This window comes from Microbispora sp. H10949 (genome assembly GCF_014161435.1).
Taxonomy (GTDB): Bacteria; Actinomycetota; Actinomycetes; order Streptosporangiales; family Streptosporangiaceae; genus Microbispora; species Microbispora triticiradicis.
In genome coordinates this window covers 57,672-173,014 of sequence record NZ_JABBWZ010000003.1, presented here as the reverse complement: position 1 = coordinate 173,014, position 115,343 = coordinate 57,672, and the positions used below count along the sequence as shown (strand labels likewise).

Annotated in this window: 96 protein-coding genes (2 of these 96 cut by a window edge); 32 read left to right on the top strand and 64 right to left on the bottom strand. The window is 71.9% G+C overall.

Translation table 11 applies throughout. The annotated features are described in order from the left end of the window. Window positions 1–816, top strand: the 3' portion of a protein-coding gene (locus HHX40_RS08305) for an AzlC family ABC transporter permease (RefSeq protein ID WP_182880065.1). The gene continues 45 nt to the left of window position 1, outside the view; 816 of the gene's 861 nt are visible here — the last part of the coding sequence; the start codon falls outside the window, past its left edge; the stop codon is at window positions 814–816. Continuing rightward, window positions 816–1,124, top strand: a complete 309-nt coding sequence (locus HHX40_RS08300) for an AzlD domain-containing protein (protein WP_111699539.1) — start codon at window positions 816–818, stop codon at window positions 1,122–1,124. The genes HHX40_RS08305 and HHX40_RS08300 overlap by 1 nt, the downstream gene beginning before the upstream one ends. Window positions 1,125–1,165: 41 nt before the next feature. On the opposite strand, the gene HHX40_RS08295 is transcribed toward HHX40_RS08300, so the two are convergent. The 5 genes from HHX40_RS08295 to ligD form a co-directional block, all read right to left on the bottom strand. Beyond that, window positions 1,166–2,266, bottom strand: a complete 1,101-nt coding sequence (locus tag HHX40_RS08295; RefSeq protein ID WP_182880376.1) for an ATP-dependent DNA ligase — start codon at window positions 2,264–2,266, stop codon at window positions 1,166–1,168. Between the two features lie 16 nt (window positions 2,267–2,282). After that, complete coding sequence (locus HHX40_RS08290; RefSeq protein ID WP_310737993.1) at window positions 2,283–3,029, bottom strand: pyrimidine reductase family protein; 747 nt, start codon at window positions 3,027–3,029, stop codon at window positions 2,283–2,285. 104 nt (window positions 3,030–3,133) lie between these two features. Continuing rightward, window positions 3,134–4,114: a hypothetical protein gene (locus HHX40_RS08285; protein WP_182880064.1), complete on the bottom strand. Its 981-nt coding sequence runs from the start codon at window positions 4,112–4,114 to the stop codon at window positions 3,134–3,136. 162 nt (window positions 4,115–4,276) lie between these two features. Beyond that, a complete protein-coding gene (locus tag HHX40_RS08280; RefSeq protein ID WP_182880063.1) occupies window positions 4,277–4,870 on the bottom strand; it encodes a superoxide dismutase family protein in 594 nt (197 codons plus the stop codon). Window positions 4,871–5,032: 162 nt separating this feature from the next. Continuing rightward, window positions 5,033–6,034, bottom strand: a complete 1,002-nt coding sequence (gene ligD, locus HHX40_RS08275) for a non-homologous end-joining DNA ligase (RefSeq protein WP_182880062.1) — start codon at window positions 6,032–6,034, stop codon at window positions 5,033–5,035. 95 nt (window positions 6,035–6,129) lie between these two features. On the opposite strand from ligD, the gene msrB reads away from it, so the two are divergent. Beyond that, window positions 6,130–6,531, top strand: a complete 402-nt coding sequence (gene msrB, locus HHX40_RS08270; RefSeq protein WP_111699536.1) for a peptide-methionine (R)-S-oxide reductase MsrB — start codon at window positions 6,130–6,132, stop codon at window positions 6,529–6,531. 6 nt (window positions 6,532–6,537) lie between these two features. Here the strand turns inward: msrB and HHX40_RS08265 are convergent, their stop codons facing one another. Further along, window positions 6,538–7,131, bottom strand: coding sequence for a hypothetical protein (locus tag HHX40_RS08265; protein WP_182874237.1), 594 nt, complete (start codon window positions 7,129–7,131; stop codon window positions 6,538–6,540). 143 nt (window positions 7,132–7,274) lie between these two features. Here HHX40_RS08265 and HHX40_RS37570 point away from each other — a divergent pair, with 143 nt between their 5' ends. The 3 genes from HHX40_RS37570 to HHX40_RS08250 all read left to right on the top strand — a co-directional run bounded on the left by HHX40_RS37570 (window position 7,275) and on the right by HHX40_RS08250 (window position 10,512). Beyond that, window positions 7,275–9,170 (top strand): sensor histidine kinase, encoded by a 1,896-nt coding sequence (locus tag HHX40_RS37570; protein ID WP_182880061.1) that lies wholly within the window; start codon window positions 7,275–7,277, stop codon window positions 9,168–9,170. Continuing rightward, on the top strand, window positions 9,155–9,808 hold the full coding sequence (locus HHX40_RS08255) for a response regulator transcription factor (protein WP_310737992.1): 654 nt from the start codon (window positions 9,155–9,157) through the stop codon (window positions 9,806–9,808). The genes HHX40_RS37570 and HHX40_RS08255 overlap by 16 nt, the downstream gene beginning before the upstream one ends. Window positions 9,809–9,930: 122 nt before the next feature. Beyond that, window positions 9,931–10,512: a hypothetical protein gene (locus HHX40_RS08250; RefSeq protein ID WP_182880060.1), complete on the top strand. Its 582-nt coding sequence runs from the start codon at window positions 9,931–9,933 to the stop codon at window positions 10,510–10,512. On the opposite strand, the gene hemQ is transcribed toward HHX40_RS08250, so the two are convergent. Further along, complete coding sequence (gene hemQ / locus HHX40_RS08245) at window positions 10,484–11,185, bottom strand: hydrogen peroxide-dependent heme synthase (protein WP_138460003.1); 702 nt, start codon at window positions 11,183–11,185, stop codon at window positions 10,484–10,486. The two genes, HHX40_RS08250 and hemQ, sit on opposite strands and share 29 nt — an antisense overlap. Before the next feature lie 29 nt (window positions 11,186–11,214). Then, window positions 11,215–12,651 (bottom strand): protoporphyrinogen oxidase, encoded by a 1,437-nt coding sequence (gene hemG, locus HHX40_RS08240; RefSeq protein WP_259403387.1) that lies wholly within the window; start codon window positions 12,649–12,651, stop codon window positions 11,215–11,217. A 214-nt stretch (window positions 12,652–12,865) separates the two neighbouring features. On the opposite strand from hemG, the gene HHX40_RS08235 reads away from it, so the two are divergent. After that, complete coding sequence (locus HHX40_RS08235) at window positions 12,866–14,056, top strand: ROK family transcriptional regulator (protein ID WP_182880059.1); 1,191 nt, start codon at window positions 12,866–12,868, stop codon at window positions 14,054–14,056. A 64-nt stretch (window positions 14,057–14,120) separates the two neighbouring features. Here the strand turns inward: HHX40_RS08235 and HHX40_RS08230 are convergent, their stop codons facing one another. Genes HHX40_RS08230 through HHX40_RS08200 form a run of 7 tightly spaced genes read right to left on the bottom strand, consistent with a single transcriptional unit; the run spans window position 14,121 to window position 20,812 of the window. Then, on the bottom strand, window positions 14,121–15,446 hold the full coding sequence (locus HHX40_RS08230; protein WP_182880058.1) for an alkaline phosphatase family protein: 1,326 nt from the start codon (window positions 15,444–15,446) through the stop codon (window positions 14,121–14,123). After that, a complete protein-coding gene (gene eboE / locus HHX40_RS08225) occupies window positions 15,446–16,576 on the bottom strand; it encodes a metabolite traffic protein EboE (protein WP_111699527.1) in 1,131 nt (376 codons plus the stop codon). Before eboE ends, HHX40_RS08230 begins: the two co-directional genes overlap by 1 nt. Window positions 16,577–16,578: 2 nt before the next feature. Next, window positions 16,579–17,421 (bottom strand): TatD family hydrolase, encoded by an 843-nt coding sequence (locus HHX40_RS08220; protein ID WP_111699526.1) that lies wholly within the window; start codon window positions 17,419–17,421, stop codon window positions 16,579–16,581. 5 nt (window positions 17,422–17,426) lie between these two features. Then, a complete protein-coding gene (locus HHX40_RS08215; RefSeq protein ID WP_111699525.1) occupies window positions 17,427–17,930 on the bottom strand; it encodes an EboA domain-containing protein in 504 nt (167 codons plus the stop codon). Then, a complete protein-coding gene (locus tag HHX40_RS08210) occupies window positions 17,896–18,747 on the bottom strand; it encodes a sugar phosphate isomerase/epimerase family protein (protein WP_182880057.1) in 852 nt (283 codons plus the stop codon). The genes HHX40_RS08215 and HHX40_RS08210 overlap by 35 nt, the downstream gene beginning before the upstream one ends. Beyond that, window positions 18,744–19,613 carry an SCO3242 family prenyltransferase gene (locus HHX40_RS08205; protein WP_182880056.1) on the bottom strand — a complete coding sequence of 290 codons (870 nt, stop codon included), beginning with the start codon at window positions 19,611–19,613 and terminating at the stop codon, window positions 18,744–18,746. Before HHX40_RS08205 ends, HHX40_RS08210 begins: the two co-directional genes overlap by 4 nt. Beyond that, complete coding sequence (locus HHX40_RS08200; RefSeq protein WP_182880055.1) at window positions 19,610–20,812, bottom strand: inositol-3-phosphate synthase; 1,203 nt, start codon at window positions 20,810–20,812, stop codon at window positions 19,610–19,612. Before HHX40_RS08200 ends, HHX40_RS08205 begins: the two co-directional genes overlap by 4 nt. Before the next feature lie 374 nt (window positions 20,813–21,186). Here HHX40_RS08200 and HHX40_RS08195 point away from each other — a divergent pair, with 374 nt between their 5' ends. The 3 genes from HHX40_RS08195 (at window position 21,187) to HHX40_RS08185 (ending at window position 26,975) form a co-directional block, all read left to right on the top strand. Continuing rightward, window positions 21,187–22,317 carry a sugar phosphate isomerase/epimerase family protein gene (locus HHX40_RS08195; RefSeq protein WP_182880054.1) on the top strand — a complete coding sequence of 377 codons (1,131 nt, stop codon included), beginning with the start codon at window positions 21,187–21,189 and terminating at the stop codon, window positions 22,315–22,317. Window positions 22,318–22,432: 115 nt separating this feature from the next. Further along, window positions 22,433–25,741 (top strand): PQQ-dependent sugar dehydrogenase, encoded by a 3,309-nt coding sequence (locus HHX40_RS08190; protein ID WP_220498862.1) that lies wholly within the window; start codon window positions 22,433–22,435, stop codon window positions 25,739–25,741. Between the two features lie 172 nt (window positions 25,742–25,913). Continuing rightward, a complete protein-coding gene (locus tag HHX40_RS08185) occupies window positions 25,914–26,975 on the top strand; it encodes a DUF4349 domain-containing protein (protein WP_182880053.1) in 1,062 nt (353 codons plus the stop codon). Between the two features lie 15 nt (window positions 26,976–26,990). Here the strand turns inward: HHX40_RS08185 and hemE are convergent, their stop codons facing one another. Then, window positions 26,991–28,028 (bottom strand): uroporphyrinogen decarboxylase, encoded by a 1,038-nt coding sequence (gene hemE, locus HHX40_RS08180; protein ID WP_182880052.1) that lies wholly within the window; start codon window positions 28,026–28,028, stop codon window positions 26,991–26,993. A 468-nt stretch (window positions 28,029–28,496) separates the two neighbouring features. Here hemE and HHX40_RS08175 point away from each other — a divergent pair, with 468 nt between their 5' ends. The 4 genes from HHX40_RS08175 to HHX40_RS08160 all read left to right on the top strand — a co-directional run bounded on the left by HHX40_RS08175 (window position 28,497) and on the right by HHX40_RS08160 (window position 31,600). Then, on the top strand, window positions 28,497–29,093 hold the full coding sequence (locus HHX40_RS08175) for a DUF3000 domain-containing protein (protein WP_111697961.1): 597 nt from the start codon (window positions 28,497–28,499) through the stop codon (window positions 29,091–29,093). Window positions 29,094–29,096: 3 nt separating this feature from the next. Next, window positions 29,097–30,320, top strand: a complete 1,224-nt coding sequence (locus tag HHX40_RS08170) for an HRDC domain-containing protein (protein WP_182880051.1) — start codon at window positions 29,097–29,099, stop codon at window positions 30,318–30,320. 99 nt (window positions 30,321–30,419) lie between these two features. After that, window positions 30,420–30,989, top strand: coding sequence for an RNA polymerase sigma factor (locus tag HHX40_RS08165; RefSeq protein ID WP_182880050.1), 570 nt, complete (start codon window positions 30,420–30,422; stop codon window positions 30,987–30,989). Beyond that, window positions 30,986–31,600, top strand: coding sequence for a hypothetical protein (locus tag HHX40_RS08160; protein ID WP_182880049.1), 615 nt, complete (start codon window positions 30,986–30,988; stop codon window positions 31,598–31,600). Before HHX40_RS08165 ends, HHX40_RS08160 begins: the two co-directional genes overlap by 4 nt. Before the next feature lie 38 nt (window positions 31,601–31,638). Here HHX40_RS08160 and HHX40_RS08155 read toward each other — a convergent pair whose 3' ends face one another. Then, entirely contained in the window at window positions 31,639–34,053 is a 2,415-nt protein-coding gene (locus HHX40_RS08155) for a hypothetical protein (RefSeq protein ID WP_182880048.1), read from the bottom strand. A gap of 240 nt (window positions 34,054–34,293) precedes the next feature. Here HHX40_RS08155 and HHX40_RS08150 point away from each other — a divergent pair, with 240 nt between their 5' ends. Further along, window positions 34,294–35,478, top strand: coding sequence for a thiolase family protein (locus tag HHX40_RS08150; protein WP_182880047.1), 1,185 nt, complete (start codon window positions 34,294–34,296; stop codon window positions 35,476–35,478). Beyond that, complete coding sequence (locus HHX40_RS08145) at window positions 35,475–37,595, top strand: 3-hydroxyacyl-CoA dehydrogenase NAD-binding domain-containing protein (RefSeq protein WP_182880046.1); 2,121 nt, start codon at window positions 35,475–35,477, stop codon at window positions 37,593–37,595. Before HHX40_RS08150 ends, HHX40_RS08145 begins: the two co-directional genes overlap by 4 nt. A 135-nt stretch (window positions 37,596–37,730) precedes the next feature. Here HHX40_RS08145 and HHX40_RS08140 read toward each other — a convergent pair whose 3' ends face one another. Further along, the gene (locus HHX40_RS08140) at window positions 37,731–39,707 is read right to left on the bottom strand and encodes an HNH endonuclease signature motif containing protein (RefSeq protein ID WP_182880045.1); all 1,977 of its coding nucleotides are present in this window, start codon (window positions 39,705–39,707) and stop codon (window positions 37,731–37,733) included. An 800-nt stretch (window positions 39,708–40,507) separates the two neighbouring features. Here HHX40_RS08140 and HHX40_RS08135 point away from each other — a divergent pair. Then, window positions 40,508–40,672, top strand: a complete 165-nt coding sequence (locus HHX40_RS08135) for a hypothetical protein (RefSeq protein ID WP_182880044.1) — start codon at window positions 40,508–40,510, stop codon at window positions 40,670–40,672. Window positions 40,673–40,863: 191 nt separating this feature from the next. Here the strand turns inward: HHX40_RS08135 and HHX40_RS08130 are convergent, their stop codons facing one another. From HHX40_RS08130 to HHX40_RS08075, 12 genes are all read right to left on the bottom strand, one after another. Continuing rightward, complete coding sequence (locus HHX40_RS08130; RefSeq protein ID WP_182880043.1) at window positions 40,864–43,413, bottom strand: CehA/McbA family metallohydrolase; 2,550 nt, start codon at window positions 43,411–43,413, stop codon at window positions 40,864–40,866. Continuing rightward, complete coding sequence (locus HHX40_RS08125; RefSeq protein ID WP_182880042.1) at window positions 43,406–44,908, bottom strand: APC family permease; 1,503 nt, start codon at window positions 44,906–44,908, stop codon at window positions 43,406–43,408. The genes HHX40_RS08130 and HHX40_RS08125 overlap by 8 nt, the downstream gene beginning before the upstream one ends. An 85-nt stretch (window positions 44,909–44,993) precedes the next feature. Next, entirely contained in the window at window positions 44,994–45,374 is a 381-nt protein-coding gene (locus HHX40_RS08120) for a cupin domain-containing protein (RefSeq protein ID WP_220498860.1), read from the bottom strand. Next, window positions 45,371–47,023 (bottom strand): N,N-dimethylformamidase beta subunit family domain-containing protein, encoded by a 1,653-nt coding sequence (locus tag HHX40_RS08115; protein ID WP_182880041.1) that lies wholly within the window; start codon window positions 47,021–47,023, stop codon window positions 45,371–45,373. Before HHX40_RS08115 ends, HHX40_RS08120 begins: the two co-directional genes overlap by 4 nt. Further along, window positions 47,020–47,967 (bottom strand): agmatinase, encoded by a 948-nt coding sequence (gene speB, locus HHX40_RS08110; RefSeq protein ID WP_182874256.1) that lies wholly within the window; start codon window positions 47,965–47,967, stop codon window positions 47,020–47,022. Before speB ends, HHX40_RS08115 begins: the two co-directional genes overlap by 4 nt. Window positions 47,968–48,149: 182 nt before the next feature. Beyond that, the gene (locus HHX40_RS08105) at window positions 48,150–50,351 is read right to left on the bottom strand and encodes an alpha/beta hydrolase (protein WP_182880040.1); all 2,202 of its coding nucleotides are present in this window, start codon (window positions 50,349–50,351) and stop codon (window positions 48,150–48,152) included. A gap of 109 nt (window positions 50,352–50,460) precedes the next feature. After that, a complete protein-coding gene (locus HHX40_RS08100; RefSeq protein WP_182880039.1) occupies window positions 50,461–52,203 on the bottom strand; it encodes a hypothetical protein in 1,743 nt (580 codons plus the stop codon). Continuing rightward, window positions 52,196–56,584, bottom strand: a complete 4,389-nt coding sequence (locus tag HHX40_RS08095; protein ID WP_182880038.1) for a DUF6603 domain-containing protein — start codon at window positions 56,582–56,584, stop codon at window positions 52,196–52,198. Before HHX40_RS08095 ends, HHX40_RS08100 begins: the two co-directional genes overlap by 8 nt. Window positions 56,585–56,586: 2 nt before the next feature. Further along, on the bottom strand, window positions 56,587–58,098 hold the full coding sequence (locus tag HHX40_RS08090; RefSeq protein ID WP_182880037.1) for a hypothetical protein: 1,512 nt from the start codon (window positions 58,096–58,098) through the stop codon (window positions 56,587–56,589). A gap of 13 nt (window positions 58,099–58,111) precedes the next feature. Then, on the bottom strand, window positions 58,112–60,445 hold the full coding sequence (locus HHX40_RS08085) for a LamG domain-containing protein (RefSeq protein WP_182880036.1): 2,334 nt from the start codon (window positions 60,443–60,445) through the stop codon (window positions 58,112–58,114). Then, the gene (locus HHX40_RS08080; protein WP_182880417.1) at window positions 60,442–60,609 is read right to left on the bottom strand and encodes a hypothetical protein; all 168 of its coding nucleotides are present in this window, start codon (window positions 60,607–60,609) and stop codon (window positions 60,442–60,444) included. The genes HHX40_RS08085 and HHX40_RS08080 overlap by 4 nt, the downstream gene beginning before the upstream one ends. Window positions 60,610–60,620: 11 nt before the next feature. Beyond that, window positions 60,621–64,016, bottom strand: coding sequence for a hypothetical protein (locus HHX40_RS08075; RefSeq protein WP_182880035.1), 3,396 nt, complete (start codon window positions 64,014–64,016; stop codon window positions 60,621–60,623). Window positions 64,017–64,178: 162 nt separating this feature from the next. Between HHX40_RS08075 and HHX40_RS08070 the strand changes: the two genes are divergently transcribed. Next, window positions 64,179–64,802, top strand: a complete 624-nt coding sequence (locus tag HHX40_RS08070; protein ID WP_138459986.1) for a LysE family translocator — start codon at window positions 64,179–64,181, stop codon at window positions 64,800–64,802. Here the strand turns inward: HHX40_RS08070 and HHX40_RS08065 are convergent. Together HHX40_RS08065 and dxs are read right to left on the bottom strand one after the other, a co-directional pair. Continuing rightward, window positions 64,765–66,252, bottom strand: coding sequence for an amino acid permease (locus HHX40_RS08065; RefSeq protein WP_310737991.1), 1,488 nt, complete (start codon window positions 66,250–66,252; stop codon window positions 64,765–64,767). The genes HHX40_RS08070 and HHX40_RS08065 overlap by 38 nt on opposite strands. A 63-nt stretch (window positions 66,253–66,315) precedes the next feature. After that, entirely contained in the window at window positions 66,316–68,229 is a 1,914-nt protein-coding gene (gene dxs / locus HHX40_RS08060; protein ID WP_182880034.1) for a 1-deoxy-D-xylulose-5-phosphate synthase, read from the bottom strand. A 238-nt stretch (window positions 68,230–68,467) separates the two neighbouring features. On the opposite strand from dxs, the gene HHX40_RS08055 reads away from it, so the two are divergent. Further along, window positions 68,468–69,262 (top strand): neutral zinc metallopeptidase, encoded by a 795-nt coding sequence (locus HHX40_RS08055; protein ID WP_138459985.1) that lies wholly within the window; start codon window positions 68,468–68,470, stop codon window positions 69,260–69,262. Between the two features lie 22 nt (window positions 69,263–69,284). Here HHX40_RS08055 and HHX40_RS08050 read toward each other — a convergent pair whose 3' ends face one another. From HHX40_RS08050 to HHX40_RS07995, 12 genes are all read right to left on the bottom strand, one after another. Beyond that, window positions 69,285–70,490, bottom strand: a complete 1,206-nt coding sequence (locus HHX40_RS08050; protein WP_182880369.1) for an ROK family transcriptional regulator — start codon at window positions 70,488–70,490, stop codon at window positions 69,285–69,287. An 89-nt stretch (window positions 70,491–70,579) separates the two neighbouring features. Beyond that, window positions 70,580–71,821, bottom strand: a complete 1,242-nt coding sequence (locus HHX40_RS08045; protein WP_111698042.1) for a sugar ABC transporter permease — start codon at window positions 71,819–71,821, stop codon at window positions 70,580–70,582. Then, on the bottom strand, window positions 71,818–72,594 hold the full coding sequence (locus tag HHX40_RS08040; protein ID WP_182880033.1) for an ATP-binding cassette domain-containing protein: 777 nt from the start codon (window positions 72,592–72,594) through the stop codon (window positions 71,818–71,820). Before HHX40_RS08040 ends, HHX40_RS08045 begins: the two co-directional genes overlap by 4 nt. A 176-nt stretch (window positions 72,595–72,770) precedes the next feature. Next, window positions 72,771–73,895, bottom strand: a complete 1,125-nt coding sequence (locus tag HHX40_RS08035) for a sugar ABC transporter substrate-binding protein (RefSeq protein WP_182874261.1) — start codon at window positions 73,893–73,895, stop codon at window positions 72,771–72,773. 593 nt (window positions 73,896–74,488) lie between these two features. After that, on the bottom strand, window positions 74,489–75,364 hold the full coding sequence (locus HHX40_RS08030; RefSeq protein ID WP_310737990.1) for an amidohydrolase family protein: 876 nt from the start codon (window positions 75,362–75,364) through the stop codon (window positions 74,489–74,491). Between the two features lie 8 nt (window positions 75,365–75,372). Continuing rightward, window positions 75,373–76,506 carry a nickel pincer cofactor biosynthesis protein LarC gene (larC, locus tag HHX40_RS08025; protein WP_182880032.1) on the bottom strand — a complete coding sequence of 378 codons (1,134 nt, stop codon included), beginning with the start codon at window positions 76,504–76,506 and terminating at the stop codon, window positions 75,373–75,375. Further along, a complete protein-coding gene (larB, locus tag HHX40_RS08020) occupies window positions 76,503–77,204 on the bottom strand; it encodes a nickel pincer cofactor biosynthesis protein LarB (RefSeq protein WP_182880031.1) in 702 nt (233 codons plus the stop codon). Before larB ends, larC begins: the two co-directional genes overlap by 4 nt. Then, window positions 77,201–77,623: an RbsD/FucU family protein gene (locus tag HHX40_RS08015; RefSeq protein ID WP_182880030.1), complete on the bottom strand. Its 423-nt coding sequence runs from the start codon at window positions 77,621–77,623 to the stop codon at window positions 77,201–77,203. The genes larB and HHX40_RS08015 overlap by 4 nt, the downstream gene beginning before the upstream one ends. A 2-nt stretch (window positions 77,624–77,625) precedes the next feature. After that, window positions 77,626–78,882 carry a nickel-dependent lactate racemase gene (larA, locus tag HHX40_RS08010; protein WP_182880029.1) on the bottom strand — a complete coding sequence of 419 codons (1,257 nt, stop codon included), beginning with the start codon at window positions 78,880–78,882 and terminating at the stop codon, window positions 77,626–77,628. Further along, on the bottom strand, window positions 78,872–79,795 hold the full coding sequence (locus HHX40_RS08005) for an aldo/keto reductase (protein WP_182880028.1): 924 nt from the start codon (window positions 79,793–79,795) through the stop codon (window positions 78,872–78,874). Before HHX40_RS08005 ends, larA begins: the two co-directional genes overlap by 11 nt. After that, entirely contained in the window at window positions 79,792–80,526 is a 735-nt protein-coding gene (locus tag HHX40_RS08000; protein WP_182880027.1) for an SDR family NAD(P)-dependent oxidoreductase, read from the bottom strand. The genes HHX40_RS08005 and HHX40_RS08000 overlap by 4 nt, the downstream gene beginning before the upstream one ends. Beyond that, window positions 80,523–81,371 (bottom strand): fumarylacetoacetate hydrolase family protein, encoded by an 849-nt coding sequence (locus HHX40_RS07995; protein WP_111698051.1) that lies wholly within the window; start codon window positions 81,369–81,371, stop codon window positions 80,523–80,525. The genes HHX40_RS08000 and HHX40_RS07995 overlap by 4 nt, the downstream gene beginning before the upstream one ends. Window positions 81,372–81,539: 168 nt before the next feature. On the opposite strand from HHX40_RS07995, the gene HHX40_RS07990 reads away from it, so the two are divergent. Then, a complete protein-coding gene (locus HHX40_RS07990) occupies window positions 81,540–82,829 on the top strand; it encodes an L-fuconate dehydratase (RefSeq protein WP_182880026.1) in 1,290 nt (429 codons plus the stop codon). Window positions 82,830–82,842: 13 nt separating this feature from the next. Further along, window positions 82,843–83,721 (top strand): ATP-dependent sacrificial sulfur transferase LarE, encoded by an 879-nt coding sequence (gene larE / locus HHX40_RS07985; RefSeq protein ID WP_182880025.1) that lies wholly within the window; start codon window positions 82,843–82,845, stop codon window positions 83,719–83,721. Here the strand turns inward: larE and HHX40_RS07980 are convergent. From HHX40_RS07980 to HHX40_RS07965, 4 genes are read right to left on the bottom strand one after another with little or no spacing between them, the layout of a single operon-like run. Next, window positions 83,668–84,966 carry a glycoside hydrolase family 68 protein gene (locus HHX40_RS07980; protein WP_220498859.1) on the bottom strand — a complete coding sequence of 433 codons (1,299 nt, stop codon included), beginning with the start codon at window positions 84,964–84,966 and terminating at the stop codon, window positions 83,668–83,670. The two genes, larE and HHX40_RS07980, sit on opposite strands and share 54 nt — an antisense overlap. Before the next feature lie 5 nt (window positions 84,967–84,971). Then, window positions 84,972–85,796 carry a carbohydrate ABC transporter permease gene (locus HHX40_RS07975; protein WP_182880023.1) on the bottom strand — a complete coding sequence of 275 codons (825 nt, stop codon included), beginning with the start codon at window positions 85,794–85,796 and terminating at the stop codon, window positions 84,972–84,974. After that, the gene (locus HHX40_RS07970) at window positions 85,793–86,716 is read right to left on the bottom strand and encodes a carbohydrate ABC transporter permease (RefSeq protein ID WP_182880022.1); all 924 of its coding nucleotides are present in this window, start codon (window positions 86,714–86,716) and stop codon (window positions 85,793–85,795) included. The genes HHX40_RS07975 and HHX40_RS07970 overlap by 4 nt, the downstream gene beginning before the upstream one ends. A 6-nt stretch (window positions 86,717–86,722) precedes the next feature. Then, complete coding sequence (locus HHX40_RS07965; protein WP_182880021.1) at window positions 86,723–88,081, bottom strand: ABC transporter substrate-binding protein; 1,359 nt, start codon at window positions 88,079–88,081, stop codon at window positions 86,723–86,725. Window positions 88,082–88,283: 202 nt separating this feature from the next. Between HHX40_RS07965 and HHX40_RS07960 the strand changes: the two genes are divergently transcribed. Further along, window positions 88,284–89,420 carry a LacI family DNA-binding transcriptional regulator gene (locus HHX40_RS07960; protein ID WP_182880020.1) on the top strand — a complete coding sequence of 379 codons (1,137 nt, stop codon included), beginning with the start codon at window positions 88,284–88,286 and terminating at the stop codon, window positions 89,418–89,420. A gap of 55 nt (window positions 89,421–89,475) precedes the next feature. Here the strand turns inward: HHX40_RS07960 and HHX40_RS07955 are convergent, their stop codons facing one another. From HHX40_RS07955 to HHX40_RS36385, 4 genes are read right to left on the bottom strand one after another with little or no spacing between them, the layout of a single operon-like run. After that, window positions 89,476–90,528: an ABC transporter permease gene (locus HHX40_RS07955; protein WP_111698058.1), complete on the bottom strand. Its 1,053-nt coding sequence runs from the start codon at window positions 90,526–90,528 to the stop codon at window positions 89,476–89,478. Beyond that, window positions 90,521–92,092, bottom strand: a complete 1,572-nt coding sequence (locus HHX40_RS07950; protein ID WP_182880019.1) for a sugar ABC transporter ATP-binding protein — start codon at window positions 92,090–92,092, stop codon at window positions 90,521–90,523. Before HHX40_RS07950 ends, HHX40_RS07955 begins: the two co-directional genes overlap by 8 nt. A 5-nt stretch (window positions 92,093–92,097) precedes the next feature. Further along, window positions 92,098–93,186 (bottom strand): sugar ABC transporter substrate-binding protein, encoded by a 1,089-nt coding sequence (locus HHX40_RS07945; RefSeq protein WP_182880018.1) that lies wholly within the window; start codon window positions 93,184–93,186, stop codon window positions 92,098–92,100. Beyond that, window positions 93,183–93,305, bottom strand: coding sequence for a hypothetical protein (locus tag HHX40_RS36385; protein ID WP_259402304.1), 123 nt, complete (start codon window positions 93,303–93,305; stop codon window positions 93,183–93,185). Before HHX40_RS36385 ends, HHX40_RS07945 begins: the two co-directional genes overlap by 4 nt. 327 nt (window positions 93,306–93,632) lie before the next feature. On the opposite strand from HHX40_RS36385, the gene HHX40_RS07940 reads away from it, so the two are divergent. Next, window positions 93,633–94,346 (top strand): FadR/GntR family transcriptional regulator, encoded by a 714-nt coding sequence (locus HHX40_RS07940; protein ID WP_182874276.1) that lies wholly within the window; start codon window positions 93,633–93,635, stop codon window positions 94,344–94,346. Window positions 94,347–94,680: 334 nt separating this feature from the next. Beyond that, a complete protein-coding gene (locus HHX40_RS07935; RefSeq protein ID WP_182880017.1) occupies window positions 94,681–96,660 on the top strand; it encodes an alpha-L-fucosidase in 1,980 nt (659 codons plus the stop codon). Window positions 96,661–96,718: 58 nt separating this feature from the next. Here HHX40_RS07935 and HHX40_RS07930 read toward each other — a convergent pair whose 3' ends face one another. Next, window positions 96,719–97,444, bottom strand: coding sequence for a sulfite exporter TauE/SafE family protein (locus HHX40_RS07930; protein WP_111698062.1), 726 nt, complete (start codon window positions 97,442–97,444; stop codon window positions 96,719–96,721). A 187-nt stretch (window positions 97,445–97,631) separates the two neighbouring features. On the opposite strand from HHX40_RS07930, the gene HHX40_RS07925 reads away from it, so the two are divergent. Together HHX40_RS07925 and HHX40_RS07920 are read left to right on the top strand one after the other, a co-directional pair. Next, window positions 97,632–97,946, top strand: a complete 315-nt coding sequence (locus tag HHX40_RS07925; RefSeq protein ID WP_182880016.1) for a hypothetical protein — start codon at window positions 97,632–97,634, stop codon at window positions 97,944–97,946. Beyond that, window positions 97,927–98,262, top strand: coding sequence for a type II toxin-antitoxin system PemK/MazF family toxin (locus HHX40_RS07920; protein ID WP_220498858.1), 336 nt, complete (start codon window positions 97,927–97,929; stop codon window positions 98,260–98,262). Before HHX40_RS07925 ends, HHX40_RS07920 begins: the two co-directional genes overlap by 20 nt. Before the next feature lie 64 nt (window positions 98,263–98,326). Here HHX40_RS07920 and HHX40_RS07915 read toward each other — a convergent pair whose 3' ends face one another. Both HHX40_RS07915 and HHX40_RS07910 read right to left on the bottom strand, forming a co-directional pair. Continuing rightward, complete coding sequence (locus HHX40_RS07915) at window positions 98,327–101,101, bottom strand: aconitate hydratase (protein ID WP_111698064.1); 2,775 nt, start codon at window positions 101,099–101,101, stop codon at window positions 98,327–98,329. Window positions 101,102–101,309: 208 nt separating this feature from the next. Further along, window positions 101,310–102,032, bottom strand: a complete 723-nt coding sequence (locus HHX40_RS07910; protein WP_111698065.1) for a metal-dependent hydrolase — start codon at window positions 102,030–102,032, stop codon at window positions 101,310–101,312. Between the two features lie 362 nt (window positions 102,033–102,394). Between HHX40_RS07910 and HHX40_RS07905 the strand changes: the two genes are divergently transcribed. From HHX40_RS07905 to HHX40_RS07895, 4 genes are all read left to right on the top strand, one after another. Next, a complete protein-coding gene (locus tag HHX40_RS07905; protein WP_182874282.1) occupies window positions 102,395–103,162 on the top strand; it encodes a PadR family transcriptional regulator in 768 nt (255 codons plus the stop codon). A gap of 2 nt (window positions 103,163–103,164) precedes the next feature. Continuing rightward, window positions 103,165–103,815, top strand: a complete 651-nt coding sequence (locus HHX40_RS35610) for a DUF1707 SHOCT-like domain-containing protein (protein ID WP_259403385.1) — start codon at window positions 103,165–103,167, stop codon at window positions 103,813–103,815. A gap of 80 nt (window positions 103,816–103,895) precedes the next feature. Continuing rightward, complete coding sequence (locus HHX40_RS36380; protein ID WP_259402306.1) at window positions 103,896–104,024, top strand: hypothetical protein; 129 nt, start codon at window positions 103,896–103,898, stop codon at window positions 104,022–104,024. Window positions 104,025–104,128: 104 nt separating this feature from the next. Continuing rightward, complete coding sequence (locus tag HHX40_RS07895; RefSeq protein ID WP_182880015.1) at window positions 104,129–104,758, top strand: DUF6879 family protein; 630 nt, start codon at window positions 104,129–104,131, stop codon at window positions 104,756–104,758. A 31-nt stretch (window positions 104,759–104,789) separates the two neighbouring features. On the opposite strand, the gene HHX40_RS07890 is transcribed toward HHX40_RS07895, so the two are convergent. Next, on the bottom strand, window positions 104,790–105,233 hold the full coding sequence (locus HHX40_RS07890) for a MarR family winged helix-turn-helix transcriptional regulator (protein WP_182880014.1): 444 nt from the start codon (window positions 105,231–105,233) through the stop codon (window positions 104,790–104,792). 75 nt (window positions 105,234–105,308) lie between these two features. Here HHX40_RS07890 and HHX40_RS07885 point away from each other — a divergent pair, with 75 nt between their 5' ends. Then, window positions 105,309–106,313 (top strand): alpha/beta hydrolase, encoded by a 1,005-nt coding sequence (locus HHX40_RS07885; protein ID WP_259403384.1) that lies wholly within the window; start codon window positions 105,309–105,311, stop codon window positions 106,311–106,313. Window positions 106,314–106,331: 18 nt separating this feature from the next. On the opposite strand, the gene mug is transcribed toward HHX40_RS07885, so the two are convergent. Together mug and HHX40_RS07875 are read right to left on the bottom strand one after the other, a co-directional pair. After that, entirely contained in the window at window positions 106,332–106,871 is a 540-nt protein-coding gene (mug, locus tag HHX40_RS07880; protein ID WP_182880013.1) for a G/U mismatch-specific DNA glycosylase, read from the bottom strand. A 39-nt stretch (window positions 106,872–106,910) separates the two neighbouring features. Further along, window positions 106,911–107,282, bottom strand: coding sequence for a DUF4267 domain-containing protein (locus HHX40_RS07875; RefSeq protein ID WP_182874288.1), 372 nt, complete (start codon window positions 107,280–107,282; stop codon window positions 106,911–106,913). An 87-nt stretch (window positions 107,283–107,369) separates the two neighbouring features. Between HHX40_RS07875 and HHX40_RS07870 the strand changes: the two genes are divergently transcribed. Continuing rightward, entirely contained in the window at window positions 107,370–107,942 is a 573-nt protein-coding gene (locus HHX40_RS07870) for a TetR/AcrR family transcriptional regulator (RefSeq protein WP_182880012.1), read from the top strand. A 196-nt stretch (window positions 107,943–108,138) separates the two neighbouring features. Here the strand turns inward: HHX40_RS07870 and HHX40_RS07865 are convergent, their stop codons facing one another. The 6 genes from HHX40_RS07865 to HHX40_RS07840 all read right to left on the bottom strand — a co-directional run. After that, entirely contained in the window at window positions 108,139–110,706 is a 2,568-nt protein-coding gene (locus HHX40_RS07865) for a polynucleotide kinase-phosphatase (RefSeq protein WP_182880011.1), read from the bottom strand. After that, window positions 110,703–112,205 (bottom strand): 3' terminal RNA ribose 2'-O-methyltransferase Hen1, encoded by a 1,503-nt coding sequence (locus HHX40_RS07860; RefSeq protein WP_182880010.1) that lies wholly within the window; start codon window positions 112,203–112,205, stop codon window positions 110,703–110,705. The genes HHX40_RS07865 and HHX40_RS07860 overlap by 4 nt, the downstream gene beginning before the upstream one ends. A gap of 45 nt (window positions 112,206–112,250) precedes the next feature. Beyond that, complete coding sequence (locus HHX40_RS07855) at window positions 112,251–113,168, bottom strand: LLM class F420-dependent oxidoreductase (protein WP_182880009.1); 918 nt, start codon at window positions 113,166–113,168, stop codon at window positions 112,251–112,253. Further along, window positions 113,165–113,644, bottom strand: coding sequence for a recombinase family protein (locus tag HHX40_RS07850; protein ID WP_182880008.1), 480 nt, complete (start codon window positions 113,642–113,644; stop codon window positions 113,165–113,167). The genes HHX40_RS07855 and HHX40_RS07850 overlap by 4 nt, the downstream gene beginning before the upstream one ends. A 170-nt stretch (window positions 113,645–113,814) precedes the next feature. Continuing rightward, complete coding sequence (locus HHX40_RS07845) at window positions 113,815–114,312, bottom strand: hypothetical protein (RefSeq protein WP_182880007.1); 498 nt, start codon at window positions 114,310–114,312, stop codon at window positions 113,815–113,817. A gap of 251 nt (window positions 114,313–114,563) precedes the next feature. Continuing rightward, a protein-coding gene (locus HHX40_RS07840; RefSeq protein WP_182880365.1) for a class I SAM-dependent RNA methyltransferase crosses the window boundary here: on the bottom strand, window positions 114,564–115,343 show its 3' portion. It continues 513 nt past the right edge of the window; only the last 780 of its 1,293 coding nucleotides appear in the window; its start codon lies off the right edge, out of view; it ends in the stop codon at window positions 114,564–114,566.

The following is a 115,343-nucleotide window of genomic DNA, read 5'->3' as shown; positions in this document are numbered from 1 at the left end:
AAGCCCCGGTCGGCGGTCGTACGGGACGCCCTCGGGGTCGGCGCGGCGGTCGGGCTCTCCGGGTTCGCGTTCGGCGTGACGTCGGCCGGGGCCGGGATGACGCTCGCCCAGACCTGCGTGCTGTCGCTGCTGGTCTTCACCGGGGCGTCCCAGTTCGCGCTGGTGGGCGCGCTCGGCGCCGGCGGGGCACCGCTCCCCGCGGCGGCGGGGGCGCTGCTGCTGGGCGTCCGCAACGCGTTCTACGGCCTGCGTCTGTCGCAGGTGCTCGGCCTCCCCGCCGCGGTCCGTCCGCTGGCCGCCCACTGGGTGATCGACGAGACCTCCGCCGTGGCCCTGGCCCAGCCCGACCGGCGCCTCGCCCGGCTCGGGTTCACCGTCACGGGCGTGACCCTGTACGCCGGGTGGAACGTCACGACCCTCCTCGGCGCGCTGGGCGCCGCGGCCCTGGGCGACCCGGCGGCCTGGGGGCTCGACGTGGCCGGTCCGGCCGTCTTCCTCGCCCTGCTCCTGCCCATGCTCCGGGACCGCTCCTCCGCCGCTCCTTCGGCGCGGGCAGGCGCCACCCCGGCTCCGGGCCAGGATGGGGAGGGCACGGCGACGGCCCGGCCGGCCCGGGCCGCGGTCCTCCGGCATGAGGTGGCGGTGGCCGTGCTGGCCGTCGTGCTGGCGCTGGCCTGCGTGCCGTTCCTGCCCGCGGGCGTCCCGGTGCTGGTGGCCGTGCTCGCCGCGCCCGCCGTCCTGGCCGTCGCCGCGCTCCGGTCCCGCGCCGCCGCACGGCGGGAGCGGAGCGCGGCGGCGCGGGCGGAGGAGGCGTGATGGGGGTGTGGATCGCGATCGCGGTCACTGTCGCCGGGTGCTATGCGGTCAAGCTCCTCGGGCTGTCGGTCCCGGCGGCGGTGCTGGAACGGCCGCTCATGCGCAGGCTCGCCGCGCTGGTGCCGATCGCGGCGCTGGCCGCGCTGATCGCCCTGCAGACCTTCGCCGACGGCCGCACGCTCGTCGTCGACGCCCGGGCCGCCGGCCTCGCCGCGGCGGCCGTCGCGCTGCTGCTGCGCGCGCCCTTCCTGGTGGTGGTCGCGGTGGCCGTCGTCGTCACCGCCGCCGTCCGCGCCCTGACCGGCTGAGCTCTGCCGACCTCTGCCGACCGGCCGGATGCCGGGACGGCTCAGCGGGCGAGGATCTCGTCGAGGTCGTAGCTCACCGGGCGTTCGAGCTGGTCGTAGGTGCAGGACTCGGGCGTGCGGTCGGTGCGCCAGCGGCGGAACTGGGCGGTGTGCCGGAACCGGTCGCCCTCCATGTGGTCGTAGGCGACCTCGATGACCCGTTCCGGCCGCAACGGGATGAACGACAGGTCCTTCTTGGCGTTCCACCGCGAGACGGCGCCCGGCAGGCGCTGGCCCTGCGCGCCACCCTGCCGGCCACTCTGCGCGCCGCCCTCCGCCACCTCGGCCCAGTGTCCCCAGGGGTGCTCGCTCAGATCCTCCATCCGGTACGGCGCGAGCTCCCCGACCAGTTCCTCGCGCTTCTTCATCGGGAAGGAGGCGGCCACCCCCACGTGGTGCAGGCGGCCGTCGGCGGAGTACAGCCCGAGCAGCAGCGACCCGACGACCGGCCCCGACTTGTGCTCGCGGTAGCCCGCCACGACGCAGTCGGCCGTCCGCTCGTGCTTGACCTTGAACATCACCCGCTTGTCCGGCGTGTACGGCTGGTCTCCCGGCTTGACCACGATGCCGTCGAGCCCGGCGCCCTCGAACGCGTCGAACCACTCGGCGGCCCGGCCCTCGTCCCGGGTGACCGGGGTGAGCCGCACCGACCGGCCCGCCCCCGCCAGCGCCTCCTCCAGCCGGGCCCGCCGCTCCGAGAACGGCGCCTCCATCAGGTCCTCCGCGCCGACGGCGAGCAGATCGAACGCGACGAAGGAGGCGGGCGTGCTCCCGGCCAGCAGCCGCACCCGGGACTGGGCGGGGTGGATGCGCTGCTGGAGCGCGTCGAAGTCGAGCGACTGGCCCCTGATCAGCACGATCTCGCCGTCCACCACGCACCGGGGCGGCAGCTCCTTCCTGACGGCCTCGACCAGCTCAGGGAAGTAGCGCGTGAAGGGCCGCTCGTTCCTGCTGCCCAGGAAGACCTCGTCGCCGTCGCGGAAGACGATGCAGCGGAAGCCATCCCATTTCGGCTCGTAGTAGAGCGTGCCGTCCTGCTCGGGCAGCTTCTTGACCGCCTTCGCGAGCATCGGCGCGACCGGCGGCACCACCGGCAGGTCCAGGTCCGGGATCAGCGGCTCAACCGGCGGCTTCATCATGCGCCTCCCTGAGATATCGGCAGAAGAGGAAGCCGTCCTCCTCCAGCACCTGGGCGAGGGTCAGCGGCGTGCGCGAGGCGACGCCGTCCAGTATGCGCGCGGCGTCACCCCCGGCCAGCAGCGGGCTCACCGTCAGCGCCAGCTCGTCGACCAGCCCGGCCGCGGCGAGCTGCGCGTTGATCCGCGGCCCGCCCTCGCACAGGATCCGGCCGAGTCCCAGGCCGCGCAGCTCCTCCACCGCGGTCGCGAGATCGACCCGGTCGTCTCCGGCGACGATCACGACGGCCTTGTCCGCGGCCTCGTCCCTGCGGTCCTTCGGCGCCGCCTCCGTCGTGATCACGATGGTCCGGGCGTACGGCTCGGCCTCGGTGAACAGCGGGCCCCCGAGATCGAGGTCGAGCAGGCGGGTGACGACGGCGATCGGCGGCACGGGTGGGCGGCCCTCGCGCGGCGCCCGCCACGACTCGCGCGGGCGGGCGGGCCGGTAGCCCTCCGTGCGGACGGTGGCGGCGCCGGTGAGCACCACGTCGGCCAGGCCGCGCAGCAGCCCGAAGATCCGTTTGTCGGCCCGGCCGGACAGGCCCGCCGAGTGGCCCTCGACCCAGGCCGCGCCGTCGGCGCTCGCCACCATGTTGAGACGCAGCCAGTGGTCACGCGGGTAGGCGTAGGCGGCGGCGATGTCGGGATCGTCCTCGGCGTGGGGATGGATGCGGCGCACGGTTCCCACACTCGCACACCGCACCGACAACACCGCACCGGCACCGCCGGACCGGCGGCTCAGCCCTCCTGACCGCCCTCGGGCCGGGCCTTGGGCGGCTGCACCCGCGCCCCCTAGTCCACAGTTCTCGAGGTTCGCTCCCCCCAATACGAAGGCCCGCGAACATTCTCGAGAACACGTCGCGCTTGTTCATCAGCTACTCGAGTTACTACTTGCTGCGCGATACCGAAGACGGCCGCCCAGGCGAGAATCTGACCACCGGTGTCCAGGTCGGTCAGGCCCGGAATGAAACCACCTTGGATCAGCAACAGCCCCAGGACTGCGGAAACCGCGCCCGCCGGAAGCTTTAGGAGTGCCAATGCTATAGGAAGAGTGTAAGGCGTGGCCGCCCCATGAATATGACGCAAGGTGGCAGCCCCCACCAATGCCGCACCAGACAACCCGATCAATTCCACGAGCGGAATATCCCACACACTGGGTCGCCCACCAAGCGGACAGACCAGGCCCTCTTTAGGATGATAGCAAAGCTTCAACTTGTCGGACTCGAGAATACCCAGAAACATGAACGAGACAGCTATCAAAGCCAAAATGATGGCGGTGACCAGGACGATGTTCCGAAAGCTCCGCAGGTTCACTCTCTCCAGCTGGGCAGCTATGTTGGCCGCCTGCATCGTTTGGATCGCCAATCCACGGTCACATGCCGCCAACTTCCCGTCAGATCGCCTGAGCTGCGATTCAAACTTGGTCCGCCGAGGATCGTTACGACCCAAGTGCTGTTTCGCGCGCGCAAGGATGTTCGTACCCCACCATTCCAGTTCGCCGGGCGGCACCAACCGCAACAACTCAACCTCGGCCTGGTGGATGTTCGCCCACGTACGATCGACTGCCGACCCCGTCCAAACAGACATCGGGTTTCGAAGCCGCGTCGCCGCACCTCGCGCAGCCCCTAAATGCCGCCGCACTCCCCTTGCATAAGCGGAGTCGTTGTTCAGGCGGTCAAGTTCGGTTTCCAGACCATCGATGGTAGCGAGTGCTCGCTCTCGCCAGGAAGTTGTCTTCCGGTTGACGGTTGCGACCGAGGAGCCCTCTCGCATTTCTTCCCCAGATTAGCTACAGAGAAATGCTTACAACTCCAGGGTAAGACTCCCATGTAAGACATGACGACCCAACAGAAGGTATTATTCCCCCAGGTCGTATCCATCATTGCGAGCAATGCGTAATACATCCTCAAGCCGGCACGCACAACCCGCGCCGACTCACCGTACGCGTATGACGCCGCAGGCGATGCGGTCGCCCGAGTCACCGGCCTTGAGCGTCTCGGCGTCGGGGCCCTTCCTGCCGTGGCGGTAGCGGTCCGGAATCTGCGCCGCGTTGTCGGCACGGGCGTGGACGACGACCGAGGCGCCCTCCGGCGCACGTAGCCGGTCCAGGCCGAAGCGATCGGTCAGGAATGTGGCCCGCCCTCTCCCGTCCTTCCCGACCATCAGGTTGGGCAGGTCACCTGCGTGGTCGGGGTGGGAGCCCATGCCGAGGTGCCGGCCTGCGCTGGCGAACGGACTGCCGGTCGCGGGGTCGGTCGACGAGGGGTCGCACACCCCCTTGGCATGGAGGTGCAGCCCGTGGAACCCGGCCGGCAGGTTCTCGACGGCGACGCGCACCCTGGTGGCGCCGTCCTTCTGCTCATTGACGCGGACCACACCGACGGTCCGGCCGTTGGCGTCCTTCAGCGTCGCCCGGGCGTCGGGGCCGTCGCGCACCACCGTCGAAGGCGGGGCCGGGGCGGCCATGTGCGGCAGCCCCACTGCGGGAGTCAGGGCGACGATGAACGACAGGTACGTCCGCCACAGCATGACGATCTCCCTCCTGCCGGAGGAAACGGCTCGTACTGCCCAGGGTAGGCACGCACGTCGGGGAGACCGGGCCAAGACCCTGTCAAGTCTCGGCCCGCGCTTCCGACGAGGCTCAACGAGCGCCGCGAGCACCCGGGAAAGCCGGGCCGGCTTCGCGCAGCGTCATCCTTCGCCGGATGGCCTTGCCTTGCTGGGCTGCACCCGCTTGGGCTCGCCGGGCATCTTCGGGTAGTTCGGCGGATACGGCAGGTCGCCCCGCTCGTCGGCGTCGTACCACTCCAGGAGCGTGCCGATGCCGAAGGCGCGGTCGTCGATCTCCCGCTGCACGTCGCCCAGCGCGGCGAACCGGTCCGGCATCGTCCTCAGGTCGAAGGCGCCGGGGTCGCAGTCCTCCAGCTCGGCCCAGGTCACGGGGGCCGACACCCGGCCGTCGGGCCGGGCGCGCACCGAGTAGGCGGACGCCACCGTCCGGTCGCGGGCGTTCTGGTTGTAGTCGATGAAGACCTTCTCCCCCCGCTCCTCCTTCCACCAGGCGGTCGTCGCGAGATCGGTGCGCCGCTCCACCTCCCGGGCGAAGGCGATGGCGGCGTGCCGCACCTCGGTGAAGGTCCAGCGCGGCTCTATGCGCACGTTCACGTGGACGCCCCGGCTGCCGGAGGTCTTCGGGAAACCCCGCATGCCGAGCTCGTCGAGGACCTCCTTCGCGGTGAAGGCGACCGTACGGGCCTGCTCGAACGAGGTGCCGGGCTGCGGGTCGATGTCGATGCGCAGCTCGTCGGGGTGGTCGAGGTCGGCGCGGCGGGCGTGCCAGGGGTGGAAGTCGATCGTGCCAAGGTTGGCGCACCAGGCGATGGCCGCCACCTCGGTCGGGCAGAAGGCGTCGGCCGTGCGCCCGCTGGGGAAGCGCACGGTGACGGTCTCGATCCAGTCGGGATGCCGGGGCATCCGCTTCTGGTAGATCGCCTCGGAGCCGACGCCGTCCGGATGCCGCTTGAGGTAGGTCGGCCGCTCCCGCATCGCGCGCAGCGCGCCCTCCCCCACGCTCACGTAGTACGTCACCAGGTCGCGCTTGGTCGCGCCGATCGCCGGGAAATAGACCTTGTCCGGGTTGGTGACCTTGACGACCCGGTCACCCACCTCGATCTCGATGTACGGCGAAGCCATGTAGGCGACCCTACCCCCGGGGAAGATCCGGGACGGCCTGATGGTTCCTCACTTCGTAATCCCCGCGAGGGGCCACCGGGCACAGGGTGGTGAGCATGGAAAAGGTAGTCAAGAGCGACGCCGAGTGGCGCGCGCAGCTTTCCCCGGAGGAGTTCCGCGTCCTCCGGCAGGCGGGGACCGAGCGGCCCTACACCGGCGAGTACGTCGGCACCAAGACCGTCGGCGTCTACTCCTGCCGCGCCTGCGGCGCGGAGCTGTTCCGGTCGGAGGCCAAGTTCGAGTCGCACTGCGGCTGGCCGTCGTTCTTCGAGCCGTCGGAGTCGGAGGCCGTGACGCTGCACGAGGACGACTCCCTGGGCATGCGCCGGGTCGAGGTGCGCTGCGCGCGGTGCGACTCGCACCTCGGGCACGTGTTCCACGGCGAGGGTTATCCCACCCCGACAGACGACCGGTACTGCATCAACTCCGTCAGCCTGACCCTGCGGCCGGCCGAGTAGGCCGGCTCAGTTCGGCTTCGGGTAGGTGACCCGGCAGTCGTCGTCGTCCGGGCCGAGGACGTTGGCGAGGACGGGATTGCCGTTCTCGCCGAACCTGGACTGGACGAACACCACGGGGTTGACCTCCCCCCGCTCGGCCAGGTACTCCAGGCCTCGCTTGCACAGGGTGATCGCGGCCTTGGAGTTGTCGGCGTTCTCCGGGAGGCTCGTGTAGATGCGCAGATAGCGGCCGGTGGTGCGGATGTCCTTGACCTTCTTGGCCGTCTTGTCGTTCCACCGGCTGCGGAAGTAGGCGTCCGCCTTCTTGTCCGTGTACTTGGACGGTCCCGACGCCTTCTTCGCCGACGCCTTCTTCTTCCGCGCGCCGTCCGCCTTCTTCCCCGTGTCGACGCTCGCGACGGTGAGCTCACCGGCCGGGGAGGCGTGCGGCGCGGGCGCGGCGGCCACGCCGGCCGGAGCCGCGTCCGGGTGCGACAGCGGCCCGGCGATCGCGAAGGCCCCGACGGCGAAAGCGGCGGCTCCCAGCGACAGTTCGACGACGTGTGAACGGGTCCGCCTCTTACGGCGGCGCCCCCTGGAACGTGCCAGCCCGCTTGACACTCTGCCTCACCTAGACGTAGATCTTCCGTCACAGTATGGCAAAGTCCAGCCGCCGCCAAGTCCCTTTCAGGCGTTTCGCACGTGGTCCGGCAGAATGTCCCTTCCAACGGAGTCCCGTCCTCCGCCGATCACAGGGAGGGTCCGTGCCGGCCGCCGTGTCCCTCACCGTGTCCCCCACCGTGTCCTGGCTCGTCTTCGGGCTGTCCTGCGTCCTGGTCGCGGCCGGAGGAGCGCTGGGCGGCGCCGACCCGGTGGACGCCGCGGTCGCGCTCGGCTTCACCCCGCTCGGCGCCTATCTGGTGGCCCGCCGCAGGGGCGGCGCCGTCGGACCCTGCTGCCTGGTGACCGTGCTCGGCGCCGTCGCCTACTTCGCCGACTCCTACTCGCTCCGGCCCGGCCTACCCGGCGGCCGCTGGGCCGCCTGGGTGGGCGCGTGGGCCTGGGCCCCCGCCCTGCTGACCGTGGGCGGCGTGCTGCTGCTGCTCGTGCCGGACGGCCGCCTGCCCGGGCGGGCCTGGCGGCCGGTGGCCGCGACGGGAGTGGCCGCCACGGCGGCGTTCACGGTGCTGGCCGCGCTGGTGCCCGAGGGCCCGGACCGGCCGTTCCCGGTCGAGGCCCTGGCGCCGGCGCGGGACGCGCTGCCCGCCGTCATCGTGCTCCTGGCCGCGGTCTCGCTCGCCTGCGCGGCCGGGCTCGTCGTCCGCACCGTCAGGGCGCAGGGCGAGCGGCGCACCCAGCTGCTGTGGATCTGCCTCGGCGCCGGCGCGTTCGTGGCGGGCGTCTTCCTGCCAGCCGTCACCCGGCTGCCCGCCGCCGGAGTGCCGTTCATCCTGGCCCTGCCGGCCTGCGTCGGCGTGGCGATGCTCCGCCACGACCTGTACGGGACCGGGCCGTGGTTGCGCCGGGTGCTGACCCTGGGGCTGCTGACCGGGGTCCTGGCCCTGCTGTACTTCACGGTGTCCGGGCTCACCGGGGCGCACGTCGCCGCCGCGGCGGCCGTCGCGGTCGCGGTCGAGCCGCTGCACCGCTGGCTGCGCCGGGCGTCCGGCCGCATCCTGTACGGCGGCCGGGCCGACCCCGAGACCGTCCACGCCCGGCTGGGCGCCCGCCTGGCCGCGACCTCGGAGCCCGCGGAGATCCTCGCCGCCGTCGCCGACGCGGCGGCCGAGGCGACCCGGGCCGCCTACGTACGGGCCGAGCTGGGCGCGCCGGGCAAGCCGCTGAAGGTCGCCGAGCGGGGCACGCCCGCCCCGCTCGGCGTGTCGGTGCCGCTGCGCTTCCAGGACGAGGTCCTCGGCGTCCTCGGCCTGTCGGGAGGCGACGTGCGGGTGCTCGCCCCGCTCGCGTCGCACGCCGGGGCGGCGCTCGCCGCCGCCCACCGCGCCGTGGCGCTGCAGCGCTCGCGGACGCTGCTGGTCACCGCGCGGGAGGAGGAGCGGCGGCGGTTCAGCAGGGACCTGCACGACGGGCTGGGCGCCTTCCTCGCGGGCATCGGCTTCACGGTGGACGCCGCGGGCAACGCGCTGAAGGCCGACCCGGAGCGGGCGCGCGGCCTGCTCACCCAGATCAGGGCGCAGGTGGCCGAGGCGGGTGCGGGCGTACGCCGCCTGGTGCGGGGGCTGAGGCCACCCGAGCTGGCCCAGCTCGGGCTGGCCGGCGCCGTCGAGCACACCGCCGCGACGCTGGGCGCCGGCGGGGTGGAGATCGAGGTCACGGCCGGGGACGTGAGCGGCCTGCCGGCCGCCGTGGAGGTCACGGCCTACCTGGTCGCCCGCGAGGCGCTGACGAACGCGGTGCGGCACGGCGGGCCCCGCCGCTGCGCCGTACGCCTCGGCCGGACCGCGGCCGGTGCGAAGGCCGGCACGACGGACGGGTTCGAGCTGAGCGTGCGCGACGACGGGAGCGGGCTCGCGCCCGAGGCCGTCCCGGGAGTCGGGCTGACCTCCATGCGGGAGCGGGTGGAGGAGCTGGACGGAAAGCTGACGATCGACGCCGCCCCCGGCGGCGGAACGGTGGTGGCCGCGTGGATTCCCCTGTGATCAGGCTGCTCGTCGTCGACGACCACCCGGTGGTCCGCGACGGCCTCGGGGCGCTGATGTCGACCGTGGAGGGCATCGAGGTCGTCGCGGTGGCCGAGGACGGCCTGCGGGCGCTCGCCGCCGCCCGCGAGCACAGCCCCGACGTCGTGCTCATGGACATCTCGATGCCGAACATGGACGGCATCGAGGCGACCCGGCGGCTGTCCGCCGGGGCCCGCCCGCCGAGCGTGGTGATGCTCACGATGTCGGACGACGACCTGTCGCTGCTGGCGGCCGTCCGCGCGGGGGCCAGGGGCTACCTGCTCAAGAACGCCGGCCAGGACGACGTGGTCGCCGCGGTGCGCGCGGCGGCCCGGGGACAGGCCGTCTTCGGGACCGGCGCGGCCGAGTCCCTGATCAACCTGCTGCACGCGCCGCCCCGCGTGTCCCCGCGGCCGTTCCCCGCGCTCACCGACCGGGAGTACGAGATCCTGGAACTCGTCGCGTCGGGCCTGGGCAACCAGGCGATCGCGGCGCGCCTGGGCGTCAGCCCGAAGACCGTGGCCAACGCCGTCTCCGGCGTCCTCGTCAAGCTCGGCGTGCGCGACCGCGCCGGGGCGGTCGCCGCCGCCCGCGCGGCGGGACTCGCCACGGGCTGAGCCCGCCTCCCGGAGATCCGGGAGGCGTTCCCCCGCGGACGGGAACATCGGCTCCTCCGGCCGGGATCGTCACGGCCCGAACCTGGACGGGCAACGACAGCACCCTCCGGAGGAGAACCGTCATGGACGCCACCGCGTCGCCCCGCACTTCCACCACCCCCACCGCGCCGGCCGCCGCGCCGGCCGCCGCTCCGGCCGTCGCCGCGGCGGCGGCACTGACGCTCGGCGTGACGCAGATCCTGCACGCGCAGACGGTGCCGTTCGCCTCTCCGGCGGACTACGTCATCGAGGGCGCGTACGCGCTCTATCTGGTGGCGGCGGTCGTGGCCGTCCTCGCGCTGCGCCGTGTCCACCGCCCGGCGGGGGGCTGGGGTCGGATCGGCGACGCCGGGGCGCTGCTGTACGGCCTCGGCCACGCGCTCGTCGCGGTCCCGGTGACGACCACCTTCCTCCTCGGCCACGACGCGCCGGACCCGCTCGGCGTGCTGTTCATGCCGGGGATCGCGCTGTGGATGGCCGGGCTGGTCCCGCTGGCGATCGCGTGCTTCCGCCACGGACCGGTGCCCCGTCCCGTGGCGGCCGTGCTGCCCGCGACGCTGCCGCTGACGATGGCGCTCGGCGCGGCGGGCCCTCTGGTCGAAGCCCTGACCTGGGCCGTCCTGGGGGTGTCGATCGCTAGGGCAGCGCGGCGACGAGTTCGCTGACCGGCTTGCGGGTGCCGGTGTAGAAGGGGATCTCGATCCTGGTGTGCCGCCTCGCCTCGGCCCCCCGCAGGTGGCGCATCAGGTCGACGATGCGGTGCAGCTCGTCGGCTTCGAAGGCCAGCATCCACTCGTAGTCGTTGAGCGCGAAGCAGGCGACCGTGTTCGACCGCACGTCGGGGTACTCGCGGGCCATCATCCCGTGCTCGGCGAGCATCCTGCGGCGCTCGGAGTCCTCCAGCAGGTACCACTCCAGGGACCGGACGAAGGGGTAGACGCAGACGAAGCCGCGGGGCTCCTCGTCGGCGAGGAAGGCCGGGACGTGGGACTTGTTGAACTCCGCGGGCCGGTGCAGGGCCATCGCCGACCAGACCGGCTCGCTCGCGCGGCCGAGCGCCGTACGGCGGAACCGGGCGTAGGTCTCCTGGAGGTCCTCCGGGGAGGGGGCGTGCCACCAGAACATGAAGTCCGCGTCGGCGCGGAACCCCGCCACGTCGTAGCAGCCGCGCGTCGTCACGTCCTTGCCCGCCGCCTGGGCGAGCAGCTCCTCGACCTCCCCGGCGACGGCCTCACGGGCGTCGGGGAGCCGGTCGCGCAGCCGGAAGACCGACCACATCGTGTACCGGATGACCAGGTTGAGATCGCGTGCCTTGGGGCGCGGGGCGGGCTCCGTCATGGCTCCATTCTGCCCGTACGGCGAGGCGGTCAGGCCCCCGGGGCGGCCTGCGCCGCCCGCAGGTGGTCGAGCACGAGCCGGGCGGCCGTCCGGGCGCCGGCGACGCAGGCCGGGATGCCGACGCCCTCGTACGCGGCGCCGCACACGGCCAGGCCGGGCTGCCCGGCGACCGCGGCCCGCACCCGGGCCACCCGGTCGAGGTGGCCGACCTCGTACTGCGGGAGCGCGCCGCCCCAGCGGGTCACCCGGGTGTCGAGCGGCAGCCCGCGGACGCCCATCACCTCGGTCATCTCGTCCGTCGCCAGGGCCGTCAGCTCGGCGTCGTCGCGCTGGAGCACCGCCTCCTCCCCCAGCCGGCCGAGCGAACACCGGACGATCAGCACGTCCCGGCCGGCCTCCGCCAGGTGGGGCCACTTGACGCTGCTGAACGTCGCGGCCTTGACCGGCCGGCCCTCCACCGGCGGGACCAGGTAGCCGCTGCCGGTCGGCGGCTCGGGGAAGGCCGCCAGGGGGTAGGCGAGGGTGACGATCGCCATTCCGGCGTACTCGATCGCGGCGAGTTCCGCCGCCGCCCCGGGCACCTCGCGCCGCAGCAGCCGGGAGGCGGGCCGCGCCGGGACCGCCAGGACGACCGCGTCGGCGTCGATGATCTCCTCGTCGCGGGTGGGGCCGGTGACCAGCCGCCAGCCGTCCGGCGTGCGGAGGAGGTCGCGCACGGTGACGCCGGTCCGGACCTGCGCGCCGGACTCCTTGGCCACGGCGGCCGGCAACGCGCCCATTCCGCTCCTGAGGGTCGTGAAGACCGGCCCGGCGTCCGCCGGGGCCTCGGCGGCCATGCTCCTCGCGGCCTGCAGCAGGGACCGCTCGGTGCGGGCGGCGGCGGCGACGCGCGGCATGGTCGCGTCGAGCGACAGCGACTCGGCCCGCCCGGCGTAGACTCCGCCCAGCAGCGGCTCCACCAGCCGCTCGACGACCTCGCTCCCCATCCGGGCGCGCACGTAGGCCGCGACGGAGACGTCGCCGGTCACGAGCGTGGGCGGCAGGAACTGGTCGAGCGGCACCCGGGCGAGCCCGGCGGGCGACAGGATGCCCGAGCGGGCGAGCGCGACCACGTCCGCGGGCACGCCCATGACCTGCTGCCTGGGCAGCGGGCGCAGGGACCCCCGCGACAGGACCGCCGCCCGGGTCGTGCCCGGGTCGGCCAGGTCGTCGCCGAGACCGGCGAGCCGGGCCAGTTCCGTGCCCTCGGGCCGCCGCGCCAGCATCGACTCGGCGCCCGCGTCGACCTCCACCCCCGCGACGGGCGAGGAGTACAGCTTGCCGCCGATCCTCGGCGCGGCCTCCAGCACGGTGATCCGCAGCCCCGCCTCGGCCCGGCTCAGGTGCAGCGCCGCGGCCAGTCCCGCGATGCCGGCGCCCACGACGACCACATGACTACCCGCTGTCCTGCCCATCGTCCTGCCCATGGAGGCAAAGCTACCGGCCCGTACACGCGGTGGCCGTATCGGCATGGCCGCCACCTGGGCAAGATTCATAGAAACTTTTCACATACCAGGCTAAAAGTAAGACAGTCCTGTAATAAAGTTGAGGAGGCCAGAGCAGAAGTAGAGTCAGTTACTTCATGCAACCGATTTCCCCGATCCCGAAGTTCTCCCGACCCCGAAGAGCGGCGTGAAGCGAATGACGGTTCGCCCCGAGAATCCGCACCAGGCCCGGCTCCTGCGCCTCCTGCGTCAGGACGGCGCGCGTTCACGCGCCGAGCTCGGGGAGGTGGTCCGTCTGTCCGCGTCCAAGCTCGCCCTCGAACTCGACCGGCTCGCGCAGCTGGGCCTGGTGGAGTCCGGAGGCCTCGCGGCGTCCCGGGGCGGACGGCGCTCGGGCATCGTGCGCCTCTCCTCCGATCTGCGCTTCGTCGGCGTCGACATCGGCGCCACCTCCATCGACGTGGGCGTGACCAACGGCGAGCTGGAGGTGCTCGGCCACCTGTCGAAGCCGGCCGACGTGCGGGAGGGCCCCGAGGCGGTCCTCGACCAGACGATGGAGCTCGTCGGCAAGCTGCTCACCGGTGAGACGGCCGAGACGCACGGTGTGATCCACGGCATCGGCCTCGGCGTCCCCGGCCCGGTGAGCTTCCGTGACAGGACGCCGGTCTCGCCCCCGATCATGCCCGGCTGGGACCGCTTCCCCGTACGGGAGTCGCTGACCCGGGAGTTCGGCTGCCCGGTGCTGGTGGACAACGACGTGAACATCATGGCGCTCGGCGAGCTGCACGCCGGGCTCGCGAGGTCCGTCGACGACTTCCTGCTCGTCAAGATCGGTACGGGCATCGGCTGCGGCATCGTGGTCGACGGCGGGATCTACCGCGGGGTGACCGGCAGCGCGGGCGACATCGGCCACATCCGGGTGGACGAGGACGGCCCCCTCTGCACGTGCGGCAACACGGGCTGCCTTGAGGCGTACTTCGGCGGCGCGGCGCTGGCCCGCGACGCCCTGGCCGCCGCCCGCTCCGGCGGCTCCGCCTTCCTCGCCGAGCGGCTCGCGCACGAGGGCGTGCTCACCGCCGAGGACGTGGGCGCGGCGGCGGCCTCGGGCGACGCCGCCGCCGTGCGGATGGTCCGCGAGGGCGGCCGGCACGTGGGGCTCGTGCTCGCCTCGCTGGTGAGCTTCTTCAACCCCGGCCTGGTGATCATCGGGGGCGGGGTGGCGGGTCTCGGCCACGCGTTGCTCGCGGAGGTCCGCAGCGTCGTCTACCAGCGCTCCCTGCCGCTGGCGACCGGCAACCTGCCCATCGTCTTGTCGGAGCTCGGCGGGACCGCCGGAATCGTCGGGGCGGCCCGCCTGATCAGCGACCACCTGTTCTCGGCGGAGTGAGCCTTCCCCGAAGGCGAAGGCCGCCGCCCCGGTCGCGGGACGGCGGCCTTGTCTCAGGTGTCTCTCAGCCCTTGAGCAGCTGCGTCAGCAGGCCCTTGAACTCCGTCGCGGCGTAGGACTCGCCCTCGAAGGGGCCCAGCAGCACCGGACCGTCCGCCGCCGTGTCGGGCAGGCGGCCATGGCTGCCCCGCACCGGCGCCGGGTCGAGGGGCACCACCGACATCATGTAGCGGAAGCCCAGCTTCTTGCGGGCCAGCGCCGCGCCGGCGCGGAGCTTCACGAACGGGTCGTCCGGGTCCATGAACAGCTCGGCCGGGTCGTATCCGGGCTTGCGGTGGATCTCCACGAGCTTCGCGAAGTCGGGCGCACGATCGTCGGACAGCCAGTAGTAGTACGTGAACCAGGCATCCGGGTCGGCCACGGCGACGAGATCGCCGGCCCGGTCGTGGTCGAGGCCGTACCTCGCCTTGCCCTCCTGGTCGAGGACCTCGTCCACGCCGGGCAGCTCGGCCACGATGTCGCGGACGCGGGGCAGGTCGGCGGGGTCGCGCACGTAGAGGTGGGCGATCTGGTGGTCGGACACGGCGAAGGCCCGGGACGCCCAGGGGTCCAGGTACTCCATCCCGGCCTGGGTGTAGACCTCCAGCAGCCCGGCCCGGCGCAGCGCGCGGTTCACGTCCACCGGCCGGGACGCGTTGGTGATCCCGTACTCCGACACCACGACGAAGGTGGCGTCCTCCTGCAGCAGGGGCGCGAGGGCGGCGTCGACCTCACGGGCCGCCGCGACGGCCTGCGGCGCGTCCGGGCCGAACCGCTGCAGGTCGTAGTCGAGGTGCGGCACGTAGACCATCAGCAGGTCCGGCCGTTCCCGGGTGAGGATGCGGCGGGCGGCCGCGATGATCCACTTGGAGGAGGCGATGTTGGCGTTCGCCCCCCAGTAGGAGAAGAGCGGGAACTCCCCGAGCTCGGCCACGAGGTCGTCGTGCAGCGACGGAGGACGGGTGTAGCAGTCCTGGTCCTTCTTGCCGTCCGCGTAGTAGACGGGCCGGGGGGTGACGATGAAGTCGCTGGAGCCGCCCATGGCGTACCACCAGCAGACGTTGGCCGTGCGCATCCCCGGCACCGCGTCCCACAGCTGCTCGCTCTGGATCAGCCGGTTGTGCTGCCGCCACAGGAAGACCTCGCCGAGGTCGCGGAAGTACCAGCCGTTGGCGACGATGCCGTGGTCGCGCGGCATGGCCCCGGTCAGCAGGGTGGCCTGCATCGTGCAGGTCACCGCGGGCAGCACGGGCTTCAGGGTGGCCGCGGCCCCCACCTTGGCGACGTTCGGCATGTGCGCGAGCAGGCGCGGGGTCAGGCCGACGACGTTGACGACGACGACGGGCGCCATCAGATCTCCTTAAGTCCGAGGGCGGCGAGCCGCCGCCGGGTCCAGTCCAGTTCCGCGGCGATGCCCTCGGCGATGTCCACCGGGCCGGGCAGCACGCTCCAGGTGTAGGTCTCCACCTCGAGGTGCCGGGTGAGGGGGGCGGCGAGGTCCCCGTGGGGGGAGGCGGGGGTCACCAGCAGCCGCAGCAGGTCCTCCAGATAGGAGGAGGTGGTGGTGAGCGGCGGCGGGGGCGCGGCGTGCAGGGGCATGTGGAAGTGCGTGCGCCACGGCAGGTCCGTGGGCAGCGCCCCGGCCAGCGCCTCGGGCAGGTCGTCGGTGTAGCCCGCCGCGCACCGCGTCTGGTGGAGGTACCGCTCCTCCACGTACGCCGCCAGCGCGTGCTGGCCGCCCGGCGGCGCCTCCACCGCCGACGACACCTGGAGCTTGACGATCGGCAGCCCCAGGGCCGCCGCGTCGGCGGCCTCCTCCAGGCCGACGGCGAGATGGCAGGCGTCCAGGCAGACGCCGAGGTGGTCGCGGTCGGCCCCGCCGAGCAGCGCCACCGCCTGCGGGGTGGTCTCCACGACGCAGCCCGGCTCGGGCTCGAAACCGACCCGGATCGTCTTGCCGGTGCGCTCCGCCAGCGCCCGCAGGCCCCGGGCGAGCACGGCCAGGCTGGCGTTGACGGCCGCGGCCTTGGCCGGCGTCCAGCCGGTGCGCCAGGCGAGGGGCAGCGTCGAGATCGAGCCCTCGGTCACGTCGTCCGGCAGCAGCGCGGTGAGGATCTCGGCCAGGTCGAGGGTGTAGGCGAGCCGTTCCGGCTCGGCCCAGTCGGGCCGGTAGACCCGCAGCTTCACGACCTCGTCGTGGAAGCCTCCGTACGGGAAGCCGTTGAGGGTGACGACCTCGAGCCCCTGCTCGTCCAGCCGGGCGCGCAGCCGGGCCAGCTCGGCGGGGTCGTCGCGCAGCGCCCGGGCGGCGCGGCGTGACAGCCACAGACCGAGCCCGAGCCGCCCGGCGCCGGTCAGCGAGCGCACCCGCGCGGCGACTCCGGTGAGCTGCTCGTGGATTCCCGCGAGGTCCTCCGCGGGGTGGACGTTCGTGCAGTAGGCCAGGTGGACGACGGGACCGGCGGGATGACGCAGGCGCATGGTCAGCGCGTCCCGCGCAGGATCGTGTTGCCCTCGTAGTCGCCGCCGGACTCGACGTCGTCGAGGACCAGGCGCCCGCTCTGGCCGTAGAAGGCCACCGGGTTGCGCCACAGCACCTGGTCCACGTCGTCGTCGGTGAACCCGGCGGCCAGCATGGCCTCGCCGACCTCGCGGGTCTTCAGCACGTCGCTGCGTCCCCAGTCGGCGGCGGAGTTCACGATCATCCGCTCGGTGCCGTACTCCTTGAGGATCGCGACCATGCGGTCCGGGTCCATCTTGGTGTCGGGGTAGATCGAGAAGCCCATCCAGCAGCCGGCCTCGTGGACCATGCCGACGGTCAGCTCGTTGAGGTGGTCGACGAGCACCTTCCCCGGGTCGATCCCCTTGACCACGTCGAGCGTGCGGCGGGTCCCCGCGGCCTTGTCGCGGTGCGGCGTGTGCACGAGCACCGGCAGGCCGTGCTCCTCGGCCAGCGCGAGCTGGGCCTCGAAGACGCGCTCCTCCTCCTGCGTCATGGAGTCGTACCCCGTCTCGCCCACCGCGACCACCGAGTCCTTCAGCAGGTAGCGGGGCAGCTCCTCGAGCACGCCCAGGCACCGCGGGTCGTTGGCCTCCTTGGGGTTGAGCGCGAGCGTGCAGTGATGGCGGATGCCGTACTGCGCGGCCCGGTAGGGCTCCCAGCCCAGCAGCGCGTCGAAGTAGTCGAGGAAGCTCCCGACGTTGGTGCGCGGCTGGCCGAGCCAGAAGGCCGGCTCCACGATGGCCCGGACCCCGGCGGCGTACATGCGCTCGTAGTCGTCGGTGGTGCGGGATGTCATGTGGACGTGGGGATCGAAGATCCGCATGGGAATCAGAGCCTCTCGAGAACGTCGGGGGGAACGGGACGTCCGGCCGCGCGGCGCTCGGCGGCGAAGTCCGCGAGCATGCGCCGCAGCTCCTCGTCGAAGCGCCGGTCGAGGCCCTCGACCGAGGCTAGCGGAACGGACATGAAGACGCATTTGAGCACGCCCTGCCGGAAGGCGTGGTCGTCGAGCCAGGCCGAGCCGTACGGGCCGAGCGCGGCGGCGACCAGCCGGGTGTCGTTGGTGCGCAGGGCGTCGTGCACGAGCGGCAGGGCGGCCGGGCCGAGGTCGAGGTCCGGGAGCGCCCGCAGGATATCGAGCCGCTCGGAGGCGTCACCCTGCCAGTAGAGCCTCGTGACGGCCTCGGCCGGCTCCGGCCCGGCCTTCGCGAGCGCTCTCAGCAGCTCCACGCGGGCGCCGGGGCCGCCGTCGCGCGCGGCCCTCGGGAACAGCGCGTGGACGGTCTCCGGGTCGCGCTCAACGTCGGCTACGGCCCGCGCCAGCCAGGTCATGTGCCCTCCTCAGGAATTCGATCGACCTTCTCGCCACGTCGGGAGCCGCGTGGCTGTGCCGGGCGAGCTCGACGGCCACGAGGCCGCCGAAGCCGTCGAGGGCGGCGAGCGCGGGCGGGAAGTCGATCTCGCCCTCGCCGAACTCGAGGTGTTCGTGCACGCCCCGCCGCATGTCCTCGATCTGCACGTGGACCAGATAGGGCTTCGCCCGCTCGACGCACTCGGGCACGTCGTACGGCTCCAGGCAGCGGCAGTGCCCGATGTCGAGGGTGAGGCCGAAGCGGGGGTGCCCGCCGAGCAGGCCGCGCAGCCGCTCGTATCCGGCGAGGTCCTGCACGAGCATCCCCGGCTCCGGCTCGAACCCGAGCGTGACGCCCACCCGCTCCGCCTCGGAGAGCAGGCGCTCGCAGTGCCGGGCGAGCCGGTCCCACGCCTCCGCCTCGGGCACCTCCGGCGGCCGGATGCCGCTCCAGAAGTGCACCACCGGAGCGCCGAGGTCGGCCGCGATCCGCATGGCGCGGCGGATCAGGTCCGCCCGCGCCTCCCCCTCGGCGTGCAGCAGCGTCGGGAAGTGCTTGCGCCGGGAGTCGAGCGTGTACCTGCCGCCGGTCTCGACGGCCAGGGCGAGGCCGAGCCGCCGCGCCAGCCCCGCGATCCGGTCCACCTCGGCGGGCGGCGCGTCGGGGGTGAGGTGACCGTGGTCGAGGGTGATCGCCGCACCGGTGTAGCCGAGGCCGGCGAGGACGCGCAGCGCCTCGTCGAGCGGGTGGTCGCGGAAGCCGTTGGTGCAGTACGCCCAATTCAAGAGCGCGCTCACGAGGTGGCCACCTTCGCCGACAGCCACCGGCCGGCGGGCAGCGCGGCGAGCAGCGCCGCCGCCTGGGCGAGCCTGCCCCGCCCGGCGACGGCCGCCGCCTGCAGCGGGATCAGGCCGAGGATGCTCATCCGCACGGCCTGCCGTACGTGCTGGGGGTCGGGGTCGGTGCACAGCGCCACCTGGGCGCGCCCGGCCGTGGCGAGATACCCGGCGATCAGCCCGGCGGCGCCGAGGCGTCCCGCGGTTCCGCCGCCACTCTCGCCGCCGCTGTTTCCGCCGAGGCAGGCGACGGCGGCCAGCGCGGCGGTCGCGCCGGTGGCGGCCATCGCGCCGACGATCGTCGAAGGCTCGGCGCCGTCGACCTCGGCGGTGCCCAGCAGGGTGATCCCGTACGTGTGCGCGCCGACGGCCAGGGCCATGGGGGCCGCGGCCCGGGTGGCGGGGCCCGCGCCGAGCAGGACGTCGAACACGCGGCAGGCCGCCATGGCGGCCGGGCCCGCCGGCGTGTGCTTGAGCTTGATGTCGTAGGCCCACACGGAACCCGCGAGCAGGCCCGCGAGCGCCAGCCCGCGCCGTCCGCCGAAGATCCCGGCGGCGGCCACCCCGGCGCCGGTCAGCGCGACGGCGACCCCGAGCGCCCCCGCCGGGCTGATCCGCCCGGAGGGGATGGGCCGCTCGGGCCGCTCGACCGCGTCGAGCTCGCGGTCGGACCAGTCGTTGAGCGCCATGCCGGCCCAGTAGAGCAGCACCGACGCCGCGGCGAGGCCGGGCCGGGCGGCCCGCCCGGCCGCGGCCGCCCCCGCGAGCGTGTCACCGGGGACGGACAGCGCGGCGGGCGCGCGGACCAGCTCCAGCCAGGCCCTCACAGCCGGTCGCCCGTCGGTGCCTCGTCCGTCAGTGCCTCGACCCTCAGTGCCTCGACCGCCGGGGTCTCACCCGCGAGCGACCGGGCGAACTCCACCAGCCGGGCGTACTGGGCGGGCAGGTCGTGGCCGGCGCCGCCCAGCGGGTCCTTGAAGAAGTAGCCGAGCTCGGGCAGCACGCCGCTGTGCCCGGCCTCCTGCGCCCGCGCGACGAGGCGGACGAGGTCGAGGACGAGCGGGGCGGCCAGCGTCGAGTCGCACCCCTGCCAGGTGAACTGCATGGTCATCCGGACGCCGAGGAACCCCTCGAACGTGATGTGGTCCCAGGCGGTCTTCCACTCCCCCAGGTCGGCGACGTAGTCGATGTGCGTCAGGCCCTCGACCTCCTCGCCCACGATCGCGGGGACGGCGCGCGCCTTGCTCGCCGACTTGCTCGCCCGGGCGGCGGGGTCGGCCAGCGTGGCGCCGTCGCCGCCGCCGAGCAGGTTGAGCCCCGACCACGACCGGACCCGCAGCGCGCGGCCGGCGAACATCGGCGCGAGCGCGCTCTTGATCAGCGTCTCCCCGGTCTTGCCGTCGCGTCCCGCGTACGGAGCGCCGTTGCGCCGCGCCAGCTCGTCCAGGGCGGGCGGCGTCGGTCCGGCGGAGGGCGTGAACGCCACGTAGCCGCTGCCGGTCAGGAAGGCCGCGTAGGCGTAGAGGGAGCTGGGCGGCAGCGCGTCCGCCCCGGACGCCAGCGCCTCCTCCAGGTCGGCGAGCCGGGCGTACGGCACCTCGGCCGGCGGCTCGGTCGAGGACACGTCCACCACGACCACGCGGGAGAGGCCGTGCCGCTCACGGAAGTCCGCGATGTCGCCGGCGAGCCGGCGCGCGGCCTCCGCCTGGGTCTCCACGCCGGGGACGTAGCCGTGCCGGATCTCGGCCTCGGCGGCGTCGATGTCCGCCGACAGGAGAGTCGTCAGGGCGGGAGGAAGCACGCCCGCCTGGGCGAGCAGTTCGGCCCTCTTGCGCAGCGGCGTACCGACCACGTCGTGGCCGCCGAACACCAGGTCGGCCAGGGGCGGGAAGTCGCCGGGGAAGCCGGCGGCCTCGATGACGCAACCCGTGGGCAGGGCGGCTCCCGCCCGTACCGCCGCCGCTCCGACCACTGCCGTGGTCGCGACGGACCCCCGGGCGCCGACCAGCCAGACACCGATGGGCACTGTAACTCTCCCGTCAACTCGGGTATGAAGGATGACCCCGGAACATTCGGATACTAAGTGGGACCTTTTGCCACGCACAAGCAAAAGTTTCCGGCTTGCTACACAAAGTTCATCTACCTGCGATGAAGCGGTGAGCTCAAGATCGTCCACCACCCCTTCCGCCCCTCACTTCCCACGCGAAATCCCTGGTCGCCCAACCTCCTTGCGAGGAACTTTGTCCTCTGACGGTAGAAAGTTCAAAAGATCATGACGAAACTTCTTCCACGCTCGGTGAAAGAGGCGTAACTTGCTCGTCAAGTGCTCCGCACACACCTGACCCCCGAGGACCACCCGAGGACCCAGGTGCTTCCACGCAGATGGAGTTAGTAAGACAGATGAGTGCGTACGAAGAAGAGATGGAGACGGCCGGAAACCTCGGACGCAAGCTGGGGCTCAACCGACGCCAGTTCCTCGCGGCCACGACCGGCATGGCGGCCGTCGCCGCGGTCACCGCGGCCGGCCCGATGAAGTCGGTCGCCCGCGCCGCCAACGGCATCCTGGTCCCGCCGCCGCGGCGCGGCATCATCCTCTACACGGTCCGGGACGCGATCAGCCGCGACCCGCTGTCGAGCAACCTCCCGTCCGGCTTCCGGGCCGTTCTGCAGGAGCTCGGCCGGATCGGCTACGCGCAGGTGGAGTTCGCCGGCTACGCCCAGCACCGCAACGCCGAGGGCGGTGCCAGCCTGGAGAGCGTCGAGGGCGCCCGCCTGCTGCGCGGCTGGCTGGACGACAGCGGCCTGGTCGCCCAGGGCAACCACGGCTTCATCCCCGGCTCCTGGCCGCTGAACCAGGCCGACCTCGACCGCTTCAAGCTCCACCTGGAGATCGCCAACATCCTCGGCATGAAGCACGTCGGCACCGGCAACGACCCGACGAGCAGCGCCTACAAGGCCGACTGGGACGTGGCCGCCGAGAAGTGGAACGCTCTCGGCCAGATCGCCACCGAGGCGGGCCTCAAGCTGTACACCCACAACCACGACGTGGCCTACAGCTTCCTGCTCGACAGCGGACCGCTCGACGCGCAGGGCCGGCCCACCCGCTCCTCCGGCATCCGCCGCCTGGAGTACTTCCTCCAGAACACCGACCCGAAGCACGTGTGGCTGGAGATGGACATCTTCTGGGCCTACGTGGCGCAGTACAAGCACAAGGCCTACACCGCTCCCGACGGCTCGGCGCAGACGCAGATCTTCAACCCGCTCGGCGTCGTGCAGGGCCAGACCATGCGGTTCCCGCTGTTCCACGCCAAGGACGGCAAGATCAACACCGGTACCGCCAACGGCTACGACATGGTTCCGTTCGGCACCGGCGACATCGACTACAAGTCCTTCTTCTCCGAGATGGGCGCCAAGGGCTACCACAACCCGATGTACGAGCAGGACAACGCGCCCGGCGGCACCGCCAACCCGGGTCAGTCGCTGCAGTACGCCGCGCTCAGCTACAACAACATCTCCAAGCTTCGCGGCTGACGATCTTCATCAGCCGCCGAGAATCGGCGGACCGCCACGTGTTCCATTGCAGCGGCACTCGTGGCGGCCCGCCGTTGCCTTGCCACCCCCCAGGAAGAGAAGAGGCGCAGCAGACTTGAAGCGTACTCGCATCGTGCTCGGCGGTCTCGCCGCGGCACTGACACTCCCGTTCGCGGCGTTCACCGCCGCACCCGCACAGGCGGCCGACGAACCGGCCCTGAACTGGCAGAACTACGAGAAGGTCACTCTCACCAAGGACGTCGGCGAGCCGATCGACATGGCGGTCATGCCGGACGGCCGCGTCCTGCACACCGCGCGCAACGGCGACCTCAGGCTGACCGACCCCGCCAGCGGCGTGACGAAGATCATCAACAAGTTCGACGTCTACAACAACTCCGAGGACGGCCTGCAGACCATCGGCCTGGACCCGGACTTCGCGAACAACAAGTGGGTCTACGTCTACTACGCGCCGAGGAAGATGACCGGGCCGTACCCGGCGGAGACCCCGGCCGGATCGGCGCCCAACTCCCTGCCCGCCGGCGCCGACGTGTCCTACTGGGACCAGTGGAAGGGCTACAACCAGGTCTCCCGGTTCAAGTGGGACGGCGACAAGCTCGACCTGTCCACCGAGCAGGTCATCATCAAGGTCGAGACCAACCGCGGGCAGTGCTGCCACGTCGCCGGCGACTTCGACTGGGACGACGACGGCAACCTCTACCTGGCCACCGGTGACAACACCCCGGCCAGCACCCCCGGCGCCAACGGCATGGCGCCCAACAACGACGCCCCCGGCATGAACCCGGGCTTCGACGACCGCCGCGGCGCGGGCAGCACCAACGACCTGCGCGGCAAGATCCTGCGGATCAAGGTGGGGGCGGACGGCTCCTACACGGTCCCCGACGGCAACCTCTTCCCGAAGGGCACGGCCAAGACCCGGCCCGAGATCTTCGTGATGGGCGTGCGGAACCCGTTCCGCATCGACGTCGACTCGAAGACCGGGACGCTCTCCTGGGGCGACTACGGGCCGGACGCCGGCGCCGCCGACCCCCAGCGCGGCCCGATGGGTCTCGTCGAGTGGAACGTCACCCCGCTGAACAAGCCGATGAACGGCGGCTGGCCGTACTGCACCGGCAACAACTTCAACTACAACCACTGGGACTACGCGAATTCCAAGCCGCGTGAGTTCTTCGACTGCGCGGGCGGCGCGACCAACGACTCCGTCTGGAACACCGGCCTGGAGAAGCTGCCCCCGGCGACCCCGGCCGACCTGTACTACGGCGACCGCGCGAGCGACCAGCCGGCGGAGTGGTCCGGGCTCACCGAGTTCGACCCGGTGCAGAACGGCCAGGCCCCCATGGGCGGCCCGGTCTACCACTTCGACGCGGACAACAAGTCGGCGACGAAGTTCCCCGCGTACTGGGACAACAAGTTCTTCTTCGGCGAGTTCTCGCAGGACTACCTGGCGGCGTTCACGGTCTCGGGCTCCGACGGGCCGGTCACCAAGATCGAGCAGGTCCTGCCCAACGCCGAGCTGACCAAAATGGCGATGCCCATCACGGACAACCCGATGGACCTCGAGTTCGGTCCCGACGGGGCGCTGTACGTGCTGGAGTACGGCGACGGCTTCTTCCGCGCCAACCCCGACTCGGGTCTCTACCGCATCGACTACTCGCCCGGCAACAAGGCCCCGCAGGCGAAGATCACCACGGATAAGACGTCGGGCAGCAACGCGCCGCTCACCGTCGAGTTCAGCGGCGCCAAGTCCTCCGACTCCGAGGCCGGCGACCTGACCTACGAGTGGGACTTCGACGGCGACGGCACGTTCGACGCGAAGGGCGTGACGGCGACCCACACCTACGACAAGCTCGGGCAGTACACCGCCCGGCTGCGGGTCACCGACGCGGGCGGCCGGTTCGGTCTCGCCACCCTCGAGATCACCGTCGGCAACACCGCACCCAAGGTCTCCATCGAGACCCCCGGTGACGGCGGCTTCATCGACTGGGGCAACGCGGTTCCGTTCAAGGTCAAGGTGACCGACCAGGAGGACGGCGACAACCCGACCTGCAGCCGGGTCGCGTGGACCTTCGGCCTCGGCCACGACACGCACGCCCACCCGATCACGACCGGCACGGGCTGCACCATCACCTGGGCGACCCCCGCGGACGCTCCCGAGCACGGCGTGACCGAGAACATCTTCGGCGTGGTCGTGGTCAGCTACCGCGACAACGGCGCCAACGGCATCCCCGGCGCCTCCAGCGACACGACCCTGATCCTCAACCCCAAGCTCATGCAGGCCGAGCACGGGGACGACAGCAAGGGCGTCACCAAGACCCCGGACTCGACGGCGTCCGGCCTCAACAAGGTCACCTCGCTCGACGCGGGCGACTACATCGGCTACGACCCGGTGAACTTCGCCGGCATCACCTCGGTGAAGACCCAGGCGACCGGCGCGGGCACCCTGTCCCTGCGCTGGAACTCGCCGACCGCGGAGCCCTTCGCGACCGTCGCGATCCCGGCCGGGGCCGGCTGGCAGACGGTGACCACCGACCTGAAGAACGCCCCCACGGGCAGCGGCAGGCTCTACGTCACCTCCACCGGCGGCGTGGACGTGGACGCGTTCACCTTCGTGGGCGACGGCGTCGCCGACAAGACCCCGCCGACCGTGACCGCCACCCTCAACCCGGCCCAGCCGACCGGTGAGAACGGCTGGTACAAGGGCAACGTGACGCTGACGGTCACCGCGACCGACAACGGCACGGTCGCGAGCCGGCAGTACTCGGTCAACGGCGGCACCACCTGGCTGAACGCCAACAACGCGGTGACGCTGAGCACCGAGGGCACCACCGAGGTCCGCTACCGCGCGACCGACAGCGGCGGCAACGTCTCGCAGATCGGCACCGTCACGGTGAAGATCGACAAGACCGCCCCCGCCGTGGACGTGAGCGGCGTCGAGAGCAAGGCGTACGGCGACTCGGCCTCGATCACGCCGGTCTTCTCGGCCACCGACGCGGCCTCCGGCGTGGCGAGCGTCACCGCCAAGATCGGCGACCGTACGGTCGAGTCCGGGGCGGCGATCCCGCTGTGGACGCTGCCGCTCGGCGACAACACGCTGACCGTCACCGCCCGCGACAAGGCCGGCTTCACCACCGAGAAGACCGTCACCTTCCAGGTCACCACCTCGTTCGCCGACGTGCGCGCGCTGCTGGAGACCTTCAAGGCGGCGGGCAAGGTCAAGAGTGAGTCCCTGCTCAAGGAACTCGACAAGGCCGAGGAGCAGGTGGTCGGCAAGGGCCGCAACCACAAAGCCGTCGGCAGGCTGGAGAAGTTCATCGAGTTCGCCGGAGAGAGCAAGAAGGTGACCGACCCGGCCGTCAGCGACGTCCTCGTCCGGGACGCCGCGGACCTGATCAGGCAGCTCGGCTAGTACTCGGCGAGTACTCGGCCGGCACGACCCCCGTGGGCTCCGGCCCGGCCCGGCCGGGGCCCACGGGTCTTCACCCCCCAGCGGCGAGACGCCGGCGATGACCAGAGGCATTGTGATGCCATCGTGATCGCCGGCGTCGAACTGTCCGTGCGGGTGAACCGATGTACCTGACATGAGTCGAATCCGGTACGGTGCGGCGGCCCTGGCGGCCGTCGCCTTTCTGTTGACGGGGTGTGGGGGCGGCGACGACTCGTCGAGCGGCCAGGCGGCGAGCGACGCCGCCGCGCCCGTGCCCGCCATGCAGGAGCAGGCCCCCGGAGAGGGGTCGGCGGGGGGCTCGGCGGGGGGCTCGGCACAGGACTCGAAGGCCGCGTCCGGCGGCGGGAGCGGGAAGCAGGACGACGTCAAGCTCGGCCAGGCCGACCGCGCCATCGTCTACACGTCGGAGCTCATCGTCGAGGCCAAGGACGTCACGGCGGCGGCCGACCGCGCCAAGGAGGTCGTGAGCGGCGCGGGCGGGTACGTCGCCCAGGAACGCAGCGACTTCTACGCGGGCGACGAGCACTCCCCGGGCGGCGGTCAGTGGGTGATCGTGTTCAAGGTGCCCCCGGACCGCTACTCCGGCGTGCTGGCCCAGCTCGGACGCGACCTCGGCGTCCGCAAGTCGATGCGGCAGAACACCGAGGACGTCACCGAGGAGGTCGCCGACGTCGCCAGCCGGGTGAAGTCGGCCGAGGCCGCGCTCGGCCAGTTCCGCACGCTGCTGTCGAAGGCCGAAAAGATCGGCGAGATCATGGAGATCGAACGGGAGATCTCCAGCCGCGAGGCCGAACTGGAGTCGCTGCAGGCCAGGCAGAAGGCCCTGGAGGGGCAGACCGGCATGGGCACGCTGACGCTCACCCTGTTCCCGCAGCCGGGCGCCTCCCCCTCCCCGCAGCCGAAGAAGACCGAGGACGCGCCTGGCTTCCTCGCCGGGCTGCGGGCCGGGTGGGACGCCCTGTCCTCGGCGACCGGGGTGACGCTGACCGTGGTGGGCGTGCTGCTGCCCTGGCTCGCCGTGGGCGCGGTGCTGTGGCTGGCCGGACGGGAGATCGTGCGCCGGGTCCGCCGGCGCAGGCCCGCCGCGCCTCCCGCACCCCCCGCGTCTCCCGGCCCCGCCGCGCCGCGTCCACCGGCCCGGACACCCGCGTACACCCCCGGACCCGGGCAGGCACCCGGCGACGAGCCCGAGTAGGACCCGGAGCGGTGGTCAGCGGGCCGACGCCTCGTGGACGAGGTCGGTGAGCCGGGCGAGCTGGTCGGGATCGGTCGAGGGAAGCACGCCGTGGCCGAGGTTGAACACGTGCCCCTCGGCCACCCGGCCGCGTTCGAGCACGTCCCTGGCCCGCCTCTCGACGACCTCCCAGGGCGCCAGCAGGATCGCCGGGTCGAGGTTGCCCTGCAGCGCCTTGCCCGCGCCCACCCGGAGCGCGGCCTCGTCGAGCGGCACCCGCCAGTCGACGCCCACCACGTCGGCGCCGGCCTCGCCCATCACGCCGAGCAGCTCGCCGGTGCCGACGCCGAAGTGGATGCGCGGCACCCCGAGGTCCGCGAGCCCGGCGAAGATCTGGCTGGTGTGCGGCAGCACGTACGTCCGGTAGTCCTGCGGCGCGACCGCGCCCACCCACGAGTCGAAGAGCTGGACGGCCGACGCCCCGGCCAGCGCCTGCACGCGCAGGAAGGCGAGCGTGATCGCGCCGAGCCGCTCCATCAGGGAGTGCCACAGCTCGGGCTCGCCGTACATCATGGCCTTGGTGCGGTCGTGGTTCTTGGACGGGCCGCCCTCGATGAGGTACGACGCCAGCGTGAACGGCCCTCCGGCGAAGCCGATCAGCGGGGTCCCGCCCAGCTCGCCGGTCAGCGCGCCGACGGCCTCCGTCACGTACGGCACGTCGTCCGGCTCCAGCGGCCGCAGGGTGTCGACGCCCGCCTTGTCGCGGATGGGGGTACCGACGACCGGGCCGACGCCCGGCTTGATGTCCAGGTCGACGCCGATCGCCTTGAGCGGGACCACGATGTCGCTGAAGAAGATCGCCGCATCCGTGCCGTACCTGCGGACCGGCTGCATGGTGATCTCCACCACCAGGTCGGGCGTGGCGCAGGCGGTGAGCATCTCGACACCCGCGCGCACCCTCCGGTACTCGGGCAGTGAGCGCCCGGCCTGTCGCATGTACCAGACGGGGGTGTGCGGGACGGCCTCGCGCCGGCAGGCGCGGACGAAGACGGATTCGGCGAGCTGGGGTTTCACGGCACCAGCCTGCCATGCCCGGAGGTCGCCCCGTGCCCGGACCCACCACCTGGGGTTCCCGGAGGACGCGAAAAACTCCGCCGATCCCGTAAGGTGAACCCCATCCCCTCCTGTGAGTCGCCTCACCGCTCGGCAATGTGTTCGTCAATCGGGCATCCGGCATCGATTCCAATACCACTTTCGAGACACGCCGAGTGCGATGCGGGGAAATGTCGGCGGGACGTGCCAACGTCGGATCAGTCCCGAGCGACCGCCACGACCGTGGATCCGACGAGAGGCCCCGGAGCGATGACTTCGATGTGGAGTTCCCCCGAACACCGCACTGATCACGGTGCCGAGCGCCCTGCCTGCCGCCGGGGAGGCGGGCGTCCGAGTACTCGAGCGGCGGCGACGGCTTGACGACTTCTCATGTCCCCCACAGCCACCCCCCTGCTTCGCGCTCTCCCGAATCCGACCTACGCTTCCGTCATGACCCTCGGTGAGCCGCCGGCGCCTCCCGCCGCCTTCCGGCGCGCGCTGGAGACGCTGCGCCCCACCGGGGTCCGGCCGGAGATCGAGCTGGAGGACATCCCGGCGCCCCAGCGGCTCGCGCCGTACTCCGGGGCCGTCGGGGCCTCCGTCTACCGCGACGACGACGAACTCGCCGTCGGCCGCCTGATCCTGCTCTTCGACCCCGACGGCCAGCGCGGCTGGGAGGGGCAGTTCCGCCTGGTCGCCTACGTACGCGCCGACGTGGAGCCGGAGATGACCACGGATCCGCTGCTCGGGCCGGTGGCCTGGAGCTGGCTCACCGAGGCGCTCGACGCGCACGGCGCGCGCTACGCGGCGGTCGGCGGCACGGTCACCCGGGCGGTCTCGGAGGGGTTCGGCAGCAAGGCCGACGACCCCGTCACCACCGAGATCGAGCTGCGGGCCTCGTGGTCGCCGCTCGACGAGGACATGTCGCCCCACGCCGCCGCCTGGTGCGATCTGATGTGCCTGGCGGCGGGCATCCCCCCGTTGCCCCCCGACGTCGCGACGCTGCACCCGCGTCCCGCCCGCAGAGATGACCCGAAGGTCCCGTAGCCAGTGTCAGAACCCGTGATCCAGCCGCTGTTGGAGCCGCGCGAGGGAATCCCGCCCGTCATCGAGGACCCCGCCGCGCTGAGGGCCGCCGTGGAGGCCTTCGCGCGTGGCACGGGGCCCGTGGCCGTCGACGCCGAGCGCGCCTCCGGCTACCGCTACAGCGGCCGCGCCTACCTGGTGCAGCTGCGCCGGGCCGGCGCGGGCTCCGCGCTGATCGACCCCGTCGCCTGCCCCGACCTGTCCGCGCTGGACGAGGCGCTGCGGGAGGCCGAGATCGTCCTGCACGCCGCGAACCAGGACCTGCCCTGCCTGGCGGAGCTGGGCTTCCGGCCGCGGCGGCTGTTCGACACCGAGCTGGCCGGGCGGCTGCTCGGCTACGAGCGGGTGGGCCTCGGCACCATGGTCGAACTGGTCCTCGGGCTGCGGCTGGAGAAGGGGCACTCGGCCGCGGACTGGTCGACCCGCCCGCTGCCGGAGGACTGGCTGCGGTACGCCGCGCTCGACGTGGAGGTGCTGGTCGAGCTGCGCGACTTCCTGCACGACGAGCTGACCGCCACGGGCAAGCTGGAGTGGGCGCTGGAGGAGTTCGGCGCGATCCTGGCCGCCCCCGCCCATCCGCCGCGCACCGACCCGTGGCGGCGCACCTCCGGCATCCACCGGGTCCGCTCGCTGCGCGGGCTCGCCGTGGTGCGGGAGCTGTGGACGCTGCGCGACGAGATCGCGCGGGAGGCCGACCTCGCGCCGGGCCGCGTGCTGCCCGACTCCGCGATCGTGCAGGCCGCGCTCGACCAGCCGCGGACGACCAAGGCGCTCACCGAGATCACGCCCTTCGTCGGCCGCAGCGCCCGGCGCCACCTGAACGACTGGCTCGCGGCGGTGAACCGGGCCCGCACGATGCCCGAACCTGCGCTGCCGCAGCCCGTGGGGCCCGGGGACGGCCCTCCCCCGGCCAACCGCTGGGCCGACCGCGACCCGGCCGCGGCCAAGCGGCTCGCGGCGGCGCGGGCCGTCGTCGCCGCGCTGGCCGACGAGCACCGCATGCCGACCGAGAACCTGCTCCAGCCCGACGCCGTACGCCGCCTCACGTGGGAGCCGCCCGCCCCGGTCACGGAGGAGTCGGTGTCCGCGCGGCTGCGCGCGCTGGGCGCCCGGGAGTGGCAGATCGGCCTGACCGTCCACCCGCTGACCAAGGCGCTCGAACGGCTGGAGATCAAGGGAGAGGTCTGACCCGGGACGCCGGCGACCGGCGCGTGCCCTGGGAATGAAGCATTTCGGCCCGGCGCGGCAAGTACTGGTGACCGCATACGCCAGGAAAGGCCGAGATGCATGACAACCACCCGCGAAGTCATCGCGGCGGATGACGCGACCCTCATCGGGAGATCGCTGCACGAGCCGGAGATCTTCGCCGTCCTGTTCGACCGGCACGCGCCGCTTCTGCACCGCTACGTGACCAGGCGACTGGGTCCCGGCGAGGCGGAGGACGTCGTGGCCGACACCTTTCTGGCCGCCTTCCAGAGCCGGGCCGACTACGACCGGGGCCGCCCCGACGCCCGGCCGTGGCTGTACGGCATCGCCTCGAACATGATCGGCAGACGCCGCCGTGCCGAGGCCGCCCTCTACCGCGCGTACCTGCGCAGCGGGGTTCACCCGGGGGAGACAGCGGGCGCGCAGGTGGAGGACGGCGTCAACACCCTGGCCGTCAACCGCCCGCTGGCGCGGGCCCTGCTGCGGCTCAAACGGGCCGACCGCGACGTGCTGCTGCTCGTCGCCTGGGCCGGCCTCACCTACCAGGAGGTCGCCGACGCGCTCGGCATCCCTCCCGGCACCGTCGCCTCGCGGCTCAACCGCGCCCGCGTCCAGATCCGGCAGTCGCTACCAGAAGGAGAACAATCATGAAGGTGCTCGACGGCATGTGGCGGGACGTCCCGGTGGCCTCCTCCGAGGACCTCACCGGGGCGAGACGGCGGCTGATGGACGGGATGCACGCCCGGCGGCGGGTCGTCACCGCCCCTCGGCTGCTGGTCGCGGCCGGCGTCGTGGCGGCGGCCGTCGCCACACCGCTGGTCGCCGGCGGCGGGACCCCGGCGTACGCGGTGACCGAGAACCCCGACGGCACGATCACGGTGGCTCTCGACGAGATGCGCGACCCCGAGGGACTGCAGGCCGATCTGCTGGCGGCCGGCGTCACGGCCGACGTGTCGTTCCTGGCGCCGCACACGCGGTGCGCGGATCCCCGGTTCGAGGGCGTGGATCCCTCCTACGGGTCGCCGGGCCACACGGAGGCGCAGATGCGGGCGGGTGTGGAACGGTGGCGCTCGTTCGAGGCGACCCAGGTGGTCGACGTCCGTGAGATCAGGATCCGTCCGGAGTTCATCCGGCCGGGCGAGACGCTCGTCCTGGAGTTCCGCGACAACCAGAACGCGCGGCGGCCCTGGAGACTCGGCGCCTGGCTGGCCAGAGCGGGCTCACCCGTGAAACCGTGCACGCCCGTCCCTGACGCCGGCTGAGTCCTTCCGCAGGCGGAAGGACTCAGCCGGCAGGGGAGTCAGCTCATGTCGTCGTCGGTGACGAGGAGCCGGGTGAAGCCGCCGCCGATCGTCGCGTTGACCGGCACCGAGGCGACCACCTGGTAGGACTGCGGCGCGGACGCCACCGCGGTGTCGCCGTTGACCGGCACCTGGAAGGACGCCTCCAGGGACCTGGCCGGGATGACGACCTCCTGCGCCGCGGAGGCGACCACCGGGGTGGCCCCGGTCGCGATCGTCTGGATCTGGACCGTCACCGGCGTCCTGCTCTGCTCCGAGAGCCGCACCGTCATCAGGGCCGTGCCCGGGCCGTCGCCCTCGTCCACCGTGGTGCCCTCCACCGACACCTGCGGCAGCCTGTCGGTACGGGCCTCGCCCGCGGCCATGGTGGTGAACGCGAGGTCGGCGAGGTAGACGGCGCCCTTCTGGCTCGCGCCCGAGATCCGGATCTCGCTGATCTGCTGCGGCTTGACGCCGGTGAACGCGCTCAGCGGGACGCGGACCGTGCGCAGCCAGGTCTTGGGCAGCGGCGAGGCCGTGCCGGGGAACGGCGTGAGCGCGTCGCTCACCTCCGACACCTTGAACGTCCGCGACGCGCCCCTCTTGTCGACGACCTCGACCGCGAGGTCCACCTCGCCGGTCGCCGTCTCGTCCCGGGCCGCGCGGAAGGTCAGCGCGTCGTAGCGGGAGACGTTCTGGTCGGGCTTGTCCAGCGGCACGGTCACCGCGCCCGTCGGGTCACTCCAGGAGAACCGCAGCACCGGAGTCGAGGCGACGTTTCCGGCGTACGTCGCGGGCGTCCAGGACGGCGCCTGCGAGGTGGTCAGCGCGGAGGCGCAGGACGGCAGGCCGCTCTGCGGCGAGCGGTCGAGCATCCCCGCGCAGACGACCGCGGTGGCCGCGCCGGAGACCTGGGTGGACGGCGACGGCGACGTGAAGGCGGCCACGTCGAGGCGCCCGGCCGCGGGGGCCTGGGCGACGGTGTGGACGACCGCCCGCCCGGCGGAGGGGGTGGTGCCGCCGCTGCCGTCGAAGAGCGGCAGCAGGCCCTGCTCGCCGCCCTGCACGAGCCGGAAGAACCCGGCGATGTACGCGGTGCCGACGGCGTACTGCTCGGCGGCGGTCAGCCGCGACGGCGCGGAGCCGCCGCAGACGGGGTCGTTGCGGTTCGACCAGTCGTCGGACGCGGGCGCGTGCGCCACGCCCGGGGTCCACTCGGTGTTGAAGAAGTTGTGGTCGGCGCCCATGACCATCAGCGAGGCGCGGAAGGCCGGGTCGCCGTCCACGGCGTACCGGGAGTCGTCGTAGAAGTGCTGGCCCTGCTGGTTGGAGACGTCCCCGTCGCAGTACGGCAGGATGACGGCCATCGGCGTGCCGGGCAGGGTCGCCCGCGCGAAGTCCGTCGGCGCGAGCGGGAGCACCGCTCTGATCCCGTACGGCTTCGCCCGGCCCGCGTTCATCAGCGCGGCCTTGACGACGCCCTCACCGCCCCGCGAGTGGCCCATCAGGCCGACGTCGGACATGTCGAGGCGGTCCTCGAAGAGGCTCACCAGCTTCGCGTCGCCCACGCCCTTGGCCGCGTCGGCGAGCAGGTCGAGGTGCCGCATGACGACCTCGCCCCGGGCCAGCGCGCCCCGGTCCTCGCTGTAGGGGTTGTCGGCGGCGTTGACGCCGTTGGCGCTGACCGACACCACGGCGTACCCCTGGCTGGCGAGCACGTCCGCGGGACCGTCGTATCCCTGGTAGCTGGCGATGGGCTGCTGCCCCGCCGGGCAGGGCCACTGGGTGTTGGACGTCACCCGGGTCGTGGCGTTGTAGCAGGCCGAGTGGCGGCCGTGCAGGAAGACGACCAGCGGGCGCCTGCCGGGGGCGCCTTCGGGCAGGTAGACCTTCGCCCGGATCTCGGCCTGGCGGCCGCCGAGCCCCTCCAGCGTGATGGCGGTGTCGCCGAGGTCGTACTCGTCGTGGCTCACGGCGTACGGACCGGGCGCGGCCGGGTCGACGGGCACGGGGACCGGCTTGCCGTGTGTCCTGGTGGGAGAACCGGCGGGTGACGGGGCGGCCCTGCCGACGGCCGACCCGGTGACCCTGGGCACCTCGCCGTTCCAGGCCACGTCCACGGAGGACGCCGTGGCGACGGCGGGGTCGGGGGTGACGACGGTCAGCGTCATGCCGTCGGGCGACTCCTCGGCCGGGCCGAGCGACCGGCCGTCCGCCGCGAGTTCGGGAACAGCGTCGCGGACCGGCAGCGGCCTGTTCAGGCGGAGCGTGACCCGGTGGCCGCCGCCGACGGGTTCGACGGTCCAGGTGCCGTCGTCGCCGGCCGAAGCGGGTGGCCCGGCGTGCGCGGGACCCGGGAGGAGCGAGGTGGACAGGGTCACGGCCGTGACGGCCGCGGCGAGCGCCTTGGTCCAGGCGCGCACAGGGGAGTGCATTGGATCCCTTTTCAAGTGCAATGCCCCAAGAATGACGATCATGTGAGTTACATGAGGGAATCTTGAGGTTTGTGGGGCTTACATCACGAATGAGATCGCTATAGGTCACATGTGCTGATTCCTACCGGTTTCTCCCGGGTTAACGATCTCTCACAGGCGCGGCACGCCCACCGCTCCCAGAACGGGTTACCGACCAGTAGCATGGGACTCCGGCAGCTACCGACTAGTAGGAGCGAACCCGTGCCTGCGTCCCGTGAAGTCGTCTTCGTCGACGGCGTTCGGACGCCTTTCGGCAAGGCGGGCCCGAAGGGCCTGTACGCCGAGACGCGTGCCGACGACCTGGTAGTCCGCGTCATCCGCGAGCTGATGCGGCGCAACCCCGGCCTCCCCCCGGAGCGGGTGGACGAGGTGGCCATCGCGGCCACCACCCAGATCGGCGACCAGGGCCTGACCATCGGCAGGTCCGCGGCGGTGCTCGCCGGGCTGCCGAAGTCGGTCCCCGGCTACGCCGTCGACCGCATGTGCGCCGGCGCCATGACCGCCGTGACCACGGTCGCGGGCGGCATCTCCTTCGGCGCGTACGACGTGGCCATCGCGGGTGGCGTCGAGCACATGGGCCGCCACCCCATGGGCGAGGGCGTCGACCCCAACCCCCGGTTCCTGTCCGAGCGGCTCGTCGACGGCTCGGCGCTGGTCATGGGCATGACCGCGGAGAACCTGCACGACCGCTATCCGTCCATCGGCAAGGAGCGCGCCGACGCCTTCGCCGTCGCCTCGCAGGAGAAGGTCGCCAAGGCGTACGCCGACGGCAGGATCCAGCGCGACCTCGTGCCGGTGGCCACCCGCAAGGCCGCCGAGGGCTGGGGCCTCGCCACCGCGGACGAGGGGCCGCGCCCCGGCACGACGCTGGAGGGCATCCGCGGCCTCAAGACGCCCTTCCGCTCGCACGGAAGGGTCACCGCGGGCAACTCCTCCGGTCTCAACGACGGCGCGACCGGCTGCATCGTGGCCGCCCAGGAGGTGGCCGAGGAGCTGGGCCTGACCCCGCGCATGCGCCTCGTGTCGTACGCCTTCGCCGGCGTCGACCCCGAGGTGATGGGCGTCGGGCCGATCCCCTCCACCGAGCGCGCGCTGCGCCTGGCCGGGCTGTCGATCGGCGACATCGGCCTGTTCGAGATCAACGAGGCGTTCGCCGTACAGGTGCTGGCCTTCCTGGAGCACTTCGGCATCGCCGACGACGACCCGCGGGTCAACCCGTACGGCGGCGCGATCGCGTTCGGCCACCCGCTCGCGTCGTCGGGCGTGCGGCTGATGATCCAGCTCTCGCGCGAGTTCGCCGAGCGGCCCGACGTCCGCTACGGGATCACCACGATGTGCGTCGGCATGGGCATGGGCGGCACCGTCATCTGGGAGAACCTCGCATGAGCACGATCGAGACCTGGAAGGCCCTCCTGGAGGGCAGGAACGCCGACGAGGTCGTGACCAAGGCGCTCGTGCGCGACGTCGAGCTTCCGTACGGCGCGGGCACGATGGCGCTGATCACTCTCGACAACGGGCACGACCACACCAAGCCGAACACCTTCGGCCCGCACGGCCTGCTCTCGCTGGACGACGCGCTCGACGGGATCGCCGCGCGCAGCGACGTCGCGGCGGTCGGCGTCGTGGGCAAGCCGTTCATCTTCGCCGTCGGCGCCGACCTCAAGGGCGCGGCGGAGGTGTCCGCCCGGGAGGAGGCCGTCGCGATCGGGGCGCTCGGCCACCACGTGTTCCGCCGCCTGGGCGAGCTGGCCGTGCCGTCGTTCGCGTTCGTCAACGGCGCGGCGATGGGCGGCGGGCTGGAGATCGCCCTGCACTGCACCTACCGCACCGTGTCGTCCGGGGTCCCGGCGATCGCGCTGCCGGAGTGCTTCCTCGGCCTGGTGCCCGGGTGGGGCGGCACCCAGCTCCTCCCCCGGCTGATCGGCCCGGAGAAGGCGCTGAAGCTGATCATCGAGAACCCGCTGTCGCAGAACCGCATGATCAAGGGCCGCGACGCGTACGCCCTCGGGATCGCCGACGCGATGTTCGAGCCCGCCGACTTCCTGGAGGAGTCGCTGCGATGGGCCGCCCAGGTGCTGCGCGGCGAGGTGACCCTGGAGCGCCCCGACCACACCGCCGACGACTGGACGCCGGTGATCGACCAGGCCAGGACCCTCGTCGATCTCAAGCTGCGGGGCGCCTCCCCCGCGCCGTACCGGGCGCTCGACCTGGTCGCCCTGGCGCGTACGGCGTCGCGTGACGAGGGCTTCGCGGCCGAGGACGAGGCGCTGGCCGATCTGCTCATGGGCGACGAACTGCGCGCCGGGCTGTACGCCTTCGACCTCGTGCAGCGGCGGGCCAAGCGCCCGGCCGGTGCGCCCGACAGGTCGCTCGCCCGCCCGGTCACCAAGGTCGGCGTGGTCGGCGCCGGGCTGATGGCCTCGCAGCTCGCGCTGCTGTTCGCCCGCCGCCTGGAGGTCCCGGTCGTGCTGACCGACCTCGACCAGGCCCGTCTCGACAAGGGCGTCGGATACGTCCACGGCGAGGTGGACAAGCTGCTGGCCAAGGGCCGGGTCTCCGCCGACCAGGCCAACCGGCTCAAGGGCCTGGTGACCGGGTCGCTGACCAAGGACGCCTTCGCCGACGCCGACTTCGTGATCGAGGCGGTGTTCGAGGACCTCGCGGTGAAGCAGAAGGTGTTCGCCGAGGTGGAGGAGGTCGTCTCGGAGACCTGCGTGCTGGCGACCAACACCTCCTCGCTGTCGGTCACCGGCATGGCGGCGGGCCTGCGCCACCCCGAGCGGGTGGTGGGCTTCCACTTCTTCAACCCGGTCGCCGTGCTGCCGCTGCTGGAGATCGTCCGGGGCGCGGCCACCGACGACGCGACGCTCGCGACGGCCTTCGCGGTCGGCAAGACGCTGAAGAAGTCGTGCGTGCTGGTCAAGGACGCGCCCGCGTTCGTCGTCAACCGGCTGCTGACCCGCTTCATGGGCGAGGTCACGGCCGCGGCCGACGAGGGCACCCCGCTGGAGACCGCCGACCACGCGCTCGACTCGCTCGGCCTGCCGATGACGCCGTTCGCGCTGCTCCAGCTCGTCGGCCCGGCCGTCGCGCTGCACGTGGCCGAGACCATGCACGCGGCGTTCCCGGACCGCTTCGGCGTGTCGGAGAACCTCGCCAAGCTGGTCGCGGCGGGCAAGCCGGGCCTCTACGGCCCCGACTTCCAGATCGACCCGGAGGTTCGGGCGCTGTTCGAGGGCGGCTCGTCCCCCTCGACCGCATCCCCCTCGACCACGGACGAGGTGCGGCTGCGCGCGCTCCGTGCCCTCGCCCAGGAGATCAGGCTGATGCTCGACGAGGGCGTGGTCGCCGCGCCCCAGGACATCGACCTGTGCATGCTCCTCGGCGCCGGCTGGCCGTTCCACACCGGCGGTATCACGCCGTACCTGGACCGTGCGGGCATCTCCGAGGAGGTCACCGGCTCCCGCTTCCTGGAGCCCGGCGTGGCCTCAGTACCGGCCTGAACCGCGCTGGTCTTACTGCGCTGGTCTCACTGCGCTGGTTTTACTGCGCTGGTCTTACTGCGCTGGTCTTACTGCGCCGGCACGGGGCCGGGGCGACGACGACTTCGCCGCCCCGGCCCTGCCGGTGTCCCGCCTCTACACCCGCAGTCGGGTGGTGCGGGGGTTTCGGTAGGTGAAGGCCCAGCGGTCGTCGCCGATCTTGCGGCGGGTGTAGCGGGTGGGGTGGCGGTAGCGGTCGCGGTTGTGGAACTGGCAGGCCGGTCCCAGCAGTTTGAGGTCGGTCAGCCCGCCGTTGCACCAGTCCTCGGCGTGGTCGATCTGGCACATCGTGGCGGGCAGCGGGCAGCCGTCCACCCAGCAGGTCGCATACCGGGCGAAGACCGCCCGCCGCTGAGCCGGGGTGGCGAGGCGGACCTTGCGGCCCATGTCCAGCACCTGCCCACCGGCGTCCATCACGATCCGCACCAACGTGCTGGTACGGGCCAACCGGTGCACGCTGGAGACGGGCAGCAGGTGCCCGGTCGCCAGGATCAGCCCCGGCAACCCCCGCAACCACACCCCCGGCGGCGGACTGTTCACCCCCACCCCCGCCCAGGCATCACCTTCCCGCCGGACGCTACCTCCAGGCCACACCCGGCCTCCCGGCCAGGCCTCGCGTCCCACCCGGGCACCTCCCCCCGGCCGGGCGCGGCCTCCCGGCCAGGTGCTCCCCTCTGCACCCGACGGCGCGTCGGAGCGAGCCCTGGGCATCCAGTGCGGCGTTTCACCCGGCGCGAAGGCATGCCGGTAGTCCCCCGCCGGGCAGTCGCCGACAGGGCAGTCCCCGCCTGGGCTTTCCCCAGTGTGGCTACCAGGAGGATCGCCGTACTCGGGCGGCGGATCAGAGGCGGAGTCGGCGGCGGAGTCGGCGGCGGAGGGCTCGCCGGTGGCGTCGGCCGCGTCGGCGGAGGTCGCGCTGGCGCAGGTCGCGGCAGCGCGGGTCGCGTAGGCGTCAGGGCCAGGAACGGGGTCGTCGCCTGAGCCGGGCTCAGGGCCAGCATCGTCACCCGGGTCTGCGTCCGAGAAGCCCGTGGCCAAGGAGCCAGCGTCTGACTGGCCGGTGTCAGAGGGATGGGCGCCCGAAGGGTCGGTGCCCGAAGGGTCGGGGTCAGGGCCTGGGCCGGTGCCGGAGCAGTCGGGACCAGAGCCGTCACTCGGGTCGGTGTCTGCCGGGTCGCTGGTGGGGTCGTCGGCTGTGGGGTCGCCTGAGGGGTCGGTGCGCGAGGGGTCGCTGGTGGGATGGTCGGCAGAGGGGTCAGCTGTGGAATCGCCTGAGGGGGTGGTGCCTGCGGGGTCGGCGGCTCCGGGGTCGGCGGCTCCGGGGTTGTCGGTTGGGGGGTCGGCGGGGAGGGATTCGGCGGTGACCAGCACCAGAAGCTCGGCCGCGATCTTGTTCTCCAGGAACGCGATGAACGCATCCGCGTTCCGCACACTCGGGGTCCAGTCGTCGCCCTCGGCCTTCGGCTTGGCGTAGACATCCAGCAGGTGCTGCAACCGCCCGGCGGCCTCGACCGGGAGGTAGAACTCTCCCTCCAGCCCGCCGTTCCTGCGCCGCCGCACCCGGAAGAAGCGGCGGTCGAAATCGGCCTGCTCGTCCTGCTCGTGGCCGTCGGGGTCAAGCACCGCCCGCAGATACCGCCCCGCCTTGGCCACCTCCGCCGCCCCCGCCGAACCCGCCAACTCCAGCAGGATTCTCTCAGCCGTCGTGGCCTGATCGTCGGTCAACCCCGCGGTGGCGGTGCAGATCGCCTCCACGATCCCCTCCGCCAGGCTGCCCTCGGCGAACCGCTCACGCACCCGCGACAGGCGACCCAGCTCCATGCCCATCGTCACCAACCGGCCCGCACCCGGGATCGTCATCCCCCCGACAGAGCGCAACCACAACCTGGTGGAGGCATGCCCATGGTTCCTCGCCTCCCCGGACCGATGCACCCGCCCCACCCGGGCAGCCAACGCCGAAGTGATGCGATCGCGGGCCGCCAGCAACTCCTCCGCCTCGGCCAGGCACACCTCCGCCGACTCGGGCGCCGGCGCGAGCGCCACTGCCCGGGCCGCCTCACCAACCGCCGCCACCGCCACCCACGACGACGACCCCGCACCGCAAGCACCACCAGAAGCAGCACCGGCAGCGCCACCAGGGATGCCACCGGACGCGCCACCGGCATCCCCCTCACTGCCCGCATCCTGACCTCGGCCCGCAAAACCCCGGCCCGCATAGCCCCAGCCAGCGCCAGAGGCGCCGTCCGACGCACCACCAGGAACAGCACCAGGAGCGCCCGCCAAAGCGCCGCAGGAAACGCCAGCGGAATTGCCGCTGTCGGCACCCCGGACGCTGTCAGGACAAACACCGTCGGAAGAGGCATCGCTTGCGGCCTCATCATCGGTGGATTTAACGCTGGACGCGTTGCCGCCATGAGTCTCGAATACGCGGGCGAAGTTGGGCGATTCCGCCGAGTCGTCGAACCGGCTCGCGTGCTTCCGCGCCCTGGGCTCGACGATCGGAACGTATTCACGGGCTAGCGCACCCTCGGAAGACCAAAGGGGCGAGTTGGCGGTGAGCCGCTCCCACCAATCGCCATAACCAGTATCGTTCGAACGAGAGAGGTGCTCAGGATCGGTGTCGAACAGATCCATCGCACCTCCCCTAGGGATTCGAAAACCTGTATTAATTCTTCCACGCCCCACCAGGCGCGAACACCCCCGCGGCGGGATTTGTTGGAGCCACAGACAGATTCCCAATTGCCCAGAATGCGACGCTTTCCGCATTCCCTCAGAACACTTGTGTTCCCGCGAAATATCGCGAATGGCGGAGAAACGGTCAGAAGCTCTATCGGGGCAGGTTGTACTACGCACGCGAAGGAGGCAGGCTGTGCGTGTTCGACGACGGCGGCGACATCTGGGGCGACACGGCCCTCATCGAAAGGCACCTCGACGGCCTGTTCAACCTGCACGAGAAGTATGCCGACGTCGAGCGAGGCCTCGTGCCGGGCGAGCAGACGCTGGACGACTGGCCTGGCGCATCCATGCCTTCGCCCTGATGGAGCGGATCACCGGAATCCGCCTGTCGTTCGAATTGCTACGGGAGAACGCGCTCTACCGCTTCTGGGTGTGGGGTGACCCACCTATCGGCTCGGACGACGGGCCCGCAGTCGTCGCCGGGGGGACCCCGAGGTGACCGCTCGCCCGAGATCCGCTCCTTGGCGGTTCCCGGGCGAGACGGCGCGGGCCCTCAGCCGGCCGCCTTGCGCTTCAGCAGCAGCTCGCGCGCCTGCAGGAACGGCGCCCGGAGGAAGGCCAGGTGATCCTCCTGCCCGTGCCGATGGCAGACCTGGCCGGGCCACAGGCGACGGCTGCGCTCGTCGATGTACGCGAGGGAGCCGTCGACGAGGTTCAGCATGTGGTCGACCGTGTCCGCGTCGGATCGCGCGTACTCCTCGCCCGTACGCACGTAGACCGGCGACGTGTGCGCCATGATCGGCCTGGCCCACACGTCGTGGTGGCGGGCGACTCCGGCGCCCGGCCCGTAGCAGCGCGCGGCGATCCAGCTGTCCTCGGTCACCGGCACGTCCGCGGTCAGTTCCAGCGTACGGCCGGGAGTCTCGACCCTCCGCTCGGCGACGACGTGGCCGTTGACCACGATCTCCAGCCGGTCGACGTCGAAGATCGACTCGACGCGGGCGCCGACGTGAACGGTGCCGCTCGCGGGCACGCGGGTCTCCTCGCCCGGCTGACGGCCGTCGACGCCGAGCCACAGGAGCGGACCGCTGGTGGCGAAGGTCGCTCCCCGCCGGACGGCCCGGCACCAGCTCCAGTAGTCGAACTCCTCCTCGGCCGGCACCTGCGCGTACGTGCGGATGAGGCCGATCGGGACCTCGCTGCTCATCTTGTCGGTACCGCCCACCAGGGTGATCCGGTAACCCGCGTTGAGGTAGCGGTAGTACTCCTGGATGTTGTACGGGTCGTACGCGATCATCTCGACGGCGTCGAGCCGGCCGGTGGCGAGCAGCGCGGCCGCCTCGCCGTTGGGCACGGGAAAGTGCGCCAGCACGACGGTTCCGCCCTGCTCGCGGCATTCGTCGGCCCAGTGGGACAGCGTGGTCTCCAGGCCGCCGCCGAGTTCCGACTCCTCCGCGCCGCCGGTGCACCACGGCATGATCGGGCGGCGCAGGCCGAGCAGGTTGATGTGGCCGAGCATGCCGCTGCGGTTCTCCTGGCCGGCGAACACGTGGGTGTGCCCGTCGTGCGAGGTGTGCGGGCGGCCGGTGAACTCCTCGGTGTTCGTGAACAGGTGCCCCCACTGGCTGAGCAGCAGGTTGGTCACCCGGACGTCCTCGCCGCGGGCCTCCAGCTCCGCGCCGAGGGTCGAGACGAAGTGCACGTGGGTGTCGCCGCTGTACCAGCCCTCCGCGGCCATGTCGGTCACCCTGGTCAGCGTCAGATCGAGTTCGGCCTGGTCCGGCCGGATGGTGACCGTCGTGCGCAGCGGCTCGTACTCGAACCCGCGAGCCGCCTCGACCGTGACCTCCCCCAGAGGCAGCCAGCCCTCGCAGGTGCCGTCGATGTAGGAGTACGTCGTGGTGCCGAGGCGGACGTCCCCGCCGATGTCGAGGTTCCAGGTGTTGCCGTCGGAGTTGATGTGCCCGTGATGGCCGTGGGGAGGGTAGGGCACGCCGTCGGCGGACCGGAAGTGGATCCGGCAGGGGATCGGCTCACCCGTCGCCGCGTCCCTGACCGTGGTGCGCACCCAGGCCCGCCCGGCGTCGGGGACCCGCCAGGTGACCCCTCCGTCGCCGTGCCGCCCGGCGGCGAGCAGCTCGCCCCATCCGCAGGTGCTGATCACGGTCTCTCCGCGGGTGAGCGTCAGCCGCGCCGAGGGATTGGCCGCGACGCGTACGTAGCCCTGGTGGTGCTCCCCCTCCGGCGTCCCCCAGGCCGGCGTACCCTCGGCGGCCGCGTCGCCGGAGCCGGAGCCGGTCGTGCGGTAGAGGTAGGTCGCCGAGCCCCGGTCGACGGTCACCGCCAGGTCCTCCGCGATCGGTCCCACCGAGGGGTCCAGGTCGAGCAGGACGTCGCGCCACACCGTACGCCCGAAGGGGTCCTCGTCGAGGTCGCTGGTGGTCACCGCGCCGACGAGGATGGCCGGGCCCGCCGACCGGATCTCCAGGGCGCGGACCGTGCGGCCGGGCCGGGGGTTGCGGCAGGGCCACAGGTAGAACCGGTAGGGCAGGACGTACGGCGACCGCGCCTGCGGGTCGTCGATGTCGACGAACCGCGCCCCGGCGACGTCGAAACGCCCGTGGGTGCGCGGCATCAGCCGGTGCTGGGCGTCGGGTACGGCCAGGAACGGGGTCTGGCCCCAGTCGAGCGGGATGGCGCGGTCGCTCCACAGCCGCGGCGTGGGCCCGATCTCCATGCGCTGCCGCACCGGCAGCCGCTCGGTGCTCCCGTCGTCGTAGACGAGGGTGTAGTGGCCGCAGGTCCCGCCGACCGCCTGCCCGTCGAACAGGTCCGGGGACTCCAGGGCGTGGGCGACCACCAGCCAGGTGACCGCGCGGCCGACCGGGATGGTGACGGCCGCCGGGTGCGGGCCGCCGACGCGGAGCAGGGCCGCGCCGGCGTCCCGTTCGTCGCCGAAGAGGAACGGCAGGCCGTAGAGGGTACGCGCGCCGAGCGGATAGGAGTCGCCGTCGTCGAGGACCGAACGGGGCACGTTGAACACACCGGCGAGGTCGAGCGGACGGTAGCCCCGGCCCGCGGGCGACGTGTCGTGATCAGGCATTTCCGGTGACAGGCTCTCTCCGCCCGGCGGGCGGCTCGTCGACGGACGTCTGGGCCAGCCCGGCGTACAGCCGGGGTGCGCGGGCCCGCAGGTACAGGGCCCTGGCCACGCCGGCCACGACGGCCGCCACGCCCAGACCGACGATCAGGAGGTTGGTGGCGGTGCCGGCGCCGGTCAGCAGCGGCAGGTTGCTCAGCACGAGGAAGAGCACCACGGCCAGGGCGGCGAAGCTGAGCCCGGGGGCGATCGTGGTACGGAAGATCCCGGCCTCGGGCGCCTCCCGGCGCAGGAAGCGGATGATCGCCAGGGAGCACAGCGCCCACAGGCAGATGATCCCGAGGAACCCCAGGGCGCTGCCCCACAGCAGCAGCCCCAGGTAGGGGTCGATCCCGAAGACCGCGAACACGACGATCGCCGCGGCCGCCAGCACGGTCTGCACGAGCCCCGCCGTCCACGGCGCCTTGGTCCGCGGGTGGGTACGGCCCAGCGGGCGGGGCAGCAGGCCCTCCCGTCCCATCGCGTAGAAGTAACGGTTGGCCGCGTTGTGCAGCGCGAGCAGCGCGGCGAACGCGCTGGTCAGCAACAGGATGTGCATCACCTCGGTGATCGGGGCGGGCACGTACCTGTCGAAGACGGCGACGACGAGGTTGACCGGGTCGGCCTCGGCCGCGGCCGCGATCTTGTCGACGCCGTACGCCATGACGACGACCCAGGTGATGAAGGCGTAGAAGACGGCGATGAACCCGACCGCGATGTAGGTCGCCCGGCGGACCGTGCGGATGCCGCCCCGCGCCTCCTCGCTGAAGATCGCGGTGGCCTCGAAGCCCATGAACGCCCCGGCGACCAGGGCGAACATCGCTCCGTTGCCCGGGTCGAACACCCTCGTGGGGGCGAACGACTCGGCGGACCAGTCCCCGGCGCCGCCCTTCACCAGGACGTAGACCGCCAGCACGACGAGCACGGCCGTCTCCAGCACCAGCAGCGCCCCGAGGATCCGGGCGCTGGTGTGGATGCCCCGGTAGCCGAGCCATCCCACGAAGACCAGGCCGACGATCGCGAACACCCACCACGGCACGTCGCGGTGGAAGTAGTTTTTGAACGTCTCGGTGGCGTAGACGCCGAGCGCGCCGTACGTGCTGATCTGCAGGGCGTTGTAGGCGACGATGGCGAGCATGGCCGCGCCCGACCCCGCCGGCTTGCCCAGCCCGCGCGAGACGGTGGCGTAGAAGGCCCCGGCGTTGCGGACGTACCGGCTCATGGTCATGAAACCGACGGCGAACAGCGCCATGACCACCCCGGCGACCAGGTAGCCGCCGGGGACGGCGGCGCCGCCCTTGAGGAAGTGCAGGGGGGCGACCGCGACGATGAGCGTCAGCGGCGCCAGCGCGGCGAGGACCGTGAAGACGAGGTCCTTGGTCCCCATGGCGTTGCCGGCCAGGGAACCGACCTGGGAACCGGGGGCGTTCGCGGAGCTGTCGGGAGGACGACCGGGCATGGGAGGGGCTCCTTACTGCGGGCTGGAAGGAGAAGGCAGGTGGGGAGAGAAAGGCGGATGGGCCCCGAAGGCGGGAAGGAGGGGCTCAGCGGCTGACCGCGACGAAGACCTTCTCGCTCGGCTCCAGGGTGATCCAGTCACCGCGGAAGCCCTGGGGGATGTGGAACGACTCCCCCGGTCCGAACTCCTTGCGCCGGCCGGAGTCGTCCTGCACGGCCACGCGGCCCTTGAGGATGAAGCAGATCTCGTCGTAGGGCCAGGAGTCGAACCGTACGGCGCCGGGCTCGCCCGTCCAGTAACCGCCGGTGAACGCGCTCGCGGCGCCGCCGAAGACGCGGAACTCCGCCTCCGTCCACTCGGCGGACAGCACATGGTAGTCGCTCAACGGGGGCACGAAGCGTTCGCCGTTCGCCGCGGTGACGACGCGGACGGCGTCGATGCCCACGGGGGTCTGTTCGTCGCTCACGATGCGGCTCCCTTCTGGTTCTCGAAGCGGCTGCGCAGGCCGAAGCGGCGCAGGACGTTGTGCGTGATGCGCTCGACGAAGGGGTCGCCGAGGCTGAGCACGTGTGACCACTCGGTGGTGCCGCCGTTGAAGACCTCGCCGTCCCCGCGGGTGAACGCCGCGATCATCCCGGCGCCGCGCATCTCCCCCTCGTGCACGTAGCCGGGCAGGTCGTCGCCGAGGTCCGCGTTGTAGTTGTAGACCTCCTCCTCCGGCCCGCCGATCGGCACCCGGCCGCCGAAGCGGTCCTCCTCCCCGCGTACGGCCGGCGCGAGAGCCAGGATCTCCAGCGTCTCGGGGGCGCCGTCCTCGAACGTCGGGTACGGCAGCCCGCGCCGGAACGTGTACTCGACCGAGTCGAGCTCGAAGGCCGCGAGGAAGTACGGGGGCCCGCCGAGCAGGTCGCCGTAGTAGAGGTCGGTCCCCTCCAGCGCCCAGTGGTGCGGCCGGTAGACCGTGAAGCCTCCAGACGAGCGGGGGGTGGCGACCCCGTAGCGGTTGTAGATCCCGCCGAGGCCGTTGAGCCCGATGGTGGTGGCGCCCGGCCGGCCGACCGACTTCGCCTCCCACACCGTGGTGGCGAGGTGCGGCGTCGTGGCGGCCTCGGGGTCCAGCGACGGCAGCCGGTAGCAGTACTGCGTGGTCCCGTCGTCGCCGAGCCGGACCTGCCACTGGTAGTTGCCGCCGAACCTGGCCAGGTTGCCGCCCGCGTCGACGAACGCGTCGACCGTGTCGCGCATCCGCCACGACCAGTACTCGTCGTGTCCCACGACGATCGCGCAGGAGTACCCGTCCAGCGCCTGGGGGTCGAAGTGCAGGTCGTGCTGGGTCAGGTAGTCGATCTCGTACCCGTGGCGCTCGGCCCACACCGCGAAGTGCCGCTCGTACGTCGCCCAGAACGCGTCGGCGTGGTGGCGGCTGTACCCGAACAGGCGCGCCCACTCGTACGACGGGTAACGGGGAGCGCCGTGCATCGGCAGCGTGCCGGGGTTGGCCTCCCGCGGCGCGCCCGCGGGCTTGCGGATCATTCCCCGGGCGATCGGACGCTGCGTCGAGGCCAGCGGCGACCCGTTGTCGGAACGCGGATCGTCGCCCAGTCCGCGGTAGTGGTTGGCGCCGCCCCAGTCGTTGTAGGCCAGCATCGTGCTGGTGGTCAGCACGAGCGCGGCCGGGGCACGCCGCCCGGCCGGGGCCTTGACGACGAAGAAGTGCTCGCGCTCCCACAGCTCGCCGGACGGCGTGACCGCGCGCACCGTGACGATGTGGAAGCCGCTCCGCCAGTCGTCCGGGATCTCCAGCTCCAGCCCCACCGGCCAGCCGCAGCCGGCGGCGTGGGCGTCGGCCGGCGCCTCGAACCAGCCCGCCGACAGCCCGCGCCGCGACCACACCACGCGGGGCTCCAGCCCGTCGCGGACCACCTCCAGGTCGAAGGACGGGACGTTCGCGCTGAGGTGGAAGCGGACGGTCTCCCCGGGGAAGTACGAGAACCGGTCGGTGTAACACCACACCTCGGCCGCGTCCGGAGTGGCGAACGCACGCTCCGAGGGCCAGCCCTTCGGGGACCAGGCGAAGGCGGCGGGAAGACCCGTCGCCGCGTTCGTGTCGCTCACCGCTCCTCCTTGAGTGCGAGCAGGCTGATCAGGTCGTACGCCACGTGGGAGGCCGCGACCGAGGTGATCTCGGCGTGGTCGTAGGCCGGGGCGACCTCGACCACGTCCGCGCCGACGATGTCGCACCCGGTCAGGCCGCGCAGGATCTCCAGCAGTTCCCGGCTGGTCAGGCCACCGGCCTCCGGGGTACCCGTGCCGGGCGCGTGGGCCGGGTCGAGCACGTCGATGTCGACCGAGACGTAGAGCGGGCGGCCGCCGATGCGCTCCCGCAGCGCGCCGGCCACCTCGTCCACGCCCCGGCGCATGACGTCGGCGCTGGTCACGATGCCGAAGCCGAGGCGCCGGTCGTCCTCCAGGTCCTTCTTGCCGTACAGCGGGCCGCGGGTGCCGACGTGGCAGACGGCCTCGGTGTCGAGGATGCCCTCCTCGACCGCCCGCCGGAACGGCGTGCCGTGCGTGTACTCGGCCCCGAAGTAGGTGTCCCAGGTGTCGAGGTGGGCGTCGAAGTGCAGCAGCGCGACCGGGCCGTGCCGCCGGGCGGCGGCGCGCAGCAGCGGCAGCGCGATCGTGTGGTCGCCGCCGACCGTGACGAGCCGGGTGCCGCCCTCCATGAGCCCGGACGCCGCCTCGTCGATCGTCTCGACGGCCTCGTGGATGTCGAACGGGTTGCACGCGATGTCCCCCGCGTCGGCCACCTGCATCGCCGCGAACGGCGAGACGTCCAGGCCCGGGTGGTACGGCCGGAGCAGCCGGCTGGCCTCCCGGACGGCCGAAGGGCCGAACCGGGCGCCGGGGCGGTAGGAGACCCCGCTGTCGAACGGCACGCCCACCACCGCGACGTCCGCGTGGCCGACCTCGTCCAGGCGCGGCAGCCGCGCGAAGGTGGCCGGTCCGGCGAATCGCGGAACCCGGGACGAGTCGGTGGGCCCCCGGGGCACGGTCATACCCGATCCTTTCCCTCCACTGCGAAGCCCCAGGTCAGGGGCTATGGATCGGCAAGTCTGCAGGAGGAGCGAAGGGACCGGCAATTGGTGTGGCGACGGAAGATTGAGGATGGTTTGTGGACGGGCACAAACGCGGACGCGGCGCGGTCACCCCTGGTGACCGCGCCGCGTGGAGCCGAGGGTCAGCGCCTGAACAGACGTGGCGCCAGGTCGATGAGGTTCTTCTGCCACACGTCCCAGCCGTGCGGCCCGGGGGTGACCCCGTCGAACTCGTAGTGGATGCCGAGACCGTCCAAGGTGGGCAGGGACGCCATGAAGAACGGCTGCACGAAGTCGGTCTGGTCGCCGACGTACAGGCGTAGCATCCTGGTCCCCTTGTTGATCGCCTCCGCGTCGACGCCGTCGCCGCTGCCGAACCAGGCCGAGAACGCCGCGATGTAGGCGAACCGGCCCGGGTACGCCTTGAGCACCCCGAGCGTCTGCACCCCGCCCATCGAGAGACCGGCCAGGGCCTGCTGCGACGGATCGCTGGAGATGTTGTAGCGGGCGCGGGCCGCCGGAACGATGTTGTCGAGAAGCTCCTTGCCGAAGTCGGGCACGTTGCCGTTGCCCATCACGACCACCATCGGCACCAGCTTCCCGTCCAGGAACTCGTGGTCGAGGATCTGCTTGGCGCGTCCCATCTCCACCCAGTCCGTGTAGCTCTGGCCGCTGCCGTGCTGCAGGTAGAGAACGGGATACGGCTCCGCCCGGCGGGCGTCGTATCCGGGTGGGGTCCACACCAACGCGGTCCGGTCCTGGTTCGCGACGGTGCTCGGATACGTCAGGCTCTCGATCTTTCCGCCCCGGCCGGCGGGGACGTCCGACAGCAGGCGCGACCGCTCACCGGGGATGAGGAAGGTGCTCCAGTTCGGCTCGGTGGTCACCTTCGCCGGGTTCGACACGTCCTTGACCGAGACCCCGTCCACGATCCACTGGTAGTAGTAGAACCACGGGTCCAGCGGACCGATGGTCACCCGCCACCGGTCGCCCTCACGGGACATCGGGACGCGCAGCCAGCTCCCGCCGGGAGCGTCGTTGGCCCATACCGTGACGTGCTGGGCGTTCTTGAAGTCCGTCGTGGTCTCGAAGGTGACGAAGCCGTCCTTCGTCACGAACGGCGTCGGAGTGGTGCCGGGCCTCGGTGGGTTGAACTCGCCCTTGAGCCGCTCGTGACCGGCGCTCGGACCGTGATCCGGAGCCTTGCGGAACAGCCGCGGGAGGAAATCGATCAGGTTCTCCTGCCAGGCGGTCCAGTTCGCCCCGGCGTCGGGGTTGACCCCGTCGAACTCGTACCTGACACGGGCGCGGTCCAGCGCCTTCGTCAGGCGGACGGTGGCGTTGTAGGCGGGGTCGGTCACGTTCCCGGTGTACAGGCGCAGCAGCTTGGCACCGGGGTTCGGCCCGGGACCGGGCCTGCCTCCGGCGATCTCCGTGAGGAGACCCGAGAACGAACCGGCGTAGGCGAACTGGCCGGGACCGGTCAGGGCGGCGCGCAGCGCCTGCGTCCCGCCCTCGGACACACCGGCGATTGCCTGGTGCTCCCGGTCGTGATGGACGCGGTAGGCGTCTCCGACGGCCTTGCGGAGGTCCTTGAGGTCCTTGTCGTCGTCCGGTCCGCGACCGTCGGTGATCACCACCACCATCGGCTCGATGGAACCGCCGGCCGACAGGTTGTCGAGGATCTGCTTGGCACGGCCGAGGTCGAGCCAGTCGGTGGCGCTCCTGTCCGGGCCGGACAGCAGGTAGAGCACCGGAAGCGGCTTGCCGCCCTTGGCCGGGTAGCCCGGCGGGGTCCAGACCAGAGCCGTCCGCTCCTGCGTCCCGGCCCGGTAGGTCAGGGTCCCGACCTTGCCGCCCTGCCCTTCGGGCGCGTCCGCCAGCAGGCGCGCCGAGTCGCCCGCGACGAGGAAGGTGCTCCACAGAGGCTTGGACGCCACGGTGGTGGCGTTCGTCGGGTCCTTGAGACCCTTGGTGATGTCGCCCGTGACCTGGTAGTGGTACAGCCCCGGCTTGAGCGGGCCGAGGGCCCCCCACCAGGCGTCGCCCCGGCGGGTCAGGCCGTACTCCGCCCAGGCGGAGGAGGGACCGAAGTTCCCCTCGACGGCCACCTCCGACACCGGGCCCACCTTGGCCTCGATGGAGGCCGCCGGGATGCTGATCGACAGGTAGCCGTCGTCCGAAACGTTCAGCCACGGCGTGTCCGCCGCCGCCGGCCCGGGCGCGAAGAGGGGCACGAGGGGCGCGACCAGGACCGCCGCGATCGCCACGACCCCGGCGGCGATCACCGCCGGAAGCCGGCGCGTCCCCCCGGGCCGCACGCCGCCGTGACGGAATAACGTCATCCCGAAACTCCTTTATTGCCGGCAGTGTTATCGATCACCTTTGCACCAAGTCAAGGTAATTGATAAACCGCCATATCGGTAGATCGTTCGGGATGCCGTTCCCCGTTGCTCACGGGGTCAGGAACGTGACGCGTTCTCCCGTCTCCAGCATCTGGCGGGCGAAGGCGGCCGCGCCGAACCCGCTCGGAACGTTCAGCACGCGGGCCATTCCGGCCGCGAGCCGGGCGACCGGCACCGTTCCCATGGCGCCCAGAGGCACCGGGTCGCCGGTGCCGAGCGCTTCGCCGTTCTGTCCGCGCAGCGAACGGGTCAGCGTGCCCTGCCCGGCGGGCTGGACCGCGAAATGCTGGTCCTCGGGCCGCTGGTGCAGGTCGAGCCGGGCCAGGACGCCCTCGAACAGAACCAGCAGGACGTTCGGCGACAACGTCTCGCGACGAGCGACGGTGAGCGCGGCGCCGTGGGCGTCGTACCCGTCGATCAGCAGGCCGGGATAGCCGGACACCACCGACGAGCGGATCAGCGCTCCCGTCCGCCGGGGCGTCTCGGCGGGGAGTTCGCTCGCGGCGTCCCGCTCCGCGTCGGCGCGGGTGATCCTGCCGATGCTGTACGCGCCGTCCACCAGGCACCGGACCCACTCGGCGTCGACGTCCACGAAGCGGATCGACTCCGGCGGCAGCAGCCGCTCGTCGGGGATCAGGTACGTGAAGGGCACCCGCGTCAGCTTGGCGAGATCGGCCAGCCAGCCGACGACGGCGGGCGGCGGCGAGCCGGCCGCAGGCACGTCCAGCGGGTAGTTCACGCCCGCGCCGGCCGGCCGGTCGCGGCGGCGTTTCCAGGTGTGCATGGCGGTGGCCACGCCGTCGTCCCGCAGCGCCAGCAGCCGCCCGAGCTGCCACGCGGCGGCGTAGCTGATGTCGAACATGCCCTCGGCCTTGAAGTAGCGCAGCAGCCCGTCGGCGGAGCGCACCACGGGCCGGGGATCCGCGGCGAGCGGACCGCCGTCGACCGGGCCGCACGCGAACGGTCCCCGGTACCAGGAGACGGTCGCGCCGCCGCCGCGCAGCCGGTGCCGTACGGGGACCAGCCCCCGGGACAGGAACGCGTCGGCGGCCGGCCGGCCGGTCGCGGGCAGCCGGAACGGGCCGCCGCCGGCCGCGAGGTCGCGCACCCGCGCGGCGAACGAGTGATCGGCGTCGAGCACGGTGAAACGCCAGCTCGCCAGCGACACCAGCCGCACGGGCTGGTCGGCCGGACCGGGGACGAGCGTGCCGTTCCTGAGCCTGCCCTCCACGGACACCAGATGCGCCACACAGGGCTGACCGGCGGGAGGCAGCCGGGTGCCGATCACCACGGCGGCGTCGGAGCCGTCCCCCGACCGTACGTGCGCCAGGTAGGGCAGGTCCGCGGCGGCGGGCAGCAGCGAGGTCAGCAGGCTCCTCGGCACGTCGATCACGGTGACCGGGTCGGTGTCCTTCTCGGCGCCCTCCAGGGTGAGGCCGAGTGTCCCGGCCTGCACCACGTGCGGCTCGGGCCGTTCGTCGCCCGCGAACAGCAGCACCAGCAGCCACGGCCCGGTCGTCCCGGCGCCCGGCTCGCGCTGCCACGGCAGGGTCGGCTCGGCGAGCACGACGTGCGGCAGCGTCTGCGCGTAGTCGCCGGTCGCGCCGTCGGGCGGGTAGACCGCCCGGACGCCCGAGGGCGGCAGGGCGAGCCGTTCCCCGGCGACGGTGAAGGTCCGGGTGATCGAGGTCGGGGAGCCGTCCAGACTGATCGTCTGGTCGACGGTGACGCGGTAGCCGCCGGAGGCCAGAGCGGGCGTACGGCTGTCGATGAGGACGATGTCGTCAGGCATGGCCGTCCAGGAAGGGGGTCTCCGCGTAGTCGGCGAAGTCGAATCCGGCGAAGGAGATCTCGGGGTCCTTGAGCACCGCCCCGGCGACGGCCGCGCGGGCCGCCGTCACGGACGGGTCGACGATGGCCTGCCCCACCTTGTCGGCCCTGCCTGTGGGGACGTGGTCGTCGGCGGGTTCCCAGGCGATGGCGTGCTCGGTGTACATCGCGGTCCCGGCCGTCAGCGCCGCGCGGGCCAGGGTGACCGAGGCGGCGGCCGGGTGCGGGCCGGGAGCGACCACGTAGCCGGTCAGCAACGGGGGGGTCAGCTCCGGACGGTGGACGGTGACGGCCGGGTCCGTGCCCCACAGCGCCGACGGCAGCGCCTTGGTGATCGGGCGGAACACGAAGTCGCCTTCGGCGCTGGACAGGCCCCGCCAGATCCGGACGCGGTGGGTCGAGGTGATGCCGCGGGTGATTCCTGACGGTGCGACGCCGAAGGCGCCGCCCACGGGGGGCAGCGTCGTGGCGCCCGCCTGTCCGGTGGTGGACGGGATCACCGAGTCGGTGACCAGTTCCAGCGTGGCCGGGTCGACGACGCCGAGGTCCGAGCCCGTTCCCGTCGCGGTGGCGCCGCTCCGTACCGCGACCGACACCCGGTCGGCGGGGAGCAGGGTGGCCTTGACCCGGTCCCAGGGGATCGTGGTGGCCGTCTCCGGGGTGCTCGCGCCGAAGGGGATGGTGAAGGAGATGACCGAGATGTCGACCCGCGCGGTCCCGGCGAACTCCGGCCCCCACAGGTGGACGTCGGCGTCGACGTGGGCGTTGATCGTGTGCCTGCCGAAGAAGCTGAACGTGTAGGACGCCCCGACGCTGACGCGGAAACGCGCGTCGTAGTGGTAGGGCTGCCAGGCGATCAGGAAGTCCATCGAGGCGTCGAACCAGGCGCGCAGGTCGCCGTCCTGGTAGGTGACCGAGACCGACCCTCCGGCCATCAGCGCCGACGGGGTGAGCGCGTAGTAGGCGGCGCCCCGCATCGACAGCTGGTCGCTGACCTGCCAGGAGAACCCGATCCGCGGCACGGCCGGGTAGTGGGCGGGCTTGCCGTACTGCGGATGGTAGCCGCCGACGGTGAGCACGAAGTCGCCGCTGTGCGGCCCGCTGAACCAGCTCGTGAACGCCAGCCCACCGGTCAGGTGGCAGGCCCGCGACAGCAGGAACGAGTTGGGGGTGAGCTGGGCGACCAGCGAGAAGAACCCGTCGGCGGGCGCGAAGGTGGCCTTCAGCGCGAGCTGCAGTTCCGCGATCGGCGTGGCGCCCGCCCGGGTGTCGTCGGGCACGGGCAGCACCAGCGTCGACAGCCCGAGCACGTCGACCTCGAACCGCCCGCCGAACGACACGGTGGCCAGCAGGAACGAGTCGATCATCTCGAACGTGCTGAACCGGATCCCCACCGCGACGAACCCGTCGCCCTCCGACGGCGTGATGTACGGATCCAGCGCCTGCAGCTCGGCCGCGAGCGATCCCGGCGTCCGGGTGCCGAGGGCCTCCTGGACCAGCGGGAAGGAGGCGATCCCGGTCACGGGCGGGGTGGTCAGCCGCCGGTTGTAGCCGAACCCGGCGGCCAGGCCGGTGACGGAGAAGAACGGCGGACCGCCGAAGGCGTGGCCGAGCACGGCGTAGACGAACAGCGACGGGCCCGAGGGAAGCTGGGCGTAGGAGCCGATCGCGCCGAGGGTCAGCTCCTCGGTGCTGATCGAGGCCCGCCCGCCGTACGCCGTGTAGGTGACCCCCTTGTAGACGAGTTCGCCCTTGAGGAAGGCCCCGGAGACGCTGACCGGCCCTTCCGAGTAGGACACCCCGATGCCCTTCAGGTCGAAGGACGGCGCCTGGACCGGCAGGCTGAGCGGCACCGACGCCTGGAGCCCGTCGAGGGACAGGGCCAGCCCGCCGACGCTGACCGTGCCGTCGACCAGGACCGCCAGCACGGGCGGCTTGTTCGGTTCGTGCTGGTAGGCGAGGCCGACCCGTTCGACGTGGACGGGGCCGAGGCCGCGCTGCACGGCGTACCAGACGGCGTTCTGCCCCCCGGGGCTCTGCGCCTTGGGCGGGTCGGGGACGGCGGGGGCGGGGGCGCCGTCGGCGACCGGGAGGACGACCGGGCTCTCCAGCGGGCCGAGCAGGAGGGTGCCGTCGAGGGCGAACCCGGCGGCCATGTCGCGGGCCGGGAACGGGGTGACGCCCGGAGGGAGCAGGCCGTTCAGGACGGCGACGTCGGCGGCGGGCAGCGTGCCGGTGGCGGCGACGATCCGCAGCGGGTCGAAGCCCATCCTCCGGTCGCCGACCAGGTGGGAGCCGACCAGCGGCAGGCCCGACAGGTCGACGGTCGCCATGAGGTCGACGCTGAAGACGTAGGCGCTCCCGGCGCCGAAGACGACGTCCTTCACGTCGACGGTGACGCCGGACGGGATGAACGCGGCGGCGGTGGGGGCCAGGCCGGAGAGAAGGGTACGCAGATCGGGAAGCGGGCCGGTGGTCCTGTGCGTGTAGCTGGCGGCCAGCAGGCCGATGCCGTGGTCCTCGGCGAAGTGCACGTCGAACTCGTAGGCGTCGTCACCGGCGATGGCGGTCAGGCTGCCGTCGTATCTTCCGGCACCGGTGTCGATGCCGACCGCGATGTCGACTTCGACGGTGTCGACGGGGAAACTCGCCTCGGCGGTGAGGACGAGCCGGTCGGATCCGGTGGAGAAGGAGGCCGACAGGTTCTGCACGACGAGTTCCGCGATGGGACGCGGCAGGGTGGACGGGCCCCCGAGGTCGCGCGCGACGGCCTCGACGAGCTCGCCGACGGCGATGCGCTGACCGTACCCGGACTCGCCGGAGAACGTCCATCCCGTCACGGGGTCGTAGGACGCCGAGACCAGGATGTCCACGGTGTGGACGGCGAACGTGGCGTTGGCCGTGAACCTGGTGCCGGTGGTGTCGTGGTCGACGGCGAACCAGACGCCGGTGAGCGCCACCGGCCCGATCCGCCAGAGGTCGCGCAGCTCGACGACCCCGTGGTAGGCGAGGGCGCGTCCCCCGCCGGGGGTGACGACCCGGAGGTTGAACTTCGGCACCGTCAGGTCGGGCAGCCCGGCCGAGTGCCCGGTGAAGTGCTCGTAGACCTCGGCGATCTTGAGAGGTGGGTCGCCCTCGCGTAGGCCGCCGGAGAGCGTCGCCCCCGACAGGTCGGCGGTGAGTACCAGCGTGCCGGAGTCGCCCACGGCGAGCAGCCCGGAGACCGCCCCCGTCGCCATGCGCCCGGACATCATGCCGGTGAACCCGACGGACAGGTCGATCGCCTGCAGGGTGAGCAGATCGGGCACGATGGGCCAGTCGACGTCCGCCTGCAGGGCAAAGGAGACGAAGTCCAGGCCGAAGGCCGGGTCGGTGGTCACCCGGGCGGTGATGCCGGTCAGCCGGACCGGCGAGGCGTCGCCGAGGCCGGCCGGCACCGCCAGGGACGGGTCCCCCATGATCGCCTTGATGGTGGACAAGGAGAGCGGCAGCCCGCGGTCTCCGTCACCGGGCGGCCTGTCGTCGTCGGCCGGGCCTCTGAACTGCGCGTTCAACGTGAGCCCCGACCCGAGGCCCCGCGTCCTCGCGTGGATGAGCACGGGACCCAGCGAGGCGTTCGCCGGCGTGACCAGGCCCTCGAACGTCACCTCGGCGATGACGTCGAGGGCCGCCATCTCGTAGTTGAACTGCGGCATCGCGGTGAGCTGGTAGCGCAGGGACGACACCGTGAGCATGCCGCCCAGGTCCAGCCGCGCGTCGTCCGGGCCGGAGATCACGATGATGGGCACGGTCGAGGCGGGCAGGCCCTGGAGGGCGGGCAGCGACGTCGTGTCGATCGACCCGGCCAGCCGGTGCGCGCCGACACCGGGCATGAGCGCGTCCAGCAGGGCCGTCGCCGCGTCGATCACCAGCGTGCCCGAGAACGACATCAGCACGTCGCCGGGGTCGGGGGCCGCGGCCACGACGTCGGGTCCCCAGTCGAGCACGAAGGCCGGCTCGTCGATCACCAGGTCGTCGAAGTAGCTGCCGGCCAGCACGGGGAAGGCGGCGCCGAACCGCCAGGACCGGCCGGCGGTGGCGGTCAGCCGCAGGGCCGGGAGTTCGCCCGACACGGCGAACTCGGCGGTGACCGACATCCCGGTGAACGGCCCGGCGGCGCCGGTGCCGGTCACGGTCACCCCGAGGTCGGTGTGCCGCCACCCGTCGAGCGGGTCGACGACGAGGCGGCCATCCGGCAGGAACCTGCCGAAGAGCGCGGTCAGGTCAGCCGAGCCGAGCGTGTCCAGCGCCAGGTCGAGGCGCGGTCCGTCGGGTATCCGTGCGCGGAGTTCGTCGGGAGTCACGGCTACTCGCCCCCGTCCTTCTTCTCCTCGTTGAGGAACACCAGCGCCCTGGTCGCTTTATCGATCTTGAAACACAGGCTGCCGTTCGTGCCGGTGGTGTAGAGCGGCACCTTGGCCGTGGGCAGGGGGGTGAGGAAGTAATGGGTACCACTCCCGCTGACCCACATCCCGATCTCGTGGTCCTTGGCCGTACGGCCCGCGGCGTTCTGCACGTTCCGGTGCCGGGAGATGATCCTGCCCTTGGGCAGCGAGTCCTTCTCGACCCGGTAGCCCGTGCTGACGACGACGAACTCGGCGTTCGCCCCCGCGACGAACTTGTGGTGGGAGGAGGTGACGCTGCCGTGATGGCCCACCTGGAGGATCGCCAGGTTCTTCACGCGGTCGCTCTCGGTGGCCCGTTCGAGGCGCTCGTAGCGGATGTACTGCTCGGTGCTGGTCGTGCCGTCGCCGCAGATCAGGATCTTCTTGCCGAAGACCTCGACCAGGGTGATCACGCTGCCCCGGTTGGTGAAGTCGCTGGGATCGTTCCGGTAGTTGTAGTGGACTCCGGCGGCCAGCAGGGTCACCGTGCAGTCGGTCTCGGTGTGAATGACGTATCCGCCCCGCGCGTCGAGTCTGCCGACGGTGGGGGTCGCCGCGCTCGCCACCTCGTCGCCGTTGACCGTGGACACGATGGTCTCGGTGATGCCGGCCAGGTTCGCCTCCTCGGCGGCGCTCTCCAGCGAGTCCACCTCGAAGTTGTCGGCGTCGAGGCTGCCCGCCGCCAGCACGCCCGGCGTCGTCTTCTTGACCGCCTTGCCCTTCTTGGGAGCGGAGGGCCGCGTCACCGTGTGCATGAGCAGCACCTTCCGAGTCAGCGACGGGTTGTCGTCCATGCGCTGGAGCAGCCAGCCCGTGAGGTTGTCGCTCCCGATCTGCAGGCTGTAGGCCGCCGTCTCGTCGCTGTGGTAGAGCACCCCGATGCCGAGATAAGTGTTGATCCTGACACCGGTCTTCTCGTCCGTGACCGTCCCGGTGTAGAGGCCGTCGTCGATCTTGTTGTAGTGGTCGGTGTTCGGGTGCGTGAAGATCAGGTAGTCGAGCTGCCTGGCCCTGCCCAGGTGCCGCGGATGGTGGATCACCCCTCTGATCCGCTCCAGGTACTTCTTGCTCTTCGCGGCGCTCCTGTCGGTCCCGTCGACCTTCGGGTCGTAGGGCTCCCGGTCGGACTCGGTGGCGTCCGATCCGCAGTCGACCATCAGGGTGTTCCCCGCGGGGGTGGTCATGATGGCGCAGTCGCCCTGGCCCATCTGGACGAAGGAGATGTAGAAGTTGCCGTCTCCCCTCTCCCCCGGAGCCGCGAGGACGGCGCGGTTCTCCGCCATCCGCGCCAGCCGCTTGGACTCCTCCGCCGCGTTGTCGGCCTTCCGCTTCGTCTTCGCCTTCTTCACGGTCTCGGCGTGATCGAGCCAGGACTCGCTCTCCGCCAGGAGCCTGTCGGCCTCGGAAATGCTGCGCCTGCGTTTCTGCGGCATCCTCTCCCGCCTCTCACTTTGCCACGGGCACGAGTCGGAACCGCTGCATGAGGTTGTTCTGGTTGGGCTGTTCCAGCCCGACGACGTACGGCCGTGCGGTGCCGTTCTGGATCTGGAACGGCGAGGCGGTCGCCCGGATCTCGTCGTTGTAGAGGGTCACGGTGAGCGTGCCGGCGGCCAGCCTCCTGAGGATCTGGAGCTCGGCTTCGCCGATCGTCGTGCCGCCGAGGGTCAGCGAGCTTCCCTTGAGCCCGGCGGCGTAGACGTCGGTCAGACTCGTGGAGTCGCCGGCCCAGAGGAAGAAGAAGCCCTCCGGGCGGCCCTGGATGAGGTGCCAGAAGCGGTTCGACTGGTGGAACCGGATGGCGGGATAGACGGTCGCGGACTGCTGTTCCTGGTACAGCTCCAGGAAGACCTGCGATCCGGTGCCCGGGAGTCCCGCGGCTCGGCGTAGCTGCAGATGGCTGTTCGCGGCGACGACGGTCAGCTTCCCGCCCGCGTCGACGGGGGTGGTGCTCGTCGCCCCGACGATCACCCGGCCGCTCGCCGGGTTGAGGGCCAGCACCGCGTTCGGCCCGGACTGCAGCCAGGCGTGGTCGGCGCCGTACCCGATCTTGAGGGAACCGGCCTTGGGCGGGCCGATCAGCAGCGTGCCGTTGGTGGTGGGAGCGAGCACGGTGTCGACGACGTGCAGTTTCGCGGCGGGCGCGAGGATGCCGACGCCGGTGGACGAGCCCGAGAAGGCCAGCGGCCGCCGGTCCGCCTCCAGGGTCTGCGCGCCGTCGCGGTAGCCGGGGATGTTCTCGTAGCCGACCACGATGCCGGCCCGGCCGGGGTCACGGAGGCCGACGACCCCCGCCACGGTGATGACGACGGCCTTGCCGGGGGCCAGGTCCACGCCGGCGACCGGGTAGAGCGTCCACGAGGCGCGGGTGCCGAGGTCGTGGGCGACCTGGCCCCATCCGGCGGTGGAGACGCCGGGGGTCGTCACGGTGACCGAGACGCCGGCGGCGCTCTCGGCCAGCGCCCAGTCGTTGCCGTCCGCGCCGACGTCGAAGGTGACGGTGAACAGCGAACCGCCCTTGCCGGGGCCGCCGCCCGCCAGCGTGACCGTGGTGTCGGTGGAGGTGTTGGCGACGTACAGGGTGAGGGTGCTCGGGGTGACGCCGTCGTTCAGCACGGTGTCACCGGCCGCGAATCCCATGACCAGCGGGATGTCCGGGCGGCCCCGGTGGTTGACGACGTCGAGGTACTGCAGGCGGGTGCCGGTCAGTTCGGCGGTCTCCCCCGCGGATCTCAGCCGCTGGTAGTCGAACTCGATCCGGGTGCCCCGGCTGCCGCCGCCCGGGTCGGCGCTCAGGCCGGTCAGCGGCACGTCGACCCAGGCGCCCGGCGCGATCGGCGCGGCGTTCGTCGCCACCAGGTAGAGCGCGGTGCCGTCGGCGGCGGCCTGCGCCGCCCAGCCGGAGGCGCCGGAGGAGACGGCGGTGGGGGTGGCGAGCACGCCGGGACGCAGCCGCGCGGCCACGTGGAAGTTGGATGGGGCCGGGGGCGCCCCCAGCCGCAGGAACTCGATGTTCTGCCGGGAGCTGTTGGTGAGCCGCAGCCGCATCGGCTGGCCGACCGGATCATTGTCGATGAACAGCACCGGCTGCTCGTCGAGGTTCAGCAGCTCCAGGTCGAGCGGGTGGGTCCGCACGTACGCGGCGAGGGTCGAGCTGTCCTCGGCCATGTCGCGCTGGATCTCGGCGGCCGTGAGCGCGCCGTCGTACACCCGGACGTGGGCGTACCGGCCGGCGGTGTAGATCTTGCGCGCGAGGTCGGCGCCCACCACGAGCGGGGTCGGGTCGCCCTGCTGACGGGTGCCGGGATAGTCCCACTCGCCGGCCGCCTCACCGTTGACGTAGATCCGCGCGGTGGCGGCGTCGTTGGTGACCGCGATGTGCTGCCAGGCGTTCCACGCGAGCAGCCGCGGCGGGGTCGTGTGCGTGTTGCCGGCTCTCTCCTGGGTGACGAACCGGTGCTCGACCGAGCCGTCGGGATTGATGTTGATCACCAGGTCGACGCTGTTACGCCGGTTCACGAGAGGGGTGGCCGCGGCCGGTGGCCGGTCGGTCCGGACCCACAGCTCCACCGTGTACCGGGAGACGGCCATCCCCCTGCCGCCCGCGGGGGTCACGTACTGACCGCTGCCGGTGAACGCCAGGGCGCTGCCGAACTGCTCGTCCGGCACGGCCTTCGCGTCCCCGCTCACCTGCCCCAGGATGCCGTGGCCGGAGGCGTCGAAGACGGTGCGCTGGCCGGACATCTCGTCGAGCGGCCAGTGCAGGATCAGGTTCGCGCTCACTCGGGCTCCTTGGGCGAGGGGGACAGTACGCTGCTGGCCTGCTCGTGGAGCCTGCCGATCAACTCGAAGACGCGGACGTACGGCAGGTTGCCGAGGGCTTCGAGGATGAGGTTGACCTCCGCGAGCGTCAGGCTCAGCGGGATCTCCTTGTCGTCGGGAATCACGGGGTCCTCGTTCAGGTCGTGCCGCCGGAGCCGGGCCGGATCGTGAGCCAGCCCTCCCGAGCGGTCAGGTCGGCGGGGAAATGGGCGTCCAGCGCGGAGACGTCCAGGTCGGCGGTGATCCAGGCGGTGCCCTGCTTCTCCCGCCAGGCCCACCGGCGGCCGGGCACGTCGGGCACCGGCAGGCCGAGCCGGTCGGCGTCACCCAGCACGGGAGCCGTGAAGACGTCGAGTTCCATCGCGTCGAGGGCGGCGGCGTACTGGACGGCGTCCAGGCCGGCCGAGGCGACCGGGAGGACGCCGCTCACGGCGTGCGCCCTCCCGCGCGGGTCGAGCAGCAGCGCCATGCGGACGGGGGGCAGGTCGATCGACTGGTGCAGCGTCGCCTGGGCCAGGAAGTCGCCGGTGGGTCTGCCCTCCTCGTCGAGGAGCCACAGTCCGGCCACGCCGTCGCCCCATCGGCCGGGCTGGCCGATCCGCACCGGGAACAGCACGTCGGTGACCGCGTTGGTCTCCCGCCCGTAGCGCCGCATGTCCTCCCGGAACACGTTCCAGTCCTGGTGCACGGCCGGCAGGCCCTTGATCTGGAGATCCAGCTCGGCCCGTACGACCGCCAGCGGCCGGGCGGTCAGCAGCGCTCCCGCCGGGGTGTCGTTCTCCGGGTCGATCGAGGCCAGCGCGTCCGACAGCGCCGCCAGCACGTCCCCTACCGCGTCCGGCCCGGCCTCACGCAACCGCGTCACGATCGCCCGCAGGGTCGGGTCGGCGATGGCGCCGGGATCGGCGACCGTGCTCCCTGGAACCGGGCTCCAGCGGGCCCGGCTCCCCTCGGCGACCGCGCCCAGCGCGCCGAGCACGGTCCCGTCGGCGGCGTGGACCGCCAGCGTGTCGTCCAGATCGGACGGCACCAGCCAGCCGCAGACCGGCGACATGCCCGGCAGGTCGCCCGCCTCGTCGTCGCGGGTGGCGTTCAGCAGGTGGAACCGCATCCGGGCGGGCTGGGCCAGCCGGGGCGGGAGCGCAACCCACGCGGGGTGATCGGGCACCCGCAGCCGCTCGGTGGTGCCCGTCGGGTCGGTGCCGACGTCGTGCACCAGGCCGAAGTTGTCGACCAGCCGGAGCCGCAGCAGCCGCATCGCCCCGGCCCGGATGGGGTTGAAGTCCGTCAGCGGCCGGGGCGCCGACCGCACCTCGTCGCCGACCGCGTCGACCACCCGCTGAGCGAACGCCTGGTAGGCGGGGAAGTTGACCGGATCGGCGATCGGAAGCTGGCGCACCAGCCGCCGCATCACCAGCGCGTCGTTGAACCCGCCGAGCGACTGGGACAGGTTGCCGTCCTCGTGCGCGGCCAGGTGGCGGTAGGCCGCGATCAGGTGGAGCAGCCGCGCCTGGCGGTCGTCGCCGGACTCGTACCAGGTGAGGACGGCCTCCGGCGAGCGGGCGAAGTCGTCCGGCGTGATCGGCGGGTGGCCCGTGTTGTACGCCGGGAGGATCGCGCCCGCCAGGTAGGTGAGGATCCGCTCCGACAGCACCGGCCGCGCCCCCGACGACAGCACAGTGGTTCCCGCGTACACGTTGGCGCCCTTGTCGAGCGGCATGCCCGAGGACACCAGGTCGGCCTCGCCCGGCGGCAGGTCGTAGCCGTTGACGACGAAGTACGGCGCGTAGTCCCGCTGGTCGGCCGCGAGGTTGTCGCCGACGGCCACCGGGAAGTATTCGGCCTCCCACTGGAGCAGCACCGGGTGCCACGGGTCGGTCCGCCACGCCTGCGCGGGGAAGCGGCCGTCCACCGCGGCCCGTACGCCCGCGAGGGCCGCGGCCGAGGCCGGTTCGGGCACGTCGGCGAGCACGCACGACAGGGTGCCGTCGGCGCCGTGCCGGTCGGTCGGGGTCGCGGCGGGACCGGTGAACAGCACCACCGGCTCCCTCGGCCGCCACCATGGGGGCGCCGGGACCCGTTCGAGCGCGAACTCGGTCTTCGCGGCGGCCGCGGCCGTGTTGACGGCGCCGAGCGCCGTCACCAGGTTCTTGATCGCACCGCCCAGCACATGGGCCCGGCTGGTGCCCTGGCCGGCCGGCGGGAAGACGCCGGTGGCGGCGTCGTACGCCTGGATCCAGGTGATCTGCCGGTCCAGGAAGAAGGCCACCTCGTCGGGGTCCGGATAGCCGTCGCGGGTGGCGTCGTCCGGGTAGACGCAGATCAGGTACTTGTGCCAGTCGGCGAACAACCGGTCGCGCAGGCTGACCAGGACGTCGCGGGCGTCGTCGTAGTCCCGCTGGGCCCGGTTGACCTCGTCCAGGAGATCGGCGACGGACTCGGGAAGCGTGATCGCCTCCCTCGCCTGTTTCTGCTCGGCGGTGACCCCGTCGTTGTCGTCCCTGCGGCGTACGGTCCAGCGCAGGCCGCCGGGGATCGGGTCGAACGTCGCGGTGTGCCGCGCCTCCGACAGCCGGACCTCCAGGTCGGAGGCCCTCGACTCCAGGTCGCCGGCGAAGGCCAAGGCCTCCAGGAGGTTCTCGATCCCGTCGGGGTCGCCGGCGTCCAGGGTGGGGCCGATGGAGGCGGCGAGCGCCTCGGTGGGGCTGTGGCCGACGTAGACGCCGGTGCCCGCGTTCACGAGCAGCGGGTTGGAGGTGTCCCCGGCCGGGGCGAAGGTCAGCTTCGCGTAACAGACAGTCCGGGCGATCGGCCCAGAACGGGATGGAACGCTCCAACCGAAGCGATCGAGAACCTCGGCCAAGGGAGCCGAGGGGTTCGCCACGGGGTCCTGGGTGAGGGTGCCGTACCAGCCGACGACGTCGTAGGAGACGTCCTGCGGCGGCGTGGTGAAGTCGGGGTCGTGGCAGCCGAAGACGCTGTGACAGTTCGGGTAGAAGGCGGCGAACACCGGGTCGCCGTGACCCACCGCGGTCAGCTCGGGCAGGTACTCGCCACCCCCCACCGGCCACTGGTCCAGGCGGATCCGGCGGCCCAGGTAACGGTAGGGCCGGGTGCCGGGCGCCGGGGGCTCGGTGCGGGGGTGAACGGTGCCGCTCAGGTTGTCGTCGGACACGTGGTCGCTCTCGACCACCCACTGGGCGTCGATCGTCCCGGCCCGGGTCCGGGTCACCAGCCAGCGGTTCGGGACGGCCGTGACCCGCGTCCGCCCGTTCTCGTCCTGGGTGAGCCGGGTCAGCGCGTCCGGCAGGGACCAGTGGAGGTGGACCCCGGCCTTCAGGCGGAACGGCCGGTCGTCGAACGGGGCGGACAGTATCGCGCCGCTGAGATAGGGAAGCCCGGCGTTGTGGTCGCGGCCGTCCGGGCCCACATGCGGAAGGAGGGTGAAGTCGGCTTCGGGACCGGCCACGTCGCGGTCCTCGGGCAGGCAGAGGGCATCGAGATGGACCGGTACGACAAGCGCTGTCGCCATGCGGGAGGAGTCCTGTCAGAAGTGATCATTGGATCATTCGACTGGAGGCTATATCGATCACGATGTTTCGTATAGCTATACATAGCGGCTAGGTCGTCCTCACTGCGCGCTCCCCGTCGCCGGCCGCCGATAGCCTCTCGTGCGGACAAATCGGGAGGTCATGTGCCAGAACTACTCATGGGGCTCAGCCTGGGGCTGGGGGCGGGCGTCATGCCCGGGGCGCTGCTGACGCTCGTCATCACGGCCAGCCTGCGCGGCGGCTTCCGCGCGGGCGTGCGCCTGGCCTGCGTGCCGCTGCTGTCGGACCTGCCCGTGGTGCTGCTCGCCGTGACGGCCGTCGGGGCGCTGCCGGAGGCGCTGCTGCGCGTGCTGTCGGTGTGCGGCGGCCTCTACGTGGTCTATCTGGGTGTGGAGACGCTGCGCGAGGCCCGTACGGCGCTGCCGCCCCGGCCCGGCGAGGACGCGCCGTCCTCGGCGCGGGAGATCCTGCGCGGGGTGGTGGTGAACCTGCTCAACCCGCACCCCTGGCTGTTCTGGATCGCGGTGGGCTCGCCGGTGTTCGTCGCGGCCTGGGACCGGGCCCCGGCGTACGCGCTGGGCTTCACCGGGGCCTTCTACCTGGTCCTGGTCGGTTCCAAGGTGGCGCTGGCGGGGGCGGTGGGGGCCGGCAGGCACCGGCTGACCCCCCGCGGCTACCGCCTGCTGCTCGGCGCGAGCGGCGTGCTGCTGGCCGCCGTCGGCGTCGTGCTCATCGTCCGAGGGCTGGCTCCCCGGGCTTACTCCTAGGATTCGCCACCCGGCTCCGCCGGTATCCGTACAGGAAGTAGACGACCGTGCCCACGGCCATCCAGACGAAGAAGCGGATCCAGGTCTCCACCGGCAGGTTGAGCATCAGGTAGGCCGAGGCCAGCACCGAGGCGATCGGCACCAGCGGCACCAGCGGGGTGCGGAAGGAGCGCGGCAGGTCGGGACGGGTCCTGCGCAGGATCACCACCGCGACCGCGACGATCACGAACGCGAACAGCGTGCCGATGTTCACCAGCTCGGCGATCGCGCTGAGCGGGATCAGCGCAGCGAGCAGCGCGGTCACCACGCCGATGACGATGGTGATCCGGTACGGCGTGCGGAACCTGGGGTGGACCCGGGCGAGGGAGCGGGGCAGCAGGCTGTCGCGGCACATCGCGAACAGCACCCGGCTCTGGCCGAGCATGAGGGTCATCACGACCGTGGTGAGACCGGCGATGGCCCCGACACTGATCAGGGTCGCCATCCAGGACTGGCCCACCGACCGGAACGCGTCGGCGAGCGGGGCCGACTCGCTGAGCTCGGAGTAGTGCTGCATGCCGACGACCACGAGCGAGACCACCACGTAGAGGATCGTGCAGACGACGAGGGAGGCGATGATCCCGATCGGCAGGTCGCGCTGCGGGCGGCGGGTCTCCTCGGCGGCGGTCGCCACGACGTCGAAGCCGATGTAGGCGAAGAACACCAGCGCCGCGGCGGTGAAGACGCCGAAGACTCCGTAGGCGACCGGCTGCACGCCGAACAGCACCTGGATGAGGGGCGCCTTCAGCCCCTCGTCGGGAGGAAGCTGGTGCGCCGGCGGGACGAACGGCTGGTAGTTGCCCCCCTTGATGTAGAACAGCCCGGCGATGATCACGAGCAGCACCACGGCCAGCTTGATCGCCACCATGGCGCCGTTGAACCTGATCGACATCTTGATCCCGGCCACCAGCACCCCGGTCAGCAGGAGCACGATCACGGCTGCGGGGATGTTGAAGACGGCGTGGTCACCGGCGAGGGACGGCGGCAGATCGATGCCGAAGTTCTTCAGCAGCGAGGCGAAGTAGCCCGACCAGCCCGAGGCGACCACCGCCGCGCCGAGCGCCAGCTCCAGCATCAGGTCCCAGCCGATGATCCAGGCCGGGAACTCGCCGATCGTGGCGTACGCGTAGGTGTAGGCCGATCCGGCGACCGGGACCGTGGCGGCGAACTCGGCGTAACACAGGGCCGCGAGGGCGCACACCACCCCGGCGACCACGAAGGAGATCGCGACCGCCGGGCCGGCCGTGTTGCGCGCCGCGACGCCGGTCAGCACGAAGATGCCGGTGCCCACGATGACCCCGACGCCGAAGACCGTCAGGTCGAGGGCGCTCAGCGTACGCCTGAGCCGGTGCTCGCCGCCCTCGGCGTCCTCGATGGACTGTTCTACCGGTTTCGTCCGGAAAACGTTCATCCGCAGGCTCCTCACGTCGATGACCTGCAGACTTCCCGGTCGGACCGGTATTACGCATGGTGATCAGTCAGTCGGATGTACCAACCTGGCCGGGTGGCTCTCCATCACCTGCGAGCGCCGCGCGACGGCCTCGGTGATCTGGCGGGCGAGGTCCTGCCCGGTCAGGCCGACGTCGGAGAGGATCTTGGCCCGCTTGGCGTGGTCGAGGAACCGCTGCGGGACGCCGTAGGTCCGCACCGGCACGTCCACGTCGGCGTCGCGCAGCAGGCGCGCCACGGCGTCGCCCACGCCGCCGACCCGGCCGTTGTCCTCCACCACCGCGACCAGCCGGTGCGCCGAGGCGGCGAGCACGAGGGCCTTGTCCAGCGGCTTCACCCAGCGCGGGTCGACCACCGTTGCCGAGATGCCCTGCGCGTCGAGCAGGGTCGCGGCCTCCAGGCAGAGCTCCGCCATCGGGCCGACCGCGACGAGCAGCACGTCGGCGTCCCCGGCGCGCAGCACGTCCATCTCGCCGAGCTTGCCGACCGCGTCGACGTCCGCGGGCAGCGCGCCCTTGGGGAAGCGGACCACCGTCGGGCCGTCCTCGATCCTGACCGCCTCGGCCAGCAGTTCGCGCAGCCGCGCGCCGTCGCGGGGGGCGGCGACCGACAGCCCGGGAACGACCTGGAGGAGTGACAGATCCCACATGCCGTTGTGGCTCGGCCCGTCGTCGCCGGTCACCCCGGCCCGGTCGAGCACGACCGTGACCGGCTGCCGGTGCAGCGCCACGTCCATCAGAAGCTGGTCGAAGGCCCGGTTGAGGAAGGTCGCGTAGACCGCGACCACCGGGTGGAGACCGCCGAACGCGAGCCCGGCGGCGCTGGTGAGGGCGTGCTGCTCGGCGATGCCCACGTCGTAGATCCGGTCCGGGTACGCCTCGGCGAACGCCGCCAGGCCGGTGGGGTGGAGCATCGCCGCGGTGATCGCGACGACGTCCTTCCGCTCCGCGCCGATCTTCACCATCTCGTCGCCGAAGACGTTGGTCCAGCTGTGCGGCCGGGGCCGCTCCTCGCCGGTCTCGACGTCGAAGGGCTGCGGCGAGTGGAAGCAGTCCTCGTCGTGGTTCTCCGCGTGCGCGTAGCCGTTCCCCTTGCGGGTGAGCACGTGCACGATGACGGGCCCGCGGAAGCCCCGGGCGCGGCGCAGGGCCGCCTCCACGGCGCCCTCGTCGTGGCCGTCGATCGGGCCGACGTACTTCAGCCCGAGGTCCTCGAACATGGCCTGCGGGGTCAGGATGTCCTTCAGGCCCTTCTTCATGCCGTGCAGCGTGTCGTACAGCGGCGTGCCGACCACCGGGACCCGGCCGAGGTTGTTCTTCACGAGCTCCAGCACGTGCTCGTACCCCTGGGTCATCCGCAGGGACGACAGGTGCGAGGCGAGGCCGCCGATCGTCGGCGAGTAGGAGCGGCCGTTGTCGTTGACCACGATGATCAGCGGCAGGTCCTTGCGCCCGGCGATGTTGTTCAGCGCCTCCCAGGCCATCCCGCCGGTCAGCGCGCCGTCGCCGATCAGCGCCACCACCGTGCGGTCGGTCTCGCCGCCCAGCACGAACGCCTTGGCGAGCCCGTCGGCGTACGACAGGACGGTGGAGGCGTGGGAGTTCTCGATGAAGTCGTGCTCGGACTCGGCCCGGCTGGGATACCCCGACAGGCCGCCCTCCTGCCGCAGGGTGCCGAACCGCTCGGCCCGGCCGGTCAGCAGCTTGTGCACGTACGACTGGTGGCCGGTGTCGAACAGGATGGGGTCGCGGGGCGAGTCGAAGACCCGGTGGAGGGCGATTGTCAGCTCGACCACCCCCAGGTTGGGGCCGAGGTGGCCGGCGGTCTTCGCGACCGTGGAGACCAGCACGTCGCGAATCTCCTCCGCCAGCGCGGGCAGCTGCCCGGCCTCGAGGCGCTTCACGTCGAGCGGGTCCTTGATCGTCTCCAGAATCCCCACCGTGCATCCTTCCCGCTCGCCATCGAACGGATCGAGTCTAGTTCGACGGAGGCCGGGTGTTACCAGGGGTCGCACTGAACCTCCACAGACCTTCTCCGTAACGACATCTATTCCGCTTTACCCGTCGCCGCCTCCTGCCCTACTCTCATGATCTCGCGAGGGAGTCCGCTTTGAGGCGTTCGAGCCCCTCGCCACCTTTTTCTGACCCTGTTTCTCTGTCCGCTGGGGATGCCCACTCATGATTCGCATAAGCCTCCGTGCTGCCGCCGTCGCGGCCACGGCGGCGGCCACCGTCCTCTCCCTCGCCGGCACGGCGGGCGCGTCCCCGGGCAAGGCCGCCCGGCCCATGCCCAGGGGCCAGGCCGCGCTGACTGCCAACCCCCTGTACAAGACGGGCGAGTTCGACTTCCCCGAGTGCTCGGAGCTGTCCCGCCGCCCCGACGACCTGGACACCTACCGGGTCTACCTCGACCACCTGCTCGACTGCCTCAACAAGTCGTGGGCCGAGGAGTTCCGGCAGGCCGGGCTGAGGTTCTCCCCGCCGAAGGTGCGCTACATCACCAAGAGCGTGCCGACGGGCTGCGGCAAGTACCCGGCGGGCTACGCCGCGGGCATGTACTGCCCCAAGAACGACACCATGTGGATCCTGCTGTACAAGTCGCAGCTGTCCGACCCGACCGAGTTCAACCTGTTCACGGTCATCGCTCACGAGTACGGCCACTACGCGCAGGACCGCGCCGGCATCCTGCCGGAGGTCTACCGGCGCTACCGCACGGTGAGCAAGAAGCGGGCCTACGACCTCACCCGCCGCGTCGAGCTCCAGGCCGAGTGCTTCTCCGGCGCCTTCATCGGCAGCGTGTGGCACTCCCTCGGCCGCGACGAGTTCGACTTCGAGGAGCAGCTCGACTGGATCACCGGCGACGCCGCGCACGGCAAGGCCCGGAGCATCCGTTACTGGCTCAAGCGCGGCTGGATCGGCAACGGCCCGAAGGCGTGCGACACCTTCAGCGCCCCCGCCCGTACGACCGCCTGACGGTTCCGCCTGACGGTCCCCGTCAGGCGGGGCCGAGACGCGACAGCGCCTCCAGGGGGTCGGCGAGCACCTGCGTGAAGGCCAGCTCGGCGGCCCCCATCAGCGTCGCGTCGTCGCCCAGCGCCGTGGTGCGCAGCCGCAGCCGCTCCCGCGCCGCCGACAGCGTCCCGGTGGCGATCCGGCTGCGCACCTGGGCCGCCGAGCCGAGGTAGATCTCCCTGAGGATGCCGCCGAAGACGACCATCTCGGGGTTGAAGACGTTCACGAGGTTGGCGACGCCGAGGCCGAGCCAGCCGCCCACGTGGGCGAGGGCCTCCTGGGCCCGCACGTCGCCCCGGTCCGCCGCGTCGACCACCGCCCGCACCGCGTCCCTGCCGATCATCTCGCCGTACCGGCCGGCGTGCTCCATCAGGGCGGGCTCCCCCACCTCGGCCTCCAGGCAGCCGCGGGAGCCGCAGCCGCACCGGCGGCCGTCGGGGTTGACCACCATGTGGCCCACCTCGCCGCCGTACCCGCCGTGCCCGCCGAGAAGCTGGCCGTTCACGATGATGCCGCCGCCGATGCCCACGTCTCCGTGCAGGTAGACCAGGTCGCGGCAGCCGATCCCGATCCCGCGGGTGTGCTCGGCGAGCGCGCCGAGGTTCGCCTCGTTGCCCACCGCCACCGGCATGCCGAGCGCGAGGCGCCGGGTCAGCTCCTCCCGCAGCGGCGTCTCCACGGCGCCGATGTTCGGCCCGAGCCTGACCACGCCGTCGGAGCGGCGGACCACGCCGGAGACCCCCGCGGCCGCGCCGACGCAGATCGTGTCCTCCCGCGTCCGGCGCCGCATCTGCCGGGCGAAGCCCGCCAGGGTGCCCGCGACCTGCGTCAGGTCGAAGGGCCCGCGCTCCCGCCTGGTCTCGCGGCGGTCGAGGATCACGCCGCCGAGGCCGATGCGGGCGGCGGCCAGCCGGTCCACCCCCACGTCGAAGGCGAGCACGTAGACGCGGGCCGTCTCCGGGCGGACGACCAGGGACGGCCGCCCCGCCCTTCCGGTGTCCCTGGGCAGTTCCTCCCGGACGAGCCCGGCCGCCGTGAGGTCGGCCGTCAGGGCCATGATGGTGCTGCGGTTGAGCCCCATCAGCGAGGTCAGCTCGGCCCGCGAGGTGGGCCCTCCCACGTGGACGTGCCGCAGCAGCGTCCCGAGGTTGTGCTTGCGGATCTCCTCCTGTGAGGGACCTGCGCGCATCATCGGAACGGCCTCGGACTTCCGTGGGGGGTGGGGGTCAGAGGCCCGGAAGGCCTCTGGGACTTGATCGGAGAGCGGAGCCCGCCCTGTCAGCGGCCGGTGGCCGCCGAGCGTTTGCGGGACAGCGCGTCCACACCCGCGGCGAGCAGCAGCACCGAGCCGGTCACGACGAACTTGACGCCGGCGCTGTAGCCCATCAGGCCCATGCCGTTCTCGATCACCGCGACCACCGCGCCGCCGAGCACCGCGTCGAGCGCCCGGCCCTTGCCGCCGAAGAGGCTGGTGCCGCCGATGACGGCCGCGCCCACCGCGAACAGCAGCACGTTGCTGCCGCCCGTGTTGGGGTCGACCGAGTTGGCCCGGGACGCCGCGATGATGCCGCCGATCGAGGCCATGAAGGAGCAGATGACGAAGGCGGAGATGCGGATGCGGTCCACGTTGATGCCGGCCCGGCGGGCGGCCTCGGCGTTGCCGCCGACGGCGTAGATGTGCCGGCCGTACGCCGTGCGCCGCAGCACGAAGGTCCAGATGATCAGCAGGATGACGATCAGCGGGACGACGATCGGCACGCCCTTGAGCGACACGATGGCCGTGCGGCTGCGCTCCAGGTTGAGCATGTACACCGCGGCGCCCGCGATGACGGCGAGCGCCGCGACGCGGGCGGCGATCACCGCCATGGGCGCGGCGACCAGGCCGCGCGCGGCCCGGCGGCGCGCCTGCACGAACTGGATCGCGGCGTAGGCGGCGACGCCCACTGCGGTGGCGATCCAGCCGGCGGCCGGCGGCACGTTCTTGTTGGCGATCGCGAGGATCGTCTCGTCGCGGATCGAGATGTTGGTGCCGTTCTTCACCAGCAGCAGGACGACGCCCTGGAAGGCGAGGAACGCCGCCAGCGTGACCACGAAGGACGGGATGCCGAGCTTGGCCACCAGCGACCCGAGGACCAGGCCGATGACCGCGCCGGTGACCATCGCGGTCAGCACCGCGAGGTACCAGGGCCAGCCCTGGAAGGTCAGCAGCACGGCGAGCACCGCCGCGCAGACGCCGCTCGCGAAGCCGGCGGACAGGTCGATCTCGCCGAGGAGCAGCACGAAGATCAGGCCCATGGCGATGACGGCGACCGCCGCGCCCTGGGTGAACAGGTTGGCGAAGTTCAGCGCCGACAGGAACGACGGCCGCAGGACCGAGAAGACCACGCACAGGATGATGAGACCGAAGACGGCGGGGAGCGCGCCCAGCTCACCGCCGCGCACCCGCTCGACGTAGCCCCTGACGTGCGTGCCGATCGCGGAGTCGGCGTTCTCCTGCTTGGGGAGCGTTTCGGTTGTCATGATGCCGCTCCGATGCCGTTCCCGATGCCGAGCTCCCCGCTGCGCCCGGAGGTGATGAGTTCCACGACCTGCGAGTGGGTCACCTCGGAGGCCTTCACCTGGGCCGCCATCCGTCCCAGGTAGAGCGCCGCGATCCGGTCGGACACGGCGAAGACGTCGTTCATGTTGTGCGAGATGAGCACCACCGCGAGGCCCTTGTCGGCCAGGCGGCGGACCAGCTCCAGCACCTGGGCGGTCTGCGCCACGCCGAGGGCGGCGGTCGGCTCGTCGAGGATGACGACCTTGCTGTTCCACAGCACGGCCTTGGCGATGGCCACCGTCTGCCGCTGGCCGCCCGAGAGGCTGGAGACGTGCTGGCGCAGCGACTTCACGGTGCGCACCGAGAGCCCGGCCAGGGTCTTGGCCGCCATCTCCTCCATCGTGTCCTCGTCCAGGACGAGCCCGCTCTTGCGCTCGCGGCCCAGGAACATGTTCTGCACGATGTCGAGGTTGTCGCAGAGGGCGAGGTCCTGGTAGACGATCTCGACGCCGAGCTCCGCGGCGTCCCTGGGCCCGCTCACGTGGACCCGCTCGCCCTCGAAGAGGTACTCGCCCGAATCGATCGGGTGGATTCCGCCGATGCACTTGACCAGCGTTGACTTGCCGGCGCCGTTGTCGCCGACCAGTGCGGTCACCTCTCCCGGATGGACCGAGAAGGCGACGTCGTGAAGGACCTGCACGGGGCCGAAGCTCTTGTTGATGCCGCGCAGTTCCAGGATCGGTCCCTGGGACACGATGGGCTTCTCCGTAGATCTATGGGCCGGTACGGCGCCGTCCTCGGGGCCGCCTCTCGCCGCTCCGAGCGGTGCGGGGCGCCCTGGAAGGGGCGCCCCGCACGGTGCTCGTCGCGGCTCAGCCGGTCACCCCTGGGGGGTTCGCGCCGCCGTACGCACCCGGTGGGTGGGGTGGGTTAGCTGATACCGGCCTCTTTGCACTTGTCGGCGAAGTCGCCGGTGCACAGCTCGTCCTTGGTGACGAAGCCGTCGGCGACGACGTCCTTGACGTTGTCGAAGTAGATGGCCTGCGGGTCCAGCAGCACCGACGGCACGTCCCGGTTGCCCTCCGGGTCCTTGACGGAGCCGCTCACCGAGGGCTGCTCACCCTTGGCGAGGCCGATGGCCAGCTGGGAGGCGGCGTCGGCCTCCTTCTTGATGGCCTTGTAGACCGTCATGCACTGGTCGCCGGCGAGGATGTTCTGCAGGCCCTGCACGGTGGCGTCCTGGCCGGTGACCGGGACCTTGCCGTTGAGGTTCTGCTTCTTCAGCACCGAGATCGCGGCGTTGCCGAGACCGTCGTTGGCGGACAGGACACCGGCGATCTTCGGCTCCTGGGTCAGCATCTGCTCGAAGATCGTGCCGGCCTGGGTGTTGTCCCAGTCCGGAACCGACTGGTCCGGGCCCTTCTTGTAGTCGCCCGAGTCGTACTTCGGCTTGAGGACGCTGTCGTAGCCCTCCTTGAACAGGGTGGCGTTGTTGTCGGTCGGCGAGCCGTTCAGCTCCGCGATGATCGGCTTGTCGGCCTTCTTGTCGGTCAGGCACTTGACCAGGCCCTCGCCCTGCAGCTGGCCGACCTTGTTGTTGTCGAACGACACGTAGTAGGCCGCGCTGCCGCCCAGCGTGAGGCGGTCGTAGTCGATCGTGGCGACGCCCTGCGACTTGGCCTTGTCGAGCACGGCCTTGCCGGTGCCGCTGTCGAGGTTGACGATCATCAGAACGGTGGCGCCGTTGGTGATCATCTGGTCGGCGATCGTCTGGAAGGCGGACTTGTCGCCCTGCGCGTTCTGGATGTCGTACTGGACACCCGCCGTCTTGAACGCCTCCTCCAGGTACTTGCGGTCGGCGGTCTCCCACCGGGCGGACGACTTGCTGTCCGGGAGGATGACGCCGATCTTGCCGGCCTTGGCGTTGTCCGCGGCGGAGGGCGCGGCGCTGCTGCCGCTCTGGGCGGAGGTGTCACCGCTCTCGCCCCCGCAGGCGGTGAGACCGAGGGTGAGCGCCGCGGCGGCGGCGCCGATGCTGAGGATCCCCTTGCGCATGATGCGTGGGTCCTTTCTCTGACTGGGGGTCTATGAGGGGGTGCGGCCGAGCCCGCGCCTTCCCGACGTCTTCGCAGATCCTTCGGGGTCGAGGCGCTCCGGCCACCCGGTACGGCAGTGGCCGGGTCACGGCGTTCACCGCTCCAGGGAATGTTGTTTGAGACAACGTAAGCCCAAAGCCCAGGTGGTGAAAGACACAGGACGGTAACGTTTGTTGTCCGCAGTAACAATCAAGAAACGTGGGATCAACACACGAAGGCGTCCGCCCGCCCGGCCGGAGCCGGTCGGACGGACGCCGGTGTCGGCGATGCCATGGACGGAGGCGTCACCGGTCGGACGGTGAGGTGGTGCGCTTCCAGAACCGGGCGCGCCTCCCGGAGACATGGGATCTATCCGACAGGCAGACGGTACGAACCGCCCCTTCCACGGTCAGGCGCCGGCACCGCCGCCGAGCCGGGCGTGGCGGCAGGCCCGCGGACACGGCGGCGGGAGCCGTGGAACGCACGTCTCCCGCCTAGATAGCACATGCGTGCTCAAGCCTCATCCCGACGATGTGTCATACACACGTTTCATGGGATGACTAGGTCTACTGCTCAGTCCTTCAGGCCGTAGACCCGGGCCGCCGTGCCCCGGAAGACGGCCTCGCGCTCGGCGTCCGGCAGCCCGGCCTCCGCGAGCAGCGCCGAGACGGTCTCGGACCAGCGGGAAAGGGAGCCGGCGAGGAGGCAGACCGGCCAGTCGGAGCCGAACATCAGGCGGCCGGGGCCGAATGCGTCGAGCGCCACGTCGACGTACGGCCGCAGTGCGGCGGCGTCCCAGTCGTCCCAGACCGCCTCGGTGATCAGGCCGGAGAGCTTGGCCGTCACGTTGGGCTCGGCGGCGAGCTCGCGGACGAGCCCCGCCCAGGGTTCGACCTCTCCGGTCGCGACCGGGGGTTTCGCCAGGTGGTCCAGGACGAAGTTCAGCTCCGGCAGGGCGCGCACGGTCTCGATCGCGGCGGGCAGCTGGTGCGGCACGACGAGCAGGTCGTAGACGAGCCCGGCCGCCGCCACCTCCCGCAGCCCGGCGCGCACGTCGTCCCTGGCGAGCCAGCGCGGGTCGGTTTCGCCCTGCACCAGGTGGCGGATCCCGCGCAGCAGGCCGCCGCCGGGCGAGGCGGCCAGGGCGGCGAGCTCGGCGGCGAGATCGGGCCGGGTCAGGTCGGCCCATCCCACCACCCCGGCGACGGTCGGCGAGTCCGCCGCCAGCGCCAGGAACTCGCGCGTCTCCTCGGCGTCGGGCAGGACCTGCACGAGCACGGACCGGCCGACGCCCGCCCCGGCCGCGGCCGAGTCGTAGTCGGCGACGGTGAAGTCGCGGTGGATCGGAGCCATCTGCGGCGGCTCCAGCCAGGTCTGGGGGCGCCGGGACAGATCCCACAGGTGGTGGTGGGCGTCGATCCGTGCGGCGGATGTCTCAGAAGAAGTCACAGGAGGAGTCACAGTGCGTCGTAGGCCTCTCGTGCCAGTTCCCTCAGTGGTCTGCCGGTGGCCTCGGCCAGCGCGGCGAGGTCGTCGTACTCGGGCTTGACCCCCCACGGCCCGTGTTTCATCCGCACGTCCCGGCCGTGCAGGCGCACGGTCTCGAAGTGCCGGGGCAGCGCGACCTTCTCGACCACGCTGCGCCGCAGGCCCAGGCTCCCCGTCTCCGCGAGGACCAGGTTCTGCAGCTCGCCGGCCAGCTCGGGGGGCGCGAGCACGTGCAGGACGTGGGCGGGGCGGCCCTTCTTCATCACGGCGGGCGTGACCCACGCGTCGGCCGCGCCCGCCGCCAGGGCGCGCTCGACGACGTGCCCGAGCACCTCGCCCGTCACGTCGTCGAGGTTCGTCGACAGGACGACCTGGCGGCCGGGCCCGGTCACCGCCTCCGGCTCGGCCACGGGCTCGCCGAGCACGGCGACGGTGACGTTGGGCCGGTCGGGCAGCACGCGCCCGCCCGCGCCGTACCCGGTGGCGCGCAGGACCATCTCCGGAGCCGGGCCGTACGTCGTGCCCGCGGCGCCCAGCAGGGCCGCGCCGGTCGGGGTGACCGCCTCCCCCGCCTCCCCGCCCCGCACCCGCGCCCCCTTCAGGAGGGCGAGCGTGGCGGGGGCCGGGACGGGCAGCACGCCGTGACGTGTGCGGACGACTCCGGCGCCCAGGGGCAGCGGCGCGCAGTGAACACGCGTCACGCGCAGGTCGCGCAGCGCCGCCGCGCAGCCGACGATGTCGACCAGCGTGTCGTGCCCGCCGAGCTCGTGCAGGTGCACCTCGGCGACCGGCTCGCCGTGCAGCGCGGCCTCGGCCTCGGCGATCGCGGTCAGCGCGGCCTCCGCGACGGGCAGCCCGGTGCGGGCCGCCATCGCGAGCAGTTCGGCGGCGCGGCGCTCGGTGGCGTCGTCGTCCACCGTCACCAGCGCCCGGGTGGCGGTAAGCGCGCCGGTGCGCACCCGCTCGGCGTCGAGCCGCCAGCCGGTCAGGCCGGTCTCGGCGACCGCCCGCCGTACGGCGTCGAGCGAGGCGCCGGCGTCGAGCAGCGCGCCGAGCAGCATGTCGCCCGCGAGTCCGGTGAACGGGTTCAGGTAGAGGATCATCGGGGCTCCTCGCCCGCCGGAGACACCTTCGCCGGGGAGGCCCTCCTGGTCAGCCGGTACGCGGCGAGGGCGGCGCCGAAGCCGGAGTCGATGTTCACCACGGTCAGCCCGGCGGCGCAGGAGGTGAGCATGGCCAGCAGGGCCGTCACGCCCTCCAGCGCGGCGCCGTACCCGGTCGAGGTGGGCACCGCGATCACCGGCGTCTCGACGAGACCGCCGACGACGCTGGCGAGCGCGCCCTCCATGCCGGCGACGACGATCACACTGTCGGCCGCGCGCAGGTCACCGGCCGCGGCGAGCACCCGGTGCAGCCCGGCCACCCCGACGTCCCTGATCAGGGTGGTCCGCAGGCCCAGCGCGGAGGCGACGGCCGCCGCCTCGGCCGCGACCGGGCCGTCCGCCGTACCCGCCGTGACCACCGCCACCGTGTGCGCGACCGGCGGCGCGGGCCGCCAGACCAGCAGCCGGGCGCCGGGGTCGTACGCGCCGCCCGGGACGTGCTCGCGCACCTCGGCGGCGGGGCCGGGCTCGACCCGCGTCACCAGGACCGGCCCGGTGTTCCGGGCGAGCAGCGCGGTGACGATCCCGGCGATCTCGCTCACCCGCTTGCCCGGGCCGTACACGATCTCGGGCAGCCCCTGCCGCGCCTCGCGGCCGAGGTCCACCCGGGCGTAGCCGAGGTCGAGTGCCTCACTCATACCGGTACGACGTACCCGATGGTCAGCAGGAGGTTGGCGTAGAGCCGGTCGTCGCCGGTCGCCACCGCGAACGCGACGTCCGGCTCCTTCGCGGCCTCGTAGAAGCCGAACCTGGGCAGGACCTGGATCGGCAGGGAGGGGCCGAGCAGCTCGCGGTAGCGGGCGAACACGCCGGGCTCGCCCCCCTCATCGGGCCGCATCGCGTGCACGGCCTCCAGCGGTACGGCGTCCACCAGGAGTTCCAGGACGTCGTCCACGCGGACCAGCCCGGGGCGCAGGTTGAGGTGGATCACCGGGGCGCCCGTACGCACGTTGGTGGCGTGGGCGTAGTTCGCGTCGGCGAGCAGCACGCGCGAGCCGTGCCCGGTCGCCGCGAGCGCGGCCAGCAGCGGCGGGTGGATCAGGGGATAGCGGAGCACGCTCACTCTCCCGCGAGGTAGGGGATCGTCATCGGCCCCTCCGGCAGCACGCACACCCGCCCCGGCAGGGCCCGCACGGTGGCGGCGATGTCCTCGGTCCGCTCCAGGTGGGCGGCGGCCAGGTCGGCGTCGCCGAGACGAGCCGTGTGCATAATCACCCGGGCCTGCCGCTGGATGCGCGCCTGGATCTGCACCTGCCACTGGTCGGGGATGGTCTCGGTGCGGCGGGAGATCTCCTCGAACAGCGCGTCGGGCGAGGCCGCGGAGGTGAGCACCTCGCGGTAGGAGCCGTGGTCGGGGAACCCGTCCCGGCACTCGGCCGCGCAGATGATCGTCCCGCCGGGCCGGACGACCTGGGCGGCGGCGCTCATGCCCTTCACCGACTGGTAGAGGTTCTGGTCCAGCGGGAAACCGGCGTTGGTCGTGACCACCACGTCGAACGGCTCGGCGACCGGCCGCATCGCGGCGGCGCGGGCCGCGGCCGTGGCGGCGGCGTGCATCGGCGCGAGGTCGCCGCCGAACGCCCGGACGATCTTCTGCTCCCGGTTCAGCACGACGTCGAGGGCGAAGGTGACGCCGGTCGCCGCGGCGATCGCGCGGACGTCGTCGTGGACGGGGTTGCCCTCGATGATCCCCCAGGTCGCCCGGGGATCGCCGATGCGGGCCGCGTCGTGCAGGGTGAGCACGGTCTCCAGGGCGGCGAGGCCCGGCGCGACCAGCTTGGGCCCGCCGGAGAACCCGGCGAAGAAGTGCGGCTCCACGAACCCCGTCGTGATCCGCACGTCGGCGTCGGTCCACTCGCGGTTCAGCCAGACCGGCACGTCCTTGCCGTGCCGGCCCATCCACCGCAGCGAGGACGCGTCGCGCGCGTCGTGGTTGACGATCCGCACGGCGTCCACGACCTCGTCGCCGAACATCGCGCGCAGCTCTTCGGGGGTGTTGCCGCGGTGCGTGCCGGTGGCGACCAGGATCACCACGTCTCCGAGGTCGACCACCCCGTCCAGCTCGTCCAGGATCGCGGGGATCATCAGGTGCCTGGGCTGGGGCCGGGTCCCGTCGCAGGCGGAGATCGCCACCGTCTGGCCGGGGCGCACCCGCTCACGCAGCGGTGGTCCCGCGACGGGTTCGCGCAGGGCCCGCCGCAGTTCGGCGGTCTCGTCCGGGACGGCGGGCCGAGCCACCGGCGCGATCACCGTGGTCCGGTCGCCGGGGAAGTCGACGGCGAGGCCGTAGGCGCCGTAGGCGAGGTCAACCCGCATGGCCCAGACCTTCGAGATCGTCCCAGAGGGCGTCGGGGATGTCCGCCGCCGCCAGCTCCAGGTCCTCGGTGATCTCCTCCGCGCTGCGCGCGCCGATCAGTACGGTGTCCACGGCCGGGTGCCGGTGCGGGAACCGCAGCGCCGCCGCCGGCAGCGGCACGCCGTACGACTCGCAGACGCGGGCCATCTCACGCGCCCGGTCGAGCACCTCGGGCGGGGCGGCGGCGTAGTCGTAGGTGCCGCCGCCGGCCAGGACGCCGCTGTTGAACACCCCGCCCACGACGACGGCGACGCCGCGCCGCGCGCACTCGGGCAGCAGCTCCTCCTCCGCCGACCGGTCGAGCAGCGTGTAGCGCCCGGCCACGAGGACCACGTCGACGTCCGTCTCCCGGACGAACCGGGTCAGCATCGCGGTCTGGTTCATCCCGGCGCCGATCGCGCCGACGACGCCCTGGTCGCGCAGCTCGGCCAGGGCCGGGAACGCCTCCCCCGCGGCCTGCTCCCAGTGCTCGTCGGGGTCGTGGACGAACACCGCGCCGAAGTGGTCGAGCCCGGTGCGCCGCATGCTGTCCTCCAGCGAGCGCAGCACGCCGTCGCGGCTGTAGTCCCGCACCCGCACGTACTGCGTGCGGCCGGGGAAGCCGTCCTCCTCGCCCTCACCGGGCACCAGGACGCGGCCGACCTTGGTGGAGACGATCGCCTCCCCCGCTCCCCCACCGGGCAGGCCGCGCAGGAAGCGCCCGAGACGCTCCTCGGCGAGGCCGGTGCCGTAGTGCGGCGCGGTGTCGAAGTAGCGGATGCCCGCCGCCCACGCGGCGGCCAGGGTGCGCTCGGCCTGCTCCTCGTCCACCTGCGCGAACAGTCCGCCCAGCGGCGCGGTGCCGAGCCCGTACGGCCCGAGGGACACCTTCACGAGCCCACCGGCCGCAGTCGCAGGCCGGCCATGCCGCCGTCCACGGCCAGCTCGGTCCCGGCGGTCGACCCCGCCCTCGGGCTGGCGAGGTACGCGACGGCGTGGGCGACCTCCTGCGCCGTCACCAGCCGGCCGTGCGGCTGGCGGGCGGCCAGCGCGGCCCGTTCGGCGGCCGGGTCGGGGGCGGCGTCCAGCAGCCGCCCGACCCAGGGGGTGTCGACGGTGCCGGGGTTCACGCAGTTGACGCGGATGCCCTCGCGGATGTGGTCGGCCGCCATCGCGCGGGTCAGCGCGAGCACCGCCCCCTTGGACGCGGAGTACAGCGCCCGTTGCGGCAGCCCCGCGGTGGCGGCGATCGAGCAGGTGTTGACGACCGCCGCGTGCGGGGACTCCCGCAGGTGCGGCAGGGCCGCCCGGGTGACGCGGGCGATCCCGACGACGTTGAGATCGAACACCCGCAGCCATTCGGCGTCGTCGTTGTCGGCGACGGTGCCCGCCGCGCCGATGCCCGCGTTGTTCACCAGCACGTCGATCCGGCCGTACCGCTCGGCCACCGCCGCGACCGCCCGCCGTACGGAGGCGTCGTCGGTCACGTCGCACGTGAACTCGGTGTCCTTGAGGTCCAGCACCGCGACCCGGGCGCCCCGCGCGGTCAGCTCCTCGGCGACCGCCCTGCCGATGCCCGAGGCGCCGCCGGTGACCACCGCCACCAGCCCCTCGAACTCGCTCATGCCTGCCCCATCCGCTGGCGCTGCCGGCCGAGTCCGTCGACCTCCACCTCGACCACGTCGCCCTCCCGCAGGTAGGCCTGCGGGCCGCGGCCGAGCGCCACGCCGGCGGGGGTGCCGGTGTTCACCACGTCGCCGGGGTCCAGCACCATGAACTGGCTGAGGTACCAGATCACGTGGTGCACGCCGAAGATCTGGTTCTTGGTGTTGCCGTTCTGGCGCTGCTCGCCGTTCACCCACAGCCGCAGGCCGAGGGCCTGGGGGTCGCCGACCTCGTCGGGCGTCACCAGCCAGGGGCCGAGGGGGTTGAAAGTTTCACACGACTTGCCCTTGTCCCACTGGCCGCCGCGCTCGTTCTGGAACTCCCGCTCGGAGACGTCGTTGGAGATCGCGTATCCGGCGATCAGACCGGCGGCCTCCTCCGGGGAGGACAGGTAGCGGGCGGTGCCGCCGAGGACGACGGCCAACTCGACCTCGTAGTCGGTCTTCACGCTGAGGCGGGGAACCAGGACCTCGTCGTCGGGGCCGACGACGGTGTTGGACGCCTTCATGAAGACCACGGGCTCGGCCGGGAGGGCGGCTCCGGTCTCCTCGGCGTGGTCGGAGTAGTTCAGGCCGATGCAGACGACCTTCCCCGGCCGAGCCACCGGCGCTCCGACCCGCTCGTACGGCTCCGCCTCGGGCAGCGTGCCCTCCGCGAGGGCCGTCCGCACCCGGTCGACGCCTCCTCCCGCGAGGAACGCGCCGTCGATGTCCTTCGTCAGTGACGACAGGTCCAGCACCCGGTCGCCGGGGCCCATGACACAGGGCCGCTCAGAACCCGGCGGACCCACCCGCAACAGCTTCACGATCCGTCTACTCCGACTGGTTCACAGGGGCAAGTGTGGTGCCGAGCCTGTCAGATTCATCGGGTTGAAGTAAAGCCGTTTGGTGGGATATTTGCCGACTTACTTGACCTCAGGTGGGCGTGACCATACTGTTCGAATCACATTCATCGGATCATTTGGAGTTCGCCCATGCCGACGATCACCTCGGTGAACGTGATCGACATCAGGTTCCCGACCTCCGCGACGCTCGACGGGTCGGACGCCATGAACCCGGACGGCGACTACTCCGCGGCGTACGTCGTGTTGCAGACCGACGGCGACCTCGCCGGATACGGCCTGACTTTCACCATCGGACGGGGCAACGACCTGTGCGTGGCCGCCGCGCGGCAGATCGGAGCACGGCTGACCGGCTGCGACGTCGACGAGCTGGCCGGGAACCTCGGCGGCCTCTACCGCCAGATCATGTCCGACAGCCAGATGCGCTGGCTGGGCCCGGAGAAGGGGGTGGTGCACCTGTCCGCGGCGGCCGTGCTGAACGCCGCCTGGGACCTCGCCGCCCGCCGGGCCGGCAAGCCGTTGTGGCGGTTCGTGGCGGACATGACGCCCGAGGAGCTGGTCGCCGCCTGTGACTTCCGCTACCTGTCCGACGTGCTGACCCCGGACGAGGCCGTCGAGATGCTGGCCCGGCTCGCCCCCACCCGGGAGGAGCGGATCGCCGAGCTCGCCGCGCACGGATACCCCGCCTACACCACGACACCCGGCTGGCTCGGCTACGACGACGACAAGCTGCGCCGCCTGTGCCGCGAGGCGGTCGCCGACGGCTGGACCCACGTCAAGCTCAAGGTCGGCGCCGACGTGGAGGACGACGTACGCCGCCTGGCGATCGCCCGCGAGGAGATCGGCGACCTGACCCTCATGATGGACGCCAACCAGGTGTGGGACGTGCCCCAGGCCATCGAGTGGGTGAACCGGCTGGCGCCGTACGAGCCGCTGTGGATCGAGGAGCCGACCAGCCCCGACGACGTGCTCGGCCACGCGGCCATCCGGAAGGCGATCGCGCCCGTCGGCGTGGCCACCGGGGAGCACGCGCACAACCGGGTCATGTTCAAGCAGCTCCTGCAGGCGGGGGCGATCGACTTCTGCCAGATCGACTCGTGCCGGCTCGCGTCGGTCAACGAGATCGTCCCGATCCTGCTGATGGCGGCGAAGTTCGGCGTGCCCGTCTGCCCTCACGCGGGCGGGGTCGGCCTGTGCGAGCTGGTCCAGCACATGTCGGTGGTCGACTATGTCTGCGTGAGCGGCAGCCTGGAGGGGCGCGTCCTGGAGTACGTCGACCACCTGCACGAGCACTTCGTCGACCCGGTCCGCATCGAGCGGGGCCGCTACCGGCTGCCCGACGCGCCCGGGTACAACGCCCGCATGTACGACGAGTCCGTCGCGGCCTACCGCTACCCTGACGGGCACCGCTGGGGAGGCTGACGTGGAGGCGCCGATGACTGACCGCCCGGGCGACTTGGACGACCCGGCCGACGACACGGCGGACCACACGGCCGACGGAGCCGCCGACGACGCACTGGAGCGGCTGACGGCCCGGCTGCGCCGGGAGGACGCGCTCGTCGTCGCCTACTCCGGCGGCGCCGACTCGGCGCTGCTCGCCTTCGCCGCCGCCCGGGTGCTCGGGCGGCGGGCCCTCGCCGTCACCGCCGTCTCCCCCAGCCTGGCCGCCTCCGAGCGGGCCGCGGCCCGCGCGTTCGCGCGGCGCCACGGCCTGGCCCACCTGGAGGTGTGCACCGACGAGGCCGAGCGGCCCGAGTACGCCGCCAACGGCGCCGACCGCTGTTATCACTGCAAGTCGGCGCTGTTCGACGCGCTGGGGCCGCTGGCGGCGGCGATGGGCGCCCGGGTCGCCCTCGGCACGAACCTCGACGACCTCGGCGACCACCGCCCGGGGCAGCGGGCCGCGGCCGAGCGCGGAGCCATCGCGCCGCTGGTGGACGCCGGGCTGACCAAGGCCGGAGTGCGCCTGGTCAGCCGTACGCTCGGGCTGGTCACTGCGGACAAGCCCGCCGCGCCGTGCCTGGCCTCGCGGGTGAGTTACGGCGATCCGGTCACGCCGGAGGTGCTGGCCAGGGTCGAGGCCGCCGAGGCCGCGCTGCGCGACCTCGGCTTCCCGGTGTGCCGGGTGCGCGCGCACGCGGGCGGCACGCTCGCCCGGGTCGAGGTGCCGCGGGACGAGATCCCGCGCGTGACCGAGGCGCGCGAGCGCGTCGACGCCGCCGTACGCGGCGCCGGCTTCACCTTCTGCTCGCTGGATCTCTCAGGTTTCGCGTCCGGGCGGCTGAACGCCCTGCTCCCGCTGCTCCCCTCCTGAGGGTCCTGTGGTGGACGCGGTGGTGGGCCCAGTGGCCGGCGCGGTGGCGACCACGCGGGTGCGGGCTCCGTCGAGGGCGAGCCGGAAGACCGGCGCGATCGTCCCGCCGAAGGCGGCGCGCGCCTCGGCGGCCCCGGCCCGCAGGGGGTCCGCGCCGCCGCCGATGGACCGGTAGTTGACGAAGCTCACGACGCGGAGATCGGGCAGCACCAGCCAGGCGTACGCCTGGTCGGGCTCCTCCGGGGGATTGGCGGCCACCAGCCCCGACCCGTTGAGCGGCGCGTACGGCCCGGTCAGGCGGGGCGCGACGAAGCCGTAGAGCCCGGTGGGCGCGCTTCCCGGCGGGTGGAACGAGTGCCGCTGGGTCGAGAAGAACAGGTAGTACGACGAGTCGCGGACCACCACGTGCGGCCGTTCGATCTCGTGGTTGACGCCGTCGGCCACGAGAAGGGGGGGCAGCAGCGACCAGCCGCCGTCCCGCGCTTCGGCGAGGGCCACCGCGCCCATGTAGCCGCCGTCTCCGTCGTCCACAGCCGCTCCGCCCGCGGGCGCCGCGGCGGATCCCGCCACGGACGCCGCCACGGACGCCGCGACGAGGAGGTACTCACGCCCGTCGGCCGGGTCGCGGAACCAGCCCGGGTCGCGGAAGGCCCTGATCCGCCCGGGTCCCCCGTCGATCTCGTCGGCCGGCAGGTAGGCCCGGCCGTCCGACCGGAGGACCTCCCGGTGCCCGGCGGCCCGGTCGAGCAGGACGCGGCCGCCTTCGGCGACGACCACGGCGGGCCGGGTCTCGACGACGCTCTGGAGGAACGTCGGGCGTGCCTCGCCCCGCCGCCCGGCCGCCGTGTAGAAGACCGACACGGTGCCGTCGGGGCGGCGGACCGCCGATCCGGACCACTCGCGGCTGCCCGGCGAGGCGCCGTCGGCGAACGCGGGCCCGAGGTCGTGCCAGCCGTCGCCGTCCCTGGCGAGCAGCCGGATCCGGGCGTGGTCGTGACGCTCCTCCGGATGACCGGCGGCGGGCGCGGAGAGGGCCATCCACAGCTCGCGGCCGAGGACCACGGAGATCGATCCGTCCTCCTCCTGGATCGGCCACAGGTCCCAGACGTCGTCGCCGGGCAGCACACGCGGCGGGGCGGGCGTGTGGGCGGGCGGCGCCGTCGTCTCCGGCGCGAGAGTCAGCGGGCCGGTGGTCAGCAGGTCGAGATGCCGCCGCGTCCAGCGCGCGGGGCCGTCCTCGTTCACGCGGTTCATCCCTTCAGCGAACCCTGAAGCAGAGCCGTGACGAAGCGGCGCTGGAAGATCAGGAAGATGGCGAGTGTGGGGGTCAGGATCAGCAGCGAGCCCGCGCACAGCAGCGGGATGTCGGTCCCCCACTGTCCCTGGAAGGCGCCGAGCGCCCCGGACATCGTCCGTTTCAGCGGGTCGTCGACGAGGACGATGGCCAGCAGGAACTGGTTCCAGGTCCACAGGAACAGCAGGATGGCGAGGGACGACAGCGCCGGCATGGCCAGCGGCACGTGGATGCGCCAGAAGAGCTGCCAGAGGTTCGCCCCGTCCATCCGCGCGCTCTCGGACAGCTCGTCGGGCATGTTCACGAAGTGCGCCCGCATCCAGAACACCGCGAACGGCATGAACAGCCCGATGAGCGGCAGGATGATGGCCCACCTGGTGTTCAGCAGGCCCATGTCGCGCACCTGGTAGTACAGCGGCGTGATGATGCCCTCGAAGGGGAGCGTCAGCCCGAGCACGAACGTCAGGAACACCACGTTGCGTCCCGGGACGCGGAGGTGGCCGATGGCGAAGCCCGCCAGCGTCGCGAGGAGCAGCGCGACGGGCACCACGCCGAGGACGATGAGCGTGCTCGACTTCACCAGTTCGCCCATCCGCGCGGCCTGGAAGGCCGTGACGAAGTTGCCCCAGTGCGGGTCGGAGGGCCAGTCGAGACCGGACGGGTAGCTGCCCGGGGGATGCAGGGCCGTGACGAACAGGCTGGCGAACGGCATGAGCGTGGCCGCCATCAGCAGGACGAGCAGCGCCCTCCCGCTCCACGTCTCCCCGCGTCCGACGATCATGAGGTTCTGTCCTTCGTGAGCCACTGGATGGGAATGGCGACGACGATGACGAGCACCATGAGCACGACGGCGAGAGCGGAGGCCGTGCCCACCTGCCGTTCGGAGAAGGCGAGGTAGTAGATCTCCAGGCCGGGGACCATCGTCGCGTTCCCCGGGCCTCCCTGGGTCGCGACGTACACGATGTCGAAGCTCGCCAGGGCCGCGATCACGGTCACCGTGACGCAGACGCCGATCTCCTGCCGCAGGCTCGGCACCGTGATCGAGACGAACTCGCGGACCGGCCCGGCGCCGTCCATCCGGGCCGCCTCGTACAGCGCCGGATCGATCTTGCTCATCCCGGACAGGAGCAGGATCGTGCACAGGCCGAGGAGCACCCACGCGCCGATCACGCCGACCGCCGGCAGGGCGGTGGAGAAGTCGCCCAGCCAGGCGCGCGTCACGCCGCCGAGACCGATGTGCGACAGCAGCTGGTTGACCAGGCCGGTGGACGACAGCAGCCAGCTCCACGTGATGCCCGCCGCGACGAGCGGGATGACCTGCGGCAGGAACAGGACCGTCCGGGCGACCAGCGCGAGCCGGCTCGCCGCGATCCGGCGGATCGTCGAGGCGATCACGAGGCCGAGCACGACGGGGATCAGGCTGAAGAAGACGATCAGCTTGACCGCGTTGAGGATGGTCGCGAACAGGTCGGGGTCGGTGAACACCTTCCCGTAGTTGCCGAGCCCGACCCAGGTGGACGAGCCGATGCCGTCCCAGCGGTACACCGAGTACTGGAAGGTGAGGACGATCGGCCGCAGCACGAAGACCGCGTAGACGGCCAGCGCCGGAGCGACGAACAGCCAGCCGACCCAGCTCGGGGTGCGGAGCCCCGCCGCGCGGGCGGGGCCCGGTCTTCTCGTCTTCGGAGTCCGCCGTGCCATCGGCGCTCAGCTCCCCCCGACCTGGCTCGTGTAGTCGCTCTGCACCGACTTCAGCAGCCCGTCGGGGGTCTGCTGCCCGGCGACCAGCTTCTGCAGCTGCGGGGTCCAGCTCTTGGCGTAGATCGCGCCCGTGGCGTTGGCGATGAAGTCCATCGCGCCGTTGTCCTTGCCGATCTTCGCGCCCGCCTCCAGGGTGCTCGCGGTGACCGTGCCCGCTTCGACCTCGGGCATCGCGGCGTCCGCGGGGCCCATCGGGTGGGATCCGCCGACCTTCACGCCGATCTCCCGCGCCTTCGCGTCGGTCGCCACCCAGTTGAGGAAGAACGCGGCGCAGTCGGCGTTCTTCGCCCGGGAGCTGATCCCGAAGGTGAGCGGCGCGGACATCGCGGCCTGGGCGCCGCCCTCCTGCTCCGGCGGCATCAGGAAGAAGCCCACGTCGCCCGGCATCTGCTTGTCGAGGTTCCCCGACTCCCAGTCGCCGTTGAACATGAAGAGGCCCTCGCCCTTGATGAAGCGGCTCATCATCGTCGCGTAGTCGACGGCGTTGACGTCCTTCCAGAAGTACCCGGCCTTGATCCACTTCTCCAGGTGCCGCGTCGCCTGCAGGTTCGACGGCGTGTCGATGGTGGCTCCCGGCTTCTGGAAGATCCAGTCGTTGATCGGCCCGGGGGGACCGTAGGCGGCCATGAGGTCCTGCAGCGGGAAGGCGAGCCCGCCGGTGGCTCCGCCGTTGAACTGGGCGATGGGCTGGACGCCCGCGCTCTTGGCCTTCGCGAGGGCGTCGTCCAGCTCCGCCAGGGTGGCCGGGGGCGCCGACATGCCGATCTTCGCGGCGAGCTTCTTGTTGTAGAAGACGCCGGTCATGCTGAAGTTCAGTCCCATGGCGTACAGGGAGCCCTCGCCGCGGGTCTTCCCGCCGGGGGCCATCCGCATCTGCTGGAGCTGCGACGCCGGCCAGGTGTCCCAGCCGAACGCCTTGGCGTAGCCGTCGAGGTTCTTCAGCAGGTTGTTCTTGACGAGCTCGGACACCTGGGGAAGCCGCATCAGGTCCGGCGGGTCGTCCGCCAGGACGCGCGGCGCGTTCTGGGTGATGACCGCGAACTGGTCCTCACGGATGTTCCACTTGACGTTCGGATGCTGCTTGGTGAACTCGTCGGCGAGATCCTTCGGCAGCGGGAATCCGGTCTCGAAGTAGCCGTTGAGCGTGACCGGCGCCGTACCGCAGGTGGGCGCGGACGAGGGGGACGTGCCGGTGGCCTCCGCCTGGGGGGCGTCGCCGCCCGGGGCCCCGCACCCCGCCGCCAGCGCCCCTCCCAGCGCGACCGTAAGCACCGCTCCGTTCCATCGGCGGATTCGACGCGACATGTGCGTCTCCTTGGGTTGCTCGGGTGTGGTTACTCGGGTTGGGTTGCTCGGGTTGGTTGCGTGAACGGACCACTCGGGGATCCCCTCGACGGCTGACGCCGGACACCCCGGGGTTCGGTTTGCTAAATCGGATTAGCAATGCGGTAGTCTCACCATACGCGTCGCGGGGTGTCAACCCCCTCACAGCACAGGAGGTCGCTCGGTGAGCCCACGACGGGTCACGTTGGCGGACGTCGCCAAGATCGCCGGCGTCTCGCCGACCACCGCGTCGCTCGTGTTGTCCGGACGCGGGCGGGAGCTGCGCATCTCTCAGGATGTCGAGCAGCGTGTGCTCAAGGCCGCGGCCGAGTTGCAGTATCGGCCGAACATCGTATCCGTAGGCCTACGAACCGGGACAACTCGGACTATCGGCTTCGTTTCGGACACGATCGCCACGTCGCGGCTCGCCGGCGACATGATCAAGGGGGCGCTGGAGGCCGCGCGGGAGCGCGGCTTCATGCTGTTCATCGGCGAGACGGAGGGAGACCCCGAGCTCGAACGTCTCCTGCTGCAGGCCATGCACGACCGTCAGGTGGACGGGCTCATCCTGGCCGCGATGTACACGCGGACCATCAGGGTGCCCAAGGGGATGGGGGCCGCCCCCGCCGTGCTGCTCAACGCGCTGCCCAAGCAGCGGACTCCGCTGCCCTCGGTGCTCCCCGACGAGGTCGGGGCCGGCCGCCGCGCCGCGCGGGTCCTGCTCGACGCCGGCCATCGCGAGGGCATCCATCTGATCGGCGCCGGTCCCGGGCGGCGTGACGTTCCCCGGGGAGGCGGCGTCGCGGCCGTCGAGCGGCTCATCGGCATCCGGGAGGTGTTCGGCGAGGCGGGGGTCAAGGTGGCGGGCTACCACGTCTGCGCCGACTGGCAGCCGGAGTACGGCCTCGCCGCGACCAGGGCGCTGCTGGAGGGCGAGCGGCCGCGCGCGTTGATCTGCTTCAACGACCGGGTCGCCCTGGGCGCCTACCAGGCGCTCGACGACTTCGGGCTGAAGGTGCCCGGCGACGTCTCGGTCGTCTCCTTCGACGACCACCCCATCGCCGCGTGGATGCGCCCCAAGCTCACGACGGTGGCGCTCCCCCACTACGAACTGGGCCGTAAAGCGGTGGACGTCCTGTTCGCGGAGATGGGCCGTGACGGTGACGACGCCGTCCGGGAGGGCGCCGTAGGCGAGGGCGCCGTACGCGAGGGCGCCGTACGCGAGGGCGCCGTACGCGAGGGCGCCGTACGGGAGGGCGAGGTGCACCGGGTGCCGATGCCCGTCCGCCTCCGGGAGTCGGTCGCCGCGGCGGCGCCGTGATCCGGCGGCCGCGCGAAGGCGTTCCGGCAGCCGTGCCCGGGCTGCCGGAACCCCCTCAGTTCTGTGACTTGCCCCCGGTCAGCCGGGAGATCGCCAGGGCGGTGAGGATGATCGCCCCGTTGAGCGCGTCGATCCACTGCGCGGGCACGCCCGCGAGCGTCAGGACGTTCTGGATCATGTAGAGCAGCAGGATGCCGGTGAACGCGCCGAACACCGTTCCCTTGCCGCCGTTGAGGCTGACCCCTCCGATGACGGCGGCCGCGAACACGGTGAAGATCGCTCCGTTCCCCTGGGAGGCGGCGACGGAGGCGAGCCGGCCCGACAGCATCAGCCCGCCGAGCGCGGCCAGCGCGCCGGCGGAGATCAGCGTGATCCACAGCACCCGGTCGGTACGGATGCCCGCCGCCTTGGCGGCGTCCACGTTGCCGCCGATGGCGTACAGCGCGCGGCCGAACCGGGTGAACCCCAGCAGGACGATGCCGGCCGCGAACAGCAGCAGGCAGATCCAGATCGACGCGGGCACGCCGAGCCACATCGTCGAGCCGAGGTAGGTCATGGACTCGGGGAGGTTGAAGAAGGTCTGCCCGCCGGAGATGCCCGTCAGGAGGCCGCGCAGCACGATGAGCATGCCCAGCGTGACGATGAAGCCGTTGAGCCCGAAGCGGACGATGAACAGCGAGTTCACCATTCCGACGAGCACCCCGACCAGGAGGGTGATCGGGATCGCCCACGCCCCGGACAGCAGCCCGAGCCCGTGTCCCGCCCCCGCCGCGACCGTCAGCCAGGCGGCCACGCCGGGAGCCAGCCCAAAGGTCGACTCCAGCGAGAGGTCCATCCTGCCGGCGACCAGCACGAGCGTCTGCGCCAGGACGAGCAGCGAGATCTCCGACATCGTCTGCAGGATGTTGATCAGGTTGTCGGCCTGCAGGAAGATCGGGCTCACGATCTGCCCGACGATCGCGATCACGATGATCGCGGGGACCAGGGCGAAGTCCCGGAGCCGCGCCAGCGGAATCGGGGAGCGGCGCCCTCCCGTTCCCGCGTTCTCCGGCGGCGCGGAGCCCTGGGGGTGGCCCGTCCCCGGGTGGGCGGCGGTGGTCTCAGGCATCGAGGTCGACTCCTTCCATGGCGGCCACCATCTCGTGGTCGTGCCAGCCGGCGGCCAGGTCCGCGACGACCCGGCCGTGGAACAGCACGAGCACCCGGTTGCACAGCCGCAGATCGTCAAGTTCATCGGAGGCGATCACGACGCCGGTGCCGTTCCCGGCGATCTCCTCGACCTTTTCGAGCAGGAACTCCTTCGACCGGACGTCGACCCCGGCGGTCGGCGTGATCAGCACGAGCAGGCGGGGGTCGTTCGCCAGGGCGCGGGCCATCACCACCTTCTGCTGGTTGCCGCCGGACAGGCCGGAGACCGGCAGGTCCGGGCCGGGGGTCTTGATCGCCAGGTTGGTGATCATCTGGCGGGCCAGCGCGTCCTTGCGGCGGCCGCTGACGAACCCCGCCGACCCGAGCCGCTCGGGCACGGTCATCGTGGTGTTGTCGGCGATCGACATCAGCGGGACGAGCCCCTGGTGATGCCGGTCCCTGGGGACGAATCCCACGCCCGCGGCGAGCGAGTCCGGCACGCTCCCCGGTCGCGGGCGCTCACCGGCCACCTCCATGGTCCCGGCCTGCGGGGCCCGCAGCCCCACGATGGTCTCGGCGAGCTCGGTCTTCCCGCTGCCGCCCAGACCGGCCAGGCCCACGATCTCTCCCTCGCGGACCCGCAGGTCGACGTCCTGGTAGACGTCGCCGTCGCTCAGGCCCCGGACGTCGAGGACCACCGGGGCCTCGGCCGCGACCGGCGGGCGGACGGCGTGCTCCCGCAGGCCGGCCGCCTCCCCGGTCATCGCCGCGACCAGCTCTCCCTGCGGCAGGTCGGTCACCGGCGCGGTCAGGATGTGCCGGGCGTCCCGGAACACGGTGACCGTGTCGCAGATCTCGTAGATCTCCTGCAGGTGATGGCTGATGAACAGGAAGGTCACTCCCTGGTCCCGCATCGCCCGCATCCGGTCGAAGAGCCGCGAGATCGCCGCGCCGTCGAGCTGCGCGGTCGGCTCGTCCAGGATGATGAACCGCGCGCCGAACGACAGCGCCCGGGCGATCTCCACGAACTGCCGCTGCTCCACGCCGAGCTCCCCGGCCGGCCGGCGGACGTCGACGTCCACCGACCAGGCCTCCAGGAGCTCGGCGGCCTTCCGCCACACGCCCTTCCAGCCGACCAGCCCGAACCGGTTGCGATCGTGCCGGTTCAGGTACAGGTTCTCCGCCACGGTCAGCTCAGGGATGATCGTGGACTTCTGGTAGACGCAGGCGACCCGTTCCCGCCACGCGTCGCGGTCGGACAACCGCGGCGCGGGCGCCCCGGCGAAGCGGACCTCGCCCTCGTCCGGCGCCTGCAGGCCGGTGAGGATGGAGACCAGCGTCGACTTGCCCGCGCCGTTGCGGCCGACGAGCGCGTGGGTCTCCCCCTGCCTGATCGTGATGTGGGCGCGGTCCAGCGCCGTCGTCTCGCCGTATCTCTTGGTGACGCGTTCCGCCTCGGCGACGGGCGGGCCGGAGTGGACCGGCTCGCCGTCGCGGGCGGGCGAAGGGCTCGCGGGCCCTGCCGCGAAATCGCCCATTGTCATGCCTCTCAGCTCAGGTTGTTGCCCCACAGCGACTTGTCGTCGTGCTTGACGCTGGGGATGTCACCGTACGTACCGCCGTCCGCGGTGACCAGAGGCGCGGAGAGCTGGTCTTCCAGCAGACCGGGCCGCACCTCGATGATGTTGCTGTCGTGGTCGGTCTTGCCCGGCTGGAAGGTCTTGCCCTCGGCCGCCGCCTGCGCGTACGACAGCGCCCACTTGGCGTAGAGGTCCGCGGGCTGCGAGACGGTGGCGTCGATGTTCCCGGAGGCGATGTCCTTGAGCTCCTGCGGGATGCCGTCGTTGGAGACGACGAAGACGTGCTTGGGGTCGTCCGGCGGCACCAGGATGTTCCGCTGCTTCAGCACCTGCAGCGTGCCCGCGAGAGCGAAGCTCGACTGCATGTAGACGCCCTTGATGTCCGGGTTCGCGGTGAGCCTCGTGGAGAGCTTCTGCGCGGCCACGGCGCCGTCCCACTTCGTGGCCTCGCCGAAGACCGTGATGCCGGGGTAGTTCTGCTTCATGCAGTCGTTGAACGCCTCGGTGCGGTCACGGCCGTTGATGGAGGCCAGGTCGCCCTCCAGCATGACCACCTTGCCCTTGCCCTGAAGCTTCTCGCCCAGGAACTTGCAGGCCTTCTCGCCGTACGCGCGGTTGTCGGCGCGCACGACCATGAACGCGTTCCCCGTGTCGGGGCGCGTGTCCACCAGCACGGCGGGGATCTTCTTCCCCTCCAGCTGCTGCAGCGTGGGGGCCACCGCGGCGGTGTCCTGCGGCGCCATGACCACGGCCTTGACGCCCTGGCCGATCTGCGTCTGCACGTTCGCGGCCAGCTTGGCCACGTCGTTCTGGGAGTTGGTGGTCTTGAGGTCGACGCCCAGTTCGCCGGCGAACTTGGGCACGTACTGGATGTAGGAGTTCCAGAAGTCGGTGTCCGACCGCGGGTAGTCGACGCCGACCACCGGCTTCACCGCCGTGTCCGTACCGCCGGAAGCCGCGCTCCCCTCGCCCCCGGAACCGCCGTTCCCCCCGCACGCGGCGGCGAGGAAACCCGACATGGCCAGAATCAGCCCGGCCCCGAAGCGTCTGCGTCTCATAGTCTCTCCTTCTGCATCGCCACGACGGGCCTGCCGTGACCGACCGCGCCCGCGGGCTCGATCGGGCCCGCGCCAGGGACGCGCGAGCCTCCGGCGAGGCTGCCCTCGTACGTGCTCATTATTGACAGAACATGGGATGTCTTTCTATGGCCAAAACCATGTCAGTGTCCAGACCTCCCGGCGTCGGAATCGCCGAAACCCCTGAAATTCGGGGTTAAAGTCCTGCTCCCCGGCCGGAGTGCAACCGGTTCCGCAGCTCGGTGGGGTAGGGAGGCCGGGCCGAATACATCGCATGTTTGCCACCACCGCCGGAGGCCGCGACGTGACCTTCCGTGGGTCTCGGCACGCCGCCGTCCCTTTCCGGCCGTCCCATATCCGGCGCTCCCGGGCCAGCGCGGCACCGGGCCGTGTGGCTGTTCACGACCCCCGCGTACGAAGATTCGGGTATGTCGTTGACCGAGCAGGCGATCGAACGCATCCGGCAGCTCATCAAGGACGGGACCCTGCCCCCGGGCGCGCGGCTGCCGCCGGAGCAGGATCTCGCCGCCGAGCTCGGGCTGTCCCGCAACCTGCTCAGGGAGGCCGTGCGCTCTCTCGTCACCACCCGCGTGCTGGAGGTGCGCAGGGGCGACGGCACCTTCGTCACGAGCCTCAAGCCGGAACTGCTGCTGGAGGGCGTCGGCCTCGCCGTGGAGATGATGCGGGGCGACGACCTTCTCGAGATCACCGAGGTGCGGCGGCTGTTCGAACCGGTGGCCACGGCGCTGGCCGCCACCCGGATCACCGCCGCCCAGCTCGCGGAGGTGGGACGCCACCTCGACGCGATGATCGCCGCCCAGGACGACGTGGAGCTGCTCAACCACCACGACGACGCCTTCCACCGCGCCGTGTTCGCGGCCACGGGCAATCGATCGCTGTGCGCCCTGCTCGCCGGCATCGCCGGCCGGACGCTCCGCGCCCGCGTGTGGCGCGGACTGGTGGTGGAGAACGCGGCCGGCCGGACGATCGCCGAGCACGCCGCCATCTACCGGGCGCTCGCGGACGGCGACGCACCCCTCGCCCAGGCGGCCGCGCTGCTGCACGTGAACACCACGGAGACCTGGCTCAGGGAGAACCTCGGCCGTCCGGTGCCCGGCCTTGCGGGCGAGCCGCCGGAGTGACCGCACCGGCGGCGAGAGCGCGCCGTGAAACTTACAGACATCCCATGCCTTTGTAAGGCCGGCCGTCATGCCGGGCCCGGCGCCGTGGCGCGGACGACGAGGGCGGGCCGACGCCGGCCGCCAGGGCCCGCGGCATGCGCGAACGTCGCCGAAGAGGTGTGGCCTGACCCCCCTCCGGCATGGCGGCGGACCGCGGGACAGGCACCGGTGAGTGGCCGCCGGTCGCGTTGGGTCTGGACAGGCCTCCCGGCCCGTCCTACAAAGACATCCCATGTCTTAGCAGTAACCCTCGTGCGCGGCACCCCACAGGACCCCCTCCCCGAAAGGCACGCCCATGTCTTCGCCTTCGTTCCGGATGAGTCGCCGCCAGTTGCTCGCCTCCGCCGCGGTCGCCACGGCCGCCGGTGTGCTGAAAGCCGGCCCCGCGTGGGCCACCGCCGGCCCGCAGAGCTACAGCGCGAGCTGGTCCTCGGTCGACCAGCACCCGCCAGCCGCCGAATGGTTCCAGGACGCGAAGTTCGGCATCTACTACCACTGGGGCGTCTTCAGCGTCCCGGCGTACGCCAACGAGTGGTACCCGCGCAACATGTACAACAGCGGGTCGAACGAGAACAACCACCACAAGAGCGTCTACGGCGACCCGTCGGCGTGGCCGTACCACAACTTCATCAACGGCGCCCGGGACAAGGCCGGCAACTGGGTGCAGTTCGCGCCGAAGCTGAAGTCGGCCGGCGGCAACTTCGACCCCGACGAGTGGGCACAGCTCTTCGCGGACGCCGGCGCGAGGTTCGCCGGGCCGGTGGCCGAGCACCACGACGGCTACTCGATGTGGAACAGCAGGGTGAACGAGTGGAACTCGGTCGCCACCGGTCCCAAGCTCGACCTGCTGCGCCTGCACGCGGACGCCATCCGGGCCAAGGGCCTGAAGCTGCTGGTGGCCATGCACCACGCCTACAATTTCACCGGCTTCTACCAGTGGGTGCCGGCACAGTCCAGCACCAGCCTCAAGAAGCTGTACGGCCAGCTCGACAAGACCACCGAATACCAGCTCTGGTACGACAAGCTCAAGGAGATCATCGACGGCTACCAGCCCGACGTCATCTGGGAGGACTTCAACCTCAGCCAGATCCCCGAGTCGTACCGGCTGAACTTCCTGTCGTACTACTACAACCAGGCGGTCGCCTGGAACAAGGACGTCGTCGCCACCTACAAGGACGGGTACAACACCCGGGGCGAGGTGGTCGACTACGAGCGCGGCGGCCCGGCGGGCATCCAGACCCCCTACTGGCTGACCGACGACAGCATCTCCAGCTCCAGCTGGTGCTACACGAACGGCATCGGCTACTACTCGCTGAACGCCATGCTGCACTCGCTGATCGACCGGGTCAGCAAGAACGGCAACATGCTGCTGAACATCGCGCCCATGGCCGACGGCACCATCCCCTCCGGGCAGCGGTCGATCCTGCTGGGCATCGGCGACTACCTCAAGCGCTTCGGCGAGTCCATCTACGCCACCCGGGCCTGGGCGGCCTTCGGCGAGGGTCCCACGCAGATGGGCGGCGGCTCCTTCACCACCCCGCGCGCGGGCACCGCGCAGGACATCCGGTTCACCCGCAGCAAGGACAACACCGTCCTGTACGCCACGGTGCTGGGCTGGCCGGGCGCCACGCTGAACATCGCGACGCTGGGCTCGAACCGGATCAGCCTGAGCAACCTCGCCTCGGTGCAGCTGCTCGGCTCGTCGGCGGGCCAGTACACCAACCTGCCCAACCGCACCCAGGACGGCTCGGGCCTGCACATCTCGATGCCCTCGTCCAACGCCCCGTTCACCGCACCCGCGTACGTGGTCAAGCTGACCTTCAACGGCCAGATCCCCTCCCTGGGCTCCGGCGGCACCCCGACCGGCTACGTGCGGATCGCCAACGTGGCCACCGGACTGGTGCTGGACAGCGGCGGCAACGTGGCGTCGGGGTCGAACCTCAAGCAGTGGAACTGGGACGGCAGCAACAACCTGCAGTGGCAGCTGGTCGACCTGGGCAGCGGTTGGTACCGGATCGTCAACCGCACCAACGGCATGGTCATCGACAGCTGGGGCAACACCGCCAACGGCGCCAATGCCAGGCAGTCGGCCTGGAACGGCGGCAACAACCAGCAGTGGCGCCTCAACGACGTCGGCAACGGCCGCTACCAGATCATCAACCGCGGCACCGGGACCTCCCTCGACGGCATGGGCTACACCACCGCCGGCTCCGCCGTCGGCATGTGGACGCCGAACACCAACGCCAACAACCAGTGGACCGTCACCGGGGTCTGACCCGCCGGGCGGCCCGCCCTCACGGGGACGGGCCGCCGTCCTCGGGGCACGTGCGCGCTCACCGGGCGAGACTCTGGCCGAGGAGCGCGCACGCGGAGACCGCCGCCACGGCGAGGACGGCCCCGCGCACCCGTCCGCCGTCGAGATAGCGCCGCAGCGGCCCCGACGCGGCGTGGCCGAGCAGGACGAACGGCACCAGCGCCGCCCCCGCGACCAGTGCGCGGGCCGGCAGCCTGCCGAGGAGGCCGAGGATGACGAGCGACTGCGCGGCGCTCAGGCAGAAGAACGTCGCCAGCGTCGCCCGGATCTCCGGGCCGCGGGCGCTCTGGTAGACGAGGGCGATCGGCGGCCCGCCGATCCCCGTGGCCGTTCCGGTGATGCCCGACAGGAACCCGGCCGCGGTCAGCGTCGCGCCGTTGCGGGGCACCGCGACGGCGCGCGCCGTCAGCACCACCGCGGCCAGCACCATGACGCCGACCAGCACGCCCAGCGTCGCCGTGCTGACGTAGACGATCACCAGGGCCCCGGCGGCGCTTCCCGGCAGCCTGCCGAGGAGGGCGAAGCCCGCGCCCCGCCACTCGGTCCGGCGCCACTCCCGGGCCAGCGTGAACAGCGGCATCGTCATGTTGACGACCTGCACCGCGCCGGGCATCACCGTCGGGTCGAGCAGGGTGATCACGGGAGCCGCCACCAGGCCGAGCCCGAACCCCACCCCGCCCTGCACGACCGCCCCGGCGAAGACGGCCACTCCCGCGACCAGCAGCAACGCCGCCTCGTGATCCATGGCGGGACCCTAGCGGGGGCTCCCCGCGCCGCGGCAACCGGTTATCCGGCCCGGGAACTTAGACAATCACCGTCAGTAATCAATATATGTTGCGAGAGTAATCAAAGGGTCCGTAGACTCCCTCACAGCGACAGCGCCATAGCGCTTTCTGTAGACCCCTTTGTAGACAGGATCGTAGCCTCGCAGTATGGGCAGCGAGCAACGCCACACGACGATCCGGGTCAGCACGCTTACTCGCGACAAGGTCGCGGCAATCGCGAAGCAGGAAGGCAGACCCATGACAGCAGTGATCGACGACGCGGTCGCCGAGTACGAGCACAAGAAGTTCTGGGAGGAGATGCGAGCGGCGATCGAGCGGACCCGCCGGGAAGATCCCGAAGGGTGGGCCGACTATCTGGCGGAGACCGCCGTCTTCGACCGTGCCGCCGCGGACGGGCTCGAGCCCGAGGACTGGTCCTCCCACCTCACCCCGAAGGAGCCTGATGCGGATAACACGCGGTGACCTCTGGCTGGCCGACTTCGGCCGGCCGACAGGTCACGAGCAGGGCGGGCAGCGGCCCGTGGTGGTCGTGAGCGGGCGCGTGCTCAACGACGTGCATGTGGGCATCGTGCTCACGGTGCCGCTGACCACAGCCCAGCGCGACTGGCCCAGCCATGTCGAAATCGACCCGGGCACGGGCTTGAAGAAGCAGAGTTGGGCGATGGTGGAACAGTTCCGTGCCGTCTCCGTCCAGCGGCTGACTCGCAGGATCGGCTGGGTGGAAGAGCCGGCCCTGGCGAAGATGCACACCGTCCTCGGCTATCTCATGAAGCCGTGAAGCGCGTCTGACGCAAGCCGGCGACCTGGCCACGAAACCAGGCCGCCGGCTTGCGCCGAACGTGTCAGCTCTTGGCGAGCAGGGAGCGCAGGACGTACTGCATGATGCCGCCGTGGCGGTAGTAGTCGGCCTCTCCCGGGGTGTCGATCCGCACCACGGCCTGGAACTCGACGTCCCCGGCCCGCACGGTCACGGTGGCGGGGGTCGCGCCGGCGTTCAGCTCCTCGACGCCGACGATGTCGAAGGTCTCCTCGCCCGTCAGGCCGAGCGACTGCGCCGTCTCGCCCTCGGGGAACTGCAGCGGCAGCACGCCCATGCCGATCAGGTTCGACCGGTGGATGCGCTCGTACGACTCGGCGATGACGGCGCGGACGCCGAGCAGCGCGGTGCCCTTGGCCGCCCAGTCGCGCGACGAGCCCGAGCCGTACTCCTTGCCGGCCAGGACGACCAGCGGGATGCCTGCGGCCTGGTAGTTCTGCGAGGCGTCGTAGATGAACGCCTGCTCCCCGCCCTTGGTGAAGTCGCGGGTGAAGCCGCCCTCCACGCCGTCCAGCAGCAGGTTGCGCAGCCGGATGTTGGCGAAGGTGCCGCGGATCATCACCTCGTGGTTGCCCCGGCGGGAGCCGTAGGAGTTGAAGTCCCTGACCTCGACGCCGTGCTCGCGCAGGTAGCGACCGGCCGGAGTGTCGGCCTTGATCGATCCGGCGGGCGAGATGTGGTCGGTCGTGACCGAGTCGCCCAGCTTGGCGAGAACCCGGGCGCCCCTGATGTCCGTCACCGGCTCGGGCTTGGCGGGCATGCCGTCGAAGTACGGCGCCTTGCGGACGTACGTCGAGTCGGAGTCCCACTCGAAGGTGTCACCGGTCGGGATCGGCAGCGACCGCCAGTGCTCGTCGCCCTTGAACACGTCCGCGTAGTCGCGCAGGAACATGTCCTGGCCGATCGACTCGGACACCACGGCCGCGACCTCCTCGGGCGCGGGCCAGATGTCCTTGAGGAAGACCGGCTGCCCGTCGGCGCCGACGCCGAGCGGTTCGTTGTTCAGGTCGATGTCCATCGTCCCGGCCAGCGCGTACGCCACGACCAGCGGCGGCGAGGCCAGGTAGTTCATCTTGACGTCGGGGTTGATGCGCCCCTCGAAGTTGCGGTTGCCCGACAGCACGGCGGTGACCGCGAGGTCGTTCTCCTGGATCGCCTCGGAGATCTCCGGGTCCAGCGGGCCGGAGTTGCCGATGCAGGTGGTGCAGCCGTACCCGACCAGGTTGAAACCGAGCTTGTCGAGGTACGGCTGGAGGCCGGACCGCTCGAAGTAGCCGGTGACGACCTGGCTGCCCGGGGCAAGGGAGGTCTTCACCCACGGCTTGCGCGCCAGGCCCTTGTCCACGGCGTTCCTGGCGAGCAGGGCCGCGCCGAGCATGACGTACGGGTTGGACGTGTTGGTGCAGGAGGTGATCGCGGCGATGGTGACCACGCCGTGGTCGATCTCGAACGAGGCGCCGTCCGCCGGCGTGACCCGCGTCGGGCGGTGCGGCCGCTCGCCGTTACGCCGCACGGCGTGCGGCACGTCGCCCGCCCCGCTGTGGGAGATCGCGGGCGAGTCGGAGGCCGGGAACGACTCGGCCGACGCCTCGTCGGCGGGGCCCTCGATGCATTCGTCCGTGACGTACGTGCGCACCGCCGCGCGCCAGGCCGACTTGGCGTCCGACAGCGGGATGCGGTCCTGCGGGCGCTTCGGCCCGGCGATCGACGGGACGACGGTCGCCAGGTCGAGCTCGATGTACTCGCTGAAGACGGGCTCGGGGGCCGAGGGGTCGAGCCACAGGCCCTGCTCCTTGGCGTACGCCTCGACCAGCGCGACCTGCTCGGGCGAGCGGCCGGTGAGCGTGAGGTAGTCGGTCGTCTGGCCGTCGATCGGGAAGATGGCGCAGGTGGAGCCGAACTCCGGGCTCATGTTGCCGATCGTGGCGCGGTTGGCCAGCGGCACGCTGCTGACGCCCTCGCCGTAGAACTCGACGAACTTGCCGACGACGCCGTGCTTGCGCAGCATCTCGGTGATCGTGAGCACGAGGTCGGTGGCGGTGGCGCCGGCGGGCAGCTTGCCGGTCAGCTTGAACCCGACCACCCGGGGGATCAGCATGGAGATCGGCTGGCCGAGCATCGCGGCCTCGGCCTCGATGCCGCCGACGCCCCAGCCGAGGACGCCGATGCCGTTCTCCATCGTGGTGTGCGAGTCGGTGCCCACGCAGGTGTCGGGGTACGCCCGGCCGTCGCGGATCATGACGACCCGGGCCAGGTGCTCGATGTTGACCTGGTGGACGATCCCGGTGCCCGGCGGCACGACCTTGAACTCGTCGAAGGCCGTCTGGCCCCAGCGCAGGAACTGGTAGCGCTCGCGGTTGCGCTCGTACTCCCGGTCGACGTTGCGCTGGAAGGAGTCGGGGTGGCCGAAGTAGTCCACGATGACCGAGTGGTCGATGACCATCTCGGCGGGGGCCAGCGGGTTGATCTTCGCGGGGTCCCCGCCCAGGTCGCGGACGGCCTCACGCATGGTGGCGAGGTCCACCACGCACGGGACGCCGGTGAAGTCCTGCATGATCACTCGGGCCGGGGTGAACTGGATCTCCACGCTCGGCGTGGCGTTCGGGTCCCAGCCGGCGAGCGCGCGGATGTGGTCGGCGGTGATGTTCGCGCCGTCCTCGGTGCGCAGCAGGTTCTCCAGCAGGATCTTCAGGCTGTACGGGAGGCGCGCCGACCCCTCGACGGCGTCCAGCCGGTAGATCTCGTATGACGCGTCACCGACGCGCAGCGTGTCACGGCTGCCGAAGCTGTTCGCGGACACGAAGTTCGCCTCCCCAGGGTTCCGGGCTTGTTCACAAGTTCGCTATGCATCCTCCCGCACCGAAGGAACACTCCTGACAATGAGGTCGCCCTTACCTGTGCGGCGCGAGGATGTCTCGACATCAAGATATCTCCCCGGATATCTCGACATCAAGTTACTTGTGAGTAGGTATCCGGATTTCGCGCCTCCGCAGGCCGCCGGCCCGCGCTCAGGCGGGCATCAGCCGCAGGCAGAGCAGCGCGATCACCACGATCGACAGGGCCGGGCCGAGGAACTGCTTCTCGAAAGCCCTGCCGGTCTTGATGCCGATGTCGAACGGCAGGAGCCAGCGCCCCTTGATCGGCCATAAGACGGGACAGCCGCGCTCGGTCAGGCAGTCGCCGATGACGTGCACGAGGCAGCCGACCCCGATGGCGATCCCCAGCCAGGAGTAGGTGACCCCGAGCGTCATGAACGTCAGGAACAGCGCGGCGGTCATCCCGACGTTCACCACCGCGGAGGTGAGCGTCTTGCCGGGCACGCCGAGCCCCACGGCGCGCAGCGCCAGGCCGATCATCAGGACGACCAGGATGTCGCGGCCCACCGCGTAGCGGTCGCCGAGCAGGTGCGCGCCCACCCCGGTCACGACGCTGAACAGCAACGAGTGCGTCGCGTGCCGGTGCCCGCCGCTCACGAAGTTGACGCCCTTGCTCAGCAGGTATGTCGCCGGGCCGAACGTCTGGGCGATCGTGGCGCTCGGATGGTCGAGGTCGGGCAGCATGGCCGCGCCCGCGCAGACCACCGCCCCCGCGACGAGTTCCGGCGGGGTGAGGATCGGGCCCGTCAGCGTCGCCAGTTCCGCATGGCCCACCGCGCCCGGCAGCGCCACCAGGGCCGGCGCGACCGCGAGCCACACCGCCGCCCCGCTGAGGGCGTGCGAGTGCCCCATCATGTCAAGATCACGCCTTGAGACTGTACGGCAAAGCACCGACAAAATCCGCGAAGCGCCCACGAGGCGGGAGCTGTGTCGGGCTCTCGTCATCGGTGCCGCGGCAGCCCCGGAGGCGAAGAACGCGGCGGAACGGGCCGCCGCGAGAAAAGGGTGCGGGATCGTCCCGCTCCAAGAGCACCCCCCAGCCCTCCCAGAGCAGAACGATCCCGCCTGTGGCAGATAACGCTACGGTCTCGGCCGGTGTTCCCCGCAACCGGAAAAAGTTCCGGGTGAGCTACATCACTCTTCCCCGCATGCGCCAGGAGAACAATCTCGATATATCGTTGAGGCATCGAGAACGGATCGGAAAGAAGGGACACGCGATGAGCCAGGCACACACGTTCGGCGGGCCCTGGGCCGGCCACGACCCCCGGGACGCCCGGGACGCGCTCCGCGACGAGATGCGCCGCCACCTGCGGCGCGCCCTGCGCCGGGCGTACGCGAACATGAAGGAGGCGGCCATGTGGCACCAGGAGCATCAGGAGACCGGTCCGCACGAGCACCGGCACAGGGGCGGCATGCGGGGGCGCGGCCCGTGGGGCGGTTTCGGTCCGGGCGGCCCTGGCGGCCCGTTCGGGCCGTGGGCGGGCGGGAACTTCCCGTTCGGCGGCCGGGGTTTCGGGCGGCCCCGCAAGGCCAAGCGGGGTGACGTGCGCGCGGCGATCCTCGCCCTGCTCGCGGAGGAGCCGCGCAACGGCTACCAGATCATCCAGGAGATCGCCGAGCGCAGCCAGGGCGGCTGGAAGCCCAGCCCGGGCGCGGTGTACCCCGCGCTCCAGCAGCTCAGCGACGAGGGCCTGGTCCGTGCCGAGGAGACCGACGGGCGCAAGACGTTCCAGCTCACCGAGGCCGGCCGGGAGTACGTCGCGCAGCACGAGACCGAGGTGCGCGCTCCCTGGGAGGAGATGACGCCGGACATCGGGGACGACGTCCACGAGCTGTTCGGCCTGTCCCGGCAGGCGGCGTCGGCACTGTTCCAGATCGCCCAGTCGGGCAGCGACGGGCAGATCAGGCAGGCCAGGCAGGTCCTGACCGAGACCCGGCGGCAGCTCTACCGGATCCTCGCCGACGGCGACCCCGCCGAGGAGTGACCATGGCATTCCCCGACGACACCGGCGGCGGGCGCGGCGGCGGGGCCGGCCGGCCCCCCGCCGGCGCCCTGCGCATCGGCGACAGGGAGCGCGACGAGGTGATGCGGGTCCTGCACGACGCGTTCGCGCAGGGCCGCATCACCCGCGAGGAACTCGACGAGCGCCTCGACGCCACCCTCGCCGCCCGTACGGAGGAGGACCTGCGGCGGGTGACCGCCGACCTCCTCCCCGACGTCCGGGCCGACTTCCGGACCGGCTTCCGGACCGGCTTCCGGAACGCGGCTTCCCTGCCCGGATCGCCGTACCCCGGGCATCACCACCACCGCCACGGCTTCCCCGCGGCCTGGGGGCCGTACGGCGCGGCCCGGGGACCGTACGCGGCGGCCTGGGGGCGGCCGCCGTACGCGGCGCCTTGGGGGGCGGCGTGGGGCGCGCCCCGGGGGGCCCACTGGGCGGGCGCGAGGCGTCCGAGGGTTGGGCCGCCGGTCCTGCCGATCGTGGCCGCGGTGGTCCTCGTGGTCGCGTTCGTCACCGGGTTCGCCTGGCCGCTGTTCCTGGTCGCCAAGCTGCTGTTCCTGGCCTGGCTGGTGACGACGGTCCTCCGCCTCGCCCGGCACCGGCACCGGCCGCACCGATCACGAATTGGGCCTTGACCCGGCATCGGCGGAGGCCAACGATCGACATGTCGCCCTCGGGGGAGAGATTGCGGCCACCCCGATGAACGGAGGGTGATATGCAGGCAGCCGAGCCGGAACCCGAGGTGGTGCCGCAGACCGAGCGAACGGCGGGGACGAGGCAGATCAGGATCAGGTTGCTGGACGCCGCGGAGACGAGCGCCTGCAGCAACTCGACGGGGAACTGACACGCGCCACACGTCCGCGGAAGATCGACGCGCGCCACGTTCCTCGATCCGGGCCGGGGCCGGGCGCGCTCCGACCACTATTCGGCTTCGGCCGAGGAGGCCCCATGCCCGGAGAAGCGTTCGAGCACGTCAGAAAGGTCGCGGGAGAAGTCCTCCCCGCGGCGGAGTACCGGACCGAGCTCTACGAGCACCTGCGGGAGGTGGAGGGTGTGGTGTGGAAGCTGGAACGCGCCCAGCACTTCCACGAGCCCGACACGCCGAGCTGGGTCGCCATGGTGAGCGGAGACTGGGACCGGGCGCTCGCGCTGATGGGCGAGATGCGCTTCGCCGACGATCTCCCGCCCCGGGCGGAGCTACGCCGCCTGCGGATCGTGGAGACGCCGCCGACGCCGTACCTGCAATGGGAGATCGTCCTGCTCGCGGCCCGCACCCGGGCGGGTGAGCGGGCGAGGGCGCTGCACGCCCGGTCGGTGCGGCACCTGGAGGACCGCGGACCCCTGCCCGAGCTGCTCATCCTCGGCCCGGGCCTGATGTACGAGGTCCTCTACGACGATATGGGGGCGCACGTGGGCGGCCGGCGGATCACCGACCCGGCCGTGATCGACGAGTGCGCCGAGATCATCGCCGAGCTGTACGCGGAGGCGGAGGACATGGTGGCCTTCCACGACCGTGAGGTGGCGCCCCTGCCGCCTCCCTCGCCCTGGCGCATCCTCTCCCACCCGGGCCACCCCTGAGACTCGCCCGTTCCGGCCGGCGGGACAGGGCTCAGGCCCCGTCCCGCTGGTGCTCCTCCAGCACCGTGCGCAGGATGGCGAGCGTCCCGGCGGTCCGTGCGAGGTCGGCGGCCGGGACGGCGGCGGTGCGGGCGGCCAGCTCGGCCTCAAGGGTCGGGCGGGCCGCGGCCAGGAGCCGGGACCCCTCCGGCGTGAGGCTGAGGACGGAGGACCGCCGGTCCTTCGGATGGGCCGCGCGCACGCACAAACCCGCGCTCTCGAGCCGGTCGACGGCCTTGCTCACGGCTCCGACGGTGATCCCCACCTCGCGCACGATGTCGAGCACCCGGCACCCGGGGCGGCCGTCGATGATCTGCAGGAACTCGAACTGACCCAGGCCGATGCCGTGCTCGGCGCGCAGCCGGTCGCTCACCGCGTTGTACAGGCGGGTCTCGACGCGGACGAGATCGGTGAACAGGCGAGTGATGTCCGTCACATCAGCCGATTCAATTGATTCCAGGGAATCATCTTCTCCGGAATCGACTTGGGGACCACATGTGCATTCCACGGAATGCATCGTCTCACCCCCGACATCATGGAGGTCCGGATGACCCGCCTGCAGCGCGAGGCCGTCGACGCCCTGCATCGCAACGCCCCCGCCCCCACGAACCCGACGCTGGCGGAGCAGCGCGCCGGATTCGCCCAGGCACTCTCCCGGCCCCTGCCCGGCGACGTCGCCGCGCACGAGACCGTGCTCGCCGGCCGTCCCGCGCTCGACCTGACCCCGGCCACCGCCACCGGCCGCGGGCGGCTGCTCCATTTCCACGGCGGCGGCTACGTCCTGGGGTCGCCCGGCACGCACGCGGGAGTCACCGCCCAGCTGGCGCGCCGTGCCCGGCTGCGGGCGACGTCCCTGGACTACCGGCTGGCCCCCGAGCATCCCTTCCCCGCCGCGGTGGACGACGGCCTCGCCGCCTACCGGGCACTGCTCGACGGGGGTGTGCGACCGGAGGAACTGGTGCTCGCCGGGGACTCCGCGGGCGGCGGGCTGGTCGTCGCCACCCTGGTCGCGGCCCGCGACGCCGGCCTGCCGCAGCCGGCCGGCGCCGTCGTCTTCTCCCCCTGGGCCGACCTGACACTCGGCGGACAGAGCATGCGCACGAAGAAGGACGCCGACCCGATCTTCACCCGGCAGGCGATCCAGGCGTTCGCCACCCCCTACCTGGCGGGTCAGGATGCCGCCCAGCCGCTGGCGAGCCCCGTGTTCGCCGACCTGCGGGGCCTGCCCCCGCTGCTGGTGCAGGCCGGCTCGAACGAGCTCCTGCTGGACGATGCCGTCCGGCTCGCCGGACGCGCGGCCGCCGACGAGGTGGCGGTCACGCTGCGGGTCTGGCCGCAGGTGCCGCACGTCTTCCAGAATCACTTCGGCCACCTCGACGAGGCCGACGAGGCGCTCGACGAGGCCGCCCGCTTCCTGTCCGCACGGGTGCAGGCCGGGCACGGCGCGCAGGCGGACCGGTGCCTGGACCCGGAGGAGCCTGAGAACCCTGAGGAGCCCGGGGCGGGCCGTCCCTGACCGCCGCGGTCGATCCCGTCAGGCCCGCGGTGGGCGCAGGCGGGCCATCTCGGCCGCGATGGCCTCCAGCCTCCAGTGGGCGTTCAGCCCACTGGGGTTGGGCAGCACCCACAGCGCCGTCCCGCCGATCGTCTCCTCCTGCGGGCCGATCCGGGCGGCGGGGCGCGCGAAGGCGACCCGATAGGCCGACACCCCCGCTATCGCCAGGACGCGGGGCCGGACCTCCGCCACCAGCCGCGCGAGCCGCTCGCCGCCCACGCGGAGCTCCTCCGGGTCCAGTTCGTCGGCACGGGCGGTCGCCCGGGGCGCGATGTTGGTGATGCCCAGCCCGTACGACGGGAGCAGGTGCTGCTCGGACGGCGCGAGCCTGCGCGGCACGAGCCCGGACAGGTGCAGGGCGGGCCAGAACCGGTTGCCCGGTCGCGCGAAGTGGTGACCGGTCGCGGCCGAATAGAGGCTGGGGTTGATCCCGCAGAACAGCACGTCGAGCCGGGGGCCGAGCACGTCCTCGATCGTCGCGTTCCTGGCCGCCTCGAGGTCGGCCTTGGTGGGGGCCATGCCGCGATGCTAGTGCCGCCCGCTCCTGGGGTGCGGGGGTCAGACGGCGAAGAGCAGGGCGGCACTGATGAGCACGATCACGGCGGTCGCGAAGTGGATGCCGAAGGCGACCGCCCGGGTGCCGCCGTTGCGCAGCACGATCAGGGTGTCGCCCAGGGGCAACAGAGCGACGATCAGCATGTACCAGGCCTCGGCGCGGGCGCCGGCGAAGGCCAGCAGGGCCAGGCCCAGCAGACCGTAGCCCCCGTCACGCAGGCCCTTGATCGTCAGGTAGGCGACGTCGCCGTCCTTCTTGGCCGGGACGCCGTAGCCGGCGGCCGCCGCGTGGGGCGCGAGCAGGAAACGGGCTCCGATGAACAGGACGAACAGGTTGAGGACGACGGCGAGGCCGTACGCGATGGGGGTGAGCATGTCTCTCTCCGGGAACTAGCAGCGCTAGGAACAATAATGACGCTAGCAGAGCATCGACATAAACGCTAGCGCTGCTAGAGTTCGGACATGTCGATCCAGTCACGCAGGGAGCGGGAGCGCGCCGAGCGGGAGAAGCTGATCATCACGGCTGCCCGGGAGCTGGCCGAGGCCGAGGGCTGGGAAGCGGTCACGACCCGGCGGCTGGCCGAGCGCGTCGAGTACAGCCAGCCGGTGCTCTACAGCCACTTCAAGGGCAAGGACGCGATCATGGCGGCCGTCGCCGTGGAGGGCTGCGCCGACCTGGCCGTGGACCTGCGCGCGGCCAGGACCGCGGCGCCGGACGCCCGCCGCGCCATCGCCGGCGTCAGCGCGGCCTACATGGCCTTCGCCGACCGGCACCCGGCCCTCTACGACGTGATGTTCAGCCAGATCGTCCCGCTGCCGTTCGCCACCCCGGAGGCGCCGCCCGCCCTGCAGGCGGCCTTCGGCGAGCTGGCCGAGGCCGTCCGCCCCTACTCGGGCGGCGACAGCCTGGGCGCGCTGACCGAGACCTTCTGGGCGGCCCTGCACGGCCTGGTGACCCTCATGCGCGGCGGGCGGCTGCCGCGCGAGCACCACGAGCTCAGGCTCAGGCTGTTCCTGGCCCGCTTCACGGGCTGAGCCCCGCCGCCGGGCCTCGGGAAGCCCGAGGCGGTCGCCCCGCGCCCTCGCCGGCAAGGAGGACGCCCTCCTGTACGACGAGGAGCAGCGCGTCCGGTCCCCGGTGCGGGCGGCCCGAGAACGGCCGGCGGAACCCGGCCCCCGGGTACGGCTCCCGTCGCGTGAGCGGAAGGCCGTACCCGGGGGCTGTCCGGTCTCACAGACGGGGGTCGACCGGCTCCGACTCGAGGGCGAGCACGGCGAAGACCGCCTCGTGGACCCGCCAGAGCGGCTCCCCCTCCGCGAGGCGCGCCAGCGCCTCCAGCCCGAGCGCGTGCTCCCGCAGCGCCAGCGAGCGCTTCCTGCCGGTGAACCTGCGGCGCAGCAGGCCGAGCGACTCGGTGTAGTCGGGGCCGTAGACGATCCGCAGGTACTCCCGGCCGCGCACCTTCACGCCGGGCTGCGCCCTCACCGGCCGCGGCGCGTCCTCGGGCCTTTCGCCGGCCGGGCCGGCCTCCCGGACCCCGGCCGGAGGCGCCCCGGCCACCTGAACGGGGGTGAAGGACGCGGGCTTGACCACCATTCCCTCGCCCCCGGCCTCGGTCAGGTCCGTCCACCACGCCACGGCCGCGTCACGTTCCTCCGGTACGCCCAGGTCGACGAACCGGTGACGGGTCGCGGTGACGAGCGGGGAGTCGATCAGGCCGAGGGTCTTCAGGTGCCATTCGTGCGGCTCGTCCACCGCCGTCGCCCTGCCCTCGCAGGCGAGGATCTGGAACGGTGCGAGCCGTACGCCGTCGAGACCCGAAACCGGCCCGCAGTAACGGGCATAGGCGTCGCGGAACAGGGCAGCGTTGTGAGCGCGGCGGCGGGTGCGGTCGAGCAGAGCGCCTACATCCAGGCCACGTTCCGCCGCCGTCTCAAGCATCGCGACCGCCGCGGGCAGCGACGCCCGCGCGGCCGCTCCCACCGAGGCGTACTGGTCGCGGATCAGGCCCTCGGCCTTGGCCGACCAGGGCAGCAGCTCGCAGTCGAGCGCCACCCAGTCGGTGTCCAGCGCCACCCACAGCGGCGCGCACGCCTCGCGCAGCCGGTCCACCAGTTCCGGCATGCGCGTGTCGAAGAAGGGCCGGCCCGTGCGGGTGTAGACGCTGCCCGCCGTGCCGTCGGCGATTCCGAAGCGGCGCGCCGCCGCCTCCGGCGTCCGCGCCAGCACGGCGATCGCCCGCGAGCCCATGTGCTTCTCCTCGCACAAGACCCGTGTCACCCCCGCGCGGGCGAACTCCTCGAACGCCTCGGCCGGGTGCTCCAGGTAGCCGTCCAGCGTGGAGGTCTCCGGCGGCGCCATGGTCGGCGGAAGGTAGACCAGCCACCGCGGGTCCACGGCGAACCGGCTCATGATCTCCAGCGCGGCGCGGGAGTTCTCCTCCGCGATCCTGATCCGGCCGCCGAACCGCGTCTCCACGAAACGGGTGCCGTCCACGTCGCCGATGTCGAGCACTCCCGGGTCGCGGGCGGGCGTCCGCGCGGTCAGCGGGCGCACCGGCTCGTACCAGACCTGCTCGGCCGGGACCGACACCAGCTCCCTCTCCGGGTAGCGCAGCGCGGTCAGCCGCCCGCCGAAGACGGCGCCGGTGTCGAGGCAGATCGTGTTGTTGACCCACTCCGGCTCGGGCACCGGGGTGTGGCCGTAGACGACCATCGCGCGGCCCCGGTAGTCGTCCGCCCAGGGATAGCGCACCGGCAGGCCGTACTCGTCGGTCTCCCCGGTCGTGTCGCCGTACAGGGCGAACGACCGCACCCGTGCGGAGGCACGCCCGTGGTAGGCCTCCTTGAGCCCGGCGTGCGCGACGACCAGCCTGCCCCCGTCGAGGCGGTAGTGGCTGATCAGGCCGTCCATGAACGTCCGGGCGGCGGCGCGGAACTCCGCCGGCTCGGCGTCGAGCTGCTCCAGCGACCGCTCCAGGCCGTGCGCGACCCGCACCTTGCGGCCGTCCAGGGCCCGCACCAGCTTCCGCTCGTGGTTGCCGGACACGCACAGCGCGGTGCCCGCCGCGACCATGCCCATGACCAGCCGCAGCACCCCGGGCGTGTCCGGGCCGCGGTCGACGAGGTCGCCGACGAAGACCGCCGTACGGCCCTCGGGGTGGACCGCGCCGTCCGGCCCGACCTCCCAGCCGAGCCTGGTCAGCAGCGACTCCAGCTCCGCGCGGCAGCCGTGCACGTCGCCGATGACGTCGAACGGCCCGGTGAGGTGGGTCCTGTCGGTCCACGCCTTCTCGCGCGTGACGGTCACGTCGTCGATCTCGTCGCCGCTAAGGACGTGCACCCGGCGGAAGCCGTCCCTGGAGATCTTGCCGAGCGACCGGCGCAGCTCCCTGCGCTGCCGCGTGATGACGTGCGGCCCGAAGGCCCGGTCGGGGCGGGCCGCGTTGCGGGCGCGGGCCACCTCCTCGGGCACGTCGAGCACGATCGCGTCGGCGAGCACGTCGTGCGACCTGGCCAGCTCGATCAGCCGCTTGCGGGCCTCCCACTGCACGTTGGTCGCGTCGACCACCGTGAGCAGGCCGCGCCGCAGGCGGACGCCCACGATGTGGTGGAGCAGGTCGAACGCCTCGGACGTCGCCGTCTGGTCGTTCTCGTCGTCCGAGACCAGGCCGCGGCAGAAGTCGGAGGAGACGACCTGGGTGGGCGCGAAGTGCCGGGCGGCGAACGTCGACTTGCCGCTGCCGGAGACGCCCACCAGCACCACCAGCGACAGCTCCGGCACGCTGACCTCCGTCATGGCCGCTCCTCCCTCCTGCCGAAGACCGCCATCTGGGTCGGCGGGCCCACCTCGGGGTCGTCCTCGCCGACCGGCCGCAGATCGGCCGTGTATCCGTACGCCGCGCAGACGCCCGCGACCCACCGCGCGAACTCCGCGCGGGTCCACTCGAACCGGTGGTCGGGGTGCCGCCGGTCGCCCGCCAGGAACTCGTACCTGATGTTGTGCTCCACGTTGGGAGTCGTCACGATCACGTGGGACGGCCTGGCCGTGCCGAAGACCACCCGTTCGAGGGCGGGCAGCCGCGGCGGGTCCACGTGCTCGACGACCTCCATCAGCACCGCGGCGTCGTACCCGGCCAGGCGCGCGTCGGTGTACGTCAGCGAGCCCTGGAAGAGCGTGAAGCGGGCGCGCACGGCGTCCGGCATCCGGTCGGTGCGCAGGCGGCGCCCCGCCAGCGCGAGCGCGCGGGCCGACACGTCCATGCCGGTCACCCGGGTGAGGGCGGGGTCGCGCAGCAGGACGCCGAGCAGCTGTCCCGAGCCGCAGCCCAGGTCGATCACCGAGCGTGCGCCGATCTCCGTCAGCACCGCGGCGACCGCGTCCCGGCGCAAGGTGTTCAGCGGCACCCGCGCCTCGGCGGGCTCACCCCCGGCACCGCTGTCGTTCCCGAGACCGCTGTCATCGCCGGACCGCCCCGTGATCTCGGGGGTCTCGGGGGTCTCGGGGGTCTCGGTGCCCGGCTCCTCCTCGACCGGTGGCTCCAGGGCCTCCTCGACGTCGTCGCCGACCTCCGCCAGGCGCGCGAACGCGTCGCGCGTCAGCGCGTTGCGCCGGCCGAGGTAGCGCCGGGTGATCAGCGCCTTGTCCGGATGCCCGGCGAGCCATCCCTCACCGGCGCGGACGAGCTTGTCCACCTCGTCGCCGGCCAGCCAGTAGTGCTTCGCGTCGTCGAGCACCGGGAGCAGGACGTACAGGTGGTTGAGCGCGTCGGCCAGGCGCACCCGCCCCCGCAGCGCGAGCCGTACGTACCGGGAGTCGCCCCATTCGGGGAAACCGGGATCCAGTGGTACGGCCTCGGCGTCGACCTCCCAGCCCAGCGGCGCGAACATCCGCCGCGCGAGGTCGGCCCCGCCCCGGCAGGGCAGCGCGGGCAGCGTGATCTCCAGCGGGATCACCGAGTCGGCGAGGTCCTGCCGGGAGGCGCAGCGGCCGGTCCGCGCGGTGCGGAACACGTCGGCGAGCGCCGACGCCAGCAGCGACGACGCGGCGTACGGCCGGTCGTTGACGTACTGGCTCAGCGAGAAGTCGGGCGAGGACGAGCCCCGCGAGCGCGCCAGCCGGACGGGGTCGACCTCCAGGAGCAGCGCCGCCGTGCAGCGGTCCCCGTCCGCCTCCGGGTAGAAGACCCGCGCGGTGCCGAACGACCGCCCGAACTCCTGCACCCGGCCGGGATGCTTGTGCAGGAGGTAACCGAGGTCCGTGGCGGGCCGCAGGGTCGTCGTGATCGTCAGGAGCACCCGGCAAAGTGTGCCGGATGCCCCCTTTCATCGGCCACCGGCTTTTCAGACGTGCGGCAGCACCTCGGTGGCGATCAACTCCAGGTGCTCCAGGTCGTCGAGGTCGAGGATCTGGAGGTAGAGACGCTCCGCGCCCATCTCGGCGAACCGGCCGATCTTGTCGACGACCTCCTGCGGGGTGCCGGCCAGGCCGTTGACGCGCAGTTCGCCGACCTCCCGGCCGACGGCGGCGGCCCGCCGGGCGACCTCCGCCTCGTCCCGCCCCACGCAGGCGATCTGCGCCGCCGACAGCAGGACGGTCTCCCGCTCCGCCGCCTCGCACGCCGCCCTGACCCGGTCGAAGGCCGCGGCGGTGTCCTCGGGCAGGAGGAACGGCACGTTGTACTCGTCGGCGAACCGCGCCACCAGCCGCGGGGTCCGCTTGGCGCCCCCGCCGCCGACGATCAGGGGCGGCCGCGGCCGCTGCGCCGGCTTCGGCAGGCCGGGCGAGTCCACCAGCCGATAGTGCGCGCCGTCGAAGGAGAACGGCTTCGCCGCCGCCCACAGGCCGGTGACGATCTCAAGCTGCTCCTCGAAGCGCTCGAACCGCTCACCCAGCGGAGGGAACGGGATGCCGTACGCCGTGTGCTCCTCCTCGAACCAGCCGGTGCCGAGGCCCAGTTCGACGCGCCCGCCGCTCATCTGGTCCACCTGGGCGACGCTGATCGCCAGCGGGCCGGGCAGCCGGAACGTCCCGGCGGTCACCAGCGTGCCCAGCCGGATGCGCGAGGTCTCCCGGGCGAGCCCGGCCAGGGTGATCCAGGCGTCGGTGGGGCCCGGCCCCGGGTCGCCGTCCCCCATCCGCAGGTAGTGGTCAGACCGGAAGAAGGCGTCGAATCCGAGGCGTTCGGCCGTCTGCGCCACCCGGAGCAGGTCGTCGTAGGTCGCGCCCTGCTGCGGCTCGGTGAAGATCCTCAATTTCATCCGTCCATTATCCCGCATTCGGGATATCCCGCCTCGTGAGCCCCGGCTCGCCGAAGCGCGTGAGGCACGGCCGGGACCGGATCAATCCCGCACGAGCAGCGCCTCCATTCCGGCTGCAGCTCCGACACGTAGCGGTACAGCATCGCCCGGGACACGCCGAGGAGCTTCGCGATGCTAGACACGGTCTCCTCGGGCTGGGCCAGCAGCCGCCGGGCCCGTGCCACCATCTCTGCGTCCATCGCTGGCGGGCGGCCGAGGCGCTGCCCGCGCTCTCTCGCAGCGGCGAGCCCCTCCTGCGTGCCCTGCACGATGAGCTCGCGGATGAACTCCGCGAGCCCGGCGAAGACGTGGAAGACCAGCCGGCCGCCGGGGGTGGTCGTGTCCAGCGCCTCGTGCAACGCGACGCCCGCCCTCCCTTGCCCGGGGAGGGACGGGCCCGTGTGGAGGCTGTACGGCTCGCCGTCGGCGGCCACCACCTGCTGTCCGCCCGCATCTACCTACCCGACGAACCGGGCGACGAGGTGATCGCCGTGACCCGGGCAGGGCGGTGCGTCACCTACGTCCGCACTTGGAGGAGCTGGCCAGTGTGGTCGACCTGACCACCCTGCGCATCCAGTAGCTCAGCCCGGGCAATTCTGAGGCGGCCTCAACTCTTCCCCTCCGTATTCATGCGAAAGAGGGGGATCAGTACGACGGCGAGGCACAGGAGGACGATACTGGCGCCACTACCGAAGAAGGTCCAGGCGTTGCGCCAGTGGCTTCCCAGCGCGACGAGGGCGAGGATCTCGCCGATGAGAAACACCACGGCGATCGCGATCTCAGTGATCACCCACCGGTCCTGGACGCGCTCGTTCCTCTGCCATTCCCGCCACACCTGCACTTCGCTCTGCGGAGTTTCTCGCGTGATGGGGTAGGGGAACCTCACCTGAGGCTGGAGCTCGTCGAGCTTACGGTCGTACCACCGGAGGATCAGCCCTACCTCGATGGTCAGGGCGATGAGCAGCGTCGGGAGGACCTGCGCGACGGTGGCGTAGAACGCTTCGGATCCCATGGACATTCTTCGTGGGCACTCGCGCGCCTGTTTCTGCCGCAGGTCCGAGGAGGGCACGTGCGTCGATGGCCACCACGCGGTGTTGAAGGGCATCCCACCATTTCGCCGGAATGACGGTGACGCCGGCGGTATGGCAGCAATCCTCGCGCATCCGTTCCGGCTGGACGGCTCCGGCCGCGTGGCAACCGCAGCCGGCGGCCCGGTGGCCGACCGGGTGAGGTGCCGGGCCGGCCGGAGAGCCGCTTTCAAGATCGTGCGCTCTCCATGCGTCATGATCTTGGTTTCTGCTGGGTGACGCTGGGGACTCCTGGACGGTAACCACCAGCATCACAGCATGTCAGAGCCTAGATCACATCTTTGACCAGGAGCGCCACGCACTCCACGTGGTGGGTCATCGGATACTGGTCGAACGCCCGCAGGTCCTCCAGGTGGTAGCCGTACGAGGCGAACCAGGCGATGTCCCGCGCCAGGGTGGCGGGGTCGCACGAGACGTAGACGATTCGCGGGGCCTCCAGGCGCGCGACGCGCTCGACGACCGGGCGGCCGAGGCCCGCGCGGGGCGGGTCGGCGACCACCAGGTCGGCCCGCTCGATCCCGAGCCGGTCGAGGGCCTCCTCGACCTTTCCCCGCTCGATCTGCGCCTGCGGCAGGTCGCGCAGGTTGAACCGGGCGTCCTGGACGGCCTGCGGATCCGACTCGACGCCGAGCACGGCGCCCTCCGGGCCGACCGCCTCGGCCAGGCCGGCGGCGAACAGACCGGCGCCGCAGTAGAGGTCGAGGGCCCACTCCCCCGGCTCGGGACGGCCGAGGTCGAGCACGGCGCCGAGCAGTGTGGCCGCCGCGCCGGGGTGGACCTGCCAGAACCCGCTCGCGGTGACCCGGTAGTCCCGCTCCCCCACCCGCTCGGTCAGCGAGGCCCGGCCGCGCAGCGCGCGGGTCCCCCGCCTGCCCTCGTCGAGGAGGACCGCGGCGTCCACGTCCGGGATCGTCGCCCTGCGGTGCGGCAGGGGCTCGACGATCACGGCCCGGTCCCCGCCGGAGGCCGCCACCACCTCCACCGAGGAGGCCCCGGGCCAGGCGAGCCGTTCGGCCCCGGCCTCCTCGACGGCGGGATGGGCGATGAG

What these genes read in the sequence shown, in the direction of transcription:
- HHX40_RS08300 (WP_111699539.1), top strand. Translation starts at nt 816, where the DNA reads ATGGGGGTGTGGATCGCGATCGCGGTCACTGTCGCCGGGTGCTATGCG.
- HHX40_RS08285 (WP_182880064.1), bottom strand. Translation starts at nt 4,114, where the DNA reads ATGCGAGAGGGCTCCTCGGTCGCAACCGTCAACCGGAAGACAACTTCC.
- HHX40_RS08280 (WP_182880063.1), bottom strand. Translation starts at nt 4,870, where the DNA reads ATGCTGTGGCGGACGTACCTGTCGTTCATCGTCGCCCTGACTCCCGCA.
- ligD (WP_182880062.1), bottom strand. Translation starts at nt 6,034, where the DNA reads ATGGCTTCGCCGTACATCGAGATCGAGGTGGGTGACCGGGTCGTCAAG.
- msrB (WP_111699536.1), top strand. Translation starts at nt 6,130, where the DNA reads ATGGAAAAGGTAGTCAAGAGCGACGCCGAGTGGCGCGCGCAGCTTTCC.
- HHX40_RS08250 (WP_182880060.1), top strand. Translation starts at nt 9,931, where the DNA reads ATGGACGCCACCGCGTCGCCCCGCACTTCCACCACCCCCACCGCGCCG.
- hemQ (WP_138460003.1), bottom strand. Translation starts at nt 11,185, where the DNA reads ATGACGGAGCCCGCCCCGCGCCCCAAGGCACGCGATCTCAACCTGGTC.
- hemG (WP_259403387.1), bottom strand. Translation starts at nt 12,651, where the DNA reads ATGGGCAGGACGATGGGCAGGACAGCGGGTAGTCATGTGGTCGTCGTG.
- HHX40_RS08235 (WP_182880059.1), top strand. Translation starts at nt 12,866, where the DNA reads ATGACGGTTCGCCCCGAGAATCCGCACCAGGCCCGGCTCCTGCGCCTC.
- HHX40_RS08230 (WP_182880058.1), bottom strand. Translation starts at nt 15,446, where the DNA reads ATGGCGCCCGTCGTCGTCGTCAACGTCGTCGGCCTGACCCCGCGCCTG.
- eboE (WP_111699527.1), bottom strand. Translation starts at nt 16,576, where the DNA reads ATGCGCCTGCGTCATCCCGCCGGTCCCGTCGTCCACCTGGCCTACTGC.
- HHX40_RS08220 (WP_111699526.1), bottom strand. Translation starts at nt 17,421, where the DNA reads ATGCGGATCTTCGATCCCCACGTCCACATGACATCCCGCACCACCGAC.
- HHX40_RS08215 (WP_111699525.1), bottom strand. Translation starts at nt 17,930, where the DNA reads ATGACCTGGCTGGCGCGGGCCGTAGCCGACGTTGAGCGCGACCCGGAG.
- HHX40_RS08195 (WP_182880054.1), top strand. Translation starts at nt 21,187, where the DNA reads ATGAGTGCGTACGAAGAAGAGATGGAGACGGCCGGAAACCTCGGACGC.
- HHX40_RS08185 (WP_182880053.1), top strand. Translation starts at nt 25,914, where the DNA reads ATGAGTCGAATCCGGTACGGTGCGGCGGCCCTGGCGGCCGTCGCCTTT.
- HHX40_RS08175 (WP_111697961.1), top strand. Translation starts at nt 28,497, where the DNA reads ATGACCCTCGGTGAGCCGCCGGCGCCTCCCGCCGCCTTCCGGCGCGCG.
- HHX40_RS08165 (WP_182880050.1), top strand. Translation starts at nt 30,420, where the DNA reads ATGACAACCACCCGCGAAGTCATCGCGGCGGATGACGCGACCCTCATC.
- HHX40_RS08160 (WP_182880049.1), top strand. Translation starts at nt 30,986, where the DNA reads ATGAAGGTGCTCGACGGCATGTGGCGGGACGTCCCGGTGGCCTCCTCC.
- HHX40_RS08155 (WP_182880048.1), bottom strand. Translation starts at nt 34,053, where the DNA reads ATGCACTCCCCTGTGCGCGCCTGGACCAAGGCGCTCGCCGCGGCCGTC.
- HHX40_RS08145 (WP_182880046.1), top strand. Translation starts at nt 35,475, where the DNA reads ATGAGCACGATCGAGACCTGGAAGGCCCTCCTGGAGGGCAGGAACGCC.
- HHX40_RS08130 (WP_182880043.1), bottom strand. Translation starts at nt 43,413, where the DNA reads ATGCCTGATCACGACACGTCGCCCGCGGGCCGGGGCTACCGTCCGCTC.
- HHX40_RS08125 (WP_182880042.1), bottom strand. Translation starts at nt 44,908, where the DNA reads ATGCCCGGTCGTCCTCCCGACAGCTCCGCGAACGCCCCCGGTTCCCAG.
- speB (WP_182874256.1), bottom strand. Translation starts at nt 47,967, where the DNA reads ATGACCGTGCCCCGGGGGCCCACCGACTCGTCCCGGGTTCCGCGATTC.
- HHX40_RS08105 (WP_182880040.1), bottom strand. Translation starts at nt 50,351, where the DNA reads ATGACGTTATTCCGTCACGGCGGCGTGCGGCCCGGGGGGACGCGCCGG.
- HHX40_RS08100 (WP_182880039.1), bottom strand. Translation starts at nt 52,203, where the DNA reads ATGCCTGACGACATCGTCCTCATCGACAGCCGTACGCCCGCTCTGGCC.
- HHX40_RS08090 (WP_182880037.1), bottom strand. Translation starts at nt 58,098, where the DNA reads ATGCCGCAGAAACGCAGGCGCAGCATTTCCGAGGCCGACAGGCTCCTG.
- HHX40_RS08075 (WP_182880035.1), bottom strand. Translation starts at nt 64,016, where the DNA reads ATGGCGACAGCGCTTGTCGTACCGGTCCATCTCGATGCCCTCTGCCTG.
- HHX40_RS08065 (WP_310737991.1), bottom strand. Translation starts at nt 66,252, where the DNA reads ATGAACGTTTTCCGGACGAAACCGGTAGAACAGTCCATCGAGGACGCC.
- HHX40_RS08055 (WP_138459985.1), top strand. Translation starts at nt 68,468, where the DNA reads ATGATTCGCATAAGCCTCCGTGCTGCCGCCGTCGCGGCCACGGCGGCG.
- HHX40_RS08050 (WP_182880369.1), bottom strand. Translation starts at nt 70,490, where the DNA reads ATGCGCGCAGGTCCCTCACAGGAGGAGATCCGCAAGCACAACCTCGGG.
- HHX40_RS08045 (WP_111698042.1), bottom strand. Translation starts at nt 71,821, where the DNA reads ATGACAACCGAAACGCTCCCCAAGCAGGAGAACGCCGACTCCGCGATC.
- HHX40_RS08035 (WP_182874261.1), bottom strand. Translation starts at nt 73,895, where the DNA reads ATGCGCAAGGGGATCCTCAGCATCGGCGCCGCCGCCGCGGCGCTCACC.
- larC (WP_182880032.1), bottom strand. Translation starts at nt 76,506, where the DNA reads ATGATCCTCTACCTGAACCCGTTCACCGGACTCGCGGGCGACATGCTG.
- larB (WP_182880031.1), bottom strand. Translation starts at nt 77,204, where the DNA reads ATGAGTGAGGCACTCGACCTCGGCTACGCCCGGGTGGACCTCGGCCGC.
- larA (WP_182880029.1), bottom strand. Translation starts at nt 78,882, where the DNA reads ATGCGGGTTGACCTCGCCTACGGCGCCTACGGCCTCGCCGTCGACTTC.
- HHX40_RS08000 (WP_182880027.1), bottom strand. Translation starts at nt 80,526, where the DNA reads ATGAGCGAGTTCGAGGGGCTGGTGGCGGTGGTCACCGGCGGCGCCTCG.
- HHX40_RS07990 (WP_182880026.1), top strand. Translation starts at nt 81,540, where the DNA reads ATGCCGACGATCACCTCGGTGAACGTGATCGACATCAGGTTCCCGACC.
- larE (WP_182880025.1), top strand. Translation starts at nt 82,843, where the DNA reads ATGACTGACCGCCCGGGCGACTTGGACGACCCGGCCGACGACACGGCG.
- HHX40_RS07975 (WP_182880023.1), bottom strand. Translation starts at nt 85,796, where the DNA reads ATGATCGTCGGACGCGGGGAGACGTGGAGCGGGAGGGCGCTGCTCGTC.
- HHX40_RS07970 (WP_182880022.1), bottom strand. Translation starts at nt 86,716, where the DNA reads ATGGCACGGCGGACTCCGAAGACGAGAAGACCGGGCCCCGCCCGCGCG.
- HHX40_RS07965 (WP_182880021.1), bottom strand. Translation starts at nt 88,081, where the DNA reads ATGTCGCGTCGAATCCGCCGATGGAACGGAGCGGTGCTTACGGTCGCG.
- HHX40_RS07955 (WP_111698058.1), bottom strand. Translation starts at nt 90,528, where the DNA reads ATGCCTGAGACCACCGCCGCCCACCCGGGGACGGGCCACCCCCAGGGC.
- HHX40_RS07950 (WP_182880019.1), bottom strand. Translation starts at nt 92,092, where the DNA reads ATGACAATGGGCGATTTCGCGGCAGGGCCCGCGAGCCCTTCGCCCGCC.
- HHX40_RS07945 (WP_182880018.1), bottom strand. Translation starts at nt 93,186, where the DNA reads ATGAGACGCAGACGCTTCGGGGCCGGGCTGATTCTGGCCATGTCGGGT.
- HHX40_RS36385 (WP_259402304.1), bottom strand. Translation starts at nt 93,305, where the DNA reads ATGAGCACGTACGAGGGCAGCCTCGCCGGAGGCTCGCGCGTCCCTGGC.
- HHX40_RS07940 (WP_182874276.1), top strand. Translation starts at nt 93,633, where the DNA reads ATGTCGTTGACCGAGCAGGCGATCGAACGCATCCGGCAGCTCATCAAG.
- HHX40_RS07935 (WP_182880017.1), top strand. Translation starts at nt 94,681, where the DNA reads ATGTCTTCGCCTTCGTTCCGGATGAGTCGCCGCCAGTTGCTCGCCTCC.
- HHX40_RS07930 (WP_111698062.1), bottom strand. Translation starts at nt 97,444, where the DNA reads ATGGATCACGAGGCGGCGTTGCTGCTGGTCGCGGGAGTGGCCGTCTTC.
- HHX40_RS07925 (WP_182880016.1), top strand. Translation starts at nt 97,632, where the DNA reads ATGGGCAGCGAGCAACGCCACACGACGATCCGGGTCAGCACGCTTACT.
- HHX40_RS07920 (WP_220498858.1), top strand. Translation starts at nt 97,927, where the DNA reads ATGCGGATAACACGCGGTGACCTCTGGCTGGCCGACTTCGGCCGGCCG.
- HHX40_RS07910 (WP_111698065.1), bottom strand. Translation starts at nt 102,032, where the DNA reads ATGATGGGGCACTCGCACGCCCTCAGCGGGGCGGCGGTGTGGCTCGCG.
- HHX40_RS07905 (WP_182874282.1), top strand. Translation starts at nt 102,395, where the DNA reads ATGAGCCAGGCACACACGTTCGGCGGGCCCTGGGCCGGCCACGACCCC.
- HHX40_RS35610 (WP_259403385.1), top strand. Translation starts at nt 103,165, where the DNA reads ATGGCATTCCCCGACGACACCGGCGGCGGGCGCGGCGGCGGGGCCGGC.
- HHX40_RS36380 (WP_259402306.1), top strand. Translation starts at nt 103,896, where the DNA reads ATGCAGGCAGCCGAGCCGGAACCCGAGGTGGTGCCGCAGACCGAGCGA.
- HHX40_RS07895 (WP_182880015.1), top strand. Translation starts at nt 104,129, where the DNA reads ATGCCCGGAGAAGCGTTCGAGCACGTCAGAAAGGTCGCGGGAGAAGTC.
- HHX40_RS07885 (WP_259403384.1), top strand. Translation starts at nt 105,309, where the DNA reads ATGCATCGTCTCACCCCCGACATCATGGAGGTCCGGATGACCCGCCTG.
- mug (WP_182880013.1), bottom strand. Translation starts at nt 106,871, where the DNA reads ATGGCCCCCACCAAGGCCGACCTCGAGGCGGCCAGGAACGCGACGATC.
- HHX40_RS07875 (WP_182874288.1), bottom strand. Translation starts at nt 107,282, where the DNA reads ATGCTCACCCCCATCGCGTACGGCCTCGCCGTCGTCCTCAACCTGTTC.
- HHX40_RS07870 (WP_182880012.1), top strand. Translation starts at nt 107,370, where the DNA reads ATGTCGATCCAGTCACGCAGGGAGCGGGAGCGCGCCGAGCGGGAGAAG.
- HHX40_RS07865 (WP_182880011.1), bottom strand. Translation starts at nt 110,706, where the DNA reads ATGACGGAGGTCAGCGTGCCGGAGCTGTCGCTGGTGGTGCTGGTGGGC.
- HHX40_RS07855 (WP_182880009.1), bottom strand. Translation starts at nt 113,168, where the DNA reads ATGAAATTGAGGATCTTCACCGAGCCGCAGCAGGGCGCGACCTACGAC.
- HHX40_RS07845 (WP_182880007.1), bottom strand. Translation starts at nt 114,312, where the DNA reads ATGCCCTTCAACACCGCGTGGTGGCCATCGACGCACGTGCCCTCCTCG.